At 59.3% G+C, this 115,343-nt stretch carries 91 protein-coding genes, 1 tRNA gene, 1 other RNA gene and 2 pseudogenes (2 of these 95 running past the window's edge); 56 read left to right on the forward strand and 39 right to left on the reverse strand.

All coding sequences use genetic code 11. The features are described 5' to 3' along the window. The 3 genes from secB to cysE form a co-directional block, all read left to right on the forward strand. On the forward strand, window positions 1-207 hold the 3' portion of the coding sequence (secB, locus tag OHJ17_RS00825; protein ID WP_002922428.1) for a protein-export chaperone SecB. It extends 261 nt beyond the left edge of the window; 207 of the gene's 468 nt are visible here — the last part of the coding sequence; the start codon falls outside the window, past its left edge; it ends in the stop codon at window positions 205-207. Then, window positions 207-1,226: an NAD(P)H-dependent glycerol-3-phosphate dehydrogenase gene (gene gpsA / locus OHJ17_RS00830; RefSeq protein WP_002922427.1), complete on the forward strand. Its 1,020-nt coding sequence runs from the start codon at window positions 207-209 to the stop codon at window positions 1,224-1,226. The genes secB and gpsA overlap by 1 nt, the downstream gene beginning before the upstream one ends. Window positions 1,227-1,299: 73 nt before the next feature. Next, window positions 1,300-2,121, forward strand: a complete 822-nt coding sequence (cysE, locus tag OHJ17_RS00835) for a serine O-acetyltransferase (protein ID WP_002922426.1) — start codon at window positions 1,300-1,302, stop codon at window positions 2,119-2,121. Window positions 2,122-2,202: 81 nt separating this feature from the next. On the opposite strand, the gene trmL is transcribed toward cysE, so the two are convergent. From trmL to OHJ17_RS00860, 5 genes are all read right to left on the reverse strand, one after another. Then, complete coding sequence (gene trmL / locus OHJ17_RS00840) at window positions 2,203-2,676, reverse strand: tRNA (uridine(34)/cytosine(34)/5-carboxymethylaminomethyluridine(34)-2'-O)-methyltransferase TrmL (protein ID WP_002922423.1); 474 nt, start codon at window positions 2,674-2,676, stop codon at window positions 2,203-2,205. 92 nt (window positions 2,677-2,768) lie between these two features. Beyond that, on the reverse strand, window positions 2,769-3,953 hold the full coding sequence (gene lldD / locus OHJ17_RS00845) for an FMN-dependent L-lactate dehydrogenase LldD (protein ID WP_002922420.1): 1,185 nt from the start codon (window positions 3,951-3,953) through the stop codon (window positions 2,769-2,771). Continuing rightward, window positions 3,953-4,726, reverse strand: a complete 774-nt coding sequence (lldR, locus tag OHJ17_RS00850) for a transcriptional regulator LldR (protein ID WP_002922415.1) — start codon at window positions 4,724-4,726, stop codon at window positions 3,953-3,955. Before lldR ends, lldD begins: the two co-directional genes overlap by 1 nt. Next, complete coding sequence (gene lldP, locus OHJ17_RS00855) at window positions 4,723-6,378, reverse strand: L-lactate permease (protein WP_002922413.1); 1,656 nt, start codon at window positions 6,376-6,378, stop codon at window positions 4,723-4,725. The genes lldR and lldP overlap by 4 nt, the downstream gene beginning before the upstream one ends. A 286-nt stretch (window positions 6,379-6,664) precedes the next feature. Next, window positions 6,665-7,027, reverse strand: a complete 363-nt coding sequence (locus OHJ17_RS00860) for a YibL family ribosome-associated protein (RefSeq protein ID WP_032433685.1) — start codon at window positions 7,025-7,027, stop codon at window positions 6,665-6,667. Window positions 7,028-7,299: 272 nt separating this feature from the next. Here OHJ17_RS00860 and OHJ17_RS00865 point away from each other — a divergent pair, with 272 nt between their 5' ends. Then, the gene (locus OHJ17_RS00865; RefSeq protein ID WP_002922402.1) at window positions 7,300-7,524 is read left to right on the forward strand and encodes a hypothetical protein; all 225 of its coding nucleotides are present in this window, start codon (window positions 7,300-7,302) and stop codon (window positions 7,522-7,524) included. Here the strand turns inward: OHJ17_RS00865 and mtlR are convergent. The 3 genes from mtlR to mtlA form a co-directional block, all read right to left on the reverse strand. Continuing rightward, window positions 7,513-8,109 (reverse strand): mannitol operon repressor MtlR, encoded by a 597-nt coding sequence (gene mtlR / locus OHJ17_RS00870; protein WP_002922401.1) that lies wholly within the window; start codon window positions 8,107-8,109, stop codon window positions 7,513-7,515. The two genes, OHJ17_RS00865 and mtlR, sit on opposite strands and share 12 nt — an antisense overlap. Further along, the gene (mtlD, locus tag OHJ17_RS00875) at window positions 8,109-9,257 is read right to left on the reverse strand and encodes a mannitol-1-phosphate 5-dehydrogenase (protein ID WP_004145239.1); all 1,149 of its coding nucleotides are present in this window, start codon (window positions 9,255-9,257) and stop codon (window positions 8,109-8,111) included. The genes mtlR and mtlD overlap by 1 nt, the downstream gene beginning before the upstream one ends. Before the next feature lie 100 nt (window positions 9,258-9,357). Further along, window positions 9,358-11,265, reverse strand: a complete 1,908-nt coding sequence (gene mtlA / locus OHJ17_RS00880) for a PTS mannitol transporter subunit IICBA (RefSeq protein ID WP_002922397.1) — start codon at window positions 11,263-11,265, stop codon at window positions 9,358-9,360. 538 nt (window positions 11,266-11,803) lie between these two features. Here mtlA and OHJ17_RS00885 point away from each other — a divergent pair. From OHJ17_RS00885 to OHJ17_RS00910, 6 genes and pseudogenes are all read left to right on the forward strand, one after another. After that, window positions 11,804-12,172: a DUF3302 domain-containing protein gene (locus OHJ17_RS00885; RefSeq protein WP_004152044.1), complete on the forward strand. Its 369-nt coding sequence runs from the start codon at window positions 11,804-11,806 to the stop codon at window positions 12,170-12,172. A 3-nt stretch (window positions 12,173-12,175) separates the two neighbouring features. After that, window positions 12,176-13,312, forward strand: coding sequence for an HlyD family secretion protein (locus OHJ17_RS00890; protein WP_002922393.1), 1,137 nt, complete (start codon window positions 12,176-12,178; stop codon window positions 13,310-13,312). Window positions 13,313-13,542: 230 nt separating this feature from the next. Further along, a complete protein-coding gene (gene selA, locus OHJ17_RS00895; RefSeq protein ID WP_032433684.1) occupies window positions 13,543-14,931 on the forward strand; it encodes an L-seryl-tRNA(Sec) selenium transferase in 1,389 nt (462 codons plus the stop codon). Continuing rightward, entirely contained in the window at window positions 14,928-16,769 is a 1,842-nt protein-coding gene (gene selB / locus OHJ17_RS00900; protein ID WP_032433683.1) for a selenocysteine-specific translation elongation factor, read from the forward strand. The genes selA and selB overlap by 4 nt, the downstream gene beginning before the upstream one ends. A 42-nt stretch (window positions 16,770-16,811) precedes the next feature. Beyond that, a pseudogene (locus tag OHJ17_RS00905) lies at window positions 16,812-16,904 on the forward strand (IclR family transcriptional regulator); the annotation flags it as partial. A 109-nt stretch (window positions 16,905-17,013) separates the two neighbouring features. Beyond that, on the forward strand, window positions 17,014-17,499 hold the full coding sequence (locus OHJ17_RS00910) for a 4Fe-4S dicluster domain-containing protein (RefSeq protein ID WP_002922360.1): 486 nt from the start codon (window positions 17,014-17,016) through the stop codon (window positions 17,497-17,499). A 42-nt stretch (window positions 17,500-17,541) separates the two neighbouring features. Here the strand turns inward: OHJ17_RS00910 and avtA are convergent, their stop codons facing one another. Further along, window positions 17,542-18,798: a valine--pyruvate transaminase gene (avtA, locus tag OHJ17_RS00915; RefSeq protein WP_002922359.1), complete on the reverse strand. Its 1,257-nt coding sequence runs from the start codon at window positions 18,796-18,798 to the stop codon at window positions 17,542-17,544. 170 nt (window positions 18,799-18,968) lie between these two features. After that, window positions 18,969-21,002, reverse strand: a complete 2,034-nt coding sequence (locus tag OHJ17_RS00920; RefSeq protein WP_004173926.1) for an alpha-amylase — start codon at window positions 21,000-21,002, stop codon at window positions 18,969-18,971. Between the two features lie 314 nt (window positions 21,003-21,316). Between OHJ17_RS00920 and OHJ17_RS00925 the strand changes: the two genes are divergently transcribed. After that, window positions 21,317-22,135: a protein bax gene (locus OHJ17_RS00925; protein ID WP_004188166.1), complete on the forward strand. Its 819-nt coding sequence runs from the start codon at window positions 21,317-21,319 to the stop codon at window positions 22,133-22,135. A 38-nt stretch (window positions 22,136-22,173) separates the two neighbouring features. Here OHJ17_RS00925 and xylR read toward each other — a convergent pair whose 3' ends face one another. From xylR to xylF, 4 genes are all read right to left on the reverse strand, one after another. After that, entirely contained in the window at window positions 22,174-23,352 is a 1,179-nt protein-coding gene (gene xylR, locus OHJ17_RS00930; RefSeq protein WP_002922351.1) for a D-xylose utilization transcriptional activator XylR, read from the reverse strand. A gap of 232 nt (window positions 23,353-23,584) precedes the next feature. Beyond that, a complete protein-coding gene (xylH, locus tag OHJ17_RS00935) occupies window positions 23,585-24,766 on the reverse strand; it encodes a xylose ABC transporter permease XylH (RefSeq protein WP_002922349.1) in 1,182 nt (393 codons plus the stop codon). Beyond that, window positions 24,744-26,285, reverse strand: a complete 1,542-nt coding sequence (locus OHJ17_RS00940) for a xylose ABC transporter ATP-binding protein (RefSeq protein ID WP_032433682.1) — start codon at window positions 26,283-26,285, stop codon at window positions 24,744-24,746. The genes xylH and OHJ17_RS00940 overlap by 23 nt, the downstream gene beginning before the upstream one ends. Window positions 26,286-26,349: 64 nt before the next feature. Further along, window positions 26,350-27,345 carry a D-xylose ABC transporter substrate-binding protein gene (gene xylF / locus OHJ17_RS00945; protein WP_004152040.1) on the reverse strand — a complete coding sequence of 332 codons (996 nt, stop codon included), beginning with the start codon at window positions 27,343-27,345 and terminating at the stop codon, window positions 26,350-26,352. Window positions 27,346-27,839: 494 nt separating this feature from the next. On the opposite strand from xylF, the gene xylA reads away from it, so the two are divergent. The 4 genes from xylA to yiaA all read left to right on the forward strand — a co-directional run bounded on the left by xylA (window position 27,840) and on the right by yiaA (window position 31,727). After that, on the forward strand, window positions 27,840-29,162 hold the full coding sequence (gene xylA / locus OHJ17_RS00950; protein ID WP_002922139.1) for a xylose isomerase: 1,323 nt from the start codon (window positions 27,840-27,842) through the stop codon (window positions 29,160-29,162). Window positions 29,163-29,254: 92 nt separating this feature from the next. Next, a complete protein-coding gene (gene xylB / locus OHJ17_RS00955; RefSeq protein WP_032433680.1) occupies window positions 29,255-30,709 on the forward strand; it encodes a xylulokinase in 1,455 nt (484 codons plus the stop codon). A 168-nt stretch (window positions 30,710-30,877) separates the two neighbouring features. Beyond that, on the forward strand, window positions 30,878-31,249 hold the full coding sequence (gene yiaB, locus OHJ17_RS00960) for an inner membrane protein YiaB (protein ID WP_002922133.1): 372 nt from the start codon (window positions 30,878-30,880) through the stop codon (window positions 31,247-31,249). A 31-nt stretch (window positions 31,250-31,280) separates the two neighbouring features. Next, window positions 31,281-31,727, forward strand: coding sequence for an inner membrane protein YiaA (gene yiaA, locus OHJ17_RS00965; protein ID WP_004188180.1), 447 nt, complete (start codon window positions 31,281-31,283; stop codon window positions 31,725-31,727). A 26-nt stretch (window positions 31,728-31,753) separates the two neighbouring features. Here yiaA and OHJ17_RS00970 read toward each other — a convergent pair whose 3' ends face one another. Continuing rightward, a complete protein-coding gene (locus OHJ17_RS00970; RefSeq protein ID WP_016946692.1) occupies window positions 31,754-32,749 on the reverse strand; it encodes an acyltransferase in 996 nt (331 codons plus the stop codon). A gap of 179 nt (window positions 32,750-32,928) precedes the next feature. Between OHJ17_RS00970 and OHJ17_RS00975 the strand changes: the two genes are divergently transcribed. The 5 genes from OHJ17_RS00975 to OHJ17_RS00995 all read left to right on the forward strand — a co-directional run bounded on the left by OHJ17_RS00975 (window position 32,929) and on the right by OHJ17_RS00995 (window position 38,745). After that, on the forward strand, window positions 32,929-33,228 hold the full coding sequence (locus tag OHJ17_RS00975; protein WP_021469616.1) for a YsaB family lipoprotein: 300 nt from the start codon (window positions 32,929-32,931) through the stop codon (window positions 33,226-33,228). Between the two features lie 127 nt (window positions 33,229-33,355). Next, window positions 33,356-34,267: a glycine--tRNA ligase subunit alpha gene (glyQ, locus tag OHJ17_RS00980; protein WP_002922128.1), complete on the forward strand. Its 912-nt coding sequence runs from the start codon at window positions 33,356-33,358 to the stop codon at window positions 34,265-34,267. 9 nt (window positions 34,268-34,276) lie between these two features. After that, window positions 34,277-36,346, forward strand: coding sequence for a glycine--tRNA ligase subunit beta (glyS, locus tag OHJ17_RS00985; RefSeq protein ID WP_032433678.1), 2,070 nt, complete (start codon window positions 34,277-34,279; stop codon window positions 36,344-36,346). A 325-nt stretch (window positions 36,347-36,671) separates the two neighbouring features. Next, complete coding sequence (gene hokA, locus OHJ17_RS00990) at window positions 36,672-36,824, forward strand: type I toxin-antitoxin system toxin HokA (protein WP_002922102.1); 153 nt, start codon at window positions 36,672-36,674, stop codon at window positions 36,822-36,824. 301 nt (window positions 36,825-37,125) lie between these two features. After that, window positions 37,126-38,745 (forward strand): ATP-binding cassette domain-containing protein, encoded by a 1,620-nt coding sequence (locus OHJ17_RS00995; protein ID WP_032433676.1) that lies wholly within the window; start codon window positions 37,126-37,128, stop codon window positions 38,743-38,745. Between the two features lie 98 nt (window positions 38,746-38,843). Here the strand turns inward: OHJ17_RS00995 and cspA are convergent, their stop codons facing one another. The 3 genes from cspA to OHJ17_RS01010 form a co-directional block, all read right to left on the reverse strand. Next, window positions 38,844-39,056 carry a transcription antiterminator/RNA stability regulator CspE gene (cspA, locus tag OHJ17_RS01000; protein ID WP_000014594.1) on the reverse strand — a complete coding sequence of 71 codons (213 nt, stop codon included), beginning with the start codon at window positions 39,054-39,056 and terminating at the stop codon, window positions 38,844-38,846. A gap of 252 nt (window positions 39,057-39,308) precedes the next feature. Further along, window positions 39,309-39,599, reverse strand: coding sequence for an HTH-type transcriptional regulator (locus OHJ17_RS01005; RefSeq protein WP_002921931.1), 291 nt, complete (start codon window positions 39,597-39,599; stop codon window positions 39,309-39,311). Between the two features lie 245 nt (window positions 39,600-39,844). Continuing rightward, entirely contained in the window at window positions 39,845-41,200 is a 1,356-nt protein-coding gene (locus OHJ17_RS01010; RefSeq protein ID WP_004188196.1) for an MFS transporter, read from the reverse strand. A 440-nt stretch (window positions 41,201-41,640) separates the two neighbouring features. Here OHJ17_RS01010 and OHJ17_RS01015 point away from each other — a divergent pair, with 440 nt between their 5' ends. Beyond that, window positions 41,641-42,351 (forward strand): DUF3053 domain-containing protein, encoded by a 711-nt coding sequence (locus tag OHJ17_RS01015; protein ID WP_267302820.1) that lies wholly within the window; start codon window positions 41,641-41,643, stop codon window positions 42,349-42,351. A 107-nt stretch (window positions 42,352-42,458) separates the two neighbouring features. On the opposite strand, the gene ghrB is transcribed toward OHJ17_RS01015, so the two are convergent. The 6 genes from ghrB to OHJ17_RS01045 all read right to left on the reverse strand — a co-directional run bounded on the left by ghrB (window position 42,459) and on the right by OHJ17_RS01045 (window position 48,422). Further along, the gene (ghrB, locus tag OHJ17_RS01020) at window positions 42,459-43,430 is read right to left on the reverse strand and encodes a glyoxylate/hydroxypyruvate reductase GhrB (RefSeq protein WP_004188199.1); all 972 of its coding nucleotides are present in this window, start codon (window positions 43,428-43,430) and stop codon (window positions 42,459-42,461) included. A gap of 24 nt (window positions 43,431-43,454) precedes the next feature. Then, window positions 43,455-44,735, reverse strand: a complete 1,281-nt coding sequence (locus OHJ17_RS01025) for an MFS transporter (protein WP_002921927.1) — start codon at window positions 44,733-44,735, stop codon at window positions 43,455-43,457. A 104-nt stretch (window positions 44,736-44,839) separates the two neighbouring features. Next, on the reverse strand, window positions 44,840-45,775 hold the full coding sequence (locus OHJ17_RS01030) for a sugar kinase (protein ID WP_002921921.1): 936 nt from the start codon (window positions 45,773-45,775) through the stop codon (window positions 44,840-44,842). A gap of 3 nt (window positions 45,776-45,778) precedes the next feature. Continuing rightward, complete coding sequence (locus OHJ17_RS01035) at window positions 45,779-46,528, reverse strand: sugar phosphate isomerase/epimerase family protein (RefSeq protein ID WP_002921919.1); 750 nt, start codon at window positions 46,526-46,528, stop codon at window positions 45,779-45,781. 111 nt (window positions 46,529-46,639) lie between these two features. After that, window positions 46,640-47,656 carry a LacI family DNA-binding transcriptional regulator gene (locus tag OHJ17_RS01040; protein ID WP_002921918.1) on the reverse strand — a complete coding sequence of 339 codons (1,017 nt, stop codon included), beginning with the start codon at window positions 47,654-47,656 and terminating at the stop codon, window positions 46,640-46,642. A 103-nt stretch (window positions 47,657-47,759) separates the two neighbouring features. Next, window positions 47,760-48,422, reverse strand: coding sequence for an OmpA family lipoprotein (locus OHJ17_RS01045; protein ID WP_002921917.1), 663 nt, complete (start codon window positions 48,420-48,422; stop codon window positions 47,760-47,762). A 167-nt stretch (window positions 48,423-48,589) separates the two neighbouring features. Here OHJ17_RS01045 and OHJ17_RS01050 point away from each other — a divergent pair, with 167 nt between their 5' ends. Next, window positions 48,590-50,920 (forward strand): molybdopterin guanine dinucleotide-containing S/N-oxide reductase, encoded by a 2,331-nt coding sequence (locus OHJ17_RS01050; RefSeq protein WP_032428435.1) that lies wholly within the window; start codon window positions 48,590-48,592, stop codon window positions 50,918-50,920. Here the strand turns inward: OHJ17_RS01050 and OHJ17_RS01055 are convergent. Together OHJ17_RS01055 and tag are read right to left on the reverse strand one after the other, a co-directional pair. Further along, complete coding sequence (locus OHJ17_RS01055; RefSeq protein ID WP_004173935.1) at window positions 50,889-51,329, reverse strand: N-acetyltransferase; 441 nt, start codon at window positions 51,327-51,329, stop codon at window positions 50,889-50,891. The two genes, OHJ17_RS01050 and OHJ17_RS01055, sit on opposite strands and share 32 nt — an antisense overlap. Continuing rightward, entirely contained in the window at window positions 51,307-51,888 is a 582-nt protein-coding gene (gene tag / locus OHJ17_RS01060) for a DNA-3-methyladenine glycosylase I (RefSeq protein WP_002921914.1), read from the reverse strand. The genes OHJ17_RS01055 and tag overlap by 23 nt, the downstream gene beginning before the upstream one ends. A gap of 205 nt (window positions 51,889-52,093) precedes the next feature. On the opposite strand from tag, the gene OHJ17_RS01065 reads away from it, so the two are divergent. From OHJ17_RS01065 to OHJ17_RS01155, 19 genes and pseudogenes are all read left to right on the forward strand, one after another. Continuing rightward, entirely contained in the window at window positions 52,094-52,675 is a 582-nt protein-coding gene (locus tag OHJ17_RS01065) for a lipase (RefSeq protein WP_014906797.1), read from the forward strand. A gap of 241 nt (window positions 52,676-52,916) precedes the next feature. Beyond that, window positions 52,917-54,122, forward strand: coding sequence for an L-lactate MFS transporter (locus OHJ17_RS01070; protein WP_002921907.1), 1,206 nt, complete (start codon window positions 52,917-52,919; stop codon window positions 54,120-54,122). Between the two features lie 242 nt (window positions 54,123-54,364). Continuing rightward, on the forward strand, window positions 54,365-56,038 hold the full coding sequence (eptB, locus tag OHJ17_RS01075) for a kdo(2)-lipid A phosphoethanolamine 7''-transferase (RefSeq protein ID WP_004152427.1): 1,674 nt from the start codon (window positions 54,365-54,367) through the stop codon (window positions 56,036-56,038). A 191-nt stretch (window positions 56,039-56,229) separates the two neighbouring features. Next, window positions 56,230-57,624: an ankyrin repeat domain-containing protein gene (locus tag OHJ17_RS01080; protein ID WP_250949997.1), complete on the forward strand. Its 1,395-nt coding sequence runs from the start codon at window positions 56,230-56,232 to the stop codon at window positions 57,622-57,624. A gap of 119 nt (window positions 57,625-57,743) precedes the next feature. Next, a tRNA-Pro gene (locus OHJ17_RS01085) sits at window positions 57,744-57,820 on the forward strand. Window positions 57,821-57,853: 33 nt separating this feature from the next. Next, window positions 57,854-57,987: non-coding RNA, RtT sRNA (locus OHJ17_RS01090), on the forward strand. A 716-nt stretch (window positions 57,988-58,703) separates the two neighbouring features. Further along, window positions 58,704-60,311: a dipeptide ABC transporter periplasmic-binding protein DppA gene (gene dppA, locus OHJ17_RS01095; RefSeq protein ID WP_002921789.1), complete on the forward strand. Its 1,608-nt coding sequence runs from the start codon at window positions 58,704-58,706 to the stop codon at window positions 60,309-60,311. A gap of 134 nt (window positions 60,312-60,445) precedes the next feature. Continuing rightward, window positions 60,446-61,465: a dipeptide ABC transporter permease DppB gene (gene dppB, locus OHJ17_RS01100; protein ID WP_002921786.1), complete on the forward strand. Its 1,020-nt coding sequence runs from the start codon at window positions 60,446-60,448 to the stop codon at window positions 61,463-61,465. A gap of 9 nt (window positions 61,466-61,474) precedes the next feature. Next, window positions 61,475-62,377, forward strand: coding sequence for a dipeptide ABC transporter permease DppC (gene dppC / locus OHJ17_RS01105; protein ID WP_004145207.1), 903 nt, complete (start codon window positions 61,475-61,477; stop codon window positions 62,375-62,377). Window positions 62,378-62,387: 10 nt separating this feature from the next. Continuing rightward, a complete protein-coding gene (gene dppD, locus OHJ17_RS01110) occupies window positions 62,388-63,371 on the forward strand; it encodes a dipeptide ABC transporter ATP-binding protein (RefSeq protein WP_002921785.1) in 984 nt (327 codons plus the stop codon). After that, window positions 63,368-64,381, forward strand: a complete 1,014-nt coding sequence (gene dppF / locus OHJ17_RS01115) for a dipeptide ABC transporter ATP-binding subunit DppF (RefSeq protein ID WP_002921784.1) — start codon at window positions 63,368-63,370, stop codon at window positions 64,379-64,381. Before dppD ends, dppF begins: the two co-directional genes overlap by 4 nt. Window positions 64,382-64,399: 18 nt before the next feature. Then, on the forward strand, window positions 64,400-64,579 hold the full coding sequence (locus tag OHJ17_RS01120; RefSeq protein WP_032413114.1) for a hypothetical protein: 180 nt from the start codon (window positions 64,400-64,402) through the stop codon (window positions 64,577-64,579). 316 nt (window positions 64,580-64,895) lie between these two features. Continuing rightward, window positions 64,896-65,435, forward strand: a complete 540-nt coding sequence (locus tag OHJ17_RS01125; RefSeq protein WP_032413113.1) for a cellulose biosynthesis protein BcsO — start codon at window positions 64,896-64,898, stop codon at window positions 65,433-65,435. 1 nt (window position 65,436) lies between these two features. Continuing rightward, a pseudogene (locus OHJ17_RS01130) lies at window positions 65,437-66,229 on the forward strand (cellulose synthase operon protein YhjQ/BcsQ). 19 nt (window positions 66,230-66,248) lie between these two features. Then, window positions 66,249-68,360: a UDP-forming cellulose synthase catalytic subunit gene (gene bcsA, locus OHJ17_RS01135; RefSeq protein ID WP_004186066.1), complete on the forward strand. Its 2,112-nt coding sequence runs from the start codon at window positions 66,249-66,251 to the stop codon at window positions 68,358-68,360. Further along, on the forward strand, window positions 68,357-70,792 hold the full coding sequence (bcsB, locus tag OHJ17_RS01140; protein ID WP_004889350.1) for a cellulose biosynthesis cyclic di-GMP-binding regulatory protein BcsB: 2,436 nt from the start codon (window positions 68,357-68,359) through the stop codon (window positions 70,790-70,792). Before bcsA (OHJ17_RS01135) ends, bcsB (OHJ17_RS01140) begins: the two co-directional genes overlap by 4 nt. Further along, on the forward strand, window positions 70,789-74,841 hold the full coding sequence (locus OHJ17_RS01145; RefSeq protein ID WP_032433673.1) for a cellulose biosynthesis protein BcsC: 4,053 nt from the start codon (window positions 70,789-70,791) through the stop codon (window positions 74,839-74,841). Before bcsB (OHJ17_RS01140) ends, OHJ17_RS01145 begins: the two co-directional genes overlap by 4 nt. After that, complete coding sequence (gene bcsD, locus OHJ17_RS01150; RefSeq protein WP_002921529.1) at window positions 74,841-75,317, forward strand: cellulose biosynthesis protein BcsD; 477 nt, start codon at window positions 74,841-74,843, stop codon at window positions 75,315-75,317. The genes OHJ17_RS01145 and bcsD overlap by 1 nt, the downstream gene beginning before the upstream one ends. A gap of 11 nt (window positions 75,318-75,328) precedes the next feature. Further along, on the forward strand, window positions 75,329-76,330 hold the full coding sequence (locus OHJ17_RS01155; RefSeq protein WP_002921526.1) for a glycosyl hydrolase family 8: 1,002 nt from the start codon (window positions 75,329-75,331) through the stop codon (window positions 76,328-76,330). A 107-nt stretch (window positions 76,331-76,437) separates the two neighbouring features. Here OHJ17_RS01155 and bcsG read toward each other — a convergent pair whose 3' ends face one another. The 3 genes from bcsG to bcsE are packed head-to-tail and all read right to left on the reverse strand — an operon-like array spanning window position 76,438 to window position 79,864. Beyond that, window positions 76,438-78,117, reverse strand: a complete 1,680-nt coding sequence (bcsG, locus tag OHJ17_RS01160; protein WP_004173944.1) for a cellulose biosynthesis protein BcsG — start codon at window positions 78,115-78,117, stop codon at window positions 76,438-76,440. Further along, window positions 78,114-78,311: a cellulose biosynthesis protein BcsF gene (gene bcsF, locus OHJ17_RS01165; RefSeq protein WP_002921518.1), complete on the reverse strand. Its 198-nt coding sequence runs from the start codon at window positions 78,309-78,311 to the stop codon at window positions 78,114-78,116. Before bcsF ends, bcsG begins: the two co-directional genes overlap by 4 nt. Further along, entirely contained in the window at window positions 78,311-79,864 is a 1,554-nt protein-coding gene (bcsE, locus tag OHJ17_RS01170) for a cellulose biosynthesis protein BcsE (RefSeq protein ID WP_002921516.1), read from the reverse strand. Before bcsE ends, bcsF begins: the two co-directional genes overlap by 1 nt. A gap of 168 nt (window positions 79,865-80,032) precedes the next feature. Here bcsE and bcsR point away from each other — a divergent pair, with 168 nt between their 5' ends. The 9 genes from bcsR (at window position 80,033) to OHJ17_RS01215 (ending at window position 95,923) form a co-directional block, all read left to right on the forward strand. Further along, window positions 80,033-80,221 (forward strand): cellulose biosynthesis protein BcsR, encoded by a 189-nt coding sequence (gene bcsR / locus OHJ17_RS01175; protein ID WP_002921513.1) that lies wholly within the window; start codon window positions 80,033-80,035, stop codon window positions 80,219-80,221. An 11-nt stretch (window positions 80,222-80,232) separates the two neighbouring features. Then, entirely contained in the window at window positions 80,233-80,964 is a 732-nt protein-coding gene (gene bcsQ / locus OHJ17_RS01180; protein ID WP_002921510.1) for a cellulose biosynthesis protein BcsQ, read from the forward strand. Next, window positions 80,961-83,579, forward strand: a complete 2,619-nt coding sequence (gene bcsA, locus OHJ17_RS01185; protein WP_002921508.1) for a UDP-forming cellulose synthase catalytic subunit — start codon at window positions 80,961-80,963, stop codon at window positions 83,577-83,579. Before bcsQ ends, bcsA (OHJ17_RS01185) begins: the two co-directional genes overlap by 4 nt. Before the next feature lie 10 nt (window positions 83,580-83,589). Continuing rightward, window positions 83,590-85,935: a cellulose biosynthesis cyclic di-GMP-binding regulatory protein BcsB gene (bcsB, locus tag OHJ17_RS01190; protein WP_009484214.1), complete on the forward strand. Its 2,346-nt coding sequence runs from the start codon at window positions 83,590-83,592 to the stop codon at window positions 85,933-85,935. Between the two features lie 3 nt (window positions 85,936-85,938). Then, window positions 85,939-87,048, forward strand: coding sequence for a cellulose synthase complex periplasmic endoglucanase BcsZ (gene bcsZ, locus OHJ17_RS01195; protein WP_032413110.1), 1,110 nt, complete (start codon window positions 85,939-85,941; stop codon window positions 87,046-87,048). After that, window positions 87,030-90,509 (forward strand): cellulose synthase complex outer membrane protein BcsC, encoded by a 3,480-nt coding sequence (gene bcsC, locus OHJ17_RS01200; protein WP_032433672.1) that lies wholly within the window; start codon window positions 87,030-87,032, stop codon window positions 90,507-90,509. Before bcsZ ends, bcsC begins: the two co-directional genes overlap by 19 nt. 242 nt (window positions 90,510-90,751) lie before the next feature. Next, the gene (gene hmsP / locus OHJ17_RS01205; RefSeq protein ID WP_032433669.1) at window positions 90,752-92,758 is read left to right on the forward strand and encodes a biofilm formation regulator HmsP; all 2,007 of its coding nucleotides are present in this window, start codon (window positions 90,752-90,754) and stop codon (window positions 92,756-92,758) included. A 156-nt stretch (window positions 92,759-92,914) separates the two neighbouring features. Further along, entirely contained in the window at window positions 92,915-94,201 is a 1,287-nt protein-coding gene (locus OHJ17_RS01210; RefSeq protein ID WP_002921438.1) for a dicarboxylate/amino acid:cation symporter, read from the forward strand. 219 nt (window positions 94,202-94,420) lie between these two features. Continuing rightward, complete coding sequence (locus OHJ17_RS01215; RefSeq protein WP_002921436.1) at window positions 94,421-95,923, forward strand: M16 family metallopeptidase; 1,503 nt, start codon at window positions 94,421-94,423, stop codon at window positions 95,921-95,923. 54 nt (window positions 95,924-95,977) lie between these two features. Here OHJ17_RS01215 and OHJ17_RS01220 read toward each other — a convergent pair whose 3' ends face one another. Continuing rightward, window positions 95,978-96,907, reverse strand: coding sequence for a 2-dehydro-3-deoxygluconokinase (locus tag OHJ17_RS01220; protein WP_002921434.1), 930 nt, complete (start codon window positions 96,905-96,907; stop codon window positions 95,978-95,980). Between the two features lie 194 nt (window positions 96,908-97,101). Between OHJ17_RS01220 and OHJ17_RS01225 the strand changes: the two genes are divergently transcribed. Continuing rightward, a complete protein-coding gene (locus OHJ17_RS01225) occupies window positions 97,102-99,153 on the forward strand; it encodes an AsmA family protein (RefSeq protein ID WP_023283054.1) in 2,052 nt (683 codons plus the stop codon). Between the two features lie 37 nt (window positions 99,154-99,190). On the opposite strand, the gene OHJ17_RS01230 is transcribed toward OHJ17_RS01225, so the two are convergent. The 3 genes from OHJ17_RS01230 to OHJ17_RS01240 all read right to left on the reverse strand — a co-directional run bounded on the left by OHJ17_RS01230 (window position 99,191) and on the right by OHJ17_RS01240 (window position 102,822). Further along, complete coding sequence (locus tag OHJ17_RS01230) at window positions 99,191-100,513, reverse strand: MFS transporter (RefSeq protein ID WP_004150118.1); 1,323 nt, start codon at window positions 100,511-100,513, stop codon at window positions 99,191-99,193. Between the two features lie 271 nt (window positions 100,514-100,784). Beyond that, entirely contained in the window at window positions 100,785-101,816 is a 1,032-nt protein-coding gene (yhjD, locus tag OHJ17_RS01235; protein ID WP_002921337.1) for an inner membrane protein YhjD, read from the reverse strand. Window positions 101,817-101,922: 106 nt separating this feature from the next. Next, entirely contained in the window at window positions 101,923-102,822 is a 900-nt protein-coding gene (locus tag OHJ17_RS01240; protein WP_023283053.1) for a LysR family transcriptional regulator, read from the reverse strand. Window positions 102,823-102,941: 119 nt separating this feature from the next. Between OHJ17_RS01240 and OHJ17_RS01245 the strand changes: the two genes are divergently transcribed. Next, complete coding sequence (locus OHJ17_RS01245) at window positions 102,942-103,700, forward strand: SDR family NAD(P)-dependent oxidoreductase (protein WP_004211228.1); 759 nt, start codon at window positions 102,942-102,944, stop codon at window positions 103,698-103,700. A 34-nt stretch (window positions 103,701-103,734) separates the two neighbouring features. On the opposite strand, the gene OHJ17_RS01250 is transcribed toward OHJ17_RS01245, so the two are convergent. The 3 genes from OHJ17_RS01250 to OHJ17_RS01260 form a co-directional block, all read right to left on the reverse strand. Beyond that, a complete protein-coding gene (locus OHJ17_RS01250) occupies window positions 103,735-104,268 on the reverse strand; it encodes a GNAT family N-acetyltransferase (RefSeq protein ID WP_023283052.1) in 534 nt (177 codons plus the stop codon). A gap of 66 nt (window positions 104,269-104,334) precedes the next feature. Then, window positions 104,335-105,987, reverse strand: coding sequence for an alpha,alpha-trehalase (locus OHJ17_RS01255; protein WP_002921331.1), 1,653 nt, complete (start codon window positions 105,985-105,987; stop codon window positions 104,335-104,337). Window positions 105,988-106,226: 239 nt separating this feature from the next. Then, complete coding sequence (locus OHJ17_RS01260; RefSeq protein ID WP_004188256.1) at window positions 106,227-107,375, reverse strand: iron-containing alcohol dehydrogenase; 1,149 nt, start codon at window positions 107,373-107,375, stop codon at window positions 106,227-106,229. A 126-nt stretch (window positions 107,376-107,501) separates the two neighbouring features. Here OHJ17_RS01260 and OHJ17_RS01265 point away from each other — a divergent pair, with 126 nt between their 5' ends. Continuing rightward, window positions 107,502-108,125, forward strand: a complete 624-nt coding sequence (locus OHJ17_RS01265) for a glutathione S-transferase family protein (protein ID WP_023283051.1) — start codon at window positions 107,502-107,504, stop codon at window positions 108,123-108,125. 53 nt (window positions 108,126-108,178) lie between these two features. Here OHJ17_RS01265 and gorA read toward each other — a convergent pair whose 3' ends face one another. Further along, a complete protein-coding gene (gorA, locus tag OHJ17_RS01270; RefSeq protein ID WP_002921271.1) occupies window positions 108,179-109,531 on the reverse strand; it encodes a glutathione-disulfide reductase in 1,353 nt (450 codons plus the stop codon). Between the two features lie 72 nt (window positions 109,532-109,603). Further along, window positions 109,604-110,446, reverse strand: coding sequence for a 23S rRNA (adenine(2030)-N(6))-methyltransferase RlmJ (locus OHJ17_RS01275; protein ID WP_002921269.1), 843 nt, complete (start codon window positions 110,444-110,446; stop codon window positions 109,604-109,606). A gap of 193 nt (window positions 110,447-110,639) precedes the next feature. On the opposite strand from OHJ17_RS01275, the gene OHJ17_RS01280 reads away from it, so the two are divergent. The 3 genes from OHJ17_RS01280 to rsmJ all read left to right on the forward strand — a co-directional run bounded on the left by OHJ17_RS01280 (window position 110,640) and on the right by rsmJ (window position 114,896). Beyond that, a complete protein-coding gene (locus OHJ17_RS01280; protein ID WP_032433666.1) occupies window positions 110,640-111,911 on the forward strand; it encodes an acid phosphatase in 1,272 nt (423 codons plus the stop codon). A gap of 182 nt (window positions 111,912-112,093) precedes the next feature. Continuing rightward, window positions 112,094-114,136 carry an oligopeptidase A gene (gene prlC / locus OHJ17_RS01285; protein ID WP_004173955.1) on the forward strand — a complete coding sequence of 681 codons (2,043 nt, stop codon included), beginning with the start codon at window positions 112,094-112,096 and terminating at the stop codon, window positions 114,134-114,136. 7 nt (window positions 114,137-114,143) lie between these two features. Beyond that, entirely contained in the window at window positions 114,144-114,896 is a 753-nt protein-coding gene (gene rsmJ, locus OHJ17_RS01290) for a 16S rRNA (guanine(1516)-N(2))-methyltransferase RsmJ (RefSeq protein ID WP_020317213.1), read from the forward strand. 127 nt (window positions 114,897-115,023) lie between these two features. Here the strand turns inward: rsmJ and dtpB are convergent, their stop codons facing one another. Next, a protein-coding gene (gene dtpB, locus OHJ17_RS01295) for a dipeptide/tripeptide permease DtpB (protein ID WP_004219006.1) crosses the window boundary here: on the reverse strand, window positions 115,024-115,343 show its 3' portion. Its footprint extends 1,129 nt past the window's final position; 320 of the gene's 1,449 nt are visible here — the last part of the coding sequence; the start codon falls outside the window, past its right edge; it ends in the stop codon at window positions 115,024-115,026.

Genomic DNA, 115,343 nt, shown 5'->3' on the forward strand with positions numbered 1-115,343 from the left:
GGCATCGAAGGCACCCAGATGGCGCACTGCCTCGGCGCATACTGCCCGAACATTCTGTTCCCGTACGCGCGCGAGTGCATCACCAGCCTGGTTTCCCGCGGTACCTTCCCGCAACTTAACCTTGCGCCAGTGAACTTCGACGCGCTGTTCATGAACTATCTGCAGCAGCAGGCTGGCGAAGGTGCTGAACAACATCAGGATGCCTGATGAACGCACTTAATGCTGCAATGACTGTGATCGGTGCCGGCTCTTACGGCACCGCTCTTGCCATCACCCTGGCAAGAAATGGCCACCACGTTGTGCTGTGGGGCCATGACCCGAAACATATCGCGACGCTGCAACACGATCGCTGCAACGCCGCGTTCCTTCCCGATGTGCCTTTCCCGGATACGCTGCATCTTGAGAGCGACCTGGCCACCGCGCTGGCCGCCAGCCGCGACATCCTTGTCGTGGTGCCGAGCCATGTATTCGGTCAGGTGTTACGCCAGATTAAACCGTTGATGCGTTCCGACGCGCGGCTGGTGTGGGCCACCAAAGGCCTGGAGGCCGAAACCGGCCGTCTGCTGCAGGACGTGGCGCGTGAAGCGCTGGGCGATGATATTCCGCTGGCGGTGATCTCGGGGCCAACCTTCGCCAAAGAGCTGGCCGCCGGCCTGCCGACGGCGATTTCGCTGGCGGCCACGGATCCGCAGTTTGCGGAGGACCTTCAGCGCCTACTGCACTGCGGCAAAAGCTTCCGCGTCTACATCAACCCGGACTTTATCGGCGTGCAGCTCGGCGGCGCGGTGAAAAACGTCATTGCCATCGGGGCAGGTATGTCGGACGGCATCGGCTTCGGCGCCAATGCGCGTACGGCGCTGATTACCCGTGGGCTGGTGGAAATGTCCCGCCTCGGCGCGGCGCTGGGCGCCGATCCGGAAACCTTTATGGGCATGGCCGGCCTCGGTGACCTGGTGCTCACCTGCACCGACAACCAGTCCCGTAACCGTCGCTTCGGCATGATGCTCGGCCAGGGTATGGACGTGCAGAGCGCCCAGGACAAGATTGGCCAGGTGGTTGAAGGCTACCGCAATACCAAGGAAGTTCGCGTTCTGGCACAGCGTTTAGGTGTCGAAATGCCAATAACCGAGGAAATTTATCAGGTATTGTATTGCGGAAAAATTGCGCGCGAGGCAGCATTGACCTTATTGGGTCGCGCCCGCAAGGACGAGCGCAGCAGCAATTAGCTTTCCTTTGTCACCTGAATGACCCTGCCAGCGCAGAACTGGCAGGTCATTACTATATCGCCTGGAGTATGCAATGCCGTGTGAAGAACTGGATATCGTCTGGAATAATATTAAAGCCGAAGCCCGGGCTTTGGCTGACTGTGAGCCGATGCTCGCCAGTTTTTACCACGCAACGCTACTCAAGCATGAAAATCTCGGCAGCGCGCTGAGCTATATGCTGGCCAACAAGCTGGCTTCCCCGATTATGCCGGCGATCGCCATTCGCGAAGTGGTGGAAGAGGCCTACGCCGCCGATCCGGAAATGATCGCCTCCGCCGCCTGCGATATTCAGGCGGTGCGCACGCGCGACCCGGCGGTGGATAAATACTCCACGCCGTTGCTCTATCTGAAGGGTTTCCATGCCCTGCAGGCCTATCGTATCGGCCACTGGCTGTGGACTCAGGGGCGACGCGCGCTGGCGATTTTCCTGCAAAATCAGGTCTCCGTCTCTTTCCAGGTGGATATCCACCCGGCGGCGAAAATCGGCCGCGGGATCATGCTCGACCATGCCACCGGCATTGTGGTCGGCGAAACGGCGGTGATTGAAGATGACGTCTCTATTCTGCAGTCGGTCACCCTCGGCGGGACCGGTAAAACCAGCGGCGACCGTCATCCGAAAATTCGCGAAGGCGTAATGATTGGCGCCGGGGCGAAGATCCTCGGCAATATTGAAGTCGGGCGTGGCGCGAAGATTGGCGCCGGTTCGGTGGTATTGCAGCCGGTTCCGCCGCACACCACCGCGGCGGGCGTACCGGCGCGTATCGTCGGCAAGCCGGAGAGCGACAAGCCGGCGATGGATATGGATCAGCATTTCAACGGCATCCACCACACCTTCGAGTACGGCGACGGGATTTGATGTATTGCCATTTGCCGCTGCTAAGCACAGAAATGTAGCCCGGATAAGGCGCAACGCGCCGTAATCCGGGAACCGCTCAGGTTAGCTGCGCAAGACCGCGCCAGGATACCCCAGCTGGCGCCAGGCTTCATACACCACCACCGACACCGCGTTTGACAGGTTCATACTGCGGCTGTCCGGCATCATCGGAATACGGATTTTCTGCTCCGGCGGCAGGGCATCGAGGATGCTGGCCGGCAGACCGCGGGTTTCCGGGCCAAACATCAAGAAATCGCCGTCCTGATAGCTCACTGCGCTGTGCGCAGGCGTGCCTTTGGTGGTGAGGGCGAACAGACGCTGCGGCTGCGCGCTGGCGACAAACGCCGCGTAATCCGCATGGCGCTGCACGGCAGTGAACTCGTGATAGTCCAGTCCGGCGCGTCTCAGGCGTTTATCGTCCCAGGTGAAGCCCATCGGCTCAATGATATGCAGACTGAAGCCCGTGTTGGCGCACAGGCGGATAATATTCCCGGTGTTCGGCGGGATCTCTGGTTCGAATAACACGATGTTCAGCATACTGCCCCCTTAATTGCGGGGGGCAGAATAGCAGATATTTGTTGAACCCTCACCCTGAGGGAGAGGGGCGGCGTAAGGGAAAACGTGGAGAATTACGCGGCGTTATTCTGCTTCAGCGCATCGAAGGTCTGCAGCGCTTCGGCGTTCTGCACCAGCGAATCACGGCTGATTTCACGGATACTTTTCGCCCCGGTGAGGGTCATCGCCACTTTCATCTCTTTCTCGATGAGGTTCAGCAGATTCGCCACGCCCTGCTTTCCGTGGGTCGCCAGGGCGTACAGGTAAGCGCGGCCCAGTAGCACGCTGTCGGCGCCCAGGGCGATCATCCGTACCACGTCGAGCCCGTTGCGGATGCCGCTGTCGGCGAGAATAGTGATGTCGCCTTTCACCGCGTCGGCAATTGCCGGCAGGGCGCGGGCCGAGGAGAGCACGCCATCGAGCTGGCGGCCGCCGTGGTTGGAGACGACAATGCCGTCAGCGCCGAAGCGCACCGCGTCGCGGGCGTCCTCCGGATCGAGGATCCCTTTGATCACCATCGGACCGTCCCAGAAATCGCGGATCCACTCCAGGTCTTTCCATGAAATCGACGGATCGAAGTTATTCGCCAGCCAGCCAATGTAATCCTCAAGCCCGGTCGGTTTGCCGAGATAGGCGGAGATATTGCCCAGATCGTGCGGGCGACCGTTAAGGCCGACGTCCCACGCCCACTGCGGATGGGTGACGGCCTGCCAGTAGCGGCGCAGGGCGGCGTTCGGGCCGCTCATGCCGGAATGGGCGTCGCGGTAGCGGGCGCCGGGAGTCGGCATATCGACGGTAAAGACCAGCGTCGAGCAGCCGGCGGCTTTGGCGCGCTCCAGCGCATTGCGCATAAAGCCGCGGTCGCGCAGGACATACAGCTGGAACCACATCGGGCGCTTGATGGTCGGGGCGACCTCTTCGATCGGGCAGACGGAAACGGTAGAGAGGGTGAACGGAATGCCTTTGTCGTCCGCCGCGCCGGCGGCCTGCACTTCGCCGCGGCGGGCGTACATCCCGCACAGCCCGACCGGCGCCAACGCCGTCGGCATCGCCAGCTTCTCGTTGAATAACGTCGTTTCCAGACTCAGGTCCGACATATTGCGCAAAATACGCTGGCGCAAGGCTACATCGGAAAGGTCCTCGACGTTGCGGCGCAGGGTATGTTCGGCGTAGGCGCCGCCGTCAATATAGTGGAACAGAAACGGCGGCAGGATACGCTGTGCGGCGGCGCGATAGTCGCTGGCGGCGGAAATAATCATCACGAGTTCTCCCTGGAATTTTCATTGTGGTCACCGGGCAGGCGGGTAATTCGCGCCTGGCGGGCCTGGTCTTCATCAAAACGTTTGATGGTGGCGTGGACAAAGCCTAAGTGGCCCATCATCGCCTGGCGCGCCGCCTCGGCGTCGCCGGCGACAATCGCCTCCATGACGGCCTGGTGCTGTTCGGTCAGGCGGGCAAACACCGGCGGCACCTGATACATGCGCTGGCGGCTCTGCTTAACGGAGGAGTGCAGCAGGTCGAAAAAGCCGCGCATGGTTTGCAGGAGCACCACGTTATGCGAGGCTTCGGCGATCGCCAGGTGAAAGCGGACATCCGCCTGCGAGGCGATATCCGGGTCTTCACTCTGGGTCGCTTCAAAGCACAGACGAATTTTTTCTTTATCGGCGTCGGTGGCGCGCATCGCCGCGTGCCACGCGGTGCTGGCTTCGATGGCGTGGCGGGCTTCGAGGATATCGAAGCTGTAGTCCGGGTCATCGGCCAGCAGCGTCTTCAGCGGCTGGACGATGTTTTGCTCTGACCACGGCTCATGCTGAAAGCGGACGAAGGTGCCGCCGCCGCGACGGCTCAACAGCACCCCTTCATTGACCAGCATCGCCAGCGCTTCGCGCAGGGAATTGCGTGAGACGCCGAGCTGGGCGGCGAGCTGGCGCTCGGCGGGCAGTCGCATGCCCGCCTCCAGCTGTTGTTCTTCAATCAGCGCCCGGACGCGACGCGCCACGTCGTCGGCCAGGCGTTTAGGCATCACTATCACGGGATCATCCAGGTTAAAACGTAGGCCTGCAGCGTGGTGATCAGCCCCACCATGCAGGTGAAGATCAGGCTGTGTTTGACGGTAAAGCGGAACAGATCCGACTCTTTGCCCACCAGGCCTACCGCGGCGCAGGCGATGGCGATCGACTGCGGGGAAATCATCTTGCCAGTAACGCCGCCGGTGGTATTAGCCGCGACCAGCAGGATATCGGAGACGCCAATCTGCTGCGCCGCCGTTGCCTGCAGCGCGGCGAACAGGGCGTTAGACGAGGTGTCCGAACCGGTCAGGAATACCCCCAGCCAGCCAAGGAACGGCGAGAAGAAGGTAAACGCGTGGCCGGTATGGGCCAGCGCCAGGGCCAGGGTCGACGACAGCCCGGAATAGTTAGAGATAAAGGCGAACGCCAGCACCATGCCGATAGAGTAGATCGGCAGCGCCAGATCCTTCAGCGTCCCGGCGAAGGTGGTCAGCGCATCTTTCGGCTTCATGCGCAGCCAGACGATGGACAGCAGGGCGGCGAACAGAATGGCGGTGCCGGTTGCCGACAGCCAGTCGAATTTATATACCGCGGCGTAGGGCGTTGCGGCGCTAACCACCGGCGGCATACGGGCAACCATTTTGTCGAGGAATGGTACCGAAATATTGATAACGAAGTCATACATCGCGCCGCCAGGAGCGAACAGCGCTTTGAATGGCGGCACGCTCCACAGGGTCACGGTGGCGGTCAGGAACAGGAACGGCGACCAGGCGCGGATCACTTGTCCCGCCGTGTAGCGTGTGCGGGCCAGCGTCATATCCACCTGCGAGGCGCCGAGATCGCCGAAGCGGAAGATGCGTACCGGCTGCCAGCGTTTGAGGAACAGGGTCAGACAGACCAGGGAGACCAGCGACGAGATGATATCCGGCAGCTCCGGGCCAAGGAAGTTCGAGCTGAGGTACTGGGCAATAGCGAACGAACCGCCTGCGACTATCACCGCCGGCCAGGTCTCTTTAATGCCGCGCCAGCCGTCCATAATCGCCATGATCCAGAACAGCACGATAATGGTCAGGAACGGCAGCTGGCGGCCCACCATCTGGCCGATGGCGAAGCTATCGATACCGGTCACCTGGCCGGCGACCAGAATCGGGATGCCCATCGCGCCGAAGGCCACCGGCGCGGTGTTGACGATCAGGCACAGGCCAGCCGCATACAGCGGGTTAAACCCGAGACCAACCAGCAGCGCGGCGGTAATCGCCACCGGTGCGCCGAAACCCGCCGCTCCTTCGAGAAAGGCGCCGAACGAGAAGCCGACGATCAGCATCTGCAGGCGCTGGTCCGGCGTAATCGACAGAATCGATGAGCGGATGATGTCGAACTGTCCGGTCTTCACCGAGATTTTATAGACGAAGACCGCGGCGATAATAATCCACGCGATAGGCCACAGGCCGTAGAAGAAGCCGTAGACCACCGAGGCTAAGGCGCGGTCCACCGGCATTTTATAGAACAGCAAGGCAACGACCAGCGCGATTGCGACGGTCCAGGTGGCAGCGATGTAGCCTTTCAGTTTGAGCTTAATCAGCGCAAAAAAGAAAAACAGAATCGGTAGCGATGCGATAAGACTGGATAGCCAGATATTACCGGCGGGATCGTAGTTTTGTTGCCAGAGATTCATGCAGGGTCTCCATCGGGCCGCCAGGAGAGGAGGGCTGAGTCTGCGCTCATTGCCGATCCCACCGAAAGTAAAATTGGCCCGGCCAATTAAGGGTATCAGGGTTGATGACAATGAATGGTTAATCAGCTGTTACTCTTAAGCAACGTGTTTGTGATGGGTTTTGACGGATTTGTGAACTGCCAGGGGGTGGATGAAATTATTGGTTGGACCAATCGACCCGGCTGAAGGTAAAAATGTGGGGGGAGTGAAGACAGAATAGCCCTCTCCGTACGGAGAGGGCTGGGGATCAAAATTCGCTGCGGGCGAAACCGGTCATCTCTTTCAGATCCATTTCCCGGCCCAGGGCGGTCATCGGATGGACAACCACCAGGCCGCGAACGCTTTTCTTCAGCTTGCCCATATCGGCCTGCTCTTTTTTGGTAATCGCGCGGCGGAACGGCAGGCTCATCAGTTTCTGCGCCTCTTTGCTCAGCTTCTGGCTCTGGACGGAACGCAGACGTTCAATCTCCGTTTCCAGAGTGGCTTTTTCTTTTTCCAGTTCAGCATATTTATCGGCGGCTTCCACCAGCGACAGCTCGGCCTGCTGGTGGCGGATGGCGTCGAGACGATCGCTCAGACGCTTGATTTCATTCTTTTCGACTTCTTTCATGGTGATTTGATCTGTTAATAAAGGGGCTTCATTCGCCTATAGTATGTGCCGTGACCGCTATTGTTGATAGCTATTTATCAAAAATTCGCCGTTTGTCGCCCGCGGAATGCAATATCATTTATCGCTAATAATTTGAATTTTATTAATATTCCGCCTAATACCCGTTCTAATTTCATTTCTGTGAAGCCTGTCGGCAGATAAGCACGTTTTCCTTAACCCACGCTGGTGAATTGGCTAATGCTTAATCAGATTATTCCCAAAAGGAGGACGTGATGGCAAAGATCGGCGACGGCGTACCACGTTTAATCGACAAAGCGGTTGATTTTATGGCTTCCAGTCAGGCGTTTATGGAGTATTTGAAAAAGTCTCCGCGTCTGCAGCATGTACCGCGAGACATTCCTCAGGATAAGGAAGCGTTGTTCCTGCAGCGTCTGGAATATTATCGTCAGCTTTACCGGCCGACCTGCGACCAGACGGAACCGGAATCAGAGCGTTGATTTCTGAAAGGCTTTTTTTAAGCTGATTCGTGAAATCAGCTCAGTCAGGGACAGCACCATCGTTGAGCGCACCATCTGCTGGTAACGCAGTTTCTGCATTGCCAGCAGTTCGGCATCGCTGTCATCAAATTGCGGCGTTGGCGGCAGGGCGGCGACGCAGTGCAGCTCGCCGAACGGACCGATAATTTCGTCGTCGGTAAAGCTGTACTCATTGCCGTCGTGGTTAAGCTCTTCGCGCAGGGCCATCAGCAGCTCAGCGTCTTCATATTCGGCACGACTTATCACCCCAAGGCCATAAATCAGCTTCAGGCGTACAGAGAGATCGCCGAGCGGCCCGCTGCCCTCCAGCAAGGGCTCGACGGCGTATTTCACCGCGTAGTCGTCTTTACGGAACACCTGAAGCACCAGAATATTGACCGCTTCCGTTAACAGCTCGACGGTGGCGATCAGGAAGCTTCGTACGGTTTTGCCAGCATTCAGACGCTCAAGCACACGGTTTTCAAATGCTTGTGTTTCTTCCATCATTGCCTGCATATCTGACAGGAGTCGTAATGGGCGCGACGTTGGTCGCGCCAGGTTGTGCATCATTTTTCCGCGTTGTAGTCGTTAACGGCCTCCGCGACGACATCACTTGCGGCATCCAGGCCGGAAATCTGCGCCAGCGCGGCCTGCGGCCCCTTGTCGGCGATCAGTGCCGCCAGCTCCTGCGCCTGCGGATCGTCTTCGCTACGGAAATGCATCGCCGCCGCAATCCCTTTCACCAGGTTGCGGTGCGGCAGCCCGTATTCCAGTGTACCCAGCAGCGGCTTAATTAAACGGTCGCCAGCGCTCAGTTTGCGCAGCGGCTGACGGCCAACGCGCTCAACATCGTCTTTCAGGTACGGGTTCTCGAAACGGCCAAGTATTTTCTGGATATAAGCCGCGTGCTTCTGCGGGTCAAAGGCGTAACGTTTGATCAGCACCGCGCCGCTCTCTTCCATCGCGCCCTGCACGACGGCACGAATTTTCTCGTCGAGGATCGCGTCGCGAATCGTCTGATGGCCCGCCAGTTTTCCGAGGTAGGCGGTTATAGCATGCCCGGTGTTCAAGGTGAAGAGCTTGCGTTCGACAAATGCCATCAGGTTATCAGTTAATTCCATCCCCGGGATAGTCGGCAGCGCGCCCTTGAACTGAGTCTTATCGACAATCCATTCGCTAAAGGTTTCCACGGTGACTTCCAGCGGGTCATGAGTGGCGGAAGCCGATGGCGGCACAATACGGTCAACGGCAGAGTCGACAAAGCCGATATGCGCTTCCACCCACGCTTTATCTTCTTCCGCCAGCGCGTTAAACACGTGGCCTTTTAACTGCGTGGTGCCGCGCACCATATTTTCGCAGGCGATGATGTTCAGGGGGCGTTCGGTGCCCTGCGCTTTGCGCTGCGCCAGCCCTTTGGCGATCGCTGGCGCGATGCGCTCGAGCACGACGGGACCGACGGCGGTGGTGACCAGATCCACCTCAGCGATCAGGTCCACAACCTCATCGCCGATGCTGCTGACGGCATTGACGCCGGAGACGGTGTCCACCTGCTCATTCTCACCGACGACGTGAACCTGATAGCTATGACGGGCATTCAGGGCATCAAGTACGGTCTGATTGACATCGGCAAACGTCAGTTCGATGCCCGCGTCGGCCAGCAATTTACCGATAAAGCCACGTCCGATATTACCTGCGCCAAAATGTAATGCTTTCATAGTATTAACCTTCAATTAATGTTTTCACCTGAGAGGGCTGGGGTGAGGCCTTTCCCCTCACCCCAACCCTCTCCCAAAGGAGAGGGTTGGATAGCGCTGATTATTTATTTAACAGCGCCAGAACTTCGTCGACGCTGGTGGTTTTCGCCAGGCGCTCAATCACGGTTTCGTCATCCAGCGCGTTAGTCAGACTGGTGATAACCTGAATGTGCTCGTTATTACGAGCGGCGATGCCGATGACCAGACGCGCGACTTCATCTTCTTCTTCACCGAAGCGCACGCCTTCCGGGTACTGGCAGAAGACGACGCCGGTTTTCAGCACGCGGTCCTTCGCTTCGATGGTGCCGTGCGGTACCGCGATGGACTCGCCGAGATAGGTCGAGGTCAGTTTTTCGCGATCCAGCATCGCCTGCACATATTCCGGCTCGACGTAGCCGCCTTTCACCAGCTGCTCACCGGCGAAGCGAATGGCTTCTTCTTTGGTGGCTGCTTTGCGACCGAGGAAGATGTTATCCGCGCCCAGCTGGAACAGGTTGTTGTTAGTATCGTCAAAGCTGTCTTTCAGGCTATCGGTGACTTTGACTTCGTTGTCGATGTGGCGCTGGGCCGCGACCAGGCGCTCGGTCAGGCTGGTGTACAGACCGCTGTCGAGGAAGTTGGTCAGCGAAATATGCTGCGCCTGCGGCACCTGGCGCATGGCGCGCTCGGTAAGGTCGCGGTGGGTGATGACCAGGTCAACATCCGGCGGCAGGTTATTGATTGCGCTGTTGGTGACCGAGATGTTGCTCAGCCCGGCATCCTGCACTTTCTTGCGCAGTACCCCGGCGCCCATGGCGCTGGAACCCATCCCGGCGTCGCAGGCGACGATGATTTTACGCACATGGCTCAGGTCGTTGGTGACATTGCCGGCCGCCAGCGGGCTGGCGCCTTTGGATTCCGCTTTCATGTCATGCATACGACGCGTTGCGGCTTCGATATCGTCTTCTTCTTTGACTTTGCTGGTCTTGAGCAGAACCGCAGAGACCACGAAGGAGACCGCCATCGCTGCGATAATCGCGGCGATGTTAGCGAAGTAGGCGCCTTTCGGCGTCATCGCCAGTACCGCCAGAATGGAACCCGGGGAAGCCGGGGAAACCAGACCGCCATTGAGGATAGTCAGGGTGAAGACACCGGTCATCCCGCCGAGGATAACGGCCAGGATCAGGCGCGGGTTCATCAGCACGTACGGGAAGTAGATTTCATGGATACCACCCAGGAAGTGGATGATAGCCGCCCCGCCTGCAGACTGTTTTGCGCTGCCGCGGCCAAAGAACATGTACGCCAGCAGAACGCCCATCCCTGGACCCGGGTTAGCTTCAATCAGGAAGAAGATGGATTTACCCAGCTCGTGGGACTGCTGAATACCCAGCGGCGAGAAGATACCGTGGTTGATGGCGTTGTTAAGGAACAGGATTTTTGCCGGTTCGACGAAGATAGACGCCAGCGGCAGCATGTCGTGCGCCACCATAAAGTTAACGCCAGCCGCCAGAATTTTCGACAGAACTTCGACCGCCGGGCCAATGCCGAGGAAGGCCAGAATGGCGAGGATCATCCCGATGATGCCGGCGGAGAAGTTATTCACCAGCATTTCAAAACCGGATTTGATCTTACCGTCTACCCAGTTATCGAACTTCTTGATGCAGTAGCCGCCCAGCGGGCCGGCAATCATTGAGCCGAGGAACATCGGCATATCCGCGCCGACGATAACGCCCATGGTGGTGATCGCCCCGACCACGCCACCACGTTCGCCGCCGACTAATTTACCGCCGGTGTAACCGATCAGCAGCGGCAGCAGGTAGGTGATCATCGGACCGACCAGCTTCGCCAGCGTTTCGTTTGGCAACCACCCTGTCGGAATGAAAAGCGCGGTGATGATACCCCACGCGATAAACGCGCCGATATTCGGCATCACCATATTGCTGAGGAAACGACCAAAGCTTTGCACCTTGATCTTGATATCGGATGACATAAAACACCCCTTCTTCTGTTTTGCGTATAGCGCAGGCTTAAAGCCCGAGGTTTGTTGTTAATGTGGCGGCAGAGGTAGCCGGGCCCTGATTGATAGTGCGAAATCTGGCACTGAATCGTTTAGCTGTCCAGCCAGCGCCCTTTTGTGTGATACGGATCACATGAATATAGGGGGCAAAGCGCTTTTTGTAGTGATGCTGATCACATAATTCCTGTGTAAAAAAACAACACAGCGCCTTTTTAGCCGCTGATCTGCCTTTTTGTGTGATATTTGTCACAATTTTGTTTCGTGGTTTTGTTGTTTGTTTGTGATTTTGATCACAAAGAATTTCACGGTGGATTTTTGCCGCTGTGATCTCGGCCCGGTTTTGCGGCCAGGGCGAGATGGCTCTGTAACTAAGCAACCTTAACTGCCGAATAACTTTTTTACGCCGGATGGCAAAAATGAAAGGCGTGAATTATGCTCAAAATAGCGGCCCGAATGTCAGTGGGTCGTGAATAAAATTCATATAAATTATTAGCGTAAAGCCGAGGGAATTATGTTTCTCAATTATTTTGCGCTGGGCGTTCTGATCTTCGTTTTTCTGGTCATTTTTTATGGGATTATCATTATTCACGATATTCCTTATTTGATCGCCAAAAAACGCAACCACCCTCATTCCGATGCTATTCATGTCGCCGGATGGGTCAGTCTTTTTACTCTCCACGTCATATGGCCGTTTTTATGGATTTGGGCCACGTTGTACCAGCCTGAGCGCGGCTGGGGCATGCAGCATAAGGCGAATACGGCCCCTGACGAACCTGAAAAAGAGACCGATATACAACAGCTTCGCCAACGACTGAGCGACCTTGAACACCAGGTGGCGGCCATCCAGCGGCCGCAGTCCACCTCTGCGGCGGAGAAATAATCTATGGATCTGTTGATAATTTTGACCTACGTGGCCATCGCCTGGTCGATATTTAAAATCTTCAAAATACCGGTAAATAAATGGACGGTACCTACCGCGGCGCTGGGGGGCGTATTTATTGTTAGCGCGCTTATTTTATTAATGAACTATAACCACCCTTACACCTTTCTGGCGCAAAAGGCGGTGATATCTATTCCTATTACGCCGCAGGTTACCGGAGTGGTTAACAGCGTCACCGACAAAGCGAATCAGCGCGTCAAAAAGGGTGAGGTGCTTTTTACTATTGACCCGGCGCGCTATCAGGCGCGGGTCGACCGTCTGCAGGCCGACCTGGTGACGGCGCTGCACAGTATTAACACCCTCAAAGCGCAGCTCTCTGAAGCCCAGGCCAACACCACCCGCGTGTCGGCGGAACGCGATCGCTTATACAAGGACTATCAGCGCTACCTGAAAGGGAGCCAGGCGCGGGTGAACCCGTTCTCGGAAAGCGACATCGATAACGCCAGGCAGAATTACCTTGCCCAGGACGCGCTGGTCAAGGCGTCGGTGGCGGAGCAGGCGCAGATCCAGAGCCAGCTGGACAGCATGATCAACGGCGAGCAGTCGCAAGTGGCCAGCCTGCGCGCCCAGCTGGCGGAGGCGAAATATAATCTCGATCAGACCACCGTGCGGGCGCCAAGCGATGGGTATATCACCCAGGTGCTGATCCGTCCGGGGACCTATGCCGCCTCGCTGCCGCTGCGTCCGGTGATGGTGTTTATCCCCGAGCAAAAACGGCTGATCGTCGCCCAGTTTCGGCAAAATTCCCTGTTAAGGCTGGAGAAAGGCGACGACGCGGAAGCGGTGTTTAACGCCCTGCCCGGACAGGTATTCCACGGCAAACTGGTGAGCATTTTACCGGTGGTGCCGGGGGGAACCTATCAGGCGCAGGGGGCGTTGCAGTCGCTGACCGTGACGCCGGGCAGCGATGGCGTGCTGGCGACCATTGAGCTCGATCCGAATGCCGAAATCGATGCACTACCCGATGGCATCTATGCGCAGGTGGCGGTCTACTCCGACCATTTCGCCCACGTTTCGGTGATGCGTAAAGTGCTGCTGCGGATGACCAGCTGGATGCACTACCTCTATCTCGATCATTAATGCGATCGGCGGCAGGTTGAGCCGGACGCTCACCTGCCTTTTGTCCTGCCCTGAGCCATACTCATATCTTTGTTGGCGATAATTTGTTGGCGATAAGGAGCAGGCTAGAACCGCCGCGGACTTGACCCAGGCAGGTAACAGTTTGCGCAAGGAGGCGTTACAATCGCCGCTGATTGTTGACTCCCTCTCCCGTCGGGAGGGGGGAAAATAACTTACCGCCAGGCCCATTCATGACTACCGAAATTCGTGCGCTTTATACCCGGCTTCCGGCCATTGACCGCTTACTACGCGACCCCGCTTTTTCTCCCCTGCTGGCGCAGCACGGCCATTCGCAGGTGGTGGCGCAGCTGCGCCAGATGCTGGATGAGGCGCGGGAGCAAATCCGCCAGTATCAGACACTGCCGGACTGGAGCCATGACTGGCCGAGCGCCTGCGCGCAGCGGCTCACCGCCGGCCGGCAGAGCGCCCTGCGTCCGGTGTTTAATCTCACCGGTACGGTATTGCATACCAATCTGGGGCGCGCCATTCAGGCGGAGTCGGCTGTGGAGGCGGTCGCCAGCGCGATGCGCGCGCCGGTGACGCTCGAATATGATCTCGACGACGCCGGGCGCGGCCATCGCGATCGCGCCATTGCCGATCTGCTGTGCCAGATCACCGGCGCGGAAGACGCCTGTATCGTGAACAACAACGCGGCGGCCGTTCTGCTGATGCTGGCGGCCACCGCCAGCGGTCGCGAAGTGGTGGTCTCTCGCGGCGAACTGGTGGAGATCGGCGGGGCATTTCGCATCCCCGACGTGATGCGCCAGGCGGGTTGCCAGCTGCACGAAGTAGGTACCACCAACCGCACCCATGCCAAAGATTATCGCCAGGCGGTGAATGACAATACCGCGCTGCTGATGAAGGTCCACACCAGCAACTACAGTATTGAGGGCTTTACCAAAGCCGTCGACGAAGCGGAGCTGGCGGCCATTGGCCGCGAACTGGATGTTCCGGTGGTAGCCGACCTGGGCAGCGGGTCGCTGGTGGATCTCAGTCAGTATGGCCTGCCAAAGGAGCCGATGCCGCAGGAGATGATCGCCGCCGGGGTGAGCCTGGTCAGTTTCTCCGGCGACAAGCTGCTCGGTGGCCCGCAGGCCGGGATTATCGTCGGCAAACGCGCGCTGATTGCCCAGCTGCAAAGCCACCCGCTGAAGCGGGCCCTGCGTGCCGATAAAATGACCCTCGCGGCGCTGGAGGCTACGCTGCACCTCTATCAGCACCCGGAGGCGCTGAGGGAGAAATTGCCGACGCTGCGCCTGCTCACCCGTCCGGCGGAGGAGATCCGCCGGCTGGCTGAACGCCTGCAGCCTGACCTGGCGGCACACTATGCTGATTTTGCCGTCAGCGTGGCAGCCTGCCAGTCGCAGATTGGCAGCGGCTCGTTACCCGTCGACCGCCTGCCCAGCGCGGCGTTGACCTTTACCCCGCATGACGGCCGCGGTAGCCGGCTGGAGGCGCTGGCGGCCCGCTGGCGCGCGCTGCCGTGTCCGGTGATTGGCCGCATTTATGACGGTCGGCTCTGGCTGGACCTGCGCTGTCTGGAAAATGAAACCCGCTTTATGGAGATGTTGTTACGATGATTATTGCCACCGCTGGACATGTTGACCACGGCAAAACGACGCTGCTGCAGGCGATAACCGGCGTGAATGCCGATCGTCTGCCGGAAGAGAAAGCGCGGGGAATGACGATCGATCTCGGCTATGCCTACTGGCCGCAGCCGGACGGGCGGGTGCTGGGATTTATTGACGTTCCCGGGCACGAAAAGTTTTTGTCCAACATGCTGGCGGGGGTGGGCGGTATTGACCATGCGCTGCTGGTGGTGGCCTGCGATGACGGGGTGATGGCGCAAACCCGCGAACACCTGGCGATCCTGCAGCTGACCGGAAAGCCGACGCTGACCGTGGCGCTGACCAAAACGGACCGCGTGGCGGCCGCCAGGGTGGCGGAGGTTCAGGCAGAGGTCGAGCAGACCCTGGGCGAGCTGGGCTTTGACGCCGTCGCTTTCTTTCCCACCGCGGCGGCGGAAAATATCGGTATTGCGGAACTGCGCAGCCATCTGCTGCAGCTTGCGGAGCGCCCCCGCCCGCAGCAGCAGCGGTTTCGCCTGGCGCTGGATCGCGCTTTTACCGTCAAAGGCGCGGGGCTGGTGGTCACCGGGACGGCGCTCTCCGGCGAAGTACGGGTCGGGGATACCCTATGGCTTACCGGCGTCAACACGCCGATGCGCGTCCGCGGCCTGCATGCCCAGAATCAAGCGGTTGAGCAGGCGCACGCCGGACAGCGCATTGCGCTGAACATTGTCGGCGATGCGCAAAAAGAGGCAGTGCACCGCGGCGACTGGCTGCTCTCCTCACCACCGCCGGAGCCAGCAGAACGGGTGATTGTCGAGTTGCAGTGCCATACGCCGTTCAGCCAGTGGCAGCCGCTGCATATTCACCATGCTGCCAGCCACATTACCGGCCGGGTGTCGCTTCTTGAGGGCAACCTGGCGGAGCTGGTGCTGGATACTCCGCTGTGGCTGGCGGATAACGACCGGCTGGTGCTCCGCGATATCTCTGCTCGCTTGACGCTGGCGGGCGCACGGGTGGTGACGCTGGATCCTCCGCGTCGCGGCAAACGTAAACCGGAATATCTGCAGTGGCTGCACGCCCTGGCAGCGGTCGGCGCTGACGATGCGCAGGCGCTGGAGTTACATCTGCAGCGGGATGCCGTCCGGCTTGAGCACTTCGCCTGGGCGCGGCAGCTCAGCGAAGCCGGAATGGCGGCCCTGATCCAGCGACCGGACTATCTGCAGGCCGGACAGCGCCTGCTTAGCGCGCCGCTTGCCGCCCGCTGGCAGCGAAAATTGCTGGATGCCCTTGCGCGCTACCATGAGCAGCATCGAGACGAGCCGGGCCCTGGCCGGGAGCGCCTGCGCCGCATCGCGCTGCCGATGGAAGATGAAGCGCTGGTGCTGCTGCTGATTGAGCAGATGCGCGAGAGCGGCTTAGTCCACAGCCATCACGGCTGGCTGCATTTGCCGGAGCATAAAGCCGGGTTTACCGACGAGCAGCAGGCGGTCTGGCAGAAGGTGGAGACTCTGTTCGGCGACGATCCGTGGTGGGTGCGCGATCTTGCACGCGAAGTCCATGTTGAAGAGTCCCTGATGCGCGCGGTGCTGCGGCAGGCGGCGCAGCAGGGGATGATTACTGCGATCGTCAAGGATCGTTACTACCGCAACGATCGCATTGTGCAGTTCGCTCAGCGGGTGCGCGAGCTGGATCGGCTGCGCGGTTCAACCTGCGCGGCGGATTTCCGCGATACCTTAAACGTCGGGCGGAAGCTGGCGATCCAGATCCTGGAGTATTTCGATCGGATTGGCTTCACCCGCCGTCGCGGCAACGATCATATCCTGCGCGATAAGGCATTGTTCCGGTAATCATTAACGTCGGCTCCCCGGCGGACTTCGTGCCGGGGAGCTGGCGAAAAGAACTTGTTAAAACCACTACGTGAGACCGCCGAAGCAATTTCGCGTGAGCTGGGTTTCACGGTGCGTGAAGCGTCAGGCAAATGACCACATCCTGCCGGCCATCTGACAAAAAACAGCGCTGATTCCATTCAGGATCAAAGCGCGGGCAGGGGATATTCTGGCACCCTGCGGTTTTATCCCCAGGGAGCAGAGGATGAACCAGTTTCTTATTGCCAATGCCCAGCGGTGCATCGGCTGTCGTACCTGCGAAGTGGCCTGCGCGGTGGCGCACCAGCAGGCGCAGGATGTCGCCGCCCTGTCGACGAACCATTTCGCGCCGCGTATCCGGGTGGTGAAAAGCGGTGACATATCGACGGCGATGGCCTGTCGGCAGTGCGAGGATGCGCCCTGCGCCAGCGTTTGCCCACAGGGGGCGATTCAGCGCGACAATGACGTCTGGTGGGTCGACCAGCGGCGCTGCATCGGCTGCAAAAGCTGCATGGTGGCCTGCCCGTACGGCGCGATGACCGTTACGGTAATGAACCAGCAGGCGCAGGCGTTGAAATGCGATCTATGCCATCACCGCGCCGAAGGACCGGCCTGCGTGGCCGCCTGCCCGACGCAGGCGCTGCGGGTGATGGTTCCCGCGGAGCTGGAAGCGCTATGCGCGCAAAAACGCCAGCGGCTGGCGCTGGCGTGAATGGGGTCGCTGACGAACGTTACCCGCCCGCGGCGTCAGAGACTATGCTTCCTGTTCGCGCCAGGCAAATTCAACCTCTTCGGCGAGGATTTTCACTCCGGCTTCGATTTTTTGCGGGTCCGGTACATAGTTCATGCGCATACACTGGTGGGTGTGCGGCCACGGTTTATCCAGACCAGGGAAGAAGTAATCCCCCGGCACCATCAGCACGCCGCGCTTTTTCAGCCGCTGATACAGCAGCTCGGTGGAGATCGGCAGATCCTTAAACCACAGCCAGAGGAAGATTGCCCCCTCCGGTTTGTGAATAAGGCAGCGCTCCTCCGGCAGATAGCGGCGAATAATGGCGATGGTTTCCTGCACCCGCTGGTAATAGAAGGGCTTGATCACCGTCTCTGACAGGCGCAGCAGATCCTGTCGTTTAATCATTTCGCACATCATTGCCGGCCCGATGCCGCCAGGGGCGAGGCTAATAATGCCGTTCATGTTGCTGATGGCGGTGATGATTTTTTCGTTGGCGATGATAATCCCGCAGCGGCTGCCCGGCAGGCCCAGCTTGGACAGGCTCATACACAGCACGATGTTCGGATTCCACAGCGGTCGGGCGTCGCTAAAGATAATGCCCGGGAACGGTACACCGTAGGCGTTATCAATCACCAGCGGGACCCCGTGCTGATTCGCCAGCGCATCCAGTTTGATCAGCTCTTCATCAGTGATGACGTTGCCGGTCGGGTTGGTGGGGCGCGAGACGCAGATCATCCCGGTCTCTTCCGTCACCTGCAGATGCTCAAAATCAACATGGTACTTAAACTGGCCTTCCGGCAGCAGTTCGATGTTCGGCCGGGTGGCAACGAACAGATCCTCTTCCAGACCGGCATCGGCGTAGCCGATATATTCCGGCGTCAGTGGGAACAGTACCTTACGGGTGGTGCCATCTGCCCGACGGCCTGCAAACAGATTAAATAAGTAGAAAAATGCGCTCTGACTGCCGTTTGTTAGCGCAATATTCTGTGGTTCGATCTCCCAGCCCAGCTCGTCGCGCAGCATGTTCGCCAGCAGAGCCAGCAGCTCGCTTTTGCCCTGTGGACCATCATAATTACAAAGCGCATCAAGGGCTTTGCCATTATCCAGCATGTCGGCCAGCAGCTGCTGGAAGTAGTCATTCATTTCCGGGATCTGAGCGGGGTTGCCGCCGCCCAGCATAATAGCGCCCGGCGTGCGCAGACCGTCATTAAGGTCTTCCATCAAGCGGGTGATGCCTGAATGACGGGTGAATTTGTCGCCGAAAAGGGAAAATGTCATCGCGAATAGTCTATCGGTGGTTCTGGAAAGTGGCTAACCATAACGCCAGCGCTGGCGTGGTGCAAATCGGCGGGAAGAGGCGGGTTTTTATCTTTATCCTGTATATTGCTATTTTGTTAGCATTTTGTTCTAAATGGTGGCTCCCCGCAGGGCGGAGAGCCACATGTGGATTACTGCTGCTGGCCGGCCCAGATGACCATCACTTTGTCTTCACCGCTCTCACGCACGAACCCGTAACCACGCGACATCGACAGCGTTGTCTGTTTGCCCATGCCGATTGCCGGATGGCGAGCGCGGAACTGGCCGATCTTCTGCCAGTGGGTAACGCTGCGGGCCGCCTTGCCGTTGACATCCTGCCAGTTCATCTCCGAGCGGGTACCCTGCAGCGGGTCCGAGCCGGTGGGGCCGAACGGGCGCGATGATTCGTCGCCATAGAAAATCTGCACGGCGCCAGGGGCCAGCAGCAGTAGCTCCGCCGCGGTGGTGCCGCCTTCGCGGAACAGCCGCGTATCGTGCGAGGAGAGGTAGCTCAGGACGTTAAAGCTCTGCAGCTTGTCCGCCATTTGCTGCCAGGTGAGGTCAATATTGGCCATACAGGTCGCCGCTTTCGCCGCCTGGTCCTGGTAGTCGAAATTGATCATCGCATCAAAACCGTGGCGATAATAATCGCTCTGCATCACTCCATGTCCCCAGGCTTCGCCAGTCATCCAGAACGGCGCCGCATCCAGCGCTTTATCCGGATTGGCTTTCTTCCACTCCGCCAGCGCGGCGGTGGCCTGGGTTTTTAACTGCTGCCAGGCGTCCATCTCCACATGTTTGGCGGTATCGACGCGGAAGCCATCGATGCCGTAGTCACGTACCCACTGGCTCAGCCAGTGTGTCAGATAGTCGCGCGGCGTATAGCCCGGGATCGCTTTCGCTGCGGTGTCTGGTTTATGGTTATAGAAGTTCGGCAGGCCTGAGACCTCCTTCGATTCGGTTTTCAGGTCCGGCAGGAAGGCCAGCGACATGGTGAGATCGTCATAGCCCGGATTGTCGTAATCGCCGATATCGGTGCGGATCCACTTCTTACCCCACCATTTCTCCCACCCGGCTTTGTCGCTGAAGTTGATATAGTCGTTAAAGCTGTGCCAGGTCTGTCCCGCGCCCGGCTTCCAGTCCGTCCAGCGCTCGCCGAGAGTTTTTTTCAGCTCATCGCCTTGCAGATACAGGGAGCCGAACTGGAACTCCTGCATGTCGGCCAGGGTGGCGTAGCCGGCATGGTTCATCACCACGTCGAACAGAATACGTATTCCGCGCTTATGCGCTTCATCCACCAGTCGGCGGAGATCCGCTTCGGTCCCCATGTTGGCGTCCAGTTTCGACCAGTCCTGGGTGTAATAGCCGTGGTAGGCGTAGTGAGGGAAATCGCCCTTCGTGCCGCCGCCGACCCAGCCGTGGATCTGCTCGAGCGGGGAGCTGATCCACAGGGCGTTAACTCCCATCTGCTGCAGATAATCCAGCTTGCTGGTTAATCCCTGCAGGTCGCCGCCGTGGAAGGTGCCGATCTCCTGCATGCCGTCTTTATGGCGACCATAGCTGTTGTCGTTGGCCGGGTTACCGTTTACGAAGCGATCGGTCAGGACGAAGTAGACGGTGGCATTGTGCCAGTCAAACGGCGCCGGGGCGGCGGTCTCGGCACGCTCAAGCAGCAGCAGTCCATTGCTGCCGAAGGCGGGCTGCAGGGTGATTTTGCCGCCGCTGACGGTCGCGACATTGCCGCTGTAGAAATCGCGGACCTTGCTGCCCTCGGCGAAGGTTTTGCTGACGTCGATGGTCAGCGGTTTTCCGTCCCACTTCGGACACTGGCGGATCTGCGGCGCCGCGGCGCTGGTCTCTTTTTCCTCCAGCGAAATCATCATCGTTGGCGTGCCGGAACGGGTATCCACCTCCAGGGTATACAGACCCTGGCGGAAGATGCGCCATTGCGGCGGTGTGCCGCGACAGGGCTCCATGGACAGCATCTGGTTGAGCTTAATGCCGCCGGAAGGCTGCCAGCACTGCTGGTCAAAATTTAGCTGCAGGGGACGTGTACCCTTCTCAACCACTTTCTGGCTGATGAATCGGCCGGTCCCTTCTTCGGTAAAAGCAGGAAAGTCGGTGGTAGTCCAGGCGGCAAAGGCCATCCCAGGCACGAATAACGTGGCAAGCGCAGCGAGTTTCATTGCGAGATCCTGTGAGCGGTTTTTATCTAGTGTGCCTTGTCGCCGCGCGGGTGAACTCCTCCTGACGCGCGTTTTACCAGGAGGATGAAAAGGGGTGAGTGACACCGCTCAAAAAATAGGCTAAAAATGAGACGAAGCTAGCATTTTCGCGCTGGCGATGCGCCGCAGAAACCGATTTCAGATGACAGCAATTCGGAATTGGACTATTTCTGTTGATGCCCTCAGTGCGTATTTTTGATACTATTAGCGATTCAGCTATCGTTTTTTTGTGAAAAACAAGGTGTTGGAATGCATATATCCGACCAGGAGACCTGATGATATCGAATCCCATACGACGATATGGGGCCGCCATACTTATGTTACTAACCTGCATCTTTTCAGGTAGTGTGTTGGCGACAACGCACACAGCGACAAAGAGTCATAAAGCCCCAACGGTAAAGAAGATAAGTAGTACTAAGGTAAGCAGTAAACAAGAGTATTCTCGCAATAGTGTAAAGAGCAGTTCACTTCCTGACTTGCGAAAATACCCTTCCGGAACACCAAGGAAAAAAGCGTTTCTCCGGACGGTCATGCCTTATATTACCAAGCAGAATCAGGCGATTACTGCGGATCGTAACTGGCTTATTTCCAAGCAGTACGATGCTCGCTGGTCGCCGACTGAGAAGGCGCGCCTGAAGGATATCGCTTCCCGCTATAAGGTGAAGTGGTCAGGCAATACGCGTCATGTGCCCTGGAACGCGCTGCTTGAGCGTGTCGACATTATTCCGAACAGCATGGTGGCGACCATGGCGGCGGCGGAAAGTGGCTGGGGTACCTCCAGGCTGGCGCGCGAGAATAACAACCTGTTCGGCATGAAGTGCGGCGCCGGTCGCTGCCGCGGCGCGATGAAAGGTTACTCGCAGTTTGAGTCGGTAGAGCAGTCGGTGCAGGCTTACGTAACAAACCTGAACACCCACCCGGCCTATTCTTCTTTCCGCAAGTCGCGCCTGCAGCTGCGCAAGGCGGATCAGGAAGTAACTGCCAGCACCATGATCCATAAGCTGAAGGGGTATTCGACCAAAGGGTCGAGCTACAACAACTATCTCTTCGCGATGTATCAGGACAATCAGCGGCTCATCGCCGCCCATCTGTAATCCGGATGCCCGGCCTTGTCGCCGGGCATTTTTTTACCCTACAGCATCACCTCGCTGTGCCGATCGCGGTACTCCTTCGGCGTCACGTCGTACTCCTTCTTAAACACCGAATAGAAATATTGCAGCGACGGATAGCCGCACATCTGCGAAATCTCATTGATCGACAGACTAGTGGACACCAGCAGGCTGCGCGCCTTTTCCAGTTTTTCGCTGTGGATCACCGTGTGGATGGTCTCCCCGACCTCCTCTTTGAAGCGTTTTTCCAGATTAGAGCGAGAGATGCCCACGGCGTCGAGCACCTGTTCCACCTTGATGCCTTTGCAGGCATTGTTGCGAATGTAATGCATCGCCTGTATCACGGAGGGATCGTTTAACGACCGGTAGTCGGTGGAGCGTCGCTCAACGACGCGCATCGGCGGGATCAGCTGGCGCTGCAGCGGGAGGGCCTCGTTATTCAACAGCCGGTGGAGTAATTTTGCCGCCTGATAACCCATCTGGCGGGTGCCCTGGGCGACAGAGGAGAGGGCGACGCGAGAGAGATAGCGGGTTAGCTCCTCGTTATCGATGCCGATAACGCACAGTTTCTCTGGCACCGGGATATGCAGCAGCTCGCAGGCCTGCAGGACGTGGCGGGCGCGGGCGTCGGTGACGGCGATGATGCCGGTTTGCGGCGGCAGGGTTTGCAGCCAGTCGGCGAGCCGGTTTTGCGCGTGCTGCCAGTTCTCCGGCGCTGTCTCCAGCCCCTGGTAGACCACGCCGCGATACTTCTCCTTCGCGACCAGCTGGCAGAAGGCATACTCGCGCTCTACCGCCCAGCGTTTACCGCTGGAGGCGGGGAGTCCGTAAAACGCGAAGCGGTGCACCCCTTTTTCCTTCAAATGGAGAAAAGCGCTTTCCACCAGCGCGGCGTTGTCGGTGGCGATATAGTGGACCGGCGGGTACTGCTCTGGCTGATGATAAGATCCGCCGACGCCGACGATGGGCACGTGGACATCGGCCAGCAGCTTTTCGATTTCGGGATCGTCATAGTCGGCGATAACGCCATCGCCCAACCACTCTTTGATGTTTTCGATGCGTGCCCGAAAGTCCTCTTCAATAAAGATATCCCACTCCAACTGGGAGGCCTGCAGATACTCGCCGACACCTTCAACTACCTGGCGGTCATAAGCTTTGTTGGCGTTAAATAACAGCGTAATACGGTGACGCTTTTCAAACATAGATAATGTTCCTGCTCTAACCCCGGTCATACCCCTTCATTCAAGATGTTGCCGATGGCCTGACTTACCACTCATCCCGGCCACGTACGCCGGTACGCGGCCGGGGGCGCCGTCTGCAACCCGAATGATGTTGGGTATACACTACCGGCTAATGCCCGAGATATTTCAAGCGCCTTATGGCGAAGTTTGGCGGTAGCGCAAAGAATTCAGACATTCTTCAGAGAGTCTCTGCTTATGCGCGCCGCTTGGTGGCAGAGTCCATCCACACCGCCAGCAGCAAAATGGCGCCTTTAACGATATATTGCCAGAAGGTGGCGACGTCCATCATGCTCATACCGTTATCCAGGGCCGACATAATAAACGCCCCCATTACCGCCCCGGCGACGCTGCCGATGCCGCCCGCCAGGCTGGTGCCGCCGATGACGCAGGCGGCGATGGCGTCCAGTTCGGCGATATTGCCCGCCGAAGGCGACCCCGCGCCGAGCCGTGAGCTGAGGATTAGCCCGGCAATGGCGACCATCAGGCCGTTAATGGCAAACACCGCCAGCTTGGTACGCTCGACGTTAATCCCGGACAGACGGGCCGCCTCCAGGTTGCCGCCGATGGCGTAGATGCGGCGACCAAAGGCGGTGCGGGTGGCCATAAACAGGCCCGCCAGCAGCAGGGCGGCGAGGATCAGCACCGGGGTCGGTACGCCGCGATAGTCATTGAGCAGCCAGATTGCGCCCAGCACAATCACCGCGGTAATGGCCTGGCGGCCGACGGCGGCGGTGGAGGACGAGGTCGCCAGACCTAACGCCTGCCGGCGCATCCGCCCGCGCCACTGCCAGACGATAAACACCGCCATGCCGACAACGCCGATGCCGAAGCCGATGCCGTCTGGCAGGTAGCTTTGGCCGATCTGCGACATCGCCGGACTAGTGGGCGAGACGGTGGTCCCGTTGGTGATGCCGATCAGAATGCCGCGAAACGCCAGCATCCCGGCAAGGGTGACGATAAACGAGGGCACTTTGCGATAGGCTACCCACCATCCGTTCCACGCGCCGAGCAGCAGGCCCATCACCAGCGTCACCAGAATGGTGAGCGGCAGCGGCCAGCCGAGCCAGACGTCAAAGATCGCCGCAGCGCCGCCCAGCAGCCCCATCATCGAGCCAACGGACAAGTCGATTTCTGCCGAAATAATCACAAACACCATGCCGACGGCGAGGATGCCGGTGATGGCCGTCTGCCGCAGCAGGTTGGAGATATTGCGTGCGCTAAGGTAGGCGCCATCGGTAACCCAGGTGAAAAACAGCATAATGACGACGATGGCGGCGATCATCACGAAGACCTGGAGATTCAGCCCTTTTAGCGCCGGCAGGGCCGCGGGGGCGGTTGGGGTGAGTTTGATTTCAGACGACGTGTTCTTCGACATGGCGTTCGCTCCTCAGCGCGGCTTCCATCACCTGTTCCTGGGTCAGATGTTGATTAACCAAATTGGCTTTTAGTCTGCCTTCGTGCATGACCAGCACCCGATCGCTGAGACCGAGCACCTCGGGCAGTTCGGATGAAATGACAATGACCGCGATGCCCTGCTGCACCAGCTGGTTAATCAGTTTATAAATTTCATACTTCGCCCCGATATCGATGCCACGGGTGGGTTCGTCGAGGATCAGAATGCGCGGATTGAGCAGCAGACAGCGCGCCAGAATCGCCTTTTGCTGGTTGCCGCCGCTCAGACGGCCAATCGCCAGCTCCGGCGAGGAGGTTTTAATTTTCAAACGCTGAATGGACTGCTGAATGCAGTACTGCTCGGCGGCGTCGTCCAGGCTGCTCATTGCGCCGGTGAACTGGTTGAGCGCCGCGAGGGTAATGTTTTTGCCCACCGCCATCACCGGCACGATGCCGTCTTTTTTGCGGTCTTCCGGCACCATGGCGATGCCGTGGGCAATGGCCTGCTGGCAGTTAGAGATGCTCACCGGCTGGCCATCAATAAAGATCTCCCCTTGCCAGCGCCCCGGCCAGACGCCGAACAGGCACTGTACCGCCTCGGTACGTCCGGCGCCGACCAGCCCGGCGATGCCGAGGATTTCTCCGCGACGCAGGGAAAATGAGACGTCATTGACCCGTTTAATATGGCGGTTTACCGGGTGCCAGGCGGTTAAATGTTCAACCCGCAGGATCTCCTCGCCGTGGGCGTGCGGCTCGCTGGGATAGAGCGCGGTGAGCTCGCGGCCGACCATCATGGTGATGATATCGTCTTCGCTCATGCCGCTGGCATCGCGGGTGCCGATGTGCTGGCCGTCGCGGATCACGCAGATCGTATCGGAGATCGCTTTGACCTCATTGAGCTTATGCGAGATATAGATGCAGGCGATATCGTGGTTTTGCAGATCGCGAACGATCGCCAGCAGCGTCGCGGTTTCTTGTTCGGTTAAGGAGGCGGTCGGTTCGTCGAGGATCAGCAGGCGAACCTGTTTATTCAGCGCCTTGGCGATCTCCACCAACTGCTGCTGACCAAGGCCGAGGTCGCCGACGCGGGTATCGGGCGAAATGGCCAGATTGACCTGCGCCAACAGTTTCTGACAGCGCAGCGTCATGGTTTCATAATCCAGCAGACCATGGCGGGAGATCTCGGCGCCGAGGAAAATATTCTCCAGCACGGTGAGATGTTTCACCAGCGCCAGCTCCTGATGAATAATGGCGATGCCTTTGCGTTCGGTATCGCGAATATGGTTTGCCTGCAGCGTTTCGCCGGCAAAAATAATCTCGCCCTCATAGCTTCCGTGCGGATAGATACCGCACAGCACCTTCATCAGCGTCGATTTCCCCGACCCATTTTCACCGCATAACGAGACCACCTCGCCTGCGTTCAGGCGCAGGCTGACGTTATCCACGGCTTTAACAGCGCCGAAGGTTTTGGTGATGTTCTTCATTTCGAGTAGCCAGGTCATAAAGACTCCGCAACAGTGATATCCGGCGGGATGAAAATGACGCCCCGCAGCGGGGCGTCAGCCATTACAGTTCACTCTTTTTATGGAAACCGTCTTTAATCACCGTGGCGTCGATATTCTCTTTATTCACCTCAATTGGCGTTAACAGGCGCGAAGGGACGTCTTTTAAGCCGTTATTCAGCGTGGTATCGGCCTTCGGCTGCTTATCGTTACCCAGCTCAACGGCGATTTCAGCGGCGTTGGTGGCCAGGGTGGTTATCGGTTTATAGACGGTCATCGTCTGGGTACCGGAAATAATGCGCTTCACGCCCGCCAGGTCAGCATCCTGACCGGAGATCGCCACTTTGCCGGCCAGCCCCTGGGCGGTTAAGGCCTGGATGGCGCCGCCGGCGGTGGCGTCATTGGAGGCGACCACGGCATCGATCTTGTTATTATTCGCCGTTAGCGCATTTTCCATTATTTTCAGCGCGTTCTCCGGTAGCCAGCCGTCAACCCACTGATCGCCGACAATCTTAATTTTGCCATCATCCACATACGGCTTGAGAACCTTCATCTGTCCGGCGCGGAACAGTTTAGCGTTATTATCCACCGGCGAACCGCCCATCAGGAAATAATTACCCTGCGGCACTTTGTCGACCAGACTTTGCGCCTGCATTTCACCAACTTTTTCATTATCGAAAGATATATAGAAATCAATGTCGGCATTATTAATCATACGGTCATAGGCCAGGACTTTAATACCTTCCTGCTTGGCTTCTTTAATAACGTTACTGAGTACCTGGCCGTTATAAGGAATAATGACTAACACATCGACGCCGCGGTTGATCATGTTTTCAATTTGCGACATCTGCGTTTCTTCATTGCCATTAGCGGACTGGACAAAAACTTTGGCGCCTAAGGATTCCGCTTTATTGACGAAAATATCACGGTCTTTCTGCCAGCGCTCCAGACGCAGATCGTCGATGGCCATGCCAATCTTCACTTCTTTCGCCATCCCCGCCATGCTGGCGAGCAGGAGGGAGCTGGCGCAAAGCGTAAGGCAAAGGTTCTTTATCTTCATAATAACGATACCTTTTTTGTAAGGGTAGGTAAGACGAACGGAAAATAATGTTTGATACATGAGGTTGCGGATACGTTACAGATTCTTAACGCGGAAAGCAGGGCTGGCAATTACCGGTTCTTATTTTGCCGTTATGAAATTTCGTTTAATGTGCAAATTATGACGGCGATCGTATTTTATTCATGCACGCTCTTATTATTGCACTGGACTGTCTCTGACAGAGCGGCGCAACGGCGACTGGATATTATTTTTGCGAGCTGGCGCACGTTTGTGGATTCTCTCAATGGCGGTGTGAAATAACGTAATTGAGGAAAATGAAAGCGAAATTCTATATTGGCTTAAACCCGTCATACTTCAAGTTGTAGGTGGGTTGGTGACATTCGTTGCTCCGCCCCCGGTTACCGGGGACTCGCGCTCCTGCCGCCTTCCTGCAACTCGAATTATTTAGGGTATCTGATTGGTTATTCGCCGCATCTCTGAATATGGAGTTCTCTATGCAGACCTATTTCGATCAACTCGATCGCGTTCGTTACGAAGGCCCGAAATCCACTAACCCGCTGGCTTTCCGTCATTACAACCCGGATGAACTGGTGCTGGGCAAACGGATGGAAGATCATCTGCGTTTTGCGGCCTGTTACTGGCACACCTTCTGCTGGAATGGCGCCGATATGTTTGGCGTGGGCTCCTTTGATCGTCCCTGGCAGCAGCCTGGCGACGCCCTGGAGATGGCCAAACGCAAAGCCGATGTGGCGTTCGAATTCTTCCATAAACTCAACGTGCCTTACTACTGCTTCCACGACGTTGACGTCTCGCCGGAAGGCGCTTCGCTCAAGGAGTACAGCAATAACTTCGCCCGGATGGTCGAGGTGCTGGCTGAGAAACAGCAGCAGAGCGGCGTGAAGCTTCTGTGGGGGACCGCAAACTGCTTTACCAACCCGCGCTACGGCGCCGGCGCGGCCACCAACCCGGATCCGGAAGTATTTAGCTGGGCGGCCACCCAGGTGGTCACCGCCATGAATGCCACCCATCAACTGGGCGGTGAAAACTATGTGCTGTGGGGCGGTCGCGAGGGCTATGAAACTCTGCTGAATACCGACCTGCGCCAGGAGCGTGAGCAGATTGGCCGCTTTATGCAGCTGGTGGTGGAGCATAAGCATAAAATCGGCTTTAAAGGTACGCTGCTGATTGAGCCCAAACCGCAGGAGCCGACCAAGCATCAGTATGACTATGATGCCTCTACCGTTTACGGCTTCCTCAAACAGTTTGGTCTGGAAAAAGAGATTAAACTGAATATTGAAGCTAACCACGCGACGCTCGCTGGCCATTCGTTCCATCATGAGATTGCGACGGCCATCGCGCTGGGGCTGTTCGGCTCCGTTGACGCCAACCGCGGCGATCCGCAGCTGGGCTGGGATACCGACCAGTTCCCGAACAGCGTCGAAGAGAACGCGCTGGTGATGTATGAAATCCTCAAAGCGGGCGGCTTCACCACCGGCGGGCTCAACTTTGATGCGAAAGTGCGCCGGCAGAGCACCGACAAATACGATCTGTTCTATGGTCATATTGGCGCGATGGATACCATGGCGCTATCGCTGAAGGTCGCGGCGCGGATGATCGAGGACGGCGAACTGGATAAGCGCGTGGCCAGACGCTACGCCGGCTGGAACGGTGAGCTGGGGCAGCAGATCCTTAACGGGCAGATGACCCTGAGCGATATTGCCCAGTATGCCGCTCAGCATCAGCTGGCGCCGCAGCATCGCAGCGGCCAGCAGGAACAACTGGAAAACCTGGTCAACCATTATCTGTTTGACAAGTAATCATGCGGCGGCGCCCGGCGTGACCGGCGCCGCAACCAGGATGCTCTGTTCGCGCCACGCTCAGCCGTGGCGCGCCTTTAAGGAGAGGGAGTATGTATATCGGCATCGATCTGGGGACGTCGGGCGTCAAAGCCATCCTGCTCAATGAGCAGGGTGAGGTAGTGGCATCGCATACCGAAAAACTCACCGTCTCGCGTCCGCATCCGCTGTGGTCGGAGCAAGATCCCGAACAGTGGTGGCTGGCGACGGACACGGCGATGAAAGCCCTGGGCGCGCAGCATAGCCTGCGCGACGTGAAGGCGGTGGGCATTGCCGGACAGATGCACGGCGCCACCCTACTGGATAAATCGTTACAGGTGTTGCGTCCGGCCATTTTATGGAATGACGGCCGCTGCGCCGAGGAGTGCCAGCTGCTGGAAGACAAAGTCAGCGCTTCCCGGCAGATCACCGGCAACCTGATGATGCCGGGCTTTACGGCGCCGAAGCTCTTATGGGTACAGCGCCACGAGGCGGCAGTGTTCAGCCAGGTCGATAAAGTGCTGCTGCCCAAGGATTATCTGCGCCTGCGCATGACCGGCGAGCTCGCCAGCGATATGTCTGACGCCGCCGGCACGATGTGGCTGGACGTCGCCCGGCGCGACTGGAGCGACGAGATGCTCGCCGCCTGCGATCTCAGTCGGGATGCGATGCCGGCGCTGTTCGAAGGCAGCGATGTCACCGGGCAACTGCGACCTGAGGTGGCGCAGGCGTGGAATATGCCGCCGGCGCTGGTGGTGGGCGGCGGGGGCGACAACGCCGCGGGCGCGGTCGGGGTCGGCATGGCCGATGCCGGTCAGGCGATGCTGTCGCTGGGTACGTCAGGCGTCTACTTCGCCGTCAGTGAAGGGTTCCTTAGCAAACCCGAAAGCGCGGTGCACAGCTTCTGCCATGCCCTGCCGGGCCGCTGGCATTTGATGTCGGTGATGCTCAGCGCGGCCTCCTGTCTGGACTGGGCGGCAAAATTAACCGGTCTCGCCAGCGTGCCGGCGCTGATCGCGGCGGCGCAGACGGCGGATGAAAGCGCCGGTCCGGTGTGGTTCCTGCCCTATCTGTCTGGCGAACGCACGCCGCACAACAACCCGCAGGCTAAGGGCGTCTTTTTTGGCCTGACGCATCAGCATGGGCCGGCAGAGCTGGCGCGGGCGGTGCTGGAAGGGGTGGGCTATGCGCTGGCGGATGGTATGGACGTGGTGCACGCCTGCGGCATCAAGCCGCAGAGCATCACGCTTATCGGCGGCGGGGCGCGCAGCGCTTACTGGCGGCAAATGCTGGCGGATATCAGCGGCCTGCAGCTCGATTACCGTACCGGGGGCGATGTCGGCCCGGCGCTGGGGGCGGCCAGGCTGGCGCAGCTGGCGGTTCACGACGAGGCAGACCGCCCCGGGCTGCTGAAGCCGCTGCCGCTTGAACAAGCCCATCGCCCGGACGATCGCCGTGTGGCCCACTATGCGCCGCAGCGGGAAACCTTCCGCCAGATTTATCAGCAACTGAAACCGCTGATGTCTTAGCCTCAGTCCGTCCGGCAGCGCCGGGCGGATTCCCTTGCTGAATGTCCCGGCTACATCCATCCATAAATGCGTATTTATTTATTCCGAAATCTCCGCTTTGTCGTACGTAATCTGAGGCATCGCCGAGGGAGTCGGTCATAATCAGCCCCTGTCGACCAGGGAGGTGAGATGATCACAAAACGCAATATTGCCAGGGGGATGATGGCGACAGGATCGCTGGTTTATCTGCTCGGTATCTGGCGGACCTGCCCGCTGTTCAGCGGCAAAGGGTATTTTCTCGGCGTGCTGGTGATGGGGATGTTTGCTGTTCTCGCCCATCAGCGCGCCAGTCAGTGGCAGGAACAGGACGACGGTTTTATTGCCTTATGCCGGCTGGTGCTGCTGCTATCGGTCGGCCTGCTGCTGGTCGGCGCCTGGTATGTACCGGCAGACTGGCATGAAAAAGCCGTCTATATCGCGGCATGGTTTGTCTGCTTATATGGCGCATCGGCAACCCCCGAACGGACCCGCATCGCCCGCGCGATGCAAAAAACGGAATAAGCGCCGCCCCGAGGCGCGTAAAAGGTAAAAAGTGATGGAAAACAAGCACGCGACGTATTCTCCTGCGTTTCATTTGATCTCCTGGATTGCCCTGATCGGCGGCATCGTCACCTATCTGGTGGGGCTGTGGAATGCCGATATGCAGTTGAATGAGAAAGGCTATTATTTTGCCGTCCTGGTACTGGGGCTGTTTGCCGCGGCATCTTATCAAAAGACGGTGCGCGATAAGTATGAAGCCATTCCGACCACCGCGCTGTACTACACCACCTGTCTGGTGGTCTTCGTTATCGCTGTAGGTCTGCTGGTTATCGGACTGTGGAATGCCACTCTGCTGCTCAGCGAGAAAGGGTTCTATGGGCTGGCGTATTTTTTGAGCCTGTTTGGCGCTGTTGCGGTACAGAAAAACGTGCGTGATGTCTGGGACCCGACGCGCTTACGGGAACCTCTCAGCGTGACGGAAGAGGGGCCTGAGACGTAAGTCGGGCCCCTCCGGGCGGCGGACCGTTAGCTGACCAGCCGGCGGCTATCAATCCGCTGCACCAGGCCTGACAGCAGCAGGCTGCCGAGCAGGGCGGCGCTAAATATCCACACAATATCCAGCAGCGGCCAGCGGGATAGCTCCAGATGGCTGGCGCGCAGCGCATGCACTATCAGGGCATGAAAGCCGTAGATCCCCAGCGAATGTCGCGCAATGCAGGCGATACCGGGCAGGGGACGCGCGTTAAGCCAGTTTTTGGCCAGCGTCAGCAGGGTGACCGCGCAAACAAACACCGCCGGTCCGCAGTAGAGATACCAAGTGTCGCCGAAGTCTCCGCGCCAGCGCAGCTCATGCAGCGTGCCGCGGGAAATGACCCACACGGCGGCGATGAACAGCGCGGCGCAGAGCGGTGTTAGCCATTTTTTATCGGTGTCCAGGGTGCCAATGGCTCTGCCCAGCACGCCGTAGAGCACGTAGTAGAAGGTGTCGCCGTTGATATAAAGGTTGACTGGCAGCCACTCAATCCCGGCGGCTTTAACGCTGACCATATTGGGGTTGGCCAGAATGCCGAGGATCGCCATCAGCGCCAGCAGCATTGTGCTACTGGTGGACTTAACCTGAAGCAGCGGCGAGAGCAGGTAGATGACGGCGATAGCAAAGAAAAACCACAGGTGGTAGAAGACGGGCTTCTGCAGCAAATTCTTTAACGACAGCTCGACGTTGATATGGGTAAACAGCGTGATATACAGCAGAGATAGCGCGCTATAGAACGCAATGCACAGGCCAATCCGCCAGAAATGGCGCGGCTGGGCGCTGCGTTCCCCAAAAAAGAGGTAGCCCGAGATCATAAAAAACAGCGGCACGCTGACGCGGGAGGCGGAATTGAGCAGATTGGCGATATCCCATTGCAGCAGGGTAATCGCATGGGGGTGAGTGATATACCAGCTGGTGCTGTGGATCATCACCACCATCATGCAGGCGATGCCGCGCAGGTTGGTGATCCAGTGTATCTTTTCTTGCATCAGTCCCTCAATGTCTGCTGGCGAAATAAGATATGACCTGCCCGGTTTCCCGGTGTCGCAATAGATTAGTCTGAGTTTTCGGTCACAGACTTGTCGCAGTTTCATGATATTCGCAAAATACCTGTAATACTGAATCTTTAGGATAACAACTTGCTAACAAGGCGGTGGAGGAGAACGTGGTGAAAGGTGTTATTTCCGTCATGCTGGTGCTGCTCCTCGCGGGCTGCAGCGAGACCGTCTCCCCGCCGACGCAAAAAGCGCAGCGCGCTCGTATTACGCCGCAAACCACGCTCAATATGGCGCAGCTTTGCAAGGATCAGGCGGCTATCCGCTATAACACGCAAACGCAGCTCGTTGACGTGAACCACTTTGAACAATTCCAGGCGAGCTATGAGCTTTCTGGCCGTACCGGCAAGAATGAGCGTTTCATCTGTTCCTTTGACCCGGACGGCCAGTTTATGCATCTTTCGATGCGCTGAATCGACCCCGCCTGGCGTAAATTTCGTCCGTTTTCCTGAAACAACGCCGTTTCGTACTGTATATCTCGCAGCCAGCGGGTATACTGACTCCTTCCTTTAAATCCACACGTATCCAGCACGAAATCATATGCAAAAGTTTGATACCAGGACCTTCCAGGGCCTGATCCTGACCTTACAGGATTACTGGGCTCGTCAGGGCTGCACCATTGTTCAACCACTGGACATGGAAGTCGGCGCCGGCACCTCTCACCCGATGACCTGCCTGCGCGCGTTAGGGCCGGAGCCGATGGCGACCGCCTACGTACAGCCTTCCCGTCGTCCAACTGATGGCCGCTATGGCGAAAACCCGAACCGTTTACAGCACTACTATCAGTTCCAGGTGGTGATTAAACCCTCTCCGGACAACATCCAGGAGCTGTACCTCGGGTCGCTGAAAGAGCTGGGTATGGACCCGACTATCCACGACATTCGCTTTGTCGAAGACAACTGGGAAAACCCGACGCTGGGCGCCTGGGGTCTGGGCTGGGAAGTGTGGCTCAACGGCATGGAAGTGACGCAGTTCACCTACTTCCAGCAGGTCGGCGGCCTCGAGTGTAAGCCGGTGACCGGCGAGATCACCTACGGTCTGGAGCGTCTGGCGATGTACATCCAGGGTGTGGACAGCGTCTATGACCTGGTCTGGAGCGATGGCCCGCTGGGGAAAACCACCTACGGCGACGTGTTCCACCAGAACGAAGTGGAGCAGTCCACCTATAACTTCGAATATGCCGACGTCGACTTCCTGTTCACCTGCTTCGAACAGTATGAGAAAGAGGCCCAGCAGCTGCTGGCGCTGGAGACCCCGCTGCCGCTGCCGGCCTACGAGCGTATTCTGAAAGCGGCTCACAGCTTCAACCTGCTGGATGCGCGTAAAGCCATCTCCGTCACCGAGCGTCAGCGCTATATCCTGCGCATTCGCACCCTGACTAAAGCAGTGGCGGAAGCGTACTACGCTTCCCGTGAAGCGCTCGGCTTCCCGATGTGCAACAAGAATAAATAAGAGGCGGCCATGTCTGAGAATACTTTTCTGGTGGAAATCGGCACTGAAGAGCTGCCACCAAAAGCGCTGCGCAGCCTGGCGGAATCTTTTGCTGCGAATGTGACCGCGGAGCTGGATAACGCTGGCCTTGCGCACGGTAAAGTGGAATGGTTTGCCGCCCCGCGTCGTCTGGCGCTGAAGGTGGCCAACCTGGCGGCGGCGCAAGCCGATCGTGAAGTGGAAAAACGCGGCCCGGCTATTGCCCAGGCGTTCGATGCCGAAGGCAAGCCAAGCAAAGCGGCCGAAGGCTGGGCGCGCGGCTGCGGTATCACCGTCGATCAGGCCGAACGTCTGACCACGGACAAAGGCGAGTGGTTGCTGTATCGCGCCCATGTGAAGGGTGAAAGCACCGAAGCGCTGCTGCCGAACATGATTGCCAGCTCGCTGGCGAAGCTACCGATCCCGAAACTGATGCGCTGGGGCGCGTCTGACGTCCACTTCGTGCGTCCGGTACACACGGTGACTTTGCTGCTGGGTGACAAAGTTATCCCGGCCACTATCCTCGGTATTCCGTCCGATCGCGTGATTCGCGGCCATCGCTTTATGGGCGAGCCGGAGTTCACCATCGACCATGCCGACCAGTACCCGCAGATCCTGCTGGAGCGCGGTAAAGTCATTGCCGATTACGAACAGCGTAAAGCCAAAATCAAAGCTGATGCGCAAGAGGCGGCGCGTAAGATCGGCGGTCAAGCCGATCTGAGCGAAAGCCTGCTGGAAGAGGTCACCTCGCTGGTGGAATGGCCGGTGGTGCTGACGGCGAAGTTCGAAGAAAAATTCCTCGCGGTGCCGTCTGAAGCGCTGGTTTACACCATGAAGGGCGACCAGAAGTACTTCCCGGTCTACGACAACGCCGGCAAACTGCTGCCGAACTTTATCTTCGTGGCCAACATCGAGTCCAAAGATCCGCAGCAGATCATCTCCGGTAACGAGAAGGTGGTCCGTCCGCGTCTGGCCGATGCCGAGTTCTTCTTCAATACCGACCGTAAAAAACGTCTGGAAGATAACCTGCCGCGTCTGGAAACCGTGCTGTTCCAGCAGCAGCTGGGCACCCTGCGCGACAAGACCGATCGCATCCAGGCGCTGGCGGGCTGGATTGCCGAACAGATTGGCGCTGACGTGAACCACGCAACCCGCGCGGGCCTGCTGTCCAAGTGCGACCTGATGACCAACATGGTCTTCGAGTTCACCGACACCCAGGGCGTGATGGGGATGCACTACGCGCGCCATGACGGCGAAGCGGAAGACGTGGCCGTGGCGCTGAACGAGCAGTATCAGCCGCGATTTGCTGGCGACGCGCTGCCGTCTAATCCGGTGGCCTGCGCGGTAGCGATTGCCGATAAGATGGACACCCTGGCGGGTATCTTTGGTATCGGTCAGCATCCGAAAGGCGATAAAGACCCGTTTGCGCTGCGTCGCGCCGCGCTGGGCGTGCTGCGTATCATCGTTGAGAAGAACCTGGATCTCGATCTGCAGACGCTGACCGAAGAAGCGGTTCGTCTGTACGGTGAGAAGCTGACCAACGCCAACGTGGTTGATGATGTGATCGACTTTATGCTGGGCCGCTTCCGTGCCTGGTATCAGGACGAAGGCTACTGCGTCGACACGATCCAGGCGGTACTGGCGCGTCGTCCAACCCGCCCGGCGGATTTCGATGCGCGTATGAAGGCGGTATCGCACTTCCGTACTCTGGAAGAGTCCTCCGCGCTGGCGGCGGCAAACAAACGTGTCTCCAACATCCTCGCGAAATCCGATGAGACGCTGAACGACATCGTTCACGCTTCGGTGCTGAAAGAAGCGGCGGAAATTAAGCTGGCGGGTAATCTGGTGGTGCTGCGCGACAAGCTGCAGCCGTATTTCGCCGCAGGCCGTTATCAGGATGCGCTGATTGAGCTGGCCGCGCTGCGCGAGCCGGTGGATGAGTTCTTCGAGAACGTGATGGTTAACGCTGAAGACAAAGATGTTCGCATCAACCGTCTGACGCTGCTGTCCAAACTGCGTGAACTGTTCCTGCAAGTGGCGGATATTTCTCTGCTGCAGTAAGCGTATCGGTAATAATAAAGACCTGCCTCAGGGCAGGTTTTTTTTTACGTGAAATATAAATAGGTGAACCGTTAATAATTCTGTCATTGATATCTTCATTATTTTCATTCATCGATGAGAAATGTTTTAGGAATATATAAACATAATTCCGAGAGGTATTTACGCTAGAATGGCGGCGGGTGCTTGAGACTGTGTGTCTCAGGTATTCAGCGGGAGACAGACAGAGAAAAGCCCCACCTGATAGTAATCAAAGTGAGGCTCCCCTATGCATGAACACCATAAGAGTAGCCTCTTACTTGTTGAAAATCAACACTGGAGGCGAGGAATGCCGCAAAAGTATCTGTTGTTTGGCTTAGTAGTGATTTGCTTCACTATTTTATTATTGACCTGGATGGTTCGTGATTCGCTATGTGAATTACAGCGCAGGCAGGGAAATATTGAGCTGGTGGCATTCTTAGCCTGTGATATTAAACAGTAAGAGCATCTGGTGGGGATCTATCCCCACCATGCTTGCGGTGTCAGACATTCTCAATGCACCCTTTCATTGTTCACCAAATAAATCATTTGCCTCCTGATATCAGGAGGCCTTTTTATTTTTACAAGATCGTTGAATAAAACAGGCTTGCAACGCATACCGGAGTGTGGCTATCCTATGTCCCGACGAATCCCTCGTCTCACCGGAGCGCGCCCCACAAATGAACAAACACGACTGATGAATTTCACGCCTTACCTCGCATACCTTGCGGGTAGGGGAGTATTGATTTCATTCAGGAGTGCTTATGGCTCATTGCGCCCACATCCCCGCTTTTGTTTTACATCAGGTCACCTGTCAGTTTGCGACGGGACAGACCCAGTTTGGTCCGCTCAGCGTCTCGCTGGAACCGTCCCTTTGCGGCCTGGTCGGCCGGAACGGCGTCGGCAAGACGCGTCTGCTGCGTCTGCTGGCGGGCCTTGATTCTCCTGCCGGCGGCCATATTGAGCGCGCCGCCGCCATTGCCTGGGTAGCGCAGCAGCCGACGCTCACGCCGGAGACCACCCTCGCTACGCTGCTGGGCTATGCGTCGGTTTTTGCCGCCTTGTCTCGCCTTGAACAGGGCCAAGGGCTGGCCGACGATTTCGATCTGTTAGATGGTCACTGGGATCTCACCGATCGCCTGAGTTTAGCGTTCCGTGAAGCCGATCTCCCGCCGTTCTCTGCCGATCGCCCCGCGTTTTCACTCAGCGGCGGCGAGCGGATGAAGGCTCTGCTGTGCGGCGCCTTCGTCTCGGGCGCCGATTATCTGCTGCTGGATGAGCCTACCAACCATCTGGACCGCCAGGGGCGGGAGTGGCTCTATCACCAACTGGAAAGCTGGCAGGGCGGGGCTCTGATCGCCAGCCACGACCGCGAGCTGCTGACGCGGATGCCGAGGATTATTGAGCTGACGCCGACGGCGCTGCGCAGCTACGGCGGCAACTATGATGAATATCAGCGCCAGCGTATGGCGGAGCAGCAGGCTGCGCGCGCGGCGCTGGAGCATGCCGTGACCGACCGACGGCGCACCCGCGCGCGAATGCATAAGGAGCATGACGCCGCCCAGCGGCGCTCGGCTCAGACGCTGCGTACCGTTGATACGCTAAATATCGCCTCCTTCGAACGCGTGAAGTACAAAGGCGCGGCAAAAGAGCGCCCGGGAGCGCTGCGCCGTCAGCATCGTGAACAGAACAGCAGTCTGAATGCCGCCGTGCAGCAGGCGCGGGAGCGGGTTGAGGAAGAGACCCCAGTGATGTTTACCCTGCCGGGTAGCGAAGTGGCCGCCGGCAAGCAGGTTCTGGTGGTGGAAGCATTGCAGCTCGACCATGCGCCGGCTGCGCCGCTGAACTGGCGTATCGATGGTCCGATGCGCATCGCGCTAAAGGGGCCAAACGGCTGTGGCAAAACCACTTTGCTGAAAACGCTGTTGGGGCTGGAGCAGGCCGCGTCAGGCGATGTCCGGCTTTCGGTGAGCGCCGCTTACCTCGATCAACATCTGACGCAGCTGGATTTATCCCTGTCGGTAATGGCGCACCTGAGCCTGGAAGATACCCCACTGGATGAGGGCCTCCTGCGCACCCGCCTGGCGCAGCTCCAGCTGGGCGCGGATAAGGTCACTCTGCCGCTGTCGGCGCTCAGCGGCGGCGAGCGCCTGAAAGCGGCGCTGGCGTGCGTGCTCTGGCGACGCGAGCCTGCCCAGCTGCTTTTGTTGGATGAGCCAACCAACCATCTCGATTTAGCATCGACGCAGGCTATTGAAAGCGCGCTGGCGGCGTTTCCCGGCGCGATGCTGGTGGTGTCGCATGATGAGGCGTTTTTACAAGGTCTGAAGCTGACCCATAGTCTGGCGTGGCGGGAGACGAGCTGGCACTTTTCCCTGCTCTGAATGCCCGGTAGCCGCCATCTTATGCTGGCGGCTACTGGCGACAGATAAAAAAAATCCCCGCCATCAGGCAGGGATTCTCGATTCTTAGCGGCTTGAACTTACAGAGAAGTTACGTTGCCAGCTGCCGGGCCTTTAGCGCCGCTTTCGATGGTGAAGGATACTTTCTGACCTTCGTCCAGGGATTTGTAGCCATCGTTCTGGATAGCAGAGAAGTGTACGAACACGTCTTTAGAGCCATCGTCAGGAGTGATGAAGCCGAAGCCTTTGTCAGCGTTGAACCATTTTACGATACCAGTCATTTTACCGGACATAGTGAATTACCTTTAAAAAAATAAGTGAGCCTTGCGGCGTAGGGGTCTGGACTACAGATTTAAAGCGATAAAGGGAAAGTTCACTACGGGGGTATCTTTGGATAACCTTAGAAGGACTGCTCTATTCGACTGCTCTGTGGTCTGTACATCAAACCTGCGAGCATTAACGCACGTTCAGCACCTGATAGCAAACTTTTTTTTACGGTGCAGCGGCAAAAGCTCCCTTACTGGCCTTTGCCGCTGCGCGCGAGATTAATCGAGTAATTGTCGTGAAAGCTGTGGATTGGCCTGAATCAGGCGCATCAATTTCAGCTCGGTGGGAGACGGTCTGACCCGTCTCGACTCCCACTCTCTTACCATGGCGACGCTCACGCCCATGACGTTGGCAAAGTCGTCAATCTTAAGTCCAGTGCCTTTACGCAGCTGTTCAAATTCACTAAATACAGTGGACTTACGGTTTGAGGTAAGTTTCTGATTATCATCCTTAAAAACGATGTGTTCCAGGCTGCTCAGCAGTTCAAACACGGGATCTTTATATTCCATTGAGAACTCCTTTTATCACACAGCGGAAAAGATTTTTCTATAGCTCATTAAGAATAGTCAGAAAATGGCGCAAGGGATGGTAACGTCGGTGATTATTTGCCAACAGGCTATCGAATCTGCCCCGACAGCCAAACGGCAGCGTAGCCTAAAAGAATGATTATTAACGCGATGAGGTGGCTTCGAAAATTTTTGTAAACGGATAAGAAAAAAGCGGCAAAGCCGGCGCGGGGCGCCGGCTTATAGGGTTAGGCTTTCTGCAGGCTTCTCGCCTCATCTGTCGTCGCCGGCACGGATTTACTGACCCGGTACTTGATCAGCAGCGCAATGGCTGACAGGAACGCCGGGATGGCCAGCAGGGTGAAAATGGTCTCAAAGGAGAGCTGAGCCTGCATCAGGAAGGCGCCGCTGAACGCGCCGAGGATGCCGCCGAAGCGGCCGATACCCAGCATCCAGGCGACGCCGGTGGCGCGCCCCTGCGTCGGATAGAAGCCAGCCGCCAGCGCCGGCATCGACGACTGCGCGCCGTTCATAATGCTGCCGGCGATAAAGACCATCACTCCCATTAGCGCCAGGCTGCTGGTGGAGAAGCCCACCAGGCAGACAAAAACGCCGGTCAGCAGCCAGCCGACGGCCACCACTTTATTGGGGTTAATCTTGTCCATCAGGGCGCCGAGGATCAGCACGCCAATCCCGCCGCCGAGCGGGAACAGGGCGGTGATAATTGAGGCCTGACTCATCGAGGCGCCGGTTTCACGGATGAGCAGCGGCAGCCAGCTGGTCAGCAGATAGAAAATCAGCAGGCCCATAAAGTAGGTCAGGCACAGCATCACGGTACCCACCGCGTAGCGAGGGGAGAAAATGACGCCGATCGCGGATTTCTCTTTCACCTGGCCTGCTTCGCGTAGTACAAATTCCACTGCCTTCGGCAGCGGCGCGATACGGCGCAGGATAGCAGCAATGCGCTGCGCCGGGTGCTGCTTCACCACCAGATAGCGGACGGACTCTGGCAGCAGGAATATTAATGCCACCGCCAGCAGGAGGGGCATCACGCCGCCCAGCACCAGCACACTCTGCCAGCCATAGTGCGGGATCATCCAGGCGGATAAAAAGCCACCCAGCGATGATCCCATCGGAAAGCCGACGAACATCAGGTTCACCAGCAGCGCCCGACGGCGCTCCGGCGCATATTCGCTCATCAGGGTGGCCGCATTCGGCATCGCCGCGCCGAGCCCGAGACCGGTCAGGAAACGCAGCAGCGTCAGCTGATTAAGGCTGGTGGCGAAGGCGGTAAGCAGGCTGAATCCGCCGAACACCACGATCGACATAATCAGCACTTTTTTGCGGCCGATGCGGTCAGCCAGCGGCCCCGCGGTTAAGGCGCCGACCGCCAGGCCCACCAGCGCGGCGCTCATCACCGGGCCGAGCGCCGATTTTTCCACGCCCCACTCTTGCACCAGGTCGGAGGCGATGAACCCGATAATTGCGGTATCGAACCCGTCCATCGCGACGGTGATAAAGCAGAGCGCAAGGATCATCCACTGGTAGCGGGTGAAGGGGTGCTCGTTGATAAAGGCCTGAATGTCGATGGTTGTCTTAGTCATACGGCTTTCCTGGCAGACTGAGCGAGGGACAGAGGTTTATTATTATCGTCGCCTTCGCGTCGTTGAGTTTGATTTGTGCGATAATCGAACATGTCGCCGTTAATCGCTCATTCATCAAATCATTGAAGTGCGAGGCAGGCAATCCAGACGCGTGCCAAAGCGTGCGATTATCGTCCGCTTTAAGGCGCAGTGCCGGGTTGTGGCTTTTTATTTATATTAATATCAATGGCTTATGAGATTCTGGCCCACCTGTTCTTAAGACCATATTTGTGATGCGCATAACAGACGTTCTACAGCGCGACGATGGCGTGCAAAATGGTGTTTTTCCCGCGTAAGATTAGCAGGAAAGGGTATCCTGCGAGGCCGAGCTGGACTATCCTTGTCAGCGTCTGGCACGTGTGTGCCGTTGTGCGCTTTTTTTGGCTGAAAGGAGTAAAAAAATGGCGACAGGAAAGTCCTGCTCTCGCTGGTTTGCGGCTATGGCGGCCTTATTGATGGTGGTTAGCCTGAGTGGGTGTTTTGATAAAGAGGGCGATCAGCGCAAAGCGTTTATCGACTTCCTGCAGAATACGGCGATGCGTAGCGGTGAACGTCTGCCGACGCTGACCGCCGATCAGAAAAAACAGTTTGGGCCTTTTGTCTCTGACTACGCGGTGATCTACGGTTACTCGCAGCAGCTGAGCCAGGCGATGGACGCTGGTCTGCGCCCGGTGGTGGACAGCGTCAATGCGATCCGCGTCCCGCAGGATTATATGACCCAGCGTGAGCCGCTGCGTCAGGCGAACGGCGCGCTGGGCGTGCTCAGCCAGCAGCTGCAGAATGCGAAAATGCAGGCCGATGCCGCGCATGGCGCGCTGAAGCAGGCTGACGATCTCAAGCCGGTCTTCGATCAGGTTTACGCCAAGGTGGTGACGGCGCCAGCCGACGCGCTGCAGCCGCTGATCCCGGCCGCGCAGATCTTTACCCAGCAGCTGGTTCAGGTTGGGGATTTTGTCGCTCAGCAGGGGACGCAGGTGAGCTTTGTCGCCAACGGCATTCAGTTCCCGACCTCCCAGCAGGCCAGTCAGTACAATGCGCTGATTGGGCCGCTGGCGGCGCAGCATCAGGCGTTTAATCAGGCATGGACGGCGGCGGTGAACGCCACCCGTTAATGCTTCATCTGGCTGACGTTGGCTGCGGCGAACGGGCAGGATGATGGACAGGATGAAAAAGAACCCGGGGAGGGCGGTTGCCGCCGTTACCCGGGTTTTTTTATGGCTTATTTTACCTGCGGATTGACGCAGTTTTTCTCTACGTTGCCGTTCAGGGCGTCGATCAGGTTGTCCACCGCGCAGGCCGCCATATTGTAGCGCGTCTCATGGGTGGCGGAGCCGATATGCGGCAGCGCGACGACGTTCGGCAGGCTCAGCAGCGGTGAGTCCTTGGCCAGCGGTTCGTGTTCGAACACATCGAGACCGGCAGCGTGGATCTCACCGTTCTGCAGGGCGGCGATCAGCGCCTGCTCGTCCACTACCGGGCCACGCCCGGCGTTAATGAAGATGGCGGAAGATTTCATTTTGGCAAACTGCGCCTGACCGAACAGATGGTGAGTCTCTTCGCTCAGGGGCAGGATCAGGCAGACAAAGTCAGCCTCCTGCAGCAGGGTATCGAGATCGCAATAGCGGGCATTGAAGCGTTCTTCCGCCTGCGGATGCTGGCGACGCGCGTTATACAGGATTGGCATGCCGAACCCGAAGTGGGCGCGCTGCGCCAGCGCCATACCGATGCGGCCCATGCCGACGATGCCTAAGGTTTTATGGTGAACATCCGTGCCGAACCAGTCCGGACCAATGCTCTTCGTCCATTCACCCGCTTTGACGCGCTCCGCCACTTCCACCACCCGGCGCGCGGTACTCAGCACCAGCGCCATGGCCGTATCGGCGACGGTCTCGGTCAGCACGGTCGGGGTATGCATCAGCAGCACCCGGCGGGCGTTCAGCGCCTCGACGTCGAAGTTGTCATAGCCAACGGAAACGGTGGAGGTCGCACGCAGCTTCGGCATCTTCTCCAGCAGCGCGGCGTCAACCTTTTCGCTGGAGCCCAGCAGGCCTTCAGCCTGGGCGAAGGCCTCAGCGTGCTGCGAAACGGTCTCCGGCCGCAGGTTTTTCACCTGAGTGACGGAAAAGTGCTCCTCCAGACGCTGTAGCAGGTCGTCGGGAAGCGTTTTATAGAGAATGACAGACGGCTTCATGCGAATCTCCGTAGTATGAGTCGTTCAGGCGTGATGTGCGCCAAGTGGAAGGTTTTGATTATTAGCAGGCTTAACAATCAAAGTCAGCCATACTGAGGCGAAAAGCGCTACCCCCATAAAAATATAGGACGCTGCGGGGCTGCCGGTGGCGCCGTTCAGGTAGCCGACAAACCACGAGCCGCAGAAGGAGCCCAGGGCGCCCATGCTGTTGATCAGCGCCATGGCGCCCCCGGCGACGTTGCGCGGCAGCATTTCCGGAATAATGGCGAAGAAGGGGCCGTAAGGCGCATACATTGCCGCCCCGGCCACCACCAGCAGGGTGTAGGAGACCCAGAAGTGGTTGGCGCCGACCGCCCAGGAACCGATGAAGGCCAGTCCGCCAATCAGCAGCAGCGGCCAGACGAACAGCTTACGGTTTTGCAGTTTATCCGAGGCCCAGGAGACGACGATCATGGCGATGGTGGCCGCCAGGTACGGGACAGAAGAGAGCCAGCCCACTTCCACCATCCCCATATTTTCACCGCCGCTGCGGATAATCGACGGCAGCCACAGTACAAAGCCGTATACGCCGATACTCCAGGCAAAATACTGCGCGCAGAGCAGGATCACGTTGCGGGAGCGGAAGGCTTCGCCATAGTTACGCACCGCTTTGATGCCTTGCTGTTCACGATCCAGTTGTTCCTGCAGCGCCGCTTTTTCACTCTCCGCCAGCCAGGACACCTGCGACGGCTTATCTTTCACCAGCACCCACCAGCAGAAGGCCCAGATCACCGCCGGCACCCCTTCGATGATGAACATTTCCCGCCAGCCGAAGGCCTGAATCAGGTAGCCGGAGACTACCGACATCCACAGGACCGTCACCGGGTTACCGAGGATCAGGAAGGTGTTGGCGCGAGAGCGCTCTGATTTGGTGAACCAGTTGCTGATATAGATAAGCATCGCCGGCATCACCGCGGCTTCGACGACGCCGAGGATAAAGCGGATCGCCGCCAGCGCCGGAATATTATGCACAATACCGGTCAGGGAGGCGCAACCGCCCCACAGGATCAGGCAGATAAAGATCAGTTTGCGAACGCTGCGGCGCTCCGCATAGATAGCGCCGGGGATCTGGAAGAAGAAGTAGCCGAGGAAGAACAGCGCCCCCAGCAGGGATGAGATCCCCTTGGTGATGCCCAGGTCTTCGGTAATGCCTGCCGCGGAGGCGAAGCTGAAGTTGGCGCGGTCGAGGTACGCCAGGCTATACGTGATAAACACGATAGGCATGATGTACCACCAGCGTTTCGTTGCATTTGTTGAGCTATTCATAGGCTTGCCTCTGTCAATGAGGAGACATACGTCCGTCGAAACGGACGCTGCTGTGCCGCGCTGCAGGTAGGGTACAGGACGGCTGTTATCGTTGCGTAGAAAAGTTACTCGCCCAGCGCGTCGCGAGTGGGCAGCCCCTCGCTGTCGCCCTGGACCTGAATCGCCAGCGAACCGATTTTATTGCCGCGGTTCACCGCCTGAAGCAGGGTTTTGCCTTCCAGCAGGGCGCTAATCACCCCGACGGCAAAGCCGTCGCCGGCACCGACGGTATCGACGACGTTATCGACTTTAATGGCATCGACCGTTCCCTGTTCGCCGCTGGCGCTCTTGAACCAGGCGCCGTCGCAGCCGGTTTTAATGACTACCGCCTTGACGCCGCGGGAGAGATAGAAATCGGCAATCCCTTCCGGGGTCTGCTGGCCGGTAAGAATCACGCCCTCTTTTAAGCCTGGCAAAACCCAGTCAGCCTGGAAGGCGAGACGGTTGAGTTTCTCCACCATCTCGGCTTCGCTTTTCCACAGCACCGGGCGCAGATTGGGGTCGAAAGAGAGGGTTTTTCCTTCGGCTTTCATTACCTTCGCCGCATGCTCCAGCAACGCGTAAGAGCTCTCAGAAAGGGCCGCCGCGACGCCGCTCAGGTGCAGATGGCGGGCGCTGGTGAAGTAGTCGGCGCGAAAATCGTCCGGCGAAAGATGGCTGGCTGCGGATCCTTTGCGGAAATACTCCACAATGGGATCGGTTCCATTTTCGACTTTCGATTTCATCTGGAAACCGGTAGCGAAGCGGTTGTCGATGGCCACAGCGTGGCTATCGATCCCCTCTTTCGCCAGCGATTGCAGTACGAAGCGGCCAAAGCTGTCGTTGCCGACGCGGCTCACCCAGCCGACTTTCAGGCCCAGGCGCGCCAGGCCGGTGGCGACGTTCAGCTCGGCGCCGGCGACACGTTTCATGAAATGCTCCACCTCGGCCAGATCCCCGGTTTCGGTGGCGACAAACATGGCCATAGCTTCGCCGATGGTGATGACATCTAAATTTTCCACGACTTAATCCTCGCGTAACAGGTTGACGTAGCGGCGGGTCACGGCCGTCAGGTCATGGCCAGTCAGCGGAAACTCGATTCCACGCGGCGCGTCGGCGGGAAGATTATCGAGCAGGGCCAGCCAGCGTTCGGCGGCCTGATCCGGCGGTACAGCGCGGAATTTCTCATGATGAGGCTCCGCCGCTTTAACATGAATATAGCTGACCGCCGGCGCAAGATGACGTGCCGCCTCTTCCGGCGAATCGCCAACCCACAGCCAGTTGCCCATATCAAACGTTAAGGTGATCGGCAGCTGATGGACCCGGCAGGCGGCTTTGAAGCGCTGCATCGGCGCCAGCTGGCCGCAGTCGGTCTGGTCATTCTCTACCACCAACGCCATGCCGCTGTCGCTGAGGATATCGCGCAGCTCATCCAACTGCTGATTGTGGAGGAAATGGCCAAGGGAGAGCTTCAGCCACAGAGCGTTCAGAGTTTGCGCTTCCGCGAGCAGCGTCGGGAGATCCGGGTTAAGCTCGCCGTTGTCGGTGAACAGCGCCTGCGGCGCGGAGTAGCAGGCCAGCAGGCCGTGGCGCTCAATGGTGGCCGCCAGCGAGGGCAGAGCGTTGAGCTCTTCCGCGCTGCACAGCTCGCGGCGGATTTCGACGCCGTCCGCGCCGGCGTTGGCGATAAACGGCAGGACGGCGGCCTGCCCGCCTAAGGATTTAACATGGTCATTACCATACGCAGCGGTAACGACAATAATTTTTCTGGCCATCGCGCTCTTACTCCCGGCGTTTGTTGCTTAATCTCCTTAATACGCTAGATGGTATCGGTTCCATAAGAAAGGGCGAGATGTTTAATTTATGATCGGCATCACGAAGGATCGTTAACGGGAGGTTGATCCGCGGACGATAAGCTCGCCGGAAAATACCCGTTCGCGGATGGGGTCGTTAGTGCCGGCAATGCGCCGAATAACCTGTTCGACCGCCGCGTAGCCGATCTGCCACGTCGGCTGTTTGAGGGTGGTAATACCGACGCCGGCCAGCTCCGCCCACTCCAGTTCGTCGAAGCCCAGCAGGCCGATATCGCTCCCCCAGATCAGGCCGACGCGCTTTAGGGCGCGGGCTACCTGCAGCGTCAGCGCGCCGTTGGCGGAGATGACCGCTTTGCGCATCCCGCGGTGGCGGGCATGGAACTGACGCAGGACGTTGTCCAGCATCGCGCCGTCGTTAAGCTGCACCTCGGCGTTTTCGGCCACCACGCCGTGGTGGCGGGCAAGCGTGGCGCGAAAGGCGCTCAGGCGCTCGCGACGGGTATTCACCGAGCCCAGCGGTTCGCTGAGAAACAGGATGGCCTCGAATCCTTTTTCCACCAGATGTTCGGTGGCGGTGGTGGCGGCCTGGGCGTTATCAAGCCCGACCACATCGCAGGCGAAGTCGGGGATTTTACGGTCAATCAGCACCATCGGCAGGGCCGACTGCTGCAGGCGGTTCAGGCCATCCTCCCGCATGCCGACTGCGTTGACCACGATGCCTTCCACCTGGTAGCTGCGCAGCAGGTCCAGGTAGTGCAGCTCCTGATCGAGCTCGTTATTGGTATTACACACCAGCAGGGTGAAGCCCTTTTCCCGGCAGGCTGCTTCAATGCCGCTCATGACGTTGACCGAGTAGGGATTGGTGATATCGGCGATGATCAGGCCGATGAGGCGGGTTCGGCCGTGCTTGAGGCCGCGGGCCATCAGGCTGGGGCGGTAGTCGAGTTCGGCAATGGCTTTTTCAATACGTGATAACAGGTCGTCGGAAAGCAGATGCTTCTCGCCGTTAAGATAACGTGAAATGCTGGTTTTGCCGGTCTTTGCGGCTTTCGCCACATCGCTGATAGTTGCACGCGCCGCTTTCGCCATGGTGGCTTCCTTTGCTGAAAATCTGCCAACACCTTAGCGCGAAAAATAGCGATATCAAGCATTTTGCCCGGCAGAGCGGCTGCCGGGCGACATGAGGTTGCGCTTACTGCAGTGGGCTGAGGGTAATTTCTACGCGACGGTTCTGCGCTTTGCCTTCCGCCGTGCTGTTGCTGGCGATCGGGTTCGCCGGGCCCATGCCGGTGGTGCGAATGCGATTGGCCGCCACGCCCTGGGTGATGAGCGCGCTGGCGACGCTGTCCGCACGCTGTTGCGACAGACGCATATTCAGATCCTTGCTGCCGGTGCTGTCGGTGTAGCCGACCACGTTAACGGCAGTTTTCTCATACTCTTTCAGCACCATGGCCACGCCGGTCAGGGTGTTGGCGCCGGCCGGCTTCAGGTTGGCGCTATTGCTGTCGAAGGTGACGTTATTCGGCATGTTCAGCACGATATTGTCGCCATTTCGCGTCACGCTGACCCCGGTTCCCTGCATTTTGTCGCGCAGCTTCGCTTCCTGCACGTCCATGTAGTAACCAATGCCGCCGCCGAGCGCCGCGCCGGCCGCTGCGCCAATCAGCGCGCCTTTGCCGCGGTCATGTTTGGAAGAGGAGAGCGCGCCGACGCCAGCGCCCACTAAGGAGCCAATACCTGCGCCAATACCGGATTTGCCTGCTTCACGTTCACCGGTATAGGGGTTGGTGGTGCAGCCAGAAATGGCCAGAGTGCCGCTGACCAGCGCCGCAATCATAAGTACGCGTTTTTTCATTTAATGTCCTTAATCCTTTTTATTCTTTGTCACAGCGAACGTGACGGTTGATTATGACGCGCGATTACGGAGAAAATTCCCCGGATACCATCTCTTTTTGTAAATAACATTGAACGGTTGCCCATCACGCCGTCATGACACCTGCATTCGCTGACCAGGAGCCGCCCTTGCCAACCTCATCTGCAACCAAAACCATCTTAACCGCCGCCCACTGGGGACCGATGCTGGTGGAAACGGACGGGGAAAACGTCCTCTCTTCCCGCGGCGCGCTGGCGACACCGTTTGCCAACTCGCTGCAAACGGCAGTGCGCGATCAGGTGCACAGCAAAACCCGCGTGCGCTATCCAATGGTGCGTAAAGGCTTCCTTGCTTCACCGGACAAGCCCCAGGGGGTCCGCGGTCAGGATGAATTCGTGCGGGTGAGCTGGGAGCAGGCGCTGGATCTGATCGATGCCCAGCATCGGCGGATCCGCGACAGCTACGGTCCGGCCTCCATTTTTGCCGGCTCCTACGGCTGGCGCTCTAACGGCGTATTGCATAAGGCGGCGACGCTGCTGCAGCGCTATATGAGCCTGGCGGGCGGCTATACCGGCCATCTTGGCGATTACTCCACCGGCGCGGCGCAGGCGATCATGCCTTACGTCGTTGGCGGCAATGAGGTGTATCAGCAGCAGACCAGTTGGCCGCTGGTGCTCGAGCACAGCGAAGTGGTGGTGCTGTGGAGCGCCAACCCGCTGAACACGCTGAAAATTGCCTGGAATGCCTCCGACGAGCAAGGGATCCCGTGGTTTGATCGGCTGCGCCAGAGCGGTAAGCGGCTGATCTGCATCGATCCGATGCGATCGGAAACCGTCGATTTCTTTGGCGATTCGATGGAGTGGATCGCGCCGCATATGGGCACCGACGTCGCGCTGATGCTGGGGATCGCCCATACGCTGGTGGAAAATGACTGGCAGGATGATGCGTTTCTTACCCGCTGCACCAGCGGCTACGATATGTTTGCCCGCTATCTGACCGGCGAAAGCGACGGCGTAGCGAAAACCGCTGAGTGGGCAGCAGCGATCTGCGGCGTTAAAGCAGATAAAATCCGCGAACTGGCGCAACTTTTCCACGAAAATACCACTATGCTGATGGCCGGCTGGGGCATGCAGCGTCAGCAGTATGGCGAGCAGAAACACTGGATGCTGGTCACTCTGGCCGCCATGCTGGGACAGATCGGCACCCCCGGTGGCGGGTTTGGTCTTTCCTATCATTTTGCCAACGGCGGCAACCCGACCCGCCGCGCGGCGGTGCTGGGCTCGATGCAGGGGAGCGTGGCCGGAGGCGTGGACGCGGTGGAGAAGATCCCGGTCGCACGAATTGTCGAGGCGCTGGAGAATCCGGGGGCGGAGTATCAGCACAACGGCATGGCGCGGCGCTTTCCCGATATTCGCTTTATCTGGTGGGCCGGCGGCGCCAACTTTACTCATCATCAGGACACCAACCGACTGATTCAGGCGTGGCAGAAACCGGAGCTTATCGTCATTTCCGAATGCTTCTGGACCGCCGCCGCGCGCCATGCCGATATCGTCCTGCCGGCGACCACCTCGTTTGAGCGCAACGATCTGACCATGACCGGGGACTACAGTAACCAGCATCTGGTGCCGATGAAGCAGGTGGTTGCCCCGCGAGATGAAGCGCGCGACGATTTCGCGGTCTTTGCCGACCTCAGCGAACGCTGGGAGGCGGGTGGCCGCGAACGCTTCACCGAAGGGAAGAGTGATTTGCAGTGGCTGGAGACTTTCTATCAGATGGCCGCCCGGCGCGGCGCCCAGCAGCAGGTGACGCTGCCGCCATTTGCCGAATTCTGGCAGGCTAACCAGCTGATTGAGATGCCGGAGGAGCCGGAGAATGCCCGTTTTGCGCGTTTCGCCGCCTTCCGCGCCGATCCCCAGGCCAACCCGCTGAAAACGGCGAGCGGTAAAATAGAGATCCACTCGCCGACCATCGCCGCTTTTGGTTACGCCGACTGTCCGCCGCATCCGATGTGGCTGGAGCCCGACGAGTGGCATGGCAACGCAGAGGCGGGGCAGCTGCAGCTGCTGTCGGCCCATCCGGCCCACCGTCTGCACAGTCAACTGAACCACACCGCGCTGCGCGAGCGCTATGCCGTCGCCGGGCGCGAACCGGTGACTATTCATCCGCAGGATGCGCAGGCGCGCGGGATTGTCGATGGCGATCTGGTGCGGGTATGGAACGCCCGCGGTCAGGTGCTGGCCGGCGCCGTGGTGACGGAGGGGATCCGCCCGGGGGTGATTTGCCTGCATGAAGGAGCGTGGCCCGACCTGGATCCGCAGGTCGGCATCTGCAAAAACGGGGCGGTGAACGTCTTAACCAAAGATATTCCGACATCCCGGCTGGGCAACGGCTGTGCCGGGAACACCGCCCTGGCGTGGCTGGAGAAATATACCGGCCCGGCGCTGCCGCTTACGGCATTTGATCCGCCGGCCAACGCATAATCCACGTCGGGTGCTGAGTATCGTCCTGCCATGCGCAGTCTTCAATCCGGAAGCCCTGCGCATGGTAGAAACTCACCGCCGATTCGTTCTTCTGATAAACCTCAAGGCTCAGCCAGGCGTAGTGCTGTTTGACTTCATCCAGCAGCGCCCGGCCAATGCCCTGGCGGGTGGCGCCCGGCGCGACAAACAGCGCGCCGACGAAACGGGAGTCCAGCACGCTGACAAAGCCTTTTAACTCGCCATCCTGCTCCCAGACCCAGGTGCTGGCGGCGGGAAGATAGACGTCCCGTACTACCGCGACGCTGTCGCGCCAGTAGCTTTCGCTGATAAAAGGATGGGCATGAATCGTGCTGTCCAGCCACAGCGCCAGCAGCGGCGCGGTATCTTCAGTGTCCCACTTGCGGATCATCCTGACCTCCAGGGTGACAGAAGCAGCCGGTGACATGGTCGTTGACCAGCCCACAGGCCTGCATAAAGGAATAACAGATTGTCGAGCCGACAAACTTAAAGCCGCGTTTTTTCAATGCCTTCGACAGCGCATCGGAGGCCGGCGTCGTGGTGGGAATTTCCGCCAGCGTCGCAGCGCGGGTCACCTGTGGCGCATTGTCGACGAAGGACCAGACAAAATCAGTGAACGACTCGCCATTTTCTTCCATCGCCAGATAGGCGCGGGCGTTGCCGATAATGGCCTGGATTTTTCCCCGATGGCGAATGATGCCGGTATCCTGCAGGAGTCGCTCGATATCGTCATCACCCATCGCCGCCACGCGCACCGGATCGAACTGGTGAAAAGCCTGGCGGTAGTTCTGCCGTTTTTTTAACACCGTGATCCACGATAAACCGGCCTGCTGGCCCTCAAGGCAGATCATTTCAAACAGCTGGCGACCCTCTTTTTGCGCCACACCCCATTCGGTATCGTGATACTCGATGTATAACGGATCCTGACTCACCCATCCGCAACGCTGCATAGCTGTTTCTCCCTCTGCGCTAAAAAAGTGGACGCCCGCCTTGACGGCTGAAAGATAAAGATAATAGTTAATACAGGGAAATCGTATCCCCACTAAAAACACAGCAATATTGCCGATTCGGCTCTTTTCTGGAGTCGCATTAATGATAATAAAGAAATGCAATGGCCTCCGGGGGTTCTTGATCCCGGCGAGCGTATCCGTCTGGGTGTCATGTGTCTCTGGAGCGAATGCCTGGCAACAGGAATATATCGCTATCGATACAAAAAGTAATACGTCGGAACGCTATACATGGGATAGCGATCACCAACCACGTTATGAAGATATTCTCGCCGAGCGGATGAAGTCCTCTGAGACGCCCGGCGGGCTGGCGTTAAACCAGGGGCTGGCGCCGCCGGACAGCGGCCGTGGCCTGAGCGTTGGCTGGAATTACCCGCTAGCAAACGGCGTAACCTCCGGGCCGGTGGCCAGCCTGCGCAGCGACGTCACCGCGCCGACGGTGAGAAGCGCAGGCGAGGTGGGCTACGTTAACACGCTCGGCTGGCGCATGGATTATCAGGCGCTGTGGGGCGTGCATCCCTGGGCGCAGGTGAGCTATAACCAGTCGCTCGCCAGCGATGTCTGGGCGCCAATGACCCGTGCCAGGGAGGGAGGCTGGAGCGATGTCACCCTGGGCGCTGATATGCGGTTGGGATCCCACGTGGCGGCATGGGCAACGCTGTCGCAGGCGGATAACCTGCCGTCAGGGGAAAATACGCTCTATTTGATGGGGGTCAGCGCCAATTTTTAATCGGGAATTGTTACGCATTTGAAACGATGTGGTTATTGTTAAATCTCAGCAATGGCGCATTTCTGTGAGATAGCGCACACTAACTTTTTGCCTGTAATTTACGGAATGAATGTTATGCAATGCCATTCATTCCAACATTAATGCATTTCATTCCCCGCTGATGGCAGTTCATGCCTTTTTCCCCCACTGGATGAGGGGCCTTCGCTATTGTGGCGGCAGTTAATTTATCAGGACAACTGCTATGAACGCTGCAAACCGTCAATCGACCCGCTGGCTGACACTGATCGGCACCATCATCACCCAATTCGCTCTCGGTTCGGTTTATACCTGGAGTCTGTTTAACAGTTCGCTGTCTGACAAACTGGGCGAGCCGGTCAGTCAGGTGGCTTTTTCCTTTGGTCTGCTGAGCCTCGGGCTGGCGCTCTCTTCGTCGGTCGCCGGCAAGCTGCAGGAGCGCTTTGGCGTGAAGCGCGTCACCATGGCCTCCGGGATCCTGCTCGGCCTGGGCTTCTTCCTGACCGCGCACTCCAGCAGCCTGATGATGCTGTGGCTGAGCGCGGGCGTGCTGGTGGGGCTGGCGGACGGCGCCGGTTACCTGCTGACCCTGTCGAACTGCGTGAAATGGTTCCCGGAGCGTAAAGGGTTGATCTCCGCCTTCTCCATTGGCTCCTATGGTCTCGGCAGCCTGGGGTTCAAATTCATTGATTCCCACCTGCTGGCCACCGTTGGCCTGGAAAAAACCTTCGTTATCTGGGGCGCTATCGTGCTGGTGATGATCGTCTTTGGCGCGACCCTGATGAAAGATGCGCCAAATCACCCGGCAGCCACCGCGGCCAACGGCGTCGTGGAAAACGACTTCACCCTCGCCGAATCGATGCGTAAACCGCAGTACTGGATGCTGGCGGTGATGTTCCTGACGGCCTGCATGAGCGGTCTGTACGTAATTGGCGTAGCGAAAGATATTGCCCAGGGAATGGTCCACCTGGATGTCGCCACGGCGGCCAACGCGGTAACGGTTATCTCGATTGCGAACCTCAGCGGTCGCCTGGTGTTAGGTATCCTGTCTGATAAAATCTCCCGCATTCGCGTGATTACCATCGGTCAGGTCGTGTCGCTGGTGGGGATGGCCGCGCTGCTGTTCGCCCCGCTGAATGCCTTGACCTTCTTCGCCGCCATCGCCTGCGTCGCCTTTAACTTCGGCGGCACCATTACCGTCTTCCCGTCGCTGGTGAGTGAGTTCTTTGGTCTGAACAATCTGGCGAAAAACTATGGCGTGATTTATCTGGGCTTCGGTATCGGCAGCATCTGCGGCTCTCTCATCGCTTCGCTGTTCGGCGGTTTCTACGTGACCTTCTGCGTGATCTTCGCCCTGCTGATCCTCTCGCTGGCGTTATCCACCACCATTCGTCAGCCGAAAAGCACGGTATATAACGAGGCGCACGCCTGAAACCTGCAGCGTGAAACGTGCCCCTGGTTATTTCCCTAAGCAAATAGTGCCAATCCAGCCAAATGTTTTGTAAATGTTTGGCTGGATCACATTCCCTCCTGATACTTTTCTCGTTCCCTGTGGTCTACTTATCGCGGTTTGTAGAGGTTTCTGATAACCAACCCTAACGCACCCTATTAGCCTACTGACTCGTGCCACAGCGTCAGGCGGTGTTTTATTCTTCTTTTTCCAGGTTTGCTTGCATGAAATATATTAGAACGATGACGCAGCAGAAGCTTAGTTTTTGGCTGGCGCTGTACATCGGCTGGTTTATGAACGTCGCCGTTTTTTTCCGGCGTTTCGATGGTTATGCTCAAGAGTTCACTTTCTGGAAAGGGCTTTCCGGTGTTGTTGAACTGGTTGCCACGGTATTTGTCACCTTCTTCCTGTTACGTCTTCTGTCGCTGTTCGGCCGCCGTATCTGGCGCATTCTGGCGACGCTGATTGTCCTGTTTTCCGCCGCGGCGAGTTACTACATGACGTTCCTCAATGTGGTGATTGGCTACGGGATTATCGCTTCGGTGATGACCACCGATATCGACCTGTCGAAAGAGGTCATCGGCTGGCACCTGATCCTCTGGCTGGTGGCGGTGAGCGCGCCGCCGTTGCTGTTCATCTGGAGCAACCGCTGCCGCCATACGCTGCTGCGCCAGCTGCGCACCCCGGGCCAGCGGGTTAAAAACGTGCTGATCGTGGTGCTGGCCGGACTAATTGTCTGGGGACCCATCCGCCTGCTAGAGCTGCGCCAGCATGATGTGGAGCGCCATTCGGAAGTGGATATGCCGAGCTATGGCGGGGTGATCGCCAACTCTTACCTGCCGTCGAACTGGTTGTCGGCGCTGGGTCTGTACGCTTGGGCGCAGGTGGATGAATCCTCAGACAACAAATCGCTGATTAACCCGGCGAAGAAGTTCACCTACGTCGCGCCGGAAGGTCTGGATGATACCTACGTGGTGTTTATCATTGGCGAAACGACCCGCTGGGACCATATGGGCATCCTCGGCTATAGCCGCAATACCACGCCAGAGCTGGAGAAAGAGAAGAATCTCGTCGCCTTCCGCGGTTACTCGTGCGATACCGCTACCAAACTGTCGTTACGCTGCATGTTTGTGCGCGAGGGCGGGGCGGAAGATAATCCACAGCGGACGCTCAAAGAGCAGAATGTCTTTGCCGTGCTGCATCAGCTGGGCTTCAGCGGCAATCTGTACGCCATGCAGAGCGAGATGTGGTTCTACAGCAACACGATGGCCAACAATATCGCCTACCGCGAGCAGATTGGCGCCGAGCCGCGCAACCGCGGTAAGAGCGTTGACGATATGCTGCTGGTGGATGAGATGAAGCGCGGTATGGCGCAGGGCAACGCCTCCGGTAAGCATCTGATCATTCTCCACACCAAAGGCTCCCACTTTAACTACACCCAACGCTACCCGCGCAGCTTCGCCCAGTGGAAACCGGAGTGCGTCGGCGTCGACAACAAGTGCTCGAAAGCGGAACTGATCAATTCCTACGACAATAGCGTGACCTATGTCGATCACTTTATCGTCAGCGTCCTCGACCAGCTGCGGGATAAGAAAGCGATTGTGTTCTATGCCGCCGACCACGGGGAGTCGATTAACGAGCGTGAACACCTGCACGGTACGCCACGCAAGATGGCGCCGCCGGAGCAGTTCCGCGTGCCGATGATGGTGTGGATGTCGGATAAGTACCTGGAAAATCCCGATCACGCCGCCGCGTTTGCCCATCTGCAGCAGCAGGCTGCGATGAAGGTGCCGCGCCGTCACGTCGAGCTGTACGACACCATTATGGGCTGCCTCGGCTATACCTCGCCGGATGGCGGGATCAATGAGAACAACAACTGGTGCCGGTGGAAAAAGTAAGGCCCGATAGTTTTCAGATTCTCGGGTCTGTTTTCCTTTCCTGAGCCCAGGATAAGCTAATCCCTCGCCGGCTGACGCCGCGCGAGGGATTTTTTTCGCACAGTGGACGTGTCTGGCAGGTGACCTCTTCTTCTTTGATTACCCCTGTTTCCTCGCTTCCCCTGTGCATGAACTTTTCATGGAGAGAAAGGATGAAGGTGATAAAGGGGTTGGTCCTACTGTGCCTGATGATGCTCGCGGGCTGCCAGTCTGAGGAAGAGACCAGCCAGTTCCTGCTGGCCTGTAAATACGATGCGCCAGCGACGATCGCAGCCATGCTGGATAACGGCATTGATGTGGATGGTCAGGATAAAACCGGCTTAAGCGGCCTGATGGTCGCTGCTGCGGAAAATCGACGCGATGTGGTGGAATTGCTGCTTAAGCGTCGGGCGAAGCCGAACCTCCAGACGCGCCAGGGCGTCACGGCGCTAATGCTGGCGGCGGCGCGTGGCAGCGATACCGCGATTATCGGCGATCTTCTCCAGGCGGGAGCGTCGGTGAATCAGACCTCCATCGACAAGAGTACGGCATTGATGTCCGCCATCTCCGACGGCGGGGACGTCAGAAACGACTATCAGCATATTCTGGCGATGAAAAAGCCCGATGCGCCTGTCGAAGAGGAGAGTACGCTGGACAAGATAGTTGGCGCAACGGCGGCGAAATCGCTGGCGACGGGCAATCGCGCGCTGATGACCGAAGACATGGCGTTACAACTGGCGCCCGGCGCGTTTAAGAAGAACGTCGACGAGATAGTGGCGCTGCTCCTCAAGCACGGCGCGGACGTGAAGGCCGTCAACGTGTCCGGGGAATCGGCCTTTTTCCTCGCTGTCGATCACGCGCGATCGGCGGAAACCATCACGACGTTGGCCAACGCCGGGGCGGACACCAGCCTGGCGGATAAATCCGGCACCACACCGCTGATGCTGGCGGCGGCGGGGGATGATCCAGATCTGGTGCTGGCGCTGTCGGCCTCCGGGGGGGAAGTGGATAAGCCGAACCGTGAAGGACTCACGGCGCTGCAGGTGGCGGCGGGTCAGGGGGCGCCTGCGGTGATCGCGGCGCTGGCGCAGCGCGGCGCAAAGGTGGACCAGCTTTCCGCCAACGATCTCAGCCCGCTGATGCTGGCGGTCAAAATGAATAATAAAGCCAATGTCGAGGCGCTGCTTGCGGCTGGCGCCAGCGTCAACCTCAGCAATAAGGCCGGCTATACGGCGATTGGCTACAGCCGGGCCGGCGAGGTTCGCCAGCTGCTGCTGGCACAGCATGCCGAGCTGAAGGGGCAGGCCGCGCATATGGCGCAAAGCGAACTGCAGTTTTGTGCTAATGCCTTTGCTGACAAGCTGGCATACAGCGACATCGCCCGGGCGGTGAATAACGATACCCGCCCGGATATTATGCGTCATCAGCAATCCTGCCCGGAGCTGGGGGAGCTGACGATGCTACTGGGAGAGTTTACATTCACCCCGGCGGGCGCAACCTATCTCGGCGAGCCGGTGACATGTAAGGTATCCGAGTATCGCAAAACGTTTGAGGTCAACTGCCGCTAAAAACGTTGAGCAACCGGCGATTCGCTGCTCAGGCTGCTGAGTTTCTCGCCGGTTGAGCGATTTTTTGAAAATAAGGCATTGACGGGTAGGCATCCCAGCAGTAAGATGCGCCCCGCATTCGGTGATTGGCGCAGCCTGGTAGCGCACTTCGTTCGGGACGAAGGGGTCGGAGGTTCGAATCCTCTATCACCGACCAAATTCGAAAAGCCTGCTCAATGAGCAGGCTTTTTTGCATCTGAGGCCAGTGAGGATGAGAACCTCCGGGGGCAGGAGGTTCGACTCGAGCGAAGCGAGAGAACGTTGCGTCAGCAACGGCCCGCAGGGCGAGCCACGAAGTGGTGAGTCATCCTCTATCACCGACCAAATTCGAAAAGCCTGCTCAATGAGCAGGCTTTTTTGCATCTGAGGCCAGTGAGGATGAGAACCTCCGGGGGCAGGAGGTTCGACTCGCGTTTCGTAGGCCCGCGCAAGCGCAGCGCCGCCGGGCATCATCAGTGCACAACTGGCCAAAAATACCACCAAAATCACAATAAACGTCTTTACTCACGTTTTCAGCCGGCTATTCGCTATTTTGTGACATCTTCCATTGCATTTTTTTATCGATGAACAGATCTTTTTTCGCGAAGCTTATGGCTGAATGCAGCATTTTCCGCTGTGCGTTTTAACGTTCACGCTATTAATCGCTCACATATTGGTCACACAGCAAGAAATTTTTCTCATTTGCTGGCATTGTTTCCCACTGGGTGTTGCAAATTAATAAGGTCTTTATTCTGCTGAATTGCCAGTAGCATAAATTTCTCTGCTGAAAATAGCGTCCTGAAGTTTTTTTAATCTTTGCCTGCCGTTTCTCACGCTGGATGTAAAACCCGGCTGGCTGTATTGACGTTTCCCCATTCTGTTGACAGATTGTAGGGCATGAGGGGCATTTCATGGAGAATCCGTACTGCAACTCAGTCGTTTTTGCGAAAGGAATCCCCATCTCTCTCTACGCCTTCGGGCACCACCGACCGGACCGGGTAAAAAATAAATAAAGGTCTGGCGGATATATGCAAACAACATCACAATTTTGGAGCAGAATAATGAGTATTTCCTTGAAGAAATCAGGGATGCTGAAGCTTGGTCTGAGCCTGGTCGCCATGACCGTCGCCGCCAGCGTGCAAGCGAAAACCCTGGTTTATTGTTCTGAAGGCTCGCCGGAAGGATTTAACCCACAGCTCTTCACCTCTGGCACCACCTATGATGCCAGCTCCGTACCGATCTATAACCGCCTGGTCGAATTTAAAACCGGTACGACGGAAGTTATTCCAGGACTTGCTGAGAAATGGGAAGTCAGTGCGGATGGCAAAACCTATACTTTCCACCTCCGTCAGGGTGTGAAGTGGCAGGATAATAAAGACTTTAAACCAACCCGTGACCTGAACGCCGATGACGTGGTGTTCTCCTTCGATCGCCAGAAGAATACTAATAACCCGTACCATAAAGTTTCTGGCGGCAGCTATGAATACTTTGAAGGGATGGGCTTACCGGACCTGATTAGCGAAGTGAAGAAAGTGGACGATAATACCGTCCAGTTCGTCCTGACCCGTCCGGAAGCGCCGTTCCTCGCTGATCTGGCCATGGACTTCGCCTCCATTCTTTCGAAAGAGTATGCTGACAACATGCTGAAAGCCGGCACGCCGGAAAAAGTGGATCTCAATCCTATCGGTACCGGCCCATTCCAGCTGCTGCAATACCAGAAAGATTCCCGCATTCTGTATAAAGCCTTCCCGGGCTACTGGGGTACCAAGCCGAAGATCGATCGTCTGGTCTTCTCCATCACCCCGGACGCTTCCGTGCGCTATGCCAAGCTGCAGAAAAACGAGTGCCAGGTGATGCCGTACCCGAACCCGGCGGACATCGCGCGCATGAAGGAAGATAAGAACATTACCCTGCTGGAACAGCCGGGTCTGAACGTTGGTTATCTCTCCTTTAACACCGAGAAGAAACCGCTGGACGACGTCAAAGTACGTCAGGCGCTGACCTACGCGGTCAACAAAGAAGCGATCATCAAAGCGGTTTACCAGGGCGCAGGCCAGGCGGCGAAGAACCTGATCCCGCCGACCATGTGGGGCTATAACGACGACGTTAAGGACTACACCTACGATCCGGAGAAGGCGAAGCAGCTGCTGAAAGAAGCGGGCCTGGAAAAAGGCTTCACCATCGATCTGTGGGCGATGCCGGTACAGCGTCCGTACAACCCGAACGCCCGCCGCATGGCGGAGATGATTCAGGCTGACTGGGCCAAGATTGGCGTCCAGGCCAAGATCGTCACCTACGAGTGGGGCGAGTATCTGAAGCGGGCGAAAGCGGGCGAGCACCAGAGCGTGATGATGGGCTGGACCGGCGACAACGGGGATCCGGATAACTTCTTCGCGACCCTGTTCAGCTGCGCCGCGGCGAAAGACGGCTCCAACTACTCGCGCTGGTGCTATAAGCCGTTTGAAGATCTCATTCAGCCGGCCCGCGCTACCGACGACCACAACAAGCGTATTGAACTGTACAAACAGGCTCAGGTAGTGATGCATGACCAGGCTCCGGCGCTGATCATTGCTCACTCCACCGTCTATGAGCCGGTGCGTAAAGAAGTCAAAGGCTATGTGGTGGACCCGCTGGGCAAACACCACTTCGATAACGTCTCTGTCGAATAATAAGCACGATGCCTGACCCCCTCTCCCCGCGTGGGAGAGGCGGGGGGCGTATTCCCGCTATTCCGGGGAATGCTTTTGTGAGCAATACAGACGCCCTGTCGCCAGGCGGGGCGTCACTAGAGAGAATCCGGGTTATGTTGCAGTTTATTCTCCGACGTCTGGGACTAGTCATCCCGACATTTATCGGTATCACCCTTCTCACCTTTGCCTTCGTCCATATGATCCCCGGCGATCCGGTGATGATTATGGCGGGCGAACGTGGTATTTCCCCCGAACGTCACGCGCAGCTGCTGGCCGAAATGGGCCTTGATAAGCCGCTGTGGCAGCAATATGCCCACTATATCTGGGGCGTGCTGCACGGCGATTTAGGCATCTCGCTGAAAAGCCGCATTCCCGTGTGGCAGGAGTTTGTCCCACGCTTTAAAGCCACCCTTGAGCTGGGCGTCTGCGCGATGATCTTCGCCGTCGCCGTCGGCATTCCGGTGGGCGTGCTGGCTGCGGTAAAACGCGGCTCCATCTTTGACCACACCGCGGTGGGCCTGGCGCTGACCGGCTACTCAATGCCTATCTTCTGGTGGGGCATGATGCTGATTATGCTGGTTTCGGTACAGCTGAACCTGACGCCGGTCTCCGGGCGCATCAGCGATACGGTGTTCCTTGACGATACCCTGCCGCTGACCGGCTTTATGCTGATCGACACCGCCATCTGGGGCGAGCAGGGCGACTTTATTGACGCCTTAATGCATATGATCCTGCCCGCTATCGTGCTGGGCACCATCCCGCTGGCGGTGATCGTGCGTATGACCCGTTCGTCGATGCTGGAAGTGCTTGGCGAAGACTATATCCGTACCGCGCGCGCCAAAGGCCTGACCCGGATGCGGGTGATCGTGATCCACGCGCTGCGTAACGCGATGCTGCCGGTGGTCACGGTGATTGGTCTGCAGGTGGGCACCCTGCTGGCGGGCGCCATCCTGACGGAAACCATTTTCTCATGGCCTGGTTTAGGTCGCTGGCTGATCGACGCGCTGCAGCGTCGCGATTATCCGGTGGTGCAGGGCGGGGTGCTGCTGGTGGCGACGATGATTATCCTCGTCAACCTGCTGGTCGACCTGCTGTACGGCGTGGTGAACCCGCGTATCCGGCATAAGAAGTAAGGGGCCATCATGTCACAAGTTACTGAAAATAAAGTTATCGCTGCGCCGGTACCCATGACTCCGCTGCAGGAGTTCTGGCACTATTTCAAACGCAACAAAGGGGCGGTCGTCGGGCTGGTATATGTGGTGGTGATGATCGTCATCGCGGTATTCGCCAACTTCCTCGCCCCCTATAACCCGGCGGATCAGTTCCGTGATTCGCTGCTGGCGCCGCCGTTCTGGCAGGACGGCGGCAGCATGGCGCATCTGCTCGGCACCGACGACGTGGGCCGCGATATTCTGTCGCGCCTGATGTACGGCGCCCGCCTGTCGCTGCTGGTGGGCTGCCTGGTGGTGGTTCTGTCGCTGATCCTCGGCGTGGTGCTCGGCCTGGTGGCGGGCTATTTCGGCGGAGTGGTGGACTCAATCATCATGCGCGTCGTCGATATTATGCTGGCGCTGCCGAGTCTGCTGCTGGCGCTGGTGCTGGTGGCAATCTTCGGGCCCTCCATCGTCAACGCCTCGCTGGCGCTAACCTTCGTGGCGCTCCCGCACTATGTGCGTCTCACGCGCGCCGCGGTGCTGGTGGAGGTCAACCGTGACTACGTGACCGCCTCCCGCGTAGCGGGCGCCGGCGCGATGCGCCAGATGTTCGTTAATATTCTCCCTAACTGTCTCGCGCCGCTGATCGTTCAGGCGTCGCTGGGCTTTTCCAACGCCATTCTCGACATGGCAGCGCTGGGGTTCCTCGGCATGGGCGCGCAGCCGCCGACGCCGGAGTGGGGCACCATGCTTTCCGACGTGTTGCAGTTCGCGCAGAGCGCCTGGTGGGTAGTCACCTTCCCGGGCGTGGCGATCCTGCTGACGGTGCTGGCATTTAACCTGATGGGTGACGGTCTGCGTGACGCGCTCGATCCCAAACTGAAGCAGTAAGAGGTTCGAGATGGCGTTATTGAATGTAGATAAATTATCGGTGCATTTCGGCGATGAAAACGCGCCGTTCCGCGCCGTAGACCGCATCAGCTATAGCGTGAAGCAGGGTGAAGTGGTCGGTATCGTCGGGGAGTCCGGCTCCGGTAAATCCGTCAGCTCGCTGGCGATTATGGGGCTGATTGACTATCCCGGCCGGGTGATGGCGGACAAACTGGAATTTAACGGCCGCGATCTGCAGCGCATCTCTGAAAAAGAGCGGCGCCAGCTGGTGGGGGCGGAAGTGGCGATGATCTTCCAGGATCCAATGACCAGCCTCAACCCGTGCTTTACCGTCGGCTACCAGATTATGGAAGCGATTAAGGTCCATCAGGGTGGTAATAAGCAAACCCGCCGCCAGCGGGCCATCGACCTGCTGAACCTGGTGGGCATTCCCGATCCGGCCTCGCGGCTGGACGTCTATCCGCATCAGCTTTCCGGCGGCATGAGCCAGCGTGTGATGATCGCGATGGCGATTGCCTGTCGGCCAAAACTACTGATTGCCGATGAACCGACCACCGCGCTGGACGTGACCATTCAGGCGCAAATCATTGAGCTACTGCTGGATCTGCAGCAGCAGGAGAATATGGCGCTGGTGCTGATCACCCACGACCTGGCGCTGGTGGCGGAAGCCGCGCATAAAATTATCGTTATGTACGCGGGTCAGGTGGTGGAGACCGGTGACGCGAAAGATATCTTCCGCGCGCCGCGCCATCCTTATACCCAGGCGCTGCTGCGCGCGCTGCCGGAATTCGCCCAGGATAAAGCGCGTCTGGCCTCGCTGCCGGGCGTGGTGCCGGGGAAATATGACCGTCCCAACGGCTGCCTGCTTAATCCGCGCTGCCCCTATGCCACGGATAAATGCCGTAGCGAAGAGCCGGCGCTCGCGGATCTGACCGGCGGCCGCCAGTCTAAATGTCACTACCCACTCGATGATGCCGGGAGGCCTGGATTATGAGTACGCAAAAGGCCGCCACGCCACAACCGCTGTTGCAGGCCATTGATCTGAAAAAACACTATCCGGTGAAGAAGGGGTTATTCGCCCCGGAACGGCTGGTGAAGGCGCTGGACGGCGTCTCCTTTACCCTTGAGCGCGGTAAAACGCTGGCGGTAGTGGGGGAGTCGGGCTGCGGCAAATCGACCCTCGGTCGTCTGCTGACGATGATTGAGATCCCCACCGGCGGCGAGCTCTATTATCAGGGGCAGGATCTGCTTAAGCACGACCCGCAGGCGCAGAAGCTGCGGCGGCAAAAAATCCAGATTGTGTTCCAGAACCCGTATGGTTCGCTGAACCCGCGTAAAAAAGTGGGGCAGATTCTGGAGGAGCCGCTGCTGATTAACAGCAGCCTGAGCAAAGAGCAGCGGCGTGAAAAAGCGCTGGCGATGATGGCGAAAGTGGGCCTGAAAACCGAGCATTACGATCGCTACCCGCATATGTTCTCCGGCGGTCAGCGTCAGCGTATCGCTATTGCTCGCGGGCTGATGCTGGATCCAGATGTGGTGATTGCCGATGAGCCGGTCTCCGCGCTGGACGTTTCGGTACGCGCCCAGGTGCTGAACCTGATGATGGATTTGCAGCAGGATTTAGGGCTGTCCTACGTGTTTATCTCCCACGACCTGTCGGTCGTCGAGCACATCGCCGATGAAGTGATGGTGATGTATCTCGGCCGCTGCGTGGAGAAGGGCACCAAAGACCAGATCTTCAACAATCCGCGTCATCCGTACACCCAGGCGCTGCTGTCGGCGACGCCGCGTCTGAACCCAGACGACCGGCGCGAGCGGATCAAGCTGACCGGCGAACTGCCGAGCCCGCTAAATCCGCCACCGGGCTGCGCCTTTAACGCGCGCTGTCGCCGTCGCTTTGGCCCCTGCACTCAGCTCCAGCCGCAGCTGAAGGATTACGGCGGCCAGCTGGTGGCCTGCTTTGCCGTCGACCAGGATGAGAATCCGCAAAAGTCCCACGCCTGATGGCGCGCTCCCGGTCCCATGGCCGGGAGCTTCTCTCCCGCCGTGGATAAAACCTGGCGCTTACGCATATTGCCGCAGTTTATGTCACTCTCTCAGAGCATTCTTCGTAGATTATCCGAAAAAATAAGCCTTTCAGTCCATTTTTATAGAATTAAAGAGAAATTAAAATGGTTCAGGTTTATTCTTTCGCTGATCTGACGCTATGATTTCATCATGACCTAATACTTTTATATAAAAACGACTGGGAAGCGTGGTGATTGCGGGAAGTAAGGATGTACGCATACCTAAAAAATGGGGCTACCCTTCTGCAAGGGAAATGTTAGTGTAGCGATACTTCTGCCGTGGAATCATCCCGAAAATCAAATTCTAAACTATTATAACCCTGTCAATCGTGTGTATTGGTACGTCACCATCGGCGCGTTATCTGCCATCCCAGAAGCGTCACGATATTTTTAATATACCCAGAAAATAACAACAAACTTAATATGAAATTTTTAAAATCATGAGGTTATCAATGAACCATTATGATGATCTGCAGCGCTTTCAAGAAAAAACGCGGACGCAAAACCTCAACTTTCAGGATCTTTCTTCGCAAGCCGCCACGCGGGAACACGGCGACTGGGCGATCCTCAATCAGCTAAATCCCGGCGCCGAGAAATCCTCTTCTCTGGCGCTGGGAGGCTCGGTCTCCGCGCCGTTGCCGCAGTCGGTGCCCGCGGATCTGTTCCGCCAGGTAGAGGCGGCCGTAGCAGCGGCGCCAACCTCTGATCCTGTTGTGTCTGCCGCTTCGGCCGCGCCTGCTACTTCCCAGGCGGTCGTGGAGACCGCCGCAGCCGCACCGGAGCCGGTCAGGCAGGAGCCTGCGCCGACCCCTGCGCCTTCAATTCCGGCGTCGGAACCGGCCATGGCGCCGCCGCCGAGAATGGCCCCCCGACCCGCGCCCGCCGCCGAGAACTATGCCCACCTGTTCGCCGCGAAAAGCGCGGAGCCGGTGGCGAAAAATAAAGACCAGCCTTTGAAATCACTTCTGGAAAGGATCGCGACATGCCGTTGATTTGCGTCTGTTCACCGAAAGGCGGCGTAGGGAAAACGACCCTGGCGGCCAATTTAGCCTATTCGCTGGCGCGGACGGGCAGCAAAGTTCTGGCGCTGGATTTTGATGTCCAGAACGCGCTGCGTTTGCATTTTGGCGTACCGCTGAACGATGAGCGGGGCTATGTGGCGAAGGCGCTGGAGCTGCACGACTGGAGCCAGTGCGTGTTGAGCGCCGGCAGTAATATTTTCGTCCTGCCATATGGCGAAGTGAGTGAGGCGCAGCGTCAGGCGTTTGATGAGCAACTGACCCATAATGACCATTTCCTCCAGCGCGGTCTGTCCGCGCTGCTTAATTATCCCGGGCTTATCACCATCGCCGATATGCCCCCTGGACCTTCGCCCGCGCTAAAGGCGCTGACGGGGCTGGCGGACCTGCATCTTATCCCGCTGCTGGCGGATACCGCCTCGATGTCGACCCTGGCGCACGTAGAAAAGCAGCGCCTGACCGGCGCGGCGCTGAATCATAAGCACGGGCACTATTTCGTCATTAACCAAAGCGATAACCGTCGCCAGGTCAGCCGGGACGTCACCAGCCTGATGGAAGAGAAACTGGGCGAGCGACTGCTTGGCGTGATCCATCGTGATGAAAGCGTGGTGGAGGCCAATGCCTCGCAGAAGTCGATCCTGGACTTTAACGCTTCCTCGGCAGCGGCCTTCGATATTGAAATCATGGCTAAAAAAATATCTTCGCTGTTGGGTATTCATATTGGCGATGGCACGGTGCACAGCCAGCCACGCATGTCAGGGCGTTAACTTTTTGCAGGGCTGCTGAATGAAAAAGTCTCTTTTTTGGTTGCTGGCGCTGGTGCTGTCACCGGTCGCCGTGCTGGTGGTGATCACGCCGATGGACAGCCAAAAGCAGTATATTTTTGGTCTGTTAAGTATCGGTATTCTCTTTCTGATGGGCTTCAGCAAGCGCCGCAGCGTATCGGTCATTATGGTCGTCACGTCGCTGCTGATGTCCACCCGTTACATGTATTTTCGCCTCACGCAGACCCTGCACTTCAACTCGTCCATTGAAGCTATTCTCGGCATGGGACTCTTTCTGGCGGAAGTCTATATCTGGGTGATGCTACTGCTTAACTATCTGCAGACGGTCTGGCCGCTGAAGCGCGGCATTGTTCCGCTGCCGGATGATATGAGTAAGTGGCCGACGGTCGATATCTATATTCCGAGCTATAACGAACCGCTGGAGGTAGTGCGCGATACCGTCCTGGCGGCACAATGCATTGATTATCCAAAAGATAAAATGAAAATCTATCTTCTGGATGACGGTAAGCGCAGCGAGTTTGCCGTCTTCGCCGCCGACGTTGGGGTGGGCTATATCACCCGCAATGACAACAAGCACGCCAAAGCGGGGAACCTTAACCATGCGCTGACCCTGACTCAGGGGGAGCTTATCTGCGTTTTCGACTGCGACCACGTCGCCACGCGCGTCTTCCTGCAGGCCACCGTCGGCGGTTTCCTGAAAGACCCGATGCTGGCTCTGGTGCAGACGCCGCACTACTTCTATTCCCCGGACCCGTTTGAACGTAACCTCTCCGTCGGACGCAACATTCCCAACGAAGGGATGTTGTTCTATGGCCCGATTCAGCAGGGGAACGACAACTGGAACGCCACCTTTTTCTGCGGCTCCTGCGCGGTGATCCGTCGCGAGGCGCTGGCGCAGATCGGCGGTTTCGCCGTCGAAACGGTGACCGAAGATGCTCATACGGCGCTGAAGTTTCAGCGTCTGGGGTGGAAGTCGGCCTTTCTCGATATCCCGCTGGCCGCAGGCCTCGCTACTGAACGCCTGGTGGTGCACGTCATCCAGCGTACCCGCTGGGCGCGCGGGATGACGCAGATTTTCCGCGTCGATAATCCGCTGTTTGGCCGCGGGCTGACTTTTCAGCAGCGCTTGTGCTATCTCAGCGCCATGCTCTACTACCAGTTCGCGCTGCCCAGGGTGGTGTTTGTCACCGCCCCGCTGGCTTACCTGCTGTTTAACCTCAATATTATCTACTCGTCGGCGAGCCTGATCGTCTCCTATGCCCTGCCGCACCTGTTCCTCGCTATTTACGTTGGTTCGCGAATGAACGGCCGCTATCGCTACAGCTTCTGGGGGGAGATCTACGATATTGTGCTGGCCTTCCACCTGGTGCTGCCGACTCTGGTGACGATGATTTTCCCCAAACGCGGCAAGTTTAACGTTACCGATAAGGGGGGGCTGCTTGACGTCGGCTACTTCGATTTCACCGTGGTGCGCCCGCACCTGGTGGTGGCCTGCCTGCTGGCCCTGGGGGTGATCGTCGGCATCGTCCGGGCGATTGGCCATGACTATTTTGGCTCGGATCCCAACGTTATCGCCCTCAACGTCGGGTGGGGGATCTACAGTCTGATCTTCCTGCTGGCGGCGATTGCCGTGGCGCGCGAAACGCGGCAGGTGCGAAAAACCATTCGTATCGATGTCGATATTCCGGTGGTGATCCATTACGCCAGCGGCATCGTCTCGCGCAGCCATACCGCGGACCTGTCGATGGGCGGCTGCCGCGTGGTCGCGCCTGATAATCGCCATCTGGAGGATGACATCGAAGAGATTGAGCTGATCCTGCAGTCCGGGGCTATCTCGATCCCGGCCCAGCTGGTCACCTCTGACGAGCGCTTCCTGCGCCTCAAGTTTGATGAAGATATTCCGCTTTCGCGCCGCCGTGAACTGGTGCGCGTGGTGCTGGCCCGCGCGGATGCGTGGATTAATCCGCCGCGCCCGCAGGATAACCCGTTCCGCTCCTTCTTCACCATTTTACGCTGCGTGTTCGAACTGTTCTGGCTGACGTGGAAAACCCGTCGCAGCCAGCGCAATCGGGCAACAGTGGCGAAAACGGCGCAGGAGGATGGGACGTTATGAAGCGATTAACCACGCTGGCGCTGCTGGCAGGGATGCTCTCTGCGCCTGCGCTACACAGTGAAGAACCGGGCTCCGGCTCCGCTGCCCCGCTGAGCTTCCCGCAGCTCAACGACGCGGCGGACAGCGAGCCAGGCGACGAACCTCCGGCTGCCTCGCCAGAGGAGGGCGCCTCTCCGGCAGCCCCCGCCACCGCCGGCGATGCGGCGGCGACGGCCCCTGCGCCGGTTATGCCGGACTTACCCCCGCCGGTGAGCGGCACGGCAGCGCCGGAGGTCATTCCTGTCGCTCCGGTCTGGGGAGGCGATCTGAATCTGGCGCAGATGGGGATGCCGGACGGGATTATCCTCAGCGGCGGCCAGCGACAGGGGGGGGTCAGCTTTACCCTGCCTGCCGATCAGGTGGTGATCCATTCGCAGCTCAGCCTTGCCGTTCGCGTATCGCCGGAGATGGCGAGCCGCAACGCCACCCTGCAGCTGATGCTCAACGGTCAACCGCTCGGTACGCTGCCGCTGGGCGCCGATGGCGAGGATGTCTCCCATTATCAGCTGGATATTCCGCCCGCGCTGATGGTCTCCAGCAATAACCTGAGCGTGAAGATCAACGATGGCGATACCCTGCAGTGCCAGCGTGACATTCATGATACGTCGCGGGTGACGGTGCTGCCCACGTCGCATTTCAGTTGGGAAAGCCAGCAGCTGAACATCAGCGACGACCTGAGCCACTTCCCGCGGCCCTTCTTTGACAGCATGCAGATGACCCCGGCGGACATTGCGGTCGCCTATGGGGCCAAGCCGTCGGCGGACGTCTTCAGCGCCGCGGCGCTGATCTCCTCCTGGCTGGGTATCCAGGCGGACTATCGCGGCATCGCCTTCAGCGCGCTGCGCGACCGTCTGCCGGAACGCCACGGCATCGTGATTGGCCATCCGGGGGAGCAGGTGGGCGGCATGATGCTGCCGGAAACCGATAAGCCGCTGCTGCGCATCATCGCCAACCCCGCCAATCCGGCCTATAAACTGCTGCTGATTGTCGGCAAAAACGATACGGCGCTGCGCATGGCCGCCTGGCGGTTAACCCGCGGCAACTTTGCGCCGCAAACCGCGACGCTGGATGTCGAACCGCAGACCATCCCGGTTGGCAAAGCATATGATGCCCCGCGCTGGATCCCCACCGATCGTCCGGTCAAGCTCAGCGAGCTGCTGCGTAAGGATCAAAGCCCGACCGTCAGCGGCGTCTGGCACGAACCTTTACGTATCGCCTTCCGCGCCGCGCCCGATCTCTATCTGTGGGATGGAGAGACCATTCCGCTACAGGTTGGCTACCGCTTCCCGTCGGAAAGCTGGATTAATGAGGACAAGTCCTTGCTGAGCGTCACGCTCAACGGCACCTTCCTCAACAACCTGCCGATGAACAAGCAGGGGCCGCTGGAGAAAGTCTGGCGCTACCTCGGAGGCGATGCGCGCCAGGAGCGCTTTACCATCCCGCTGGCGCCCTACCTGATTTACGGCGATAACCAGCTGTCGATGTACTTCAATGTGGTGCCAAAGGACGATGTTCCGTGTTCGGTGCTGCTGAATAACAATATCAAGAGCCGGATCACTGACGACTCCTGGATCGATTTGAGCAAGACGCGTCACTTCTCGCTGTTGCCCAATCTCTCCTACTTTGTCGGCGCCTCGTTCCCCTTCTCGCGGCTGGCGGACTATTCGCAGACGACCCTTCTGCTGCCGGCGGACCCGTCTGAAACCCAGGTGGCGACCCTGCTGAATCTGGCGGCACGCTCCGGGAACGCGACCGGCACCGCGCTGGCGAATAACCGCGTCGTGCTCGGGATGCCCACCGGCGGGGGGGATTTGCAGTCGCTGCGTGAACGTGATGTGCTGGCGGTCACCGCTCTCGATCAGCAGGCCTTTAACCAGAGCCTGCTGGCCGACTCACCCTACCGCCCGGTAGATAATGTGCTGAGCGTCCGCGAGCCAGACCTGTGGCAAAAAGTCCAGCGCCGGCTCACCGGCGACTGGACTTCCGCCAGCCTCGACGCCGATCGCTACTTTTCGTCGAGCAGCGCCTGGCGCGGGTTCATCAGCTATCGCTCGCCGTGGAATTCCACCCGCCTGGTGGTGGTGGCGCTGGCCAGCAATGATGACCAGCTGGCGCGACTGAAGACCGATCTGGACTCGCCGCGCATTAACGCCGGGATCCGCGGCGATACCGCGGTGATCACCAGCGATAACGGGGTGCGCAGCTTCCAGGTGAGTACGCCGTTCCCCAGCGGTCAGATGCCGTGGTACATGATGGCGGTCTGGTATGCCAGCCAGCACTCAGGTTTCCTGGCGGTGCTGGGGCTGATTGCCACCTCGATAATGGGACTGGCGCTGACTGCGATGTTTAAACGTCACGCCCGTAAGCGTCTGGGTTCGGGGGATAACCAATGAAAAGAAAAATAATAATAACGATGAAAAACACCCGTCGGCTCACCACGTTCTGCCTCACCGGCGCGTTGACTCTCGCTGCCTCGGGCGGCGCGCTGGCGTCGGGGAACGACGCGGCGCTACAGGCGCTGTTCGCTCAGGCCAACTACTGGCATGAGAAATCTCATGACGAGCTGGCGATGGAGTCCCTGCAGAAGGTGCTCTCGGTGGATGCCAACAACACCCAGGCGCTGTATCTGATGGCGCTCTGGTCGCAGCAGGGCGGCGATATGCAGGCGGCGGCGCAGTGGCGCGCGCGGCTGGCGAAAGCGGCCCCTGACAGCCCGGGACTACAGGATCTGGACAACGCCAAAAAGATGTCGCAGGTGCCGCAGGGCCAGCTCAACCTGGCCCGCCAGCAGGCGCGCGGAGGCAATATCCCCGGGGCGCTGGCGACCTGGCGCAGTATGTTCAATGGCAATACGCCGCCTGCCGGGCTGGCGGCGGAATATTACCTGACCATGGCCAGCGACAAATCGCTCTATCCGCAGGCTATCAGCGAGCTGCGCCAGTACGTGGCGCAGCATCCGCAGGAGAACGCCCCGCGGGTGGCGTTGGGCAAAGCGTTAACCTGGCGGGAAGAGACTCGCCGGGAAGGGATCGCCCTGCTCGAGCCGATGGCCAGCGGCAATAAAGAGGCGGACAGCGGCTTGCGCCAGGCGCTGCTCTGGCTGGGCCCGCAGGCCGGGGATGAGCAGTATTACGACACCTGGATGCAGCGGCATCCCCAGGACAGCGAAGTTCAGAATTACTTTCGCGAACGGCGCAGCGGTCAGGCGCGCGGCCAGGGCTACGCCAATCTCAACAGCGGCAATACCGCCGCCGCGAAGCAGCAGTTTGAAGAGGTATTGCAGACTAACCCCCAGGATGCCGATGCGCTGGCGGGCATGGGCTATATCGCCCAGCGCAGCGGCGACTACCAGGCCGCGTCGCAGTATCTGAGCCGGGCCGCGGACCTCGGCGGCGACGCCTCGGCGACCCGTCGTCAGCAGGCGGCCGATGCGCTGTTCTACGGCCAGCTGGCGCAGGCCCAGCAGGCCTATAAGCAGGGCAATATCAGCCAGGCGCTGGCGCTCTCCGCGCCGTTGGCGCAGCAGAGCGGGGCGCAGGGCGCCTCGGCGAAGCTGTTCCGCGCCGATGTGCTGCGGCACAACAAAGATTTGCCCCAGGCGGAGCAAACGCTGCGCTCACTGTTAAATGACGATCCGCAGAACGCGGCGGCGCGGGAAAACCTCTATTACGTGCTGCGCGAGCAGAATAAATCCGCCGAGGCGCAGGCGATGCTGCAGACGCTCCCGCAGAGCCTGCGGCAAAAACTGCAGCCGCGGGTGGTGGCCGGTATGCCGGGCGATGCCCTGCGCCGTCAGGCCCAGGCGCAGGTCAGCGGCGGTAACCCAGCCGGCGCCATTGCCACTCTGCGCGAAGGCGTCGCCCGCTATCCGGACGATCCCTGGCTGCGCCTCGACCTGGCCCGGCTGCTGCAAAAATCGGGTAACGGCAGCGAGGCCTCTTCGCTGATGTCGGCGGCCTATCGCCCCGGCGCCAGCAACAGTGCGCTGTATGCCGCCGCCCTGTTTGCCAGCGAAAACGGCGCCTGGCAGCAGGCGCAGACGCTGCTGGCGCGCATTCCCGGCGGCAGCCAGACCAGCGACATGCGCGATTTGCGCCAGCGGGTGAACTACAACCTGCAGTTGGTGACGGCCGAAAACTACCTGGCGCAGGGCAATACCATCGCCGCCAGCAATACCCTGCGGGCGATGGCCTCCACGCCGCCAAAAGCCCCGGCGGACGCCGGCAAGCTGGCGCGTCTGCTGGCCGAGAGCGGCGACCTGACCACCGCGGTCTCGCTGGTGCGCAACAATATCAGCAGCGGCGTATCCGGCAATGCCGGGGATTACGCCGATCAGATCGCCGTCCTGAATCAGGCCGGGCTGACCGGCGAGGCGCAGAACCTGATCAGCAATCCGCAGCTGCAGGCCAGCAGTACGCCGACGCAGCTGGCGAGCATTCGCAATGGCTATGTGATCAACGAAGCCGACCGCCTGCGCGAGCAGGGCAATTACGCTGCGGCGTATGACAAGCTGATCCGCGCTATGCAAAGCGATCCGCAAAATACCGATCTGATGTTCGCCATGGCGCGGCTGTACCAGAGCGGCAAAATGAACAAAGAGGCCGGGGTGGTCTATGACTACCTGATGACGCGCGATACGCCGAACCAGGATGCGCGCGCCGGGGCCATCGACGTGGCGCTGTCCGCAGGGAACAACGATCGCGCTGAACAGCTGGCCGGCGGTTTGCGCCAGGATAACTCCCCGGATCGCCTGCTGCTGCTGGCGAGAGTGGCGGAGGCCCAGGGACATCATCAGCAGGCGATGACCTATCTGCGCAGCGCCCGCGGCAAACTGCTGGGCATGCAAAGCACCAACAGTAGCGAAACGCCGACCGTCGGCGGGGTGCTGGCGGCGGATAACCCCTTTATCGGCGTGTCGCAAACGTCGGCGCCGACGCGGACGGCCTCCGCCTACGGGCAGTACATGCCGTGGCAGGTTGCCCAGTCGGCCGCCGCGCCCGGTTCCACGCTGCCGGGGATCCAGCGGACCGATCTGCCGGTGGACACCGCCCAGACGCGGATGCTGCGTCAGGTGGACACCATGATGGAGTCGCTGCAGGAGAAAACCGGCAGCTGGCTGCAGGGGGGAATGGACGTGCGTGGACGCGACGGCGAATCGGGCACCAGCAAGCTGACGGAGCTCCGGACGCCGCTGACCTGGTCATCCTCGCCGTTTGGCGACTCGCGCTTTGACTTTACCGTCACCCCGGTGTCGTTGAACGCCGGGACCGCCAGCGGCGACGCCTGGCGTCGCTACGGCGCCAACCCGCTGGCTAACGCGGTCTCCAACATGGTGAGTACCGCCACCAGCGAGCAGGCGGCGATCGCCTCGATGACCGAGGCGGAGCGGACGGCCTATTTCGCCAGCAATCCAGGGGCCGAGGCGTTAAGCGGCCTCGGCACCCTGAACGCGGCAGATTTCAATCCGACCACCAGCAGCGGGATGGAAAACCTGGCGAAGCTCGGGAGCTATGATGCGGGGCAGGTGGCCAGCTATCTCTCTTCGTCCAGCCGCAAGCCGAACGTTGACCAGACCAGCGGCTCGACCGATTCGCAGAAGGCCAATGGCGTCGAACTGGCGCTGGCGTTAAGCGGTGACGATTACCGGGTCGATATCGGCAGCACGCCGTTGGGCCAGGATCTTAATACCGTAGTCGGCGGGGTGAAATGGTCGCCCAAGCTGACCAACTATCTGTCGCTGATCCTCACCGGCGAACGCCGCTCGCTAACCGACAGCCTGCTTTCCTACGTGGGTCTGAAAGACGCCTATTCCGGGAAAACCTGGGGGCAGGTGACGAAAAACGGCGGCACCCTGCAGCTGAGCTATGACGACGGCGACGCGGGCTTCTATGTCGGCGGCGGTGGATACAGCTATCTGGGGCAGAACGTCGCCAGCAACACCAGTATCAACGCCAATGCCGGGGTCTATCTTCGTCCCTACCATGACGAATACCGCCAGCTGCAGGCCGGGTTGAGCATGAGCTATATGGATTATTCCAAAAACCTCAGCTACTTCACCTATGGTCAGGGGGGCTACTTTAGTCCGCAAAACTACGTCAGCGTATCGCTGCCGGTCAGTCTGACGGAGAAATATGATAACTGGACCATGAAGCTCGGCGGCTCGGTGGGCTATCAGTCTTACAGTCAGGATAAGAGCGCCTATTTCCCGACCAATTCGGAGTGGCAACAGACCCTGGAGACGGCGGTGAGCAATGGGTTTGCCAAGGAAGCCTACTACTCCGCGACCTCGAAGAGCGGCATAGGGTATACCCTGCGCGCCGGGGCGGATTACAAGGTCAACAAACAAATGACCCTGGGGGGCCAGATTGGCTATGACACCTTCGGGGATTATAACGAAAGCACCGCCGGGCTCTATATTCGCTATATGTTAGGAGATCATTGATGATGACGGAGAACAATAACCCGGTGGTGATGACCTGGTTTCAGCAGCAGCAGACGCCTGCCGGATGGTTCGATCTGTTGATTATTATGATCGAAGGTATGCTAAATAATGCCGGCGAGCTGGAAAGCCAGCCCTTCCTGCGTCAGATGGGCGCCTCGCTGGCGGAGACCCATCCGCTGCCGGCGTCGGAGACGGTGGGGGATCTGGAGGCCAATATCAACCGGCTGCTGACTCATTTTCACTGGGGCGTGGTGACCATCGATGTCGGTGAGGACGGCCTGCGCCTGCGCCATCAGGCGTTGCCGGTCAGCCGCGACGAAGCGGGGCGCGTGCGCTGGTGCAACGCGTTCTGTGCCATACTCGAGGGGTTATATTCTCGCTGGCTGCAGAGTCAGGGAGGCAGTGCCCACGTGATACTGCAGCGTGAGCGGGTGTTCTCCGTCTCTGACGTTCAGTTTCTCTACTACCATCCATAAAGAGTGAATTTATGCCCCTGCGTGCTTTAGTGGCGGTGATAGTGACAACGGTAGTGATGCTGGTGCCCAGGGCGTGGGCGGATACGGCCTGGGAGCGCTATAAGGCCCGTTTTATGATGCCGGATGGTCGTATCATTGATACCGCCAATGGCAATGTGTCGCATACGGAAGGTCAGGGCTTCGCCATGCTCCTGGCGGTGGCGAATAACGATCGTCCGGCGTTCGACAAGCTGTGGCAGTGGACGGACAACACCCTGCGCAACAAGTCTAACGGGCTGTTTTACTGGCGCTATAACCCGGTGGCGCCGGACCCTATCGCCGATAAAAACAACGCCTCCGATGGCGATACCCTGATCGCCTGGGCGCTGCTGCGCGCGCAAAAGCAGTGGCAGGATAAGCGCTATGCGATTGCCTCTGACGCCATCACCGCCGCCCTGCTGAAGTCTACGGTGGTGACTTTCGCCGGTCGCCAGGTGATGCTCCCGGGCGTGAAAGGGTTCAACCTCAATGATCACCTGAACCTTAACCCTTCCTATTTCATCTTCCCGGCCTGGCGCGCCTTCGCGGAGCGGACGCATCTCACCGCCTGGCGGACATTGCAGAGCGACGGACAGGCGCTGCTGGGGCAGATGGGCTGGGGGAAATCACATCTACCCAGCGACTGGGTGGCGCTGCGGGCGGATGGCAAGATGCTGCCAGCCAAAGAGTGGCCGCCGCGGATGAGTTTCGATGCGATCCGTATCCCGCTGTATCTCTCGTGGGCCGATCCGCACAGCGCCTTGCTCGCGCCCTGGAAGGCCTGGATGCAGAGTTACCCGCGCCTGCAAACCCCGGCGTGGATCAACGTCAGCACCAACGAGGTGGCCCCCTGGTATATGGCCGGCGGCCTGTTGGCGGTGCGCGATCTGACGCTGGGTGAACCGCAGGAGGCGCCGCAGATTGACGACAAGGATGATTATTACTCTGCCAGCCTCAAGCTGTTGGTCTGGCTGGCGAAACAGGATCAGCGCTAAATACGGTGATTGATTTGCCGCCTTCCCCGCCCGTATGCCTGCGGGCTGAGAAGGTGGAATGGGAACGTCTCACGATGTAAGGCCGCCAACATAGGCGGCCTTGTCGCTTATTGCGGATAAGGCACCCAGCTACCGCCATTCAGCTGGACATAAGGCTTGCCCTGATACTGGATGACGATGGCGTTGGCGTTCTCGGACACCGCCGCGCTCTGCGGCAGGTTGGCGACATACTGCTGCCAGTTGACGCTGTCCTCGCTGAACATTTTGCCGTCGAGGGCGCGCACCACCAGCTCCGACACCGCCAGATAACTGCTGGGCTGATCGATGATAATCGGCGCCCCTTCATGCGGCGCCTTCATGCCGAAGAATTTCACCGCCGTCGGGACGTTAGTGATCGACGGGCTTGGAATATCGCGCAGGCCAGATACCTGCATCTTATCGCCCTTCAGCGCGCCGCCGTGTTCCGGCACCACCACCACCATCACTTTCCGCCCCGATTTCTCCAGCTCGGTGAAGAAGTTATCCAGGTCATCAAACAGCTTCTGCGCCCGCACTTTGTAGTCTGCGGTTTTGCTTTGTCCCGGGAAGTGGTTGCCGTCATGCAGCGGCAGGGTGTTATAGAAGGTGGCGTTCCGCGGATTGCTGCTGGCCTCTTCGGTCTTCAGCCAGCGGTTGAGGACCGCCAGATCCTCATACACCGGGGAGCCGTCAAACGCCTGCAGGCTGACCGGCAGGCCGGTCTGGTCCATCAGCGGACTCTGCATACCGCCCAGCGAACGCAGCTCTTTCAGGAAGTCGCCGAACAGACCGTTATGGCCGAGCATCAGCTGCTGGTTGAAGCCGAGCTTCGCCAGGTTTTCAAACAGGTAGCAGTCGGCGCCGGACGGCTGATACAGGTTAGTATGCGACAGCTGGCCGCAGCTGGCGCGCAGCAGGCGCACCGCCGCCGGGCCGCTGTAGGAGGTCGCGGAGTTAAAGTTTTTGAAGACAATATCAAAGTGCTTCCATAGCGGATGATCCATCAGACCGGCGGCTTCAATATCCGACCAGGAGAGGGAGCAGATGTTGATCACCAGCAGGTCAAACGGCTGCGCATCCGCCGGCAGCTGGTCCGGGAACGGCGTCTTGCGCTTCTGCTCGGCGGCATAGAAAGCGTTCAGCCAGTTGGTCAGGTTGGCTGAGGTCGGCGGCTCGGTCTGCGGCGGAATATCGCTGTTGGCGGGGCTGGACGCGGCGCCAGCGGCGGCGTTGGCCCCGGTATTGGCCTGTGCGGTCGTGGCGGCGGCCGTGGTGGGCTGACCGGAGGGCCATAGGGTAAAGGCCGGCAGCAGCGGGCTGACCGCCAGCCAGACGACCATTGCCGAGACAAACACGGTGACGCGCAGCCACTGGCTGATAAACAACCATAGCACCAGCAAAACAAAGAAGGCGCCAACCATGCTCCAGTTGATAAAGCGGACAATCAGATCCCAGATATAGCTGGCGCTGAAGCCGGCGATTTGCGACCCCTGGCTAAAAATCGACTCTGGCCCGGGCAGCCAGGTATCGTGCCAGAACAGCGCGAATCCCAGCGGAATAGCGATCCAGTGGCGGATACGGTGTAGCTTTTCGCGCGGGATCGGCACCAGCAGAAAGGCGAGAAATACCAGGTTCAGCATCGGATGGAAATTGAGATACCCGGCCCACAGCAGGGCAAACTTGACCAGAAAGTAGAAGTTCCAGCCGCCAAGGCCGCGCCAGTACTGCCAGAGCGGAAGCGGTGCCGCGGTCGTTTTTTTATTTGTCATTTGTTCGCTTTGCCTTGCTTAACCGTTGTTCCCCGGCGTAATACCCCTGCCGGTTTCACGTAACGGGGTTTAAAGAACATCAGTCTTAACGTCGTGCGGATCCGGCGCTGATAGTGGCGCGTCAGGTAGCCCAGCGGAAAAAACAGCAGGGCGCAGAGCACCACCAGTTGCAGAATATCGGCGAGAGACATCATCAGGCTTGCTCCTCGCGGGTGGTTAACCGGTGTGGTTCGGGGTAGCGTCGCCAGTGGCGTCCATCGTGGGTGGCGTTAATGGTCTCGTTTTTACCGACCGAGAGAGGCAGCGGCGTGTTCCAGCGCGCCGGCTCGACGCCGCGCATGATTACGATTTCCGAGAGGATTTGCTTGTCCTCAAACCACACCATACGGTTAGAAAAAATATCGCCGGTCGGCAGCGGGAAAATGTGGTTTAGCGCGGTATCGAGGTCATTGATCCGGCAAAACGACAAAAACAGCACCAGCCGGTTATTGCCGATGGTCATGATGTCGCCCATCCGGTTAGGTTTGCATAACGTCAGCGCCTGCTCAACGCGCAGCCCCGGCGCCGGGCGCAGGGCCACCATCACGCCTTTGCTGTCGGGTGGAAGCAGGGTATTGGTCATCACGTTGTGCACCGCTTCGCAGAAGGCATCCCACTTCTGGTAGCCGCGCAGCTTTAACGGCTGGCTCCAGGTCAGCAGGGTGGCAAAATCTTCCGGGATATGGCGGGAGAACTTTTGGTTCTGTACGCTTTCGATTAGCGTCAGGCAGCGGGAGAGCGATGCGCTGCTGGGGATCACCAGGCTGGCGCCGCTGCTGAGCAGTAGCCGCTCATCGGTCGCGCGCAGGCTCGGGGTTTGTTCACGGACGATGATTTTCAGCGCCGTACCGCGCTGGCGACGCAGGGTATGAATATAGCGGCCCAGCTGTTCAATTTGCGTATTTTGGGTAATGGAGAAGAGGATCGTCGCCGCTTGCGCGGTGCGCCCGGCGTTGAAGACCTCGTCGTTGGTGTCAAACAGCGTCCAGTATTCCGACAGCGGCGGGGCGCCTTCCAGCACGCGCACATGGCTGAGGATCGCTTTTTCGTCGCTGCGCGGCTGCACGCTGGTTTCAGCGTCCTGCGCTAATCGCCAGCCGGCGTCATCATGTTGCACCATCAGCTGCTGTTGGGCGCTGATACCCTTATCGCTTCCCCACCAGGCAATATCAAAGATATGCCGGTCGCCCTGGTAACGAATACTTGCCAGTCCGGAAAGGGAGCGGTACTCACGTAATAAGGGAGTCAGCTGCCGATCGATATCCTGCGCGGAATTGATCGCTAAGAACGCGCAACGGTGATATTGCGCCCAGCGGCTGGTCTTTTCTACCCAGGCGCATAACTTTTCATTATTTATATTTTGCCAGGCATTTTCAGCGCATAGCAGAATAAACAAATAATTGCCAGGTTCGAGGGAGCAGACTAAATCGCGGTGTATTTCCTCCAGCGCCTGCGGGCGATTCGGCAGGGTGAACAGCGCGATATTATCCGGACCGTGAGTATGATCTAAGGAAATGATATCCTTGGGTTTGTTTCCCATAACCAGCGCGGCAACGTGGCTGTTTTTCGCCTGCGCGGCCAGCGTCTGATTAAACAGGCTGACGGCATCGGCATAACGGTCGACGTTGAGCCACCATACTCCGCCGACCGGCATATGGCACACTTCATCCCATAATGATGAAATACCCAAAGTAAATACATTATCCACGGCATCCCTCGTGCGCCCTGATTGACACTGAATAAGTTTACTAGCGAAACCGACAGAGTAAACCTAACATTGAAATTAAAGGTCATCAGTTTTAGCATGTACACCTGCTTTTAAGGATGAGCTGTATACGTCCTCTGGTTTAATAATAAATTTCGAACGGACAGAGATATGCCAGCAAAAGATCCTGCGGTACCCACGGACGCCACGCTGGGGTACACCTTTCAAAATGATTTTCTGGCGCTTAGCCGGGCATTTTCCCTGCCGGATATTGATTATCATGATATTTCCAGGCGCGAACAGCTGAACGCGGCGCTGAAGCGCTGGCCGCTGCTGGCAGAGTTTGCAGAGAAAAAATAAGGAAGCCGGAGATGGCTATTCTGGGATTACAGGGCGTGCGCGGGGGAACTGGCGTCACGTCCATTACGGCTGCACTCGCCTGGGCCCTGCAATTGCTCGGTGAAAGCGTGCTGGCGATCGACGCCAGCCCGGATAATATGCTGCGCTTTTTCTTTAATACCGATATCCATCATCAGGACGGCTGGGCGCGGGCGCTGCTCGACGGCCGGGACTGGCGTGACGCGGGCTTGCGCTATACGCAGCATATCGATCTGCTGCCGTTTGGCCAGCTCAGCGCCGGCGAAAGAGAAAATGTCGACCAGCTGCAGCCCACCCTGGGGGCGATAGCGGAGGCAGTACAGCAGCTACAGGGCCAGTACCGCTGGCTGCTGCTGGATCTGCCGGCGGGTTATTCGCCGTTGACTCGCGAGCTGCTGACGCTTTGCGATCGCTCGCTGGTGGTGGTTCATCCCGACGCCAATAGCCATATCCGTCTACACCAGCAGCCCCTCCCGGCCAACGGCGATATTCTGATTAACGATCTGCGGGTCGGCAGCCAGCTGCAGGAAGATCTCTACCAGCTGTGGCTGGAGAGCCAGCCGCGCATCCTGCCGGTGACGATTCACCGCGACGAGGCGATGGCCGAGTGCCTGGCGGCGAAACAACCTCTCGGGGAGTATCGTCAGGATTCGCTGGCGGCGGAAGAGGTGCTGACCCTGGCGAACTGGTGCCTGATCCACTATTCCGCCGGGAGAGCGGCATGATCCGCCTCAGTACGCTGCTGCTGGCCCCGCCGGTGGGGGAGCGGCTGCGTGCGCGCTATGATGACTATCGGCAGCACGGCGCTTCGTGGCTGTCGGCGTCGCTTGGCTGTCTGTGGGCGTCGCTGGTCTGGGCGCTGATGCCGCTGGAGACGCCGCGCTGGCAGGCGATTCTGGCCCGCCATGAAACCTATTTTCCCCACATAAATCCGCATCGCCCGCGTCCGCTGGATCCGCTGCGCTACCTGCTGCAATCCCTGTGGTTACTGACGACGCGCGTGCCGGAGCCGGAGAAAAAGGTCAACTGGCGTTCGCTGGCGGCGCTGGAAGGGGTGCACGGTCGCTATACGCAGTGGCTGGAAAAATTGCCTGAGCAGATGAACGCCCGCACCGGCCATCTGGATAAACAGAAAGAGCTGGCGCACCTCAATCCTAAACTGCGCCGGGCGATCCTTGGGGGGGTGACCTTCTGCTCGCTGGTGCTGGCGCTGATGTGTATTACGCAGCCCTTTAACCCGCTGTCGCAGTTTATCTTCCTGATGCTGCTGTGGGGCGTGGCGCTGCTGGTGCGGCGCATCCCGGGCCGTTTCTCGGCGCTGATGCTGATCGTGCTGTCGCTGACGGTGTCGTGCCGCTATATCTGGTGGCGCTATACCTCGACGCTGAACTGGAACGACCCGGTAAGCCTGGTGTGCGGGATCATTCTGCTGTTCGCTGAGACCTACGCCTGGGTGGTGCTGGTGCTGGGCTACTTCCAGGTGGTCTGGCCGCTGAATCGCCAGCCGGTGCCGCTGCCGGAGGACATGGATTTGTGGCCAACCGTGGACATCTTCGTCCCCACCTATAACGAAGATCTCAACGTGGTGAAAAACACCATTTACGCCTCGCAGGGCATCGACTGGCCGAAGGACAAGCTGAACATCTGGATCCTCGACGACGGCGGACGGGAAGCGTTTCGCCAGTTTGCCAAAGATGTTGGGGTGCACTATATCGCCCGTACCAGCCACGAACACGCCAAGGCCGGCAACATCAATAATGCGCTGAAATATGCCAAAGGGGAGTTCGTCTCGATCTTTGACTGCGACCATGTGCCGACGCGCTCGTTTCTGCAGATGACCATGGGCTGGTTCCTGAAAGAGAAAGAGCTGGCGATGATGCAGACCCCGCACCACTTCTTCTCGCCCGATCCCTTTGAGCGCAACCTTGGTCGTTTTCGCAAAACGCCGAACGAAGGGACGCTATTCTACGGCCTGGTGCAGGACGGGAACGACATGTGGGACGCCACCTTCTTCTGCGGCTCCTGCGCCGTTATCCGCCGCGGCCCGCTGGACGAAATTGGCGGGATAGCCGTCGAAACGGTGACCGAAGATGCCCACACCTCGCTGCGTCTGCACCGGCGGGGATATACCTCCGCCTATATGCGTATTCCGCAGGCGGCGGGGCTGGCGACGGAGAGTTTATCCGCGCATATCGGCCAGCGCATCCGCTGGGCGCGCGGGATGGTGCAGATATTCCGCCTCGATAATCCGCTGTTTGGCAAAGGCCTGAAGCTGGTGCAGCGCGTCTGCTACGCCAACGCCATGCTTCACTTTCTCTCCGGTATTCCGCGCCTCATCTTCCTCACGGCGCCGCTGGCCTTTTTGCTGCTCCATGCCTATATCATTTATGCGCCAGCGCTGATGATCGCGCTATTCGTGTTGCCGCACATGATCCACGCCAGCCTGACCAACTCGAAGATTCAGGGCAAATATCGCCATTCGTTCTGGAGTGAAATTTACGAGACGGTGCTGGCCTGGTATATCGCGCCGCCCACTTTTGTGGCGCTGATCAACCCGCATAAAGGCAAGTTCAACGTCACCGCGAAGGGCGGGCTGGTGGAAGAGGAGTATGTCGACTGGGTGATCTCCCGGCCCTATATCTACCTGGTGCTGCTCAATCTGGTCGGCGTCGCGGTGGGGATCTGGCGCTTCATGTACGGCCCGGAAAATGAAATCCTCACCGTCTGGGTGAGTATTGTCTGGGTATTCTACAACCTGATTATTCTTGGCGGCGCGGTGGCGGTCTCGGTTGAAAGCAAGCAGGTTCGCCGTTCGCACCGTGTCGAAATGAGCATGCCGGCGGCTATCGCCCGCGAAGATGGTCACCTGTTCTCCTGCACCGTCCACGACTATTCCGACGGCGGACTGGGGATCAAAATTAACGGCGACGCGCAGGTGCTGGAAGGCCAGAACGCCAGGCTGCTGCTCAAACGGGGACAGCAGGAGTATGCCTTCCCGGTCAGGGTCGCGCGGGTCAACGGCAGCGAAGTGGGGCTCCAGCTGCTGCCGTTAACCAACCAGCAGCATATCGATTTTGTGCAGTGTACGTTTGCCCGCGCTGATACGTGGGCGCTTTGGCAGGATAGCTTCCCGGAAGATAAGCCGATGGAAAGCCTGCTGGATATCCTCAAGCTGGGCTTCCGTGGCTATCGTCACCTGGCGGAGTTTTCGCCGCCGTCGGTGAAGGTGGTTTTCCGCGCGCTCACTTCGCTGGTGGCCTGGATAGCGTCGTTTGTACCCCGACGCCCTGAACGCGCCGCGCCGACGCTCTCCGCAGACCCGGCAATGGCTCAACAATGATGATAATGCGATGAAAAGAAAACTTTCCTGGATGTGTGCAGTAGCGGTGGGCATGTGCAGCTGGTATCCACTGGCCTCTTACGCGGCGCCGGCCGCGGTGGCGAACGCTGCCCCTGGCGTTCAGCCGCAGGCCGCGACCCCGGCTGCGCCGATCGTGGTGGGCGAGCCGACGGCGACCCTCGCCGAACCGACCGCTCCGGCGGCGGTGGCCGAGAACGTGCCGCAGCGGGAGGTGAAGCTGAGCTTTGCCACCATCGCGCCGCCGCCCGGCAGCATCGTGCTGCGCGGCTCACGGCCTGACGCGTCGGTCGAATTCGGCATGCGCAGCGATGAGCTGGTCGCCAACGCGCTGCTCAATCTGGAATACACCCCATCGCCCTCGCTGCTGCCCGTGCAGTCGCAGTTGAAGGTCTATCTTAACGATGAGCTGATGGGCGTCCTGCCCGTCACTAAAGAGCAGCTGGGGAAAAAGATCCGCGCGCAGCTGCCGATTGACCCGCTGTACATCACCGACTTCAACCGCGTACGGCTGGAGTTTGTCGGCCACTACCGCGACGTCTGCGAAAACCCGGCCAGCAGCACGCTGTGGCTGGACGTCGGACGCGAAAGCTATCTGGATCTCACCTACCAGTCGCTGAAGGTAAATAACGATCTGTCACACTTCCCGGTGCCGTTCTACGATCCGCGCGATAACCGTCCGCTGAAGCTGCCGATGATTTTCCCGGGCTCGCCAGCGGTCACCCAGCAGCAGGCGGCGGCGATAGTCGCCTCCTGGTTCGGCAGCAAGGCCGGCTGGCGCGGCCAGCAGTTCCCGGTCTATTTCAATGAACTGCCGGATCGTAACGCCATTGTCTTCGCCACCAACGACAAGCGTCCGGACTTCCTGCGCGATCATCCGCCGGTCAAGGCGCCGACCATCGAAATGATCGACAACCCGAACGATCCCTACGTCAAGCTGCTGGTGATTTTCGGCCGCGATGATAACGACCTGCTGCTGGCGGCGAAGGGGATTGCTCAGGGCAATATTCTGTTCCGCGGCAGCAGCGTCACCGTGGACGGCATCAAAACCCTGCAGCCGCGTCAGCCTTACGACGCGCCGAACTGGGTGCGCACCGACCGCTCGGTTACCTTTGCTGAGCTGAAAACCTATGAGCAACAGCTGCAGTCCAGCGGGCTGGTGCCGGATGCCATCACCGTGGCGCTTAACCTGCCGCCGGATCTCTATCTGCTGCGGGCCAACGGCATCGATATGGATCTGAAATACCGCTACACCATGCCGCCGGTGAAGGACAGCTCGCGGATGGATATCAGCCTCAACGACCAGTTCCTGCAGTCGTTCAGCCTTAACAGCTCCCAGGACGTGAACAAACTGATCCTGCGCCTGCCGGTGCTGCAGGGGCTGCTGGACGGCAAATCGGAGGTCACCATCCCCGCGCTGCGTCTTGGGGCGGTCAACCAGCTGCGCTTTGACTTCCAGTATATGAACCCGATGCCCGGCGGCTCCATTGACAACTGTATTACCTTCCAGCCGGTGCAGAACCACGTGGTGATCGGCGACGATTCGACCATCGACTTCTCGAAGTATTATCACTTTATCGCCTTGCCGGACCTGCGCGTCTTCGCCAATGCGGGCTTCCCTTACAGCCGTATGGCGGACCTTTCCGACACGCTGGTGGTGGTGCCGAAGGCGCCGACCCAGGGCCAGGTGGCGACGCTGCTGCAGGCGCTGGGGGGCATCGGTTCGCAGACCGGTCTGGCGGCGATTAATCTGCAAATGACCGACGATGGCAACCAGATCAAGAATAAAGACGCGGATCTGCTGCTGATCGGCGCGATCCCGTCGTCGCTCAAGGACGACACCAAAATCAACCTGCTGGTCGAGGCGACCAAAAGCTGGGTGAAAATGCCGATGCGCCACTATGACCTGGCGAGCATTTATCCCGACGATGAGGCCCGCACGCCCAATACCCGCACCGACATTACCTCTTCCGGGCCGATGGCGGCGGTGATTGGCTTCCAGTCGCCGTATAACGATCAGCGCAGCGTGGTGGCCCTGCTGGCCGACAGCCCGCGCGGTAATGAACTGCTGACCAACGCCCTCAACGACAGCGGTAAGCGGGCAGCGATGTTTGGCTCGGTGGCGGTGATCCGCGAATCCGGCGTCAACAGCCTGCGGGTGGGGGATATTTACTACGTGGGTCATCTGCCCTGGTTCGAGCGCATCTGGTTCGCGCTCTCTAACCACCCGATACTGCTGGCGATCTTCGCCGCCATCAGCATTGTGCTGCTGGCATGGGTGCTGTGGCGCATGCTGCGCATCATCAGCCGCCGCCGTCTTAGCCTGGATGATGAGTAAACCATGATGAAAGTACTTTGTGGCGCGGTGCTCTCGGCGCTGCTGCTGGCGGCGGGCCAGGTGGGCGCCGCCTGCCAGTGGCCCGCCTGGGAGCAGTTTAAACAAGCGTACGTCAGCCCCGAGGGACGGGTGATTGACCCCAGCGATGCGCGCAAAATCTCCACCTCCGAAGGGCAGAGCTATGGCCTGTTTTTCGCCCTGGCGGCCAACGATCGCGCGGGGTTCGACAAACTGCTGACCTGGACGCAGAACAACCTGGCGGAAGGCGATCTGAAACAACATCTGCCGGGCTGGCTGTGGGGCAAAAAGGACGATGAGCAGTGGACCCTGCTGGACAGCAACTCGGCGTCCGACTCGGATCTGTGGATAGCCTGGGCGCTGCTGGAGGCGGGCCGCCTGTGGCAGCAGCCGCAGTACACCGAGACCGGTAAAGCCCTGCTGGCGCGGATTGTCGCTGAAGAGACGGTGGCGGTGCCGGGCCTCGGCACGATGCTGCTGCCGGGAAAAGTCGGTTTTGCCGATGACAGCGGCTGGCGGTTTAACCCCAGCTATCTTCCGCCGCAGCTGGCCACCTACTTTGTGCGTTTTGGCGCGCCGTGGCCCGCTCTGCGCGACAGTAACCTGCGCCTGCTGCTGGAGACCGCGCCGAAAGGCTTTACCCCGGACTGGGTGCGCTATGAGAAAGGGAAAGGCTGGCAGCTGAAAACCGAAAAGCCGCCGATCGGCAGCTATGACGCGATTCGCGTCTACCTGTGGGTGGGCATGCTCCATGATGGCGATAAGCAGAAAGCGCGTCTGCTGCAACGCTTCGCGCCGATGGCGGCGCAGACCACGGAGCAGGGGATACCCCCGGAGAAAGTGAATATCGCCACCGGCAAAACCAGCGGCCAGGGGCCAGTGGGCTTCTCCGCGGCAATGCTGCCGTTTTTACAGGACGACGAGGCCCGGTCGGTGCAACGCCAGCGCGTCGCCGATAACTATCCCGGCGCGGATGCCTACTACAGCGCAGTTCTGACGCTGTTCGGCCAGGGTTGGGATCAACACCGTTTTCGTTTCACGGCGAGTGGCGAATTACAACCTGACTGGAACCAGGAATGCGCAAGCTCTCACTAAGTTTACTCACGCTGTCCCTCGGCGTTGCGCTGCTGCCGTTAGCGCAGGCGGCGACGACGCCTGCCCAGGAGCATCTGCTGGAGCAGGTCCGCCTCGGCGAGGCCAGCAATCGTGAAGACCTGGTGCGCCAGTCGCTGTACCGTCTGGAGCTGATTGATCCCAACAACCCGGAGCTGATTGCCGCGCGGATGCGCTATCTGCTGCGTCAGGGGGATGCCGCCGGGGCGCAAAAAGAGCTGGAACGACTGACGAAGCTGGCGCCGGACTCCCCGGAGCTGAAGGCGTCGCGCAATGAGATGAAAAGCAACACCGGCGAGGGCCGCCAGGCGCTGCAGCAGGCGCGACTGCTGGGCGTGGCCGGGAAGGTCGATGAAGCCATCGCCGCCTATGAAAAACTGTACGGCGGGGTGCCGGATGACGTTGACGTCGCCATTGAATACTGGACGCTGGTGGCGCGCCTGCCGTCCCGCCATAGCGAAGGCGTCAGCCAGTTGAAAAAACTGAACGCCAGCGCGCCGGGCAACGTCAGCCTGCTGACTTCGCTGGCGAAGCAGATGTTCTCCGATAACAAACCGCAGGAGGGGTTCGCCTATCTGGCGGAGATGGCCCGATCGGCCTCGGGACGCGGTATCGCCGCCGATATGTGGTTCAGTGAGGTGAAAAGCATGCCGGTGAGTAAGGCCAGCGTGCAGGCGTTGCAGCAATTTCTTCTGCAGTTTCCCACCGGCTCGGTGGCGGCGAACGCCCGCGTTCTGCTCGACCAACAGCAGGCGCAGCTGCAGGATCCGACTTTCCGCGCCCGCTCGGAAGGGCTGGCGGCGGTCAAGTCCGGGAATACCACGCAGGCGGTCGCGGATCTGCAGAAAGCCGTTCAGGCCGACAGCCGCGACAGCGACGCGGTGGGCGCTCTCGGCCAGGCCTATTCCCAGCGCGGCGACCGCGCGCGGGCAGTGGCGCAGCTCAGTAAAGCGATTGCCATGGACCCTGACAGCCCGAACCGCGGCAAGTGGGACAGCCTGCTGCAAACTAACCGCTACTGGCTGCTGATAAAGCAGGGGGATAACGCCCTGAAAGCCGGCCAGCTTTCGCAGGCGCAGAGCTATTATGCCCAGGCGCAGCGGGTCGATCGCACCGACAGCTATGCCGTGCTGGGGCTGGGGGACGTCGCGGCGGCGCGCAAAGAGGCGGCGGCGGCGGAGCGCTATTACCAGCAGGCGTTGCGCCTGGATCGCGGCAATAACCTGGCGGTGCGCGGCCTGGCCAACCTCTATCGCGCCGAATCGCCGGAGAAAGCCAGCGCCTGGATCGCCGGCCTCCCTCCCGCTCAGCGGCGCAGTATCGATGATATTGAGCGCAGCCTGACTAACGACCGGCTGGAGAAACAGGCGCAGGCTCTGGAGAGCCAGGGCAACTGGGCGCAGGCGGCGGAAGTTCAGCGTCGGCGCCTGGCGCTGGATCCGGACAGCGTCTGGATAACCTACCGTCTGGCGCGGGATCTGGTCAGCGCCGGCGAACGCCAGGAGGCCGACGCGCTGATGCGGACGATGGTCAACCGCCAGCCGCAGGACGCCGAACGGGTCTACGCCTCGGGACTCTACCTGTCGGGGAACGACCAGGACGATCTGGCTCTGGCGCAAATCGCCGCTCTGCCGCGCAGCGCGTGGACGGATAACATTCGTGAGCTCGAAGCGCGTTTGCAAAGCGACCGGGTGCTGCGCCAGGCCAACCAGCTGCGCGACAGCGGTAACGAAGCGCAGGCGATCGCCCTTATCCGACAGCAGCCCGCCTCGGTGCGCTATGACCTGACGCTCGCCGACTGGGCGCAGCAGCGCGGCGACAGCCAGACGGCGATTGCCAACTATCAGCGGGTGCTGCGCCAGGAGGCCGACAACGGCGATGCGCGCCTCGGCCTTGCGGAAGTCTACCTGGCCGAGGGCGATAAACCGGCCGCCCGGGCGCAGGTCATGCAGTTGAAAGGCGCAGAGACCGAATCCATGAACATGCAGCGGCGGGTGGCGCTGGCGCGAGCTGGCCTTGGCGATACCGCTGACGCGCAACGGATTTTTAATCAGATTGTGCCGCAGGCGAAGGCGCAGCCGCCCTCGATGGAGAGCGCGCTGGTGCTGCGCGATGTCGCGCGCTTTGCCACCCAGAGCGGGGCGCCGCAGCAGGCGCTGACGCACTACCGGGAAGCGATGGTGGCCTCCGGCATTACCCCCGCGCAGCCGCAGGATAACGATACTTTTACGCGGCTGACGCGCAACGACAGCCATGATGACTGGCTGAAGCGTGGGATCCGCAGCGATGCCGCCGACCTTTATCGTCAGCAGGATCTGAACGTCACCCTGGAACATGACTTCTGGGGTTCCAGCGGCACCGGCGGCTATTCCGACCTGAAGGCGCATACCACCATGCTGCAGGTGGATGCTCCGCTGGCGGATGGCCGGATGTTCTTTCGCACCGATCTGGTCAATATGGATGCCGGCAGCTTTTCCACCCACAGCGACGGGAGCTACTCGCCCAGCTGGGGCACCTGCGGGGAGATCGCCTGTACCAGCGGCAGTAAAAATCAGACCGACAGCGGGGCCAGCGTAGCGGTCGGCTGGAAGAATGACACCTGGAGCGGGGATATCGGCACCACGCCGATGGGCTTCAATGTCGTCGATGTGGTGGGGGGGCTGAGCTACAGCAGCGACGTCGGGCCGGTGGGGTACACGGTCAACGTCCACCGGCGGCCTATCTCCAGCTCGCTGCTCTCCTTTGGCGGGCAGAAGGACAGCAGCAGCCATACCGGCGCCACCTGGGGCGGCGTCCGCGCCGACGGCGGCGGCCTGAGCCTGAGCTACGATCGCGGGGAGGCTCACGGCATCTGGTCCTCGCTGGGCGCCGACTCGCTGACCGGTAAAAACGTGGCGGATAACTGGCGCGTGCGCTGGATGACCGGGTACTACTACAAGGTCATCAACGAGAATAATCGTCGCGTCACCGTCGGCCTCAACAATATGATCTGGCACTACGACAAAGATCTCAGCGGCTACACCCTCGGCCAGGGCGGCTATTACAGCCCACAGGAGTATCTCTCGTTCGCCGTGCCGGTGACCTGGCGTCAGCGCACCGAGAACTGGTCCTGGGAGCTCGGCGGGTCGGTGTCATGGTCCCATTCGCGCACCCAGACGCAAGCCCGCTATCCGCTGCTGAACCTGATCCCGTCCGACTACCGGCAGCGCGCCAGCGAGCTGACGGAGGAGGGGAGCAGCAGCCATGGATTCGGTTACACCGCCAGAGCGCTGGTGGAGCGGCGGGTGACCAGCAACTGGTTCGTCGGCGCCGCGGTCGATATTCAGCAGGCGAAGGATTACACCCCGAGCCATGCGCTGCTTTACGTCCGCTACTCGGCGGCCGGCTGGCAGGGGGATCTGGATATGCCGCCCCAGCCGCTGGTGCCCTACGCCGACTGGTAGCAGAATAGGCTGAATTACGTTACAGAGCGCCACTCCGCGACGCGCTTCGCGTATACTCGTGAGGCGTTGCCCACCGTTGGCCGTCGGGGATGTATCCCGGCGTCCGCGCCACCGCGCGGAAATATCCCGTCACTTCATCCCTCGCGGGCGTGGGCGAAGGATTTAAGTATATAATCAGCCTGAAACGACCGGGATTGAAGGATTGATACCGGGTATGTATTCAGTATCAGTGGAGAACACCGTTGCGCGTCAGCCGTTCACTTACAATCAAACAGATGGCGATGGTCGCGAGCGTGTCCATGGCCTTTGTATTGGTTTTTTGTACTATTTTGCTGTTTCACTTTGTGCAACAGAGTCGCTTTACCACGGCCACGCAGTTAGAAAGTATCGCGCGATCCGTTCGCGAACCGCTGTCTGCGGCTATTCTGAAAGCCGATATTCCGGAAGCGGAAGCCATTTTAAGCCGTATCCAGCCTGCTGGCATCGTCAGCCGGGCGGATGTGGTATTGCCGAACCAGTTCCAGGCGCTGCGGATGCGATTTATCCCCGAGCGGTCGGTGCCGGTAACCGTCACCCGGCTGTTTGAGCTGCCGGTGCAGATTTCGCTGCCCATTTATTCGCTGGAGCGGCCGGCCAACCCGCAGCCGCTGGCCTATCTGGTGCTGCAGGCCGACTCCTATCGCATGTATAAATTCGTCATGAGCGCCCTTGCCACGTTAGTGACTGCTTGCTTACTTCTGGTGCTGATGCTGACGGTGGCGCTCACCTGGTGCATCAACCGGCTGATGGTTCGCCCTCTGCGGCGTATCGCCCGCGAGCTGAACGATCTCTCCCAGCAGGAGCGTCTTGGCCATCAGCTGACCCTCCCGCGCCTGCACCATGACGACGAGATCGGTATGCTGGTGCGCAGCTATAACCGCAACCAGCAGAGCCTGGTCCGCCAGCATGATGAGCTGTCCATCCAGTCGACCCGCTTCCCGGTCTCCGAGCTGCCGAATAAAGCCTTTTTGCTGGCGATGCTGGAGCAGACGGTGGCCCGCCCGCAGAGCGCCGCGCTGATCGTCGTCGCCTGTGAAACCCTGCAGGACGCCGCCGGAGTCCTCAAGGAGAGTCAGCGCGAAATGCTGCTCCTGACGCTGGTGGAGAAGCTGCGGGCCGCGATCCCGCCGCAGATGGTGCTGGCTCAGGTGAGCGGGTATGACTTCGCGATTCTCGCCGATGGCCTCGCCGAACCGTGGCAGGCGGTAACGTTAAGTAAGCAAGTGCTCACTATTATTAATGAGCGTTTACCGCTGCATGGGCTGCAGCTGCGCCCCTACGCCAGCGTCGGGATCGCCATGTTCCACGCCGGGCTCAGCGCCGAGCAGTTTTACCGGCGCGCGGTGTCGGCCGCCGTCACTGCACGACGTAAAGGCAAAAACCAGATCGAGTTCTTCGATCCCGAGCAGATGGAAAAGGCTCAGCGCCGCCTGATGGAAGAGCACGACATTATGACCGCGCTCGATAACCAGCAGTTCGCGATCTGGCTGCAGCCGCAGGTGGCCTGCGCCAGCGGCGAGATCTGCGGCGCCGAGGTACTGCTGCGCCAGCGGCAGGCGGATGGCAGCTGGTCGCTACCGCCGGCGCTGATTGAGCGTATTGAATCCTGCGGGCTGATTATCCCGGTCGGCTACTGGGTGATGGAAGAGGCCTGCCGCCAGCTGGCGGCCTGGCAAAGCCAGGGGATTATGCTGCCGCTGTCGGTTAATGTTTCGCTGCTCCAGCTGCTGGAGCATGACCGCGGCGAGGAGATGCTGAAGCTGATCGCCCGCTACCGCATCGCCCCGGGCACCCTCATCCTCGAGGTGACGGAGAGCTGCCGGATGGACGATCCGCAGGATGTGATGGCCCGGTTGCGCCCGCTGCGCGAGGCCGGGGTGCAGATTGCGCTGGATGATTTTGGCATGGGTTATGCCGGGTTGCACCAGCTGCAGCAGATGAAGGCCCTGCCGGTGGATATTCTGAAAATTGATAAGGTATTCATCGATATGCTGCCGGAGGATGTCAGCATGGTGCCGGCGATGATCCAGCTCGCGCGCGGCCTGTCGCTGCGTATCGTGGCGGAAGGGGTGGAGAACGACGCCCAGCGCCGCTGGTTGCAAGCCGCCGGCGTCGAGGTGCTCCAGGGCCATCTGTTCGGTTGCGCTTTACCGCAGGAGGCATTCAGCGCGCGCTATCTCTCCCCGGCCCGGGAGGATGCAAATTTGTAAATGTTTTGTTGACTTGTGCGAGTCAGCTCAAAGATTTTAACAATTGCGTTGCACTTTCGGCGTTAGTTATTTCTGAAATGTTTCCAGGGTGTTATTTTTAAGCCACAGACGTCAAATATCCCTTCTTGCTCTGTGGTTATTCCCAAAGGACACCCTATGAAAACCTCTATCTTTAAAAGCCTCTATGTCCAGGTGCTGACGGCCATAGCGATCGGTATTCTGCTGGGCCATTTTTACCCGGAACTGGGCGCGCAAATGAAACCCTTTGGCGACGCCTTCGTTAAGCTGATTAAAATGGTGATTGCTCCGGTTATCTTCTGTACCGTCGTGACGGGGATCGCCGGGATGGAAAGCATGAAAGCCGTTGGCCGTACCGGGGCGGTGGCGTTGCTCTATTTCGAAGTTGTCAGCACCATCGCGCTGATTATCGGTCTGATTATCGTCAACGTGGTGCAGCCGGGCGCCGGGATGAACGTCGACCCGTCGACGCTCGATGCGAAAGCGGTGGCGGTGTACGCTGAGCAGGCTAAAGATCAAGGGGTAGTGGCCTTTTTACTGGATGTGATCCCGGGCAGCGTCATTGGCGCCTTCGCCAGCGGCAACATTCTGCAGGTTCTGCTGTTCGCCGTCCTGTTTGGTTTTGCCCTGCACCGTCTGGGCAGCAAGGGCCAGCTGATTTTCAACGTCATTGAAAGCTTCTCCCAGGTTATCTTCGGCATTATCAATATGATCATGCGCCTGGCGCCGATCGGCGCCTTCGGAGCCATGGCCTTTACCATCGGTAAATATGGCGTCGGCACCCTGGTGCAGCTGGGGCAGCTGATTATCTGCTTCTATATCACTTGTATCCTGTTCGTGGTGGTGGTGCTGGGGAGCATCGCCCGGGCCACCGGCTTCAGCATCTTCAAATTTATCCGCTATATCCGGGAAGAGCTGCTGATTGTGCTGGGGACCTCCTCATCAGAATCGGCGCTGCCGAGAATGCTCGACAAGATGGAGAAGCTGGGCTGCCGCAAATCGGTGGTGGGCCTGGTGATCCCGACCGGCTATTCGTTCAACCTCGATGGCACCTCTATCTATCTGACGATGGCCGCAGTCTTTATCGCCCAGGCGACCAACAGCCATATGGATATTTTCCATCAGATCACCCTGCTGGTGGTGCTGCTGCTCTCCTCGAAAGGGGCGGCAGGGGTGACCGGCAGCGGCTTCATCGTGCTGGCGGCGACCATCTCGGCCGTCGGTCATTTACCGGTGGCTGGTCTGGCGCTGATCCTCGGTATCGACCGCTTTATGTCCGAAGCCCGCGCGCTGACTAACCTGGTGGGTAACGGCGTTGCCACGGTGGTGGTGGCGAAATGGGTGAAAGAACTGGATGCCAAACAGATGGATGACGTTCTGAATAACCGTGTTCCGGCGAACAAAACGCACGAATTATCCTCTTAAATCCTCCTCTTAGGCCCGTACTCCCTTGCTGGAGTACGGCCTCCTGCGCATAATTAGAGGTCATTCCCGCCCGGCGGGAATGACACGAAATGATTATTTTACGTTGTCATGCGACATTTTCGTCTCCGTGTGGTCTAACCGACGTATTTCACTCTCACTTTTTTCGGCAGCCCGTCAGTGGGGTGCTGTTGTAACCAGGAATGTTCATCAGGGGTTCACATGCAGGGCACAACAATTAAACTCTTAACGGGCGGTTTGCTGATGGTAGCGGCGGCCGGTTATGTGCAGGCAGAAGCGCTCCAGCCTGATCCGGCCTGGCAACAAGGGACCTTAGCGAATGGTTTGTCGTGGCAGGTATTGGCCACGCCGCAACGTCCCAGCGACCGTATCGAAGTCCGTTTGTCCGTCAATATTGGCTCGCTGAGCGAAAGCACTCAGCAGAGCGGTTTCAGCCGCTTTATTCCCCGCCTGGCGTTGACGCAAAGCGGCAGCCTGCCGACGATGCAGGCGCGCTCTTTATGGCAGCAGAGTATTGACCCGAAGCGTCCTCTGCCGCCGGCCATCGTCTCCTACGATTACACGATGTTTAATCTCAGCCTGCCCAATAACCGCAACGATCTGTTGAAAGAGGCGCTGAGCTGGCTGGCGGACGCCAGCGGTAAACTGGCCATTACGCCTGAATCGATCAATCATGCGCTGCAGGGCAGCGACATGGTGGCGACCTGGCCACTGGATACCAAAGAGGGTTGGTGGCGCTATCGCCTGAAAGGGTCCACCATGCTGGGCCATGACCCCGCCGCGCCGCTGAAGCAGCCGATCGACGTGGCGCAGCTGAAAGACTTTTATCAAAAATGGTACACCCCCGACGCCATGACGCTGATCGTGGTGGGGAATGTCGACAGCCGCAGCGTTGCCGAGCAAATCAATAAGACCTTTGGCGATCTGAAGGGCAAGCGGGAAACCCCCGCAGCGGTGCCGACCTTATCGCCGCTGCCTACCGTGCCGGTCAGCATCATGACCAACGCGGTGCGTCAGGACAAACTGTCCATCATGTGGGATGCGCCATGGCAGCCGATCCGCGACTCCGCGGCGCTGCAGCGCTACTGGCGTGACGATCTCGCCCGTGAAGCGCTGTTCTGGCACGTGCAGCAGAGCCTGAGCAAAAATAACGTGAAGGATATTGGCCTTGGCTTTGACTGCCGGGTGCTATATCAGCGCGCGCAGTGCGCCATCAACATCGATTCACCGGGCGAGCGCCTGAACAACAACCTGAGCGTGGTTTCGCGCGAGCTGGCGAAAGTGCGGGACAACGGCCTGCCTCAGGAGGAGTTTGACGCGCTTATCGCTCAGAAAAGCCTCGAGCTGCAGAAGCTGTTTGCCACCTATGCGCGCACTGACACCGACATTCTGATGAGCCAGCGCATGCGCTCCCTGCAGAATCAGGTGGTGGACATCGCGCCGGAGCAGTACCAGAAGCTGCGTCAGGAGTTCCTCAACTCCCTGACGGTGGACATGCTGAACCAGTATCTGCGCCAGCAGCTCTCGCAGGACATGGCGCTGGTGCTGCAACAGCCGAAGGGCGAACCGGAATACAATATGAAGGAGCTGCAGGCCACCTGGGAAAAACTGATGGCGCCGAATCCGGCGGCCACGGCGGCTAGCGGCAGCGCCGATACGGTTGACGCCCACAGCGAGGCCAGCGACATCCCGCCGGGGCAGTAACCTAACGCCTCTCCGGCGCGCCAGCGGTGGCCGGAGAGCGCTTTGTGCGGAGAATTACTGCGGCATCGCTTCCCGCGGGATGATCGCCCCGCGATACTGGATCACCGTGCTGGCGGTCAGGTGTCCGCGTCTGGCGGCGGATTCGGCATCGCCGCCGGTAAGGCGAACGGCCAGGTAGCCGGCGCTGAAGGAGTCTCCGGCGGCGGTGGTATCCACCACCTTCTCTTTGGCCAGCCTGACGGCCGGCACTTCCCGCAGCGGTTGCCCGCTAACCGAGACCAGGCAGGCATCCGCGCCGCGCTTCACCACCACCTCTTCCACGCCGGCGGCGTGGGTGCGGGCGATCACCTCAGCAACCGGTTTTTCTCCCCACAGCGCGTCTTCATCATCGAGGGTCAGAAACGCGATATCGGTGCAGGCGAGCATCTCCTGATAGACCTGCTGCGTTTCCGCCTGGCTGGCCCACAGGCGCGGACGATAGTTGTTGTCGAAGATCACCTTGCCGCCGTTGGCGCGGCACTCACGCAGCAGCGTGAACAGCTTGTCGCGGCTGGCCGGGCTGAGAATGGCTAGACTGATGCCGCTCAGATAGAGATAGTCGAAAGTGGCCAGCTCTTCGCAAATCGCCGCCGCGCGATCGCTCTCCAGCCAGAACTTTGCCGCCGCCTCGTTGCGCCAGTAGTAGAAGGTGCGCTCGCCGGTGTCATCGGTTTCAATGTAATACAGTCCCGGCAGGCGGTCGGCCATCCGCTGGATAAGATCGGTGTTGACGTTTTCCTGTTGCCAGCTGTCGAGCATCTGCTGGCTGAACGCATCGGTTCCCAGGGCGGTGACGTAGTGGACGCTCAATGCGCTGGCATCCGTCTGCCGCGCGATATAGACCGAGGTGTTTAAGGTATCGCCGCCAAAGCCGCGGTTAACGGCCCCGTTTTTCTCTGACAGCTCAATCATGCATTCGCCAATAACGGCAATTTTTTTAGACATAGCCAGAACCTGCAATGGAATCGATATAAGCGCTAGTGTGCGCTGCGCTGTTTTGCTGGTCAATCATATTAAAACATCGTTCCATTATTTTTTTGACCTGACGCGCGTAATGTGACGAAAAGCGCATTTCCAGGATAAACGCCGCTTTTTGACTATATTCAGGACTGACGTGATGCAAAAGGAGCGGAGTAGGGATGAGCAGAACCCGTAAAACGTTGGTTATCATCACAGGAACGATACTATTGCTGATCGTTCTTTTCTTTATCGTGCTGGCCACCTTTGACTGGAACCGGCTGAAGCCGACGATCAATCAGAAAGTGTCCGCCGAACTTAACCGCCCGTTCGCCATCCGCGGCGATCTCGGCGTGGTCTGGGAGCGGCAGCCGGACGAGCGCGGCTGGCGCAGCTGGATCCCGTGGCCCCACGTACACGCGGAGGATATCGTGCTGGGCAACCCGCCGGCCATTCCCCAGGTGACCATGATCCATCTGCCGCGGGTGGAGGCGACCCTTGCCCCGCTGGCGCTGCTGAGCAAAACGGTGTACCTGCCGTGGATCAAGCTGGAGCAGCCCGACGTACGGTTGATCCGCCTGGCGGAAGACAACAATAACTGGACCTTTCAGCTGGCGGGCGATAAGCGTACTTCGGGCGACAGCGCGCCCTCCAGCTGGTCCTTTCGCCTCGATAATATTCTCTTTGATCGCGGGACTATCGCCATTGACGACAAGATCACCCGCAGCGATATCACCATCCTCGTCGATCCCCTCGGCAAACCGCTGCCGTTCAGCGAAGTGACCGGCACAAAGGATCGCCATAGCGCGGCGAAACCAGGCGACTATGTCTTTGGTCTGTCGCTGAAGGGCCGCTACAAGGGCCAGCCGGTCACCGGCAACGGGAAAATCGGCGGCATGCTGGCCCTGCGCAGCGCAAGCGCCCCCTTCCCATTGCAGGGCGACTTCCACTCCGGTAACACCCGGGTAGCGTTCAGCGGCACGGTCAGCGACCCGCTCAACGTCGGCGGCATTGACCTGCGGCTAAAATTCGCCGGCGACTCGCTGCGCGATCTCTACGACCTGACCGGCGTGCTGCTGCCGGAGACGCCGTCATTCTCCACCGACGGCCGCCTGCGCGCCGACTTTACGCAAAAAAACCGCATGCGCTTTAACTATCAGAATTTTAACGGCCGAATCGGCGATAGCGACATTCATGGCTCCCTGACCTACACCACCGGCAAGCCGCGACCGAAGCTCAGCGGCGATATGGAGTCGAAGCAGCTGCGTCTGGCGGACCTCGGGCCATTAATCGGCGTCGATTCCGGCAAAGGGACGAAGAAAAGCGCTGCGCGCCAGGCGGGTGACCAGCCGCAGCCGGCGGGTAAAGTGCTGCCGGCGGACCGCTTTGAAACCGACAAGTGGCAGGTGATGGATGCCGATGTGCGCTTTAAGGGCCGGAGAATTGAGCACGGCGGCACCCTGCCGATCAGCGATCTGTCGACCCATGTGATTCTGGAGGATGGTGACCTGCGCCTGCAGCCGGTGCGCTTTGGCCTGGCCAACGGGTCGATTGCCGGCAGCGTACACCTGCAGGGCGATAAAAAGCCGCTGCAGGGTGAGGCCAATCTGCAGGCGCGACGCCTGAAGCTGAAGGCGCTGATGCCAAACGTCGAGATGATGCAGAAAACCCTCGGCGAGATGAATGGCGACGTCCAGCTGCGCGGCAGCGGCAACTCGGTGGCGGCCCTGCTCGGCAACAGCAACGGTAACCTGAAGCTGCTGATGAACGACGGGCTGATCAGTCGCAACCTGATGGAAATCCTCGGTCTTAACGTCGGTAACTACCTGATCGGCCAGATTTTTGGCGATGAGGAGGTTCGGGTGAACTGCGCCGCGGCCAATATCGACGTAACCAACGGCGTCGCCCGGCCGCAGATTTTTGCCTTCGATACAGAAAACGCGCTGATCAATGTGACCGGGACCGCCAGCTTCGCCTCCGAGCAGCTGGACCTGACCATCGATCCGGAAAGCAAAGGCTTTCGGGTGATCACCCTGCGTTCCCCGCTGTATGTCCGGGGCACCTTTAAATCGCCGCAGGCGGGGGTGAAGGCCGGGCCGCTGATTGTCCGCGGCGCGGTAGCGGCGGCGCTGGCAACCCTGGTGACGCCGGCCGCCGCGCTGCTGGCGCTGATCTCCCCGGCGGAGGGCGATAGCAACCAGTGTCGGACCATTTTGTCGCAGATGAAAAAGTAGAGGAGAGCCCTGACGCCGGGGGCGTCAGGGCGAAGGATCACAACGACTGGTGGCGGGTCTCGTGGGTCAGCAGCAGGGCGATCAGCGTCAGCGCCGCCATCGCCGCCAGATAGGTGCCGACCGCCGCGAGACCGTAGTTACCCTGCAGCCAGGCGGCAATGTACGGCGCGACCGAGGCGCCGAGGATCGACGACACGTTATAGGAGAAAGACGCGCCGGTGTAGCGCACTTCCGTCGGGAACAGCTCCGGGAGCAGCGCGCCCATCGGGCCAAAGGTCAGTCCCATCAGGCTTAAGCCCAGCAGCAGGAAGGCGAAGACCAGCAGCGGATTGCCGGAGCCCAGCAGCGGTTTAAAGGCGAACAGGGCGAACAAAATAATCATCGTGGTGATGATAATCATGCTCTTGCGACGACCAAAAGCGTCCGCCAGCAGGCCGGCGACAGGCACCATTACGCCAAAGCCAATCACCGCCATCATCAGCATCCACAGCACTTCGTTACGCGGCAGACCCAGGCCATTCGGCGCCGCGCCGGTGCTGAAGGTCATCGAGTAGACGGTCATGATGTAGAACAGGGTATAGGTGGCCAGCATGATGAAGGTGCCCAGCACCGTCACCCGGACGTGTTTGGTCAACAGGGTACCCAGCGGGATTTTGACCTGTTTTTTCGCCGCCGCCACTTTGGCGAAGACCGGGGTCTCATGCAGCGAGACGCGAACATACAGACCGATGATCACCAGCACCGCAGAGAAGATAAACGGCACGCGCCAGCCCCACTCCATAAACTGCTGGTCGGTCAGCAGCCAGGAGAGCAGCAGGAAGGTGCCGTTGGCGAAGAAGAAGCCGATCGGCGCGCCCAGCTGCGGGAAGGAGCCGTACAGGGCGCGCTTGCGCGCCGGGGCGTTTTCCGTAGCCAGCAGCGCTGCGCCGCCCCATTCCCCGCCGAGGCCAAGGCCCTGACCGAAACGCGCCAGCGCCAGCAGCATCGGCGCGACAATGCCAATGCTTTCATAGCCGGGCAGCAGGCCGATCACCACGGTGGAGATCCCCATGGTTAACAGCGAGGCCACGAGGGTGACCTTCCGGCCGACGCGATCGCCGAAGTGGCCAAACAGCGCGGAGCCGATCGGCCGGGCGACGAAGGCGATGGCGAAGGTGGCCAGCGACTGCAGGGTGGCCGCAGCGGCATCGCCCTGCGGGAAAAAGATATGCGGGAAGACGATGACCGCGGCGGTGGCATAGATGTAGAAGTCGAAAAACTCAATGGCGGTGCCAATGAGCGAGGCGACAACAACCTTGTTGCGTGAGTTGACCGGGGCGGTTTCCTGCGTGTTTTCGAGAGTGGTGGCTGTGGCTTGCATAGATCTTTCTTATTTTTGCGCGAACGAAAAGCCATATAGCCACAGCCACAGGGACATTTCAATCTGTAACAAACGCGGAAAATGGGCAAAAAAGAGGCAAAAAGCGGATAATTTTTACACCAGTAAAAATAGTTCTATGAAATGCTTCACACAATTAAAAAGATAGAGAATAAAACCAGTTTTGAGTTAAATAAAAGTTACATGCTGGATTTATCTGCTGAAATCAAGCGCGAGGATGAATTTTGCCTCTTTTATTCATCCTCGCAATACCTCAGCGGTGGGTTTTGCCCGGCATCCGCCGGTCGTCTTTATACTCCGCGGTGGCGATCCACGCGGCGCAGAATAGCGTCAGGCGGGCGAAGAAATAGAAAAAGGCCATCAGCCCCAGCACCGATCCGAACGCCGCCCCGGACGGGGATTTCACCAGCGCCGGCAGCGTCCAGGTCATGACGATTTTTATGATTTCAAAGCCAATCGCCGCGATAAGCGTGCCGCGAAACAGGGCCTTGCGCCGCGGACGATGGCGCGGCAGGCGCCAGAAAATCCAGAAAAAGAGCAGATAGTTGGCAAAAATCGAGATGGCGAGGCCGATTAGCCGCCAGGCGGGTTTCAGCCATTCAATGTTGTCGAGATACAGCGCGGAGATAATCATCTGCTGGGCGGAGCCGGCGACGGAGGTGATCGACAGCGTAATAATCAGCGCCACCAGCAGACCGATCAGCGAGATAAGATCGCGGAAGTACTTGACCCAGATTTTCTCCTCGTCCTGCGGCCGGCGCTCCCAGACGTCGCGCGATTGAGCGCGGATCGCTTCGCGCAGGTTGCCCATCCAGTTAATACCGGAATAGAGGGCGACCAGCAGGCCGACCAGACCGACGGCGGTGCGCTGTTGCACCGCGGTGTTGATGGTGTTTTTCAACGTTGCCGCCAGCGTTGGGTCGCTGACGTTTTGCAGAATTTTGTCGAAAATGTCCTGCAGCAGGGTTGGGTGCCAGGCCAGCACGAAGCCGGCGGCGGCAAAGGAGACCATCAGGATCGGGATCATCGACAGGAACGAGAAATAGGTGATAGCTGCCCCAAACTGATTGCCGAGCCGGTCATTGAAGCGCTCTGCGGCGCGCAACAGATGGGCGATCACCGGGTTGCGCTGCACTTTGGCCGCCGTTCCGGTGACGGTCTTCAGCGCCTGGCTGGCTTTTTGCCCGACGGCGGTGTCATTAAGGGCCTCGAGCGTGCTTTTGCTTTTCTCCGGCTGCGTATCCGGTTCCTGTGGCGGGCGTCGATCGTCGTTTTCCGGCGTCATACGTAATTTCTTCCTTTTTTACAGCGAGATTCAGCAAAAAGTATACCTTAAATGCCGTATCCTGCAGGAATGCCTCTCCCCGCCGCCCGTTTTCCAGCCGCGCCGCTCAATCGACATACGCTTTCATCAGTCCGCCCAGCCACTCCATAAACAGATTTACCCGGCGGGAGAGATTGCGCCGGTGCGGGTAGATCAGCGAGACCGGCAGCGGCTCGGCGCGGTACTGGGGCAGGATCTCAATCAGGTCGCCGGCGCGTAACGCCTCGCGCACGCCGGTGCGTGGCACCTGAATAATTCCCAGCCCGGCGATACAGGCTGCCTGATAGGTTTCCGTACTGTTGACCGTCAATATGCCGCCGGTTTTTACCCAGCGCACCGCGCCGTCGATCATTACCTCAAAGCCGGGGGGACGGACCCCGAGGGTGCTGGCGTAGTGGATCAGGGCATGATCCGCCAGATCCTCCAGGGATTGCGGATAGCCAAAACGCGCCAGATAGTCCGGGCTGGCGCAGTTAATTTGCGTCAGCTTGCCCAGCGGCCGGGCAATCAGCCCTGAGTCTTTGAGCGCGCCGACGCGCACCACGCAGTCAAACCCCTCGCGGATCACGTCCACCAGCCGATCGCTGCTGCTCAGCTCCAGTTCGATGCCCGGATACTGCTGTAAAAAAGCCGGCAGATGCGGGATCACCATTTTTTTAGCAAAACCGACCGGCATATCCACCCGCAGCCGGCCGCTGATGCTCGCCGGATCGTGCTGGAACATGCCGTCCAGTTCGTCGAGGTTGCTCAGCAGATCTTTCGCCCGCTCGTAGTAGACCATCCCATCCTGGGTGAGCTGGACCCGGCGGGTGGTGCGGTGCAGGAGCCGCACGCCAAGATGGCTTTCCAGGGCCTGAATCTGTCGCGAGACGCTACCCTTAGGTAGCGCCAGGGTCTCGGCGGCGCGGGAGAAGCTCTCCAGATCCGCTACGCGAATGAATAACTGCATTGCATGAATTTTATCCATGCCGATCGCCTATTGTTGTTGTTAATGAAACAGTAAAACGCAATGTAGCGTATTTATTGTTGCATGAGCAGTTAATAAGCTACAACACAATCACAACGCAACCTGAAAGGGGTCTTCTGATGACACAACGTATCGCTTTAGTGACCGGCGGCAGCCGCGGTCTGGGTAAAAACGCCGCGTTGAAGCTGGCGGCAAAGGGAACCGATATTCTTTTGACCTATCACAGCAACCGCCAGGCGGCCCTCGACGTGGTGGCGGAAATAGAGAAAAAAGGGGTCAAAGCGGCAGCATTAGCGCTGAACGTCGGCGATTCCACAACATTCGACGCATTCGCCAGCGAGGTGGCGCAGGTGCTGGCGCAGAAGTGGGGACGCACTACCTTTGATTATTTACTGAACAATGCCGGGATCGGCCTCAATGCGCCCTTCGCCGAGACCAGCGAAGCGCAGTTTGACGAGCTGATGAATATCCAGTTCAAAGGGCCGTTTTTCCTGACCCAGCGTCTGCTGCCTCTCCTGCAGGATGGGGGGCGTATCCTTAATGTCTCCAGCGGCCTGGCGCGCTTTGCCCTGCCGGGCTATGCGGCCTACGCCGCGATGAAGGGGGCGATGGAGGTTCTGACCCGCTATCAGGCGAAAGAGCTGGGCGGACGGGGGATATCGGTGAACATCATCGCGCCGGGGGCCATTGAGACTGACTTTGGCGGCGGGGAGGTGCGCGATAACGCCGAGGTGAATCGGCATATCGCCGCCCAGACTGCGCTGGGGCGCGTTGGGCTGCCGGATGATATCGGCGACGCCATCGCCGCCCTGCTCAGCGATGAGCTGGCGTGGATGAACGCGCAGCGTGTGGAAGTCTCGGGCGGGATGTTCCTCTGATCCTGACTGCCCCCAGCCTGTGACCGGCGGTGCGCTACGGCGCATCGCCCTCCCCACGCAGCTGACCGAACAGCCAGTCGTTGTGCCAGCGTCCGTTGAGCCAGTAGTTTTCCCGCAGCTCCCCCTCCAGCCGGAAGCCGGCTTTGAGCAGTAACTGCTTAGACGCCTCGTTGCCGGCGGTGACGCTGGCGGTCAGGCGGCGGACGCCGCCGGTGGTAAAGGCGTAGTCGCACAGCGCGCGCAGCGATTCGTAGCCGTAGCCCCGACCCTGCGCCGCCGGGGCGAAGAGAAAGCCAACCTCGGCAATGTCGCGCTGATGATGCTGGTAGCCGGTCAGGCCGAGCGGGGTATGGGTCAGCCTGTCGCGCACCACCAGGCACAGCCAGTGTTCATCCCCGGGCGTCCACGGCGGCAGCCGCGAATCGAACGCCTCGCGGATGGCCGCCTGCGGTCGGGGATCGGCGACGTAGAGCATGACCTGCGGATCCTGCTGCAGGGAAAGAAAAAACGACCAGTCGTCCAGCTGCAGCGGTGAGCAGCGCAGGCGCGGCGTCAGAAGTTCAGGCATAAGCGTCGTTCCGGGCAGGGCGAATCCTCTGAACATAGCAGGAGAAAGCCGCCGGGAACAGCCCGACTAGGTTGGCTCACCGTACAGGCCAATCAGTCGGCGCACCACGCCGTTGGTCCAGCCAAAGCCATCCTGCAGGGGATACTCCCCGCCGCCGCCCTCATGGGGGACGCCGGTGGCAATATGGTATTTTTCAATCAGCTTGTGATGCTGCTTGTAAAAGTGGTTGACCGTCTGCAGCCAGCTCCAGGCAATCTCATCTCCCAGCGGATCCTGGCCGTAACGTTTAAATCCCTGAATCGCCATCCACTGCAGCGGCGCCCAGCCGTTGGGTTTATCCCACTGCTCACCGCTTTCGTATTCGGTGGCCATGATCCCCCCGGGGGTGAGCAGGCGGGCCCGCACCGCATCGGCAAGGCGTTCTGCCTGTTCGTGGGTCGCCAGGCCGACGTAAAGGGTGACGATACTGGCTGCGGAAAACAGCGCCAGCTGTTCACGGCGCCAGTCATAATCGCGGAAACAGCCGTTCTCATCATCCCACAGATAGCGGTTGACCGCCGCCCGCCGATCCTGGGCCTTCTGGCGGAAGGCCGCCTCCGTCTCGCGATCGCCCTTCAGGCCGGAGAGGTTGGCAATGGTCGTCTCCAGCTTGAACAGGAAGGCGTTCAGGTCGATGGGGATAAACTGCGTCGTGCGGATGCTGGCCAGCCGCGTGATATCCCGCAGCCAGCGGCTGGAGTAGTCCCAGCCGGACGCGGCGCCCGCCCGCAGGTCGCGGTATACTTCATTGGCGGGCCGCCCGGAGTGTCGGGCGGTCTCCACGTCTTCGCGCCACGACTCATCCCGCGGCGTGTCACGGTCGTCCCAGTAGCGATTGAGCAGGGAGCCATCCGGCATACGCACCACGTGGCGATACGCCTGGTGCGGGATCAACGACTCGGCGCCGTCCATCCAGAAGGCGTGCTCCATCTTCAGATGGTCCAGATAGCGCTTCGCGCCGCGCACGCCATCCTCTTCAAAGAGTTCGACCATCAGGGCGAACACCGGCGGCTGCGAGCGGCTGAGGTAGTAGGTGCGGTTGCCGTTCGGAATGTGGCCGTAGGTTTCAATCAGCCAGGCAAAGTTATCGGCCATGCATTTCAGCAAATCTTCCCGGCCGCTCTCCGCCAGCCCCAGCATGGTGAAATAAGAGTCCCAGTAATAGGTTTCGCTAAAGCGACCGCCGGGCACGATGTAGGCCTGCGGCAGCGCCAGTAGCGATGACCACGGGATATGATCCTGAGGCTCGCGGGTCAGCACCGGCCACAGCTTGTCGATGTGTTCTTTCAGGGTCAGGCTGGGGTCGGAGATATAGATGTCGCTCTGGCTCTCCGGCAGCCAGAAGTTGTCCTCAACGAACTGCCGCAGATCGAAGTCGGGCTGGCGTTTGACCTTGCGGTAGTTCCGCAGGATGTCCAGCGGATCGTGTTTCGGCGCGCAGTCGGGGAAGGTTTTGCTGTCCGCAAAAATGCGTGATTTCTGCACGTTGGTAAACAGCTCAAGATAGCGATCCGCCGGGGTGAGGGCATCGGACGCCGGAAGCCCCTCGATCACCTCAGGCTCCGGTTCAGCGTCTATCATCTCATCCAGCTTTAATTCGTACGGATCGGCTTCGTAGCAGGGATCGATGTCGATCCTTAACTCGTCGTCTTCAACGTGGCGTAATTTCTGGCTGAACATAGCGATACGGACCTCCGGATAGCGTGAGTTCGGGGCCGGGCATACCCGGCCTTGTCTATTAAGCGTAGACAGTCGCTTCGGTGAGTGTGAAGCAAACTGTGCGTGAGATCACGCTTTTCCGCCGAGAAGAAAAGCTGCCATTTCAAAGTACGCTGTTGATAAGTAATTAAAAATTGTACATCCTGGCGCAGATGAAATTCGGAGCATTCATTATGCAACAAAATTTTATCCCGGGGCGCTCACTCCCACGCCGCCTCCAGCATCTCCAGCAGCTGTTCGCCGCTCAGGCTGACCGGGTTGGCCTTCATCGATGAGGAGGTGCTGGCGGCCAGCGCCGCCGGTTCCAGCGCATCGCGCGCTACGCCGAGGTCGCGCAGGGTGCCAAGGCCAGCGCGATGGCTCCATTCCCGCAGACTGTCCCAGACCTGATCCACAGGGACGTCCAGCCCGTCGGCCAGCCAGCGGCGGACATCGTTAACGCGCTGGCGCAGGCCAGGGTCGTTGATCTGCGACTCATTGAGCGCCAGGCCAAACGGCAACAAACTGCCGCATAGGGCGCCGTGCGAGGCGCGGCTCAGGCCGCCCAGCGGGCCGGCGAGGCCGTGGATCACCCCCAGCCCGGCGTTCGCCAGCGCCAGTCCGCCGCACAGGCTGACCCAGGCCATCTCGTCGCGGCTGGCCGGACACTCTTGTTCCATCAGGATTTTTAGCGCGCGAATTCCGCGCGGGATCGCCTGCTGGCAGAGAGCATCGGTGAAGGGAGTGGCCCGGCTGCAGAGCCAGGGCTCGATCACCTGGGTCAGGGCGTCGAGGCCGGAGCTCAGGGTGATGCTCCGCGGCGCGTTGTCGGTTAGCGCCGGGTCGACAATCGCCAGGTCAGGCAGCATTCGGTCGTCGCGCAGGCTCACTTTCCGCTGCTGTTCCGGAACGTTGATCACCGCATTTTTGGTGACCTCCGCGCCCGTGCCAGCGGTGGTGGGGATCGCCACGAACGGCAGGGGACTGGCTTCCAGCTGACGGCCCGTTCCCACCACCTCCAGATAGTCGATCACCGGGCCGGCGGCGGGGACCAGCGCCGCAATCGCCTTACCGGCGTCAATCACCGCGCCGCCGCCGAGGCTGACCACCGCTCTGATCCCTTTCTCGCGCGCCAGCTGGACGCCCTGCTCGATATCGCTAAGCCAGGGTTCGCGACTTATCGCCAGCGTCGTGACCGCAAGCTGCAGCGCCTCCAGCTGCTGGCGGAGAAACGCCGCCCGCTGCGGGCTGGCGCCATGCACCAGCAGGATTGGGCCGCCCTGTTGCGCCAGCCAGGGGGCGGCGCTCTCGGCCTGACCACGGCCAAAACGAATATTTGCAGGCATCAAAACGGTAAAAGGGGTCAACATGTCGGGTTCCTTTTCGGCAAACAGGCTGGAATCAACTATACACATTATCCAGCGCTCTGCCTTGTTGCTGGCTGGCAATAGAGTAGAGTGAATGAACTGTCTTTTATGGCTGAGGAATCGCTGACGATGCTAACAATTCTGGGTAAACGCTCTTCAATTAATGTACGGAAAGTGCTGTGGACCTGCGAGGAAGCCGGGCTGGCGTACCAGCAGGAAGATTACGGCAGCGGATTTAAGCCCCTGGATACGCCTGAGTTTCAGCGTCTGAATCCTAACTGCCTGGTGCCGGTGTTACTGGACGATGACTTCGTGCTCTGGGAGTCGAACAGTATCTGCCGCTATCTGGCGCGCAAAGCGGAGCGCTGGGATCTGCTGCCCGCCGAACCGCAGCCCGCCGCCGAGGTGGAGCACTGGATGGACTGGCAGGCGACCGAGTTTAACACTGCCTGGCGCCATGCTTTTATGGGGCTGGTGCGTAAAGATCCGCGCTTTCAGGATCCGGTGGCGATTAAAGAGAGTATTGCCGCCTGGACCCACTGCGTGCGCATTGTTGAAGCGCAGCTGCAGCGTACCGGGGCGTGGGTAGCCGGCGAGCGCTTCACCCTGGCCGATATCGTGCTGGGGCTGTCGGTGCATCGCTGGAAAATGACCCCTTTCGCCCATCCGGAGATGCCAGCCGTGGAGCGCTGGTATATGGCGCTCAATCAGCGCCCGGCGTTTATGCGCCATGGCAATAACGGCGTGGCCTGAGCATAAAAAAAGAAGCCCCTGGGGGCTTCTTTTTATCATCCGGCGATCGCGTCTTAGCGCATGGTGACGAACTCTTCTGCCGCCGTCGGGTGAATGGCGACGGTGTTGTCGAAGTCTTTTTTGGTGGCGCCCATCTTCAGGGCCACCGCAAAGCCCTGCAGCATCTCATCCATCCCGAAGCCGATGCCGTGGATGCCGACAATCTTCTCTTCCGGGCCGACGCACACCAGCTTCATGCGGCACGGCTGACGGTGAGAGGTCACGGCGGTATACATCGCGGTGAAGGAAGATTTGTAGACCTTCACGGCGTCGTCGCCGTACTGCTCGCGCGCCTGCGGCTCGGTTAAGCCGACGGTGCCGATTGGCGGATGGCTGAAGACCACGGTCGGGATGTTGCTGTAGTCCAGATGCTCTTCCGGTTTGTTGTTAAACAGGCGTTCGGAGAGACGACGGCCTGCGGCCACGGCGACCGGCGTCAGCTCTACGGCGCCGGTATTATCGCCCACCGCGTAGATGCCCGGCACGTTGGTGTTCTGGAATTTATCAACGATGATGTAGCCTTTATCGTTGGTTTTAACGCCCGTTGCCGCCAGATTGAAGTTGTCGGTCGCCGGTTCGCGGCCAATCGCCCAGATCAGGCAGTCAACGGTCTGGCTGCGGCCATCTTCCAGCTCCAGCGTCAGGCTGCCGTCGGCATTCTTCACCACCGCTTTCGGGATCGCATTGGTATGCAGCTGCGGGCCTTCGGCGTTCATCACTTCCACCAGGGTCTCAACGATCAGCGGATCGAAACTGCGCAGCGGCGCGTGTTTGCGCACGAACAGGTGGGTTTCGGCGCCGAGGCCGTTAATCACCCCCGCCAGCTCAACGGCGATATAGCCTGCGCCGACCACCGCCACGCGCTTCGGCAGCGCCGGCAGTTCGAAGAAACCGTCGGAATCAATACCGTATTCGACGCCCGGAATATCCGGGTGGCTCGGCCGGCCGCCGGTGGCGATCAGGATATGGTCAGCGGTGATGATCTCGCCGTTGACTTCCACGGTGTGGGCATCGACAAAGCGCGCGAAGCCTTTGATCACGTCGACTTTATTCTTACCCAGTACGTTGTCGTAAGAGGTATGAATACGGTCGATATAGGCGCTACGGCTGGCGACCAGCTTCTCCCAGTCAAAATGGTTGATGGTGGTATCGAAACCGTAGTCCGGGCCGTAAAGATGAATCGCTTCGCGGATCTGCGCCGCATGCCACATCACCTTTTTCGGCACGCAGCCGACGTTGACGCAGGTGCCGCCCAGCTCTTTGGCTTCAATCAGCGCGCACTTCTGGCCGTACATGGCCGCGCGGTTAATTGAGGCGATACCGCCGCTACCGCCGCCGATGGCGAGGTAATCATAATGTTTGCTCATGCCCATATGTCCTTAATCGTTGATTGCCGCGATTGTAGCGCGAGGCTTAAAAGGTTCCACCGATGGTTGCGATTACTCCGGTACGATCCAGCTGACGGTGGCGTGGCCGGTGCCGGTCGGAACCAGTTTGCTGTGCAGCCACGGCAGCACGTTATTCATCTGCTGCTCCAGCTTCCACGGCGGGTTGATGACGATCATCCCGGAGGCGGTCATGCCGCGCTGGTCGCTGTCCGGACGCACCGCCAGCTCAATCTGCAGGATTTTGCGGATGCCGGTGGCTTCTAACTCTTTGATCATGCGTTTGATTTGCGCGCGCAGCACCACCGGGTACCACAGAGCGTAGGTGCCGGTGGCGAAGCGTTTGTAGCCTTCGTTAATCCCGGTGACCACCGCCTGATAGTCGGTTTTAATTTCGTACGGCGGGTCGATCAGAATCAAACCGCGGCGCGATACCGGCGGCAGCTTGGCTTTCAGCTGCTGGTAGCCATCGGCTTTATCGACGCGCGCGCGGCTGTCTTTCTGGAATTCAGCGCGCAGCAGCGGGAAGTCGCTCGGGTGCAGCTCGGTCATCTGCAGGCTGTCCTGCTCGCGCAGCAGCTGGCGGGCAATCAGCGGCGAGCCCGGGTAGTAGCGCAGCTGGCCGTTACGGTTGAAGTGTTCTACGACCGAAATATACGGCTCCAGCTCTGCCGGCAGGTCGTCCTGCTGCCAGATGCGGGCGATGCCTTCAAGATACTCGCCGGTACGTTCGGCGTGCTCGCCGCTCAGCTGATAGCGGCCCGCGCCGGCGTGAGTGTCCAGGTAGAGAAACGGTTTTTCTTTCTCTTTCAGTGATTCAATGATCAGGCTCTGAACGGTGTGTTTGAGGACGTCGGCGTGGTTGCCTGCGTGAAAGCTGTGGCGATAACTGAGCATGGATGCAGAGATTCCGGGAAGTAAACAAGTTAACCGATAGTTTACCGCAGATCGGCCGAGATTACCGCTGCGCCGCCGCGCTGTTTCATTTCTGCTAAAAGCGTTGCAAAACATAACGCTGTCATAAAAACGTCAAACGGCCGCGCTAGCGTCGGGTACAGGCAAGGTAATTATTTGAATAAAAGGAAAAATAATGAAAAGGCAACTCTCGCTGCTGGCCGTCGCGCTGCTGCTGGCGCAACCAGTTCTGGCTAAAGACATCCCGCTGAACAGGGCGGCGGCCCTCGCCAATAGCGTGACGCCGGCTGCCTCCAGCCAGGCGTATGACGATCTTGAGCAACAGGCGCTGGCGCAGCTACGCCACGCTCTGCAGGGGGATGCCGCCGCGCTGACCCGCGATCGGCTGGCGCACGCCAAACAAAACCAAACTCAGGCCGATACCGCCTGGCTGAAGGCCAGCGGCTATGACTTCCAGACCCGGGCCAACCAGCAGGCGGGCATTACGCTGCTGTCGGCGTTCAGCACCCTGCCGGAGACCGTCGTGAAGCAGAATCTGGCGACGGTGACCGCCATCAATCGCGACGCCGTGCAGACCACGCGCCGTCAGGCGCTGGCCGATGCGGAAGGCATTAGCTACCTCTACTTCCTCAGCGACGCGCTGGGGCCACGCCTTGGCAAAGCGTTTCTGACCGCCTATGACCAGGGCGCGCTGGGGAAAGCGGCAGCATTGATCAAAGCCTCGGAGGTCAGCACCGGCGAGGCGAAAAAGCACTTCAACAATCCGCGGCCGTTTCTGGTGCAGGGCAACACCATTCACCTGGTGCCTGACGATGTGGTGGTGAAAGATAACCAGCCCTACACCGCCGACGGCGGCTCGTTCCCCAGCGGCCACACCAACACCGGCTATACCGATGCGCTGCTGCTGGCGGCGATGATCCCGGAGCGCTACGACGCGCTGGTGGCGCGCGGCGCCCGCTATGGCTACTCGCGCATCGTGCTGGGCGTCCACTACCCGCTGGACGTGATCGGCTCGCGGATGGTGGCCGAGCGCAACGTGGCCCACTATCTTAACGATCCGCACTACCGGGTATTATTTAACGAAGCCCGCGATCAGCTGCGCGCCGCGCTGGCGAGGGCCTGCGGCACATCGCTTGCCGAGTGCGCGAAGAGCAGCGTGAAAGACGATCCCTGGCGCGATCCGGCGATGCGTGATTTCTCTCGCTTCACCATGACCTACGATCTGCCGCAGCAGAAGGGTCCGCAGCCGCGTTTACAGGTGCCGGAGGGGGCGGAAGTGCTGCTGGAAGATGCCCTGCCGCATCTGTCAGCGGCCCAGCGTCGGGCGCTGATGGTCAACACCGCGCTGCCGGCGGGTTACCCGCTATCCGGCACCACCCCCGAACAGCAATTCTGGCAGCGGCTGAATCTGTCGGCGGCCTGGGAGATGGCGCAAAAAAGGCATTAATGTGGTTTCCGGCACGCTGCACTGCGTGTCGCGCTTTTCCGGCAACGGGCGGACTTATCGCAGCAATACCCAGGCTGACGCACCGCCCGTCATTGAAATTCCCCCAACTATCCCCCATTCTAGATCTCATGCATAAGCGCCGGACGCGCGCTTCATTCACCCTTTTCAACAGGACAGCGCATATGACCAATCCATTATTGACGCCTTTCTCCCTGCCGCCTTTTTCTGCGATCAAACCAGAGCACGTGGTCCCTGCGGTCACCAAAGCGCTGGAGGATTGCCGGGCCGCGGTGGAAAGCGCGGTGGCGCATGGCGCGCCGTATAGCTGGGAAAATCTTTGCCAGCCGCTGGCGGAAGTGGACGATGTGCTGGGACGCATCTTCTCGCCTGTCAGCCATCTGAATTCGGTTAAAAACAGCCCTGAACTGCGTGAGGCCTACGAACAGACGCTGCCGCTGCTCTCCGAGTACAGCACCTGGGTCGGCCAGCATGAAGGCCTGTATAAAGCCTACCGCGACCTGCGCGATGGTGATAACTACGCCACGCTGAATACCGCGCAGAAAAAAGCGGTTGATAACGCGCTGCGCGATTTTGAATTATCCGGGATTGGCCTGCCGCCGGAGGCGCAGAAACGCTACGGTGAAATCGCCGCGCGCCTCTCTGAGCTGGGCAACCAGTACAGCAACAACGTCCTCGACGCCACCATGGGCTGGAACAAGCTGGTGACCGATGTCGCCGATCTGGCCGGCATGCCGGAAAGCGCGCTGGCCGCCGCTCAGGCTCAGGCACAGGCCAAAGAGCAGGAAGGGTATCTGCTGACCCTGGATATTCCGAGCTATCTGCCGGTGATGACCTACTGCGATAACCAGGCGCTGCGCGAAGAGATGTATCGCGCCTATTCCACCCGCGCCTCCGATCAGGGCCCGAACGCCGGGAAATGGGATAACAGCCCGGTGATGGCGGAGATCCTCGCCCTGCGTCACGAGCTGGCGCAGCTGTTGGGCTTTGACAGCTATGCGTTTAAATCCCTCGCCACCAAAATGGCGAAGGATCCGCAGCAGGTGCTCGACTTCCTCACCGACCTGGCAAAACGCGCCCGTCCGCAGGGCGAAAAAGAGCTGGCCCAGCTGCGCGCCTTCGCCAAAGCCGAGTTTGGCGTCGATGAGCTGCAGCCGTGGGACATTGCCTACTACAGCGAAAAACAGAAGCAGCACCTCTACAGCATCAGCGATGAGCAGCTGCGCCCCTATTTCCCGGAAAACAAAGCCGTTAGCGGCCTGTTTGAAGTGGTTAAGCGCATTTACGGTATTACCGCTAAAGAGCGTACCGATGTCGATGTGTGGCATCCGGAAGTGCGCTTCTTCGAGCTGTATGACGAACACAACGAGCTGCGCGGCAGCTTCTATCTCGACCTGTATGCCCGCGAGCATAAGCGCGGCGGGGCGTGGATGGACGACTGCGTCGGCCAGATGCGTAAACTGGATGGTTCCCTGCAGAAGCCGGTCGCCTACCTGACCTGTAACTTCAACCGCCCGGTCAACGGCAAGCCGGCGCTGTTCACCCATGACGAAGTGATCACCCTGTTCCACGAGTTCGGCCACGGTCTGCACCATATGCTGACTCGCATCGACACCGCCGGGGTTTCCGGCATCAGCGGGGTGCCGTGGGATGCGGTCGAGCTGCCGAGCCAGTTTATGGAGAACTGGTGCTGGGAGCCGGAAGCGCTGGCGTTTATCTCCGGCCATTATGAAACCGGTGAACCGCTGCCGCAGGAGCTGCTGGAGAAAATGCTGGCGGCGAAAAACTACCAGGCGGCGATGTTTATTCTGCGCCAGCTGGAGTTCGGCCTGTTCGATTTCCGCCTGCATGCGGAGTACAAACCGGAGCAGGGAGCGAAAATCCTTGAGACCCTGGCCGAAATTAAAAAGCAGGTCGCCGTGGTGCCGGGGCCGACCTGGGGCCGCTTCCCGCACGCCTTCAGCCACATCTTCGCTGGCGGCTATGCGGCAGGTTACTACAGCTACCTGTGGGCCGACGTGCTGGCGGCAGACGCCTTCTCACGCTTCGAAGAAGAGGGGATTTTCAACCGTGAAACCGGTCAGTCGTTCCTCGACAATATCCTGAGCCGCGGCGGTTCCGAAGAGCCGATGGAGCTGTTCAAACGCTTCCGCGGGCGTGAGCCGCAGCTGGACGCGATGCTGGAGCATTACGGGATCAAAGGCTGATTGCTACGTGAAGATCTGCTTAATTGATGAAACAGGCGCCGGTGACGGCGCCTTATCTGTTTTAGCCGCCCGCTGGGGGCTGGAGCAGGATGACGGTAACCCGATGGCGCTGGTGCTGACGACGGAGCATCTGGAGCTACGCAAGCGCGATGAGCCCAAGCTTGGCGGCATCTTCGTCGATTTCGTCGGCGGGGCGATGGCCCACCGGCGCAAGTTTGGCGGCGGCCGCGGCGAAGCGGTGGCTAAAGCGGTGGGTATTAAAGGCGATTACCTGCCGGATGTCGTCGATGCGACGGCCGGGCTGGGACGCGATGCCTTTGTGCTGGCGTCGGTCGGCTGTCGCGTGCGGATGCTGGAGCGTAATCCGGTGGTCGCCGCGCTGCTCGATGATGGCCTGGCGCGCGGCTATGCTGACGCGGAAATCGGCGGCTGGCTGCAGGAGCGGCTGCAGCTGATCCACGCCTCCAGCCTGACGGCGTTAACCGATATCACCCCGCGCCCGCAGGTGGTGTACCTCGATCCGATGTTCCCGCATAAGCAGAAAAGCGCGCTGGTGAAGAAAGAGATGCGCGTCTTTCAGTCGCTGGTGGGGCCGGATTTAGACGCCGATGGCCTGTTGGCGCCAGCGCGTCAGTTGGCGACCAAACGAGTGGTGGTCAAGCGCCCGGATTATGCGCCGCCGCTGGCGGATGTCGCCACGCCTAACGCGGTGGTGACCAAAGGACATCGGTTTGATATTTACGCCGGTACGCCGGCGTAATTTTTCGCCGTTGTGATATCACCCGGATAGCGGGCAAAGCGCCTTATCCGGGCTACCAAATTGTAGCGCGAGCCGGGAACCGCAATATTTAAACAAACGGCGCCAGCGGATCGGCCATCTCAAACGGTTACTCGGCGCTGGCCGGTGTATTAATCATCCGGTTCAGCCACGGCACCATCAGCGCCATTACCACCGTGACGCCCAGCGTCACCAGGCCAATTTTACTGAACACATTGGTGTAGACCGGCAGGGTCTGCAGCGGGTCGGTGATGTTTTCCGGCACCGCGGTAAAGGTCGCCACATAGCCGCCCAGCAGGAAAGCGGCGGCCTGGGTCAGAAACCACATCCCCAGAATAAAGCCCATCAGATGCTGCGGCACCAGCGCGGCAACCATCGCCAGCCCCAGAGCGCTGATTAACAGTTCGCCCAGACTCTGGAACAGATAGA

Origin of the sequence: Klebsiella sp. KP20-425-1 (assembly GCF_025813515.1) — a bacterium.
Taxonomy (GTDB): Bacteria; Pseudomonadota; Gammaproteobacteria; order Enterobacterales; family Enterobacteriaceae; genus Klebsiella; species Klebsiella pneumoniae.

Excerpts from the sequence above, each read along its gene's own strand:
- gpsA (WP_002922427.1), top strand. The coding sequence starts at position 207 with ATGAACGCACTTAATGCTGCAATGACTGTGATCGGTGCCGGCTCTTAC.
- cysE (WP_002922426.1), top strand. The coding sequence starts at position 1,300 with ATGCCGTGTGAAGAACTGGATATCGTCTGGAATAATATTAAAGCCGAA.
- trmL (WP_002922423.1), bottom strand. The coding sequence starts at position 2,676 with ATGCTGAACATCGTGTTATTCGAACCAGAGATCCCGCCGAACACCGGG.
- lldD (WP_002922420.1), bottom strand. The coding sequence starts at position 3,953 with ATGATTATTTCCGCCGCCAGCGACTATCGCGCCGCCGCACAGCGTATC.
- lldP (WP_002922413.1), bottom strand. The coding sequence starts at position 6,378 with ATGAATCTCTGGCAACAAAACTACGATCCCGCCGGTAATATCTGGCTA.
- OHJ17_RS00860 (WP_032433685.1), bottom strand. The coding sequence starts at position 7,027 with ATGAAAGAAGTCGAAAAGAATGAAATCAAGCGTCTGAGCGATCGTCTC.
- OHJ17_RS00865 (WP_002922402.1), top strand. The coding sequence starts at position 7,300 with ATGGCAAAGATCGGCGACGGCGTACCACGTTTAATCGACAAAGCGGTT.
- mtlR (WP_002922401.1), bottom strand. The coding sequence starts at position 8,109 with ATGCACAACCTGGCGCGACCAACGTCGCGCCCATTACGACTCCTGTCA.
- mtlD (WP_004145239.1), bottom strand. The coding sequence starts at position 9,257 with ATGAAAGCATTACATTTTGGCGCAGGTAATATCGGACGTGGCTTTATC.
- mtlA (WP_002922397.1), bottom strand. The coding sequence starts at position 11,265 with ATGTCATCCGATATCAAGATCAAGGTGCAAAGCTTTGGTCGTTTCCTC.
- OHJ17_RS00885 (WP_004152044.1), top strand. The coding sequence starts at position 11,804 with ATGTTTCTCAATTATTTTGCGCTGGGCGTTCTGATCTTCGTTTTTCTG.
- OHJ17_RS00890 (WP_002922393.1), top strand. The coding sequence starts at position 12,176 with ATGGATCTGTTGATAATTTTGACCTACGTGGCCATCGCCTGGTCGATA.
- selA (WP_032433684.1), top strand. The coding sequence starts at position 13,543 with ATGACTACCGAAATTCGTGCGCTTTATACCCGGCTTCCGGCCATTGAC.
- selB (WP_032433683.1), top strand. The coding sequence starts at position 14,928 with ATGATTATTGCCACCGCTGGACATGTTGACCACGGCAAAACGACGCTG.
- OHJ17_RS00910 (WP_002922360.1), top strand. The coding sequence starts at position 17,014 with ATGAACCAGTTTCTTATTGCCAATGCCCAGCGGTGCATCGGCTGTCGT.
- avtA (WP_002922359.1), bottom strand. The coding sequence starts at position 18,798 with ATGACATTTTCCCTTTTCGGCGACAAATTCACCCGTCATTCAGGCATC.
- OHJ17_RS00920 (WP_004173926.1), bottom strand. The coding sequence starts at position 21,002 with ATGAAACTCGCTGCGCTTGCCACGTTATTCGTGCCTGGGATGGCCTTT.
- OHJ17_RS00925 (WP_004188166.1), top strand. The coding sequence starts at position 21,317 with ATGATATCGAATCCCATACGACGATATGGGGCCGCCATACTTATGTTA.
- xylR (WP_002922351.1), bottom strand. The coding sequence starts at position 23,352 with ATGTTTGAAAAGCGTCACCGTATTACGCTGTTATTTAACGCCAACAAA.
- xylH (WP_002922349.1), bottom strand. The coding sequence starts at position 24,766 with ATGTCGAAGAACACGTCGTCTGAAATCAAACTCACCCCAACCGCCCCC.
- OHJ17_RS00940 (WP_032433682.1), bottom strand. The coding sequence starts at position 26,285 with ATGACCTGGCTACTCGAAATGAAGAACATCACCAAAACCTTCGGCGCT.
- xylF (WP_004152040.1), bottom strand. The coding sequence starts at position 27,345 with ATGAAGATAAAGAACCTTTGCCTTACGCTTTGCGCCAGCTCCCTCCTG.
- xylA (WP_002922139.1), top strand. The coding sequence starts at position 27,840 with ATGCAGACCTATTTCGATCAACTCGATCGCGTTCGTTACGAAGGCCCG.
- xylB (WP_032433680.1), top strand. The coding sequence starts at position 29,255 with ATGTATATCGGCATCGATCTGGGGACGTCGGGCGTCAAAGCCATCCTG.
- yiaB (WP_002922133.1), top strand. The coding sequence starts at position 30,878 with ATGATCACAAAACGCAATATTGCCAGGGGGATGATGGCGACAGGATCG.
- OHJ17_RS00970 (WP_016946692.1), bottom strand. The coding sequence starts at position 32,749 with ATGCAAGAAAAGATACACTGGATCACCAACCTGCGCGGCATCGCCTGC.
- glyQ (WP_002922128.1), top strand. The coding sequence starts at position 33,356 with ATGCAAAAGTTTGATACCAGGACCTTCCAGGGCCTGATCCTGACCTTA.
- glyS (WP_032433678.1), top strand. The coding sequence starts at position 34,277 with ATGTCTGAGAATACTTTTCTGGTGGAAATCGGCACTGAAGAGCTGCCA.
- hokA (WP_002922102.1), top strand. The coding sequence starts at position 36,672 with ATGCCGCAAAAGTATCTGTTGTTTGGCTTAGTAGTGATTTGCTTCACT.
- OHJ17_RS00995 (WP_032433676.1), top strand. The coding sequence starts at position 37,126 with ATGGCTCATTGCGCCCACATCCCCGCTTTTGTTTTACATCAGGTCACC.
- cspA (WP_000014594.1), bottom strand. The coding sequence starts at position 39,056 with ATGTCCGGTAAAATGACTGGTATCGTAAAATGGTTCAACGCTGACAAA.
- OHJ17_RS01005 (WP_002921931.1), bottom strand. The coding sequence starts at position 39,599 with ATGGAATATAAAGATCCCGTGTTTGAACTGCTGAGCAGCCTGGAACAC.
- OHJ17_RS01010 (WP_004188196.1), bottom strand. The coding sequence starts at position 41,200 with ATGACTAAGACAACCATCGACATTCAGGCCTTTATCAACGAGCACCCC.
- OHJ17_RS01015 (WP_267302820.1), top strand. The coding sequence starts at position 41,641 with ATGGCGACAGGAAAGTCCTGCTCTCGCTGGTTTGCGGCTATGGCGGCC.
- ghrB (WP_004188199.1), bottom strand. The coding sequence starts at position 43,430 with ATGAAGCCGTCTGTCATTCTCTATAAAACGCTTCCCGACGACCTGCTA.
- OHJ17_RS01025 (WP_002921927.1), bottom strand. The coding sequence starts at position 44,735 with ATGAATAGCTCAACAAATGCAACGAAACGCTGGTGGTACATCATGCCT.
- OHJ17_RS01035 (WP_002921919.1), bottom strand. The coding sequence starts at position 46,528 with ATGGCCAGAAAAATTATTGTCGTTACCGCTGCGTATGGTAATGACCAT.
- OHJ17_RS01040 (WP_002921918.1), bottom strand. The coding sequence starts at position 47,656 with ATGGCGAAAGCGGCGCGTGCAACTATCAGCGATGTGGCGAAAGCCGCA.
- OHJ17_RS01045 (WP_002921917.1), bottom strand. The coding sequence starts at position 48,422 with ATGAAAAAACGCGTACTTATGATTGCGGCGCTGGTCAGCGGCACTCTG.
- OHJ17_RS01055 (WP_004173935.1), bottom strand. The coding sequence starts at position 51,329 with ATGATCCGCAAGTGGGACACTGAAGATACCGCGCCGCTGCTGGCGCTG.
- tag (WP_002921914.1), bottom strand. The coding sequence starts at position 51,888 with ATGCAGCGTTGCGGATGGGTGAGTCAGGATCCGTTATACATCGAGTAT.
- OHJ17_RS01070 (WP_002921907.1), top strand. The coding sequence starts at position 52,917 with ATGAACGCTGCAAACCGTCAATCGACCCGCTGGCTGACACTGATCGGC.
- eptB (WP_004152427.1), top strand. The coding sequence starts at position 54,365 with ATGAAATATATTAGAACGATGACGCAGCAGAAGCTTAGTTTTTGGCTG.
- OHJ17_RS01080 (WP_250949997.1), top strand. The coding sequence starts at position 56,230 with ATGAAGGTGATAAAGGGGTTGGTCCTACTGTGCCTGATGATGCTCGCG.
- dppA (WP_002921789.1), top strand. The coding sequence starts at position 58,704 with ATGAGTATTTCCTTGAAGAAATCAGGGATGCTGAAGCTTGGTCTGAGC.
- dppB (WP_002921786.1), top strand. The coding sequence starts at position 60,446 with ATGTTGCAGTTTATTCTCCGACGTCTGGGACTAGTCATCCCGACATTT.
- dppC (WP_004145207.1), top strand. The coding sequence starts at position 61,475 with ATGTCACAAGTTACTGAAAATAAAGTTATCGCTGCGCCGGTACCCATG.
- dppD (WP_002921785.1), top strand. The coding sequence starts at position 62,388 with ATGGCGTTATTGAATGTAGATAAATTATCGGTGCATTTCGGCGATGAA.
- dppF (WP_002921784.1), top strand. The coding sequence starts at position 63,368 with ATGAGTACGCAAAAGGCCGCCACGCCACAACCGCTGTTGCAGGCCATT.
- OHJ17_RS01120 (WP_032413114.1), top strand. The coding sequence starts at position 64,400 with ATGGCCGGGAGCTTCTCTCCCGCCGTGGATAAAACCTGGCGCTTACGC.
- OHJ17_RS01125 (WP_032413113.1), top strand. The coding sequence starts at position 64,896 with ATGAACCATTATGATGATCTGCAGCGCTTTCAAGAAAAAACGCGGACG.
- bcsA (WP_004186066.1), top strand. The coding sequence starts at position 66,249 with ATGAAAAAGTCTCTTTTTTGGTTGCTGGCGCTGGTGCTGTCACCGGTC.
- bcsB (WP_004889350.1), top strand. The coding sequence starts at position 68,357 with ATGAAGCGATTAACCACGCTGGCGCTGCTGGCAGGGATGCTCTCTGCG.
- OHJ17_RS01145 (WP_032433673.1), top strand. The coding sequence starts at position 70,789 with ATGAAAAGAAAAATAATAATAACGATGAAAAACACCCGTCGGCTCACC.
- bcsD (WP_002921529.1), top strand. The coding sequence starts at position 74,841 with ATGATGACGGAGAACAATAACCCGGTGGTGATGACCTGGTTTCAGCAG.
- OHJ17_RS01155 (WP_002921526.1), top strand. The coding sequence starts at position 75,329 with ATGCCCCTGCGTGCTTTAGTGGCGGTGATAGTGACAACGGTAGTGATG.
- bcsG (WP_004173944.1), bottom strand. The coding sequence starts at position 78,117 with ATGACAAATAAAAAAACGACCGCGGCACCGCTTCCGCTCTGGCAGTAC.
- bcsF (WP_002921518.1), bottom strand. The coding sequence starts at position 78,311 with ATGATGTCTCTCGCCGATATTCTGCAACTGGTGGTGCTCTGCGCCCTG.
- bcsR (WP_002921513.1), top strand. The coding sequence starts at position 80,033 with ATGCCAGCAAAAGATCCTGCGGTACCCACGGACGCCACGCTGGGGTAC.
- bcsQ (WP_002921510.1), top strand. The coding sequence starts at position 80,233 with ATGGCTATTCTGGGATTACAGGGCGTGCGCGGGGGAACTGGCGTCACG.
- bcsA (WP_002921508.1), top strand. The coding sequence starts at position 80,961 with ATGATCCGCCTCAGTACGCTGCTGCTGGCCCCGCCGGTGGGGGAGCGG.
- bcsB (WP_009484214.1), top strand. The coding sequence starts at position 83,590 with ATGAAAAGAAAACTTTCCTGGATGTGTGCAGTAGCGGTGGGCATGTGC.
- bcsZ (WP_032413110.1), top strand. The coding sequence starts at position 85,939 with ATGATGAAAGTACTTTGTGGCGCGGTGCTCTCGGCGCTGCTGCTGGCG.
- bcsC (WP_032433672.1), top strand. The coding sequence starts at position 87,030 with ATGCGCAAGCTCTCACTAAGTTTACTCACGCTGTCCCTCGGCGTTGCG.
- OHJ17_RS01210 (WP_002921438.1), top strand. The coding sequence starts at position 92,915 with ATGAAAACCTCTATCTTTAAAAGCCTCTATGTCCAGGTGCTGACGGCC.
- OHJ17_RS01215 (WP_002921436.1), top strand. The coding sequence starts at position 94,421 with ATGCAGGGCACAACAATTAAACTCTTAACGGGCGGTTTGCTGATGGTA.
- OHJ17_RS01220 (WP_002921434.1), bottom strand. The coding sequence starts at position 96,907 with ATGTCTAAAAAAATTGCCGTTATTGGCGAATGCATGATTGAGCTGTCA.
- OHJ17_RS01225 (WP_023283054.1), top strand. The coding sequence starts at position 97,102 with ATGAGCAGAACCCGTAAAACGTTGGTTATCATCACAGGAACGATACTA.
- OHJ17_RS01230 (WP_004150118.1), bottom strand. The coding sequence starts at position 100,513 with ATGCAAGCCACAGCCACCACTCTCGAAAACACGCAGGAAACCGCCCCG.
- yhjD (WP_002921337.1), bottom strand. The coding sequence starts at position 101,816 with ATGACGCCGGAAAACGACGATCGACGCCCGCCACAGGAACCGGATACG.
- OHJ17_RS01240 (WP_023283053.1), bottom strand. The coding sequence starts at position 102,822 with ATGGATAAAATTCATGCAATGCAGTTATTCATTCGCGTAGCGGATCTG.
- OHJ17_RS01245 (WP_004211228.1), top strand. The coding sequence starts at position 102,942 with ATGACACAACGTATCGCTTTAGTGACCGGCGGCAGCCGCGGTCTGGGT.
- OHJ17_RS01250 (WP_023283052.1), bottom strand. The coding sequence starts at position 104,268 with ATGCCTGAACTTCTGACGCCGCGCCTGCGCTGCTCACCGCTGCAGCTG.
- OHJ17_RS01255 (WP_002921331.1), bottom strand. The coding sequence starts at position 105,987 with ATGTTCAGCCAGAAATTACGCCACGTTGAAGACGACGAGTTAAGGATC.
- OHJ17_RS01260 (WP_004188256.1), bottom strand. The coding sequence starts at position 107,375 with ATGTTGACCCCTTTTACCGTTTTGATGCCTGCAAATATTCGTTTTGGC.
- OHJ17_RS01265 (WP_023283051.1), top strand. The coding sequence starts at position 107,502 with ATGCTAACAATTCTGGGTAAACGCTCTTCAATTAATGTACGGAAAGTG.
- gorA (WP_002921271.1), bottom strand. The coding sequence starts at position 109,531 with ATGAGCAAACATTATGATTACCTCGCCATCGGCGGCGGTAGCGGCGGT.
- OHJ17_RS01275 (WP_002921269.1), bottom strand. The coding sequence starts at position 110,446 with ATGCTCAGTTATCGCCACAGCTTTCACGCAGGCAACCACGCCGACGTC.
- OHJ17_RS01280 (WP_032433666.1), top strand. The coding sequence starts at position 110,640 with ATGAAAAGGCAACTCTCGCTGCTGGCCGTCGCGCTGCTGCTGGCGCAA.
- prlC (WP_004173955.1), top strand. The coding sequence starts at position 112,094 with ATGACCAATCCATTATTGACGCCTTTCTCCCTGCCGCCTTTTTCTGCG.